This is a genomic window from Streptomyces sp. NPDC048018 (assembly GCF_043202995.1).
GTDB lineage: Bacteria > Actinomycetota > Actinomycetes > Streptomycetales > Streptomycetaceae > Streptomyces.
This window is the reverse complement of record NZ_JBIDBK010000002.1, coordinates 1,101,858-1,213,871: the sequence shown is the minus strand read 5'-3', so window position 1 is coordinate 1,213,871 and position 112,014 is coordinate 1,101,858. Positions and strand designations below refer to the sequence as shown.

Genomic DNA, 112,014 nt, shown 5'->3' with positions numbered 1-112,014 from the left:
TCCTCGACACCCCCGACTCGTACTACGACACGCTCGGCGAGTGGGCCGGCGAGACCCGCGTCCCCGTCGAGACCCTGCGCGAGCTGAAGATCCTCGTCGACCGCGACGAGGACGGCTACCTGCTGCAGATCTTCACGAAGCCGGTCCAGGACCGTCCGACGGTCTTCTTCGAGATGATCGAGCGCCACGGCTCGATGGGCTTCGGCAAGGGCAACTTCAAGGCGCTGTTCGAGGCGATCGAGCGCGAGCAGGAGAAGCGCGGCAACCTCTAGCCGCGACTCCCCCGAACGGAGGGGCCCGGCCCGGGTGGACACCCCGGGCCGGGCCCCTTCCACGCCCCGGGCGGGTACGGGGGGCTCGCCCGGGGCGGCACCGACGACGGCCGGACCCCGCGGGACGCCGGACCCCGTCTACGGGTGGGCGGTCGCCCGTGCCGGGGTGGGCTGGGGCGCGCGGACGTCCGGGGGGAGGTCGTTCGGAGGGTCGCCGAGGGCCGTCGCGGCCTCCTTCGCGCGGGGCGCGAGGAGCGGGGAGAAGTCCGGGTTGAGGCGGAGGGCCTCCGCCAGGTGACGCCGCGCCGGGCCGAGGTCGCCCAGGGCCCGCTCGATCTCCCCGCGGTGGTAGGCGAAGAGCGCGCTGCGCAGCCCTTCGCCGGTGGCCTTCCCGGCGTACTCCAGGGCCTCCTTCGACGCGCCCGACCGGTGCAGGGCCCAGCCCAGCGCGTCCGCGACCTGCACCGACCGGTGCCCCCGCGCCCATTCCGCGCGCAGCCGCCGTACCGCCTCCGCCGGCTCCCCGTGGTCCGCCCCGAACAGGCCGAGGACGACGTCCGCCCCCACCCACGAGCCGTTCCGCAGGCGGTCGTACAGGGTCCGCGCCTCGCCGTCCCGGCCGAGCGCCTCGTCCAGCTCGGCCGCCTCCAGGACGTACTCCGGCAGCGGCAGCACCCGCAGCGCCGCCTGCCAGTCGCGCACCGCCTCCTGCGGTCGGCCGAGGGCCGCCAGCGCCCGCGCCCGGCCCGCGAGCGACGGGCCGTGGTCCCGTACGAGACCCAGCGCCGTGCCGTACTGCGCCAGCGCCTCCGCCGGCTCGCCCCGCTCCCAGGCCAGGTCGCCGAGTCGTGCCAGGGCCGCCGCCTTGTCCGTGCGGCCCTCGGCCAGCGCCACCGCGTCCAGGGCCGCCGCGCCGGCGTCCTCGCGGTAGCCGCGGTTGCGGTTCAGCTGCGCCGAGCGCGCGGCGACCGCCGCCCCGGAGTGCAGCTCGCCCAGGGTCTCGGTCGCCTTCTCGGCCGCCTTGTAGTCGCCCAGGCCGTTGTACGCGTCGATGAGCACGGGATACGTCGACCAGCGCTTCGGATCCGCGGCACGCACCCGCTCGGCCCACTGCTCGGCCGTCTTCCAGTCGCCCCGGGCGTTCGCCAGGCCCGCCAGGCCCAGCTGGGCGTCCAGATTGCCCTTCGCGGCGGGGCGCACCGCGAGGGAGCGCTTCAGGGCGTTCTCCGCGCGCGGGAAGTCCGCCGCGTCCGCGCGCCGCAGTCCCCGCTCCGTGTAGGCCGTGCCGAGCACGGCCCATGACGCCTCGTCACCGGGGTGGTCCTTCAGCCACGCCGTACGGTCGCCGATCAGCGCGACCAGATCCGGCAGGGCCGCCTGCGCCCCCGCGTGCGCGGCGGTCACCGCCCGTTCGGCGGGCCCCGGCCCCGGCGCCGGCGTCCGGCCGAAGAGCTCGGGCACGTACAGCAGCGCCGTCGCCGCGAGCACCGCTGCCACTCCGCCGGCGAGGACCGTCCTCGACACGTTCTCGGTCTTCATGGCGCTCACTGTGCGCCCGGCCGCCGCTGTACGAAGAGCACACGAGCGGCTGTCCCGGCGGGTTCACACCGATGGCCCCGGGTGCCACGCTGGACGTATGGACGATCTTCAGCGGAACGACCTCGTGGAGCGGCTGCGCGCCGGGCTCCCGGACGACGCGGTCCTCACCGACCCGGACGTCACCGTCTCCTACGCCCACGACATGGCGAGCTTCTGTACGGCCGGCACCCCCGCGGCCGTCGTACTGCCGCGCACCGTCGAGCAGGTCCAGCACGTCATGCGCACGGCGACCGAACTGCGCGTCCCCGTCGTGCCGCAGGGCGCCCGCACGGGGCTGTCGGGGGCCGCGAACGCCTCCGACGGCTGCATCGTCGTGTCCCTGGTCAAGATGGACCGCATCCTGGAGATCAGCCCGGTCGACCGGATCGCCGTCGTCGAACCGGGCGTGGTCAACGCCGCCCTCTCCCGCGCCGTCGCCGAACACGGCCTCTCCTACCCGCCGGATCCCTCCAGCTGGGAGCAGTGCACCATCGGCGGCAACATCGGCACCGCCTCCGGCGGGCTGTGCTGCGTGAAGTACGGGGTCACCGCCGAGTACGTGCTGGGCCTGGACGTGGTCCTCGCCGACGGGCGGCTGCTGCGGACCGGCCGGCGCACCGCCAAGGGCGTCGCGGGATACGACCTCACCCGGCTCTTCGTCGGCTCCGAGGGCAGCCTCGGCATCGTTGTCGGAGCGGTCCTCGCGCTGAAGCCGCAGCCGCCGGTGCAGCTCGCGCTCGCCGCCGAGTTCCCCTCGGCGGAGGCGGCCTGCGCGGCCGTCTGCACGATCATGGAGCGCGGCCACACACCGTCGCTGCTGGAACTGATGGACGGCACAACTGTGCGGGCCGTCAACAAGCTCGCCCGCATGGGGCTGCCCGACACCACCGAGGCCCTGCTGCTGTGCGCCTTCGACACCCCGGATCCGGCCGCCGATCTGGCCGCGGTGGCGGAGCTCTGCCGTGCGGCCGGCGCCACCGACGTCGTACCGGCGGACTCCGCCGCCGAGTCCGAACTCCTCCTCCAGGCCCGGAGGCTGTCGCTCACCGCCCTGGAGACGATCAAGACCGCCACGATGATCGACGACGTGTGCGTGCCGCGCACCAAGCTCGCCGCGATGCTCGCGGGCACGCGGGAGATCGCCGAGAAGTACGGGCTGACCATCGGGGTCTGCGCGCACGCCGGTGACGGCAACACGCATCCCGTGGTCTGCTTCGACCACGCGGACGAGGACGAGTCGCGGCGGGCGCGGGAGTCCTTCGACGAGATCATGGCGCTCGGCCTGGGTCTCGGCGGCACGATCACCGGGGAGCACGGGGTGGGCGTGCTGAAGAAGGAGTGGCTGGCGAGGGAGTTGGGACCGGTCGGGGTGGAGCTGCAGCGGGGGATCAAGAAGACCTTCGACCCCCTGGGACTGCTGAACCCGGGCAAGCTCTTCTGACCCCCGGGCCGTCGCCGCCCTCACGCGTCACCGTCCGTGGACTCGTCCGACGGCCACGGGTCGTTCAGCCACAGGTCGTCGGCCGCGACGGTGGTGGCGAGCAGCTCGGCGAGACCGTCGTCGATGCCGAGCTGACCGGTCTCCGTGCCCGGCGGGACCGCGCGCAGGGTCCGCTCCAGCCAGGCGGACACCTGCGCCGACGGCGCCTCCAGGAGGGCGTCGCCGTCGGGCGAGGACAGGGCCATGAGGATCACGTTGCGGCCGTCCACCTTCGTCGGCCAGACGCGGACGTCGCCGTGGCCGCAGGGCCGGAAGACGCCCTCCACGAGGAGTTCGCGGGCGAAGGTCCAGTTGACGGGGTGCTCGGTGCCGACGTGGAAGGTGACGTGGACGGCGTAGGGGTCGTCCACGCGGTAGGCGAGGCGGGCCGGCACCGGGATCGAGCGCTCGGGGGAGAGGACGAGCTTGAGCTCCAGCTCGCGCTCGACGACGTTGTTCTCGGTGTTCTGCATGGCGTGCTGCCTCTCTCTCGGTGCGGCCCGCGGTGGGCCTTCACCGGGAGAGAGAGCGGCCGGGCCGGTCCATTACGCGACTTCGCGAAACTTTCCGGGGAATTTTTTTCCGCGCCCCGGGTAGGGGCCCGAGAATGACCCTGAGTCACGAAATCGCGGTGCTGTCCCTCGAAGGCGGCCTTTCTGGCGGGCTCCATGTCCCTGCGGGTGAGTTCTTCGTTACTGTCCTCCCTGGGCGTGGCGCGGACGGTGCGCGAACGGGGCGCGGCCGGGCGGATCAAAGACGTTGTGACTGAACGGAGTCGGGGCAGTGGCTACTCCACCTGGAGGTGGCGGAGAGGTACCGCAGGCGGGCTACTACCCGGATCCGTCGATTCCCGGGTACATCCGGTTCTGGAACGGCGGTGCGTGGGTTCCCGGGACGAGCCGCCCCGCGCCCGCGGAGGGCGAGGCCCTCCCGGCCCCGCCGGTCTCCGTGGCTCCACAGCTGGCCCCGAGCCCGGCTCCGGCGCCGTCGGTGCCCGCCGTGGCCGCGGTCGAGGAGACGGGTCCCGTCTTCCTGGACGAGGACCCCGGAGCGGCGCCCGCCGCCCGGCAGGAGCCCGCCTCCGCCTGGCAGGCGAGCACGGACCGCCAGACGGGCTTCGGCGGCGAACTCGACCAGCGCGTCTCCTGGGGCAGCACCCCGGATCCCCGCGACCCGCGCGCCGCCTGGCCGACGGCCGGGCAGGGCGGCGCGGCGGACGCGAGCGCCCCGGACGACGCGCGTGCCGCCCTCCCCGGCGGCGGCCCCGCCTCCGGCCGCCCGGACTCCGCCTCCGAGGCGCCCGCCTGGCCCGCGGCCGCCGGGCAGTCCGGCGCCGTCCCGGCCTCCGCCGAGCCGTCCGCCGGCCCCGCCCCTCAGGCACCCGACGGCAGGGGCGCGGTGGCGGTCCAGGGCGCCCCTGCGGCCGCCCCGGGGGCCGATACGGCGACGCCCGCGCCCGCCGACAAGGCCGGCGGCCAGAGCGCGGTGCCCGCCCAGGGGTCCGTCACGCCCCCCGCTCCGGCGAACGCCGGTACGGCGGCGCCCGTGTGGCCCGCCGCCGGACAGGCGGGCGGTCAGGACGTCCGCCCGCAGGGTGACGCCCCGGCCGGACTGCCGGGCCAGCGGCCCGGCCCGGCCACCGGTTCCGCGCGGCTCGGTGGCATGCCCGTCACCCCCGCGCCCGCGGCAGCCTCCTGGACCCCGCAGCCCGCCCCGGCGCCGCAGTCCGCCGCGCAGGCCGCTGCCCCGCAGTCCGCCCCCGTGCCCGGCCTCCCGGCTCCCGGGACCCCCGCCCCGCAGCCCGCCCCGGCCCCGCAGCCCGCTCCCGCAACGGCCGCCGCCCCGCAGTCCCCGGCGGCCGAGGCGCAGCCCGTCATCCCCTGGAAGCCGCCGGTCGAGGACGTGTTCATGGCGGCGGCGCGGGCGCAGGCCGCCGCGCGGCCGGCCGGGCTCGGGCGACGGCTGCTGGCCCGGCTCCTCGACGGCGTCGTGCTCGGCGCGGTGGTCGGCACCGTGTCGTTCCCCTTCCTCACCGCCGCCGTCACGCACATCGACGAGAAGATCGAGGCCGCCAAGCAGTCCGGCGTCACCGTCCAGGTGTGGCTGGTCGACTCGACGACCTCGGTGCAGTTCGGGATCGTCCTCGCGGCGTTCCTCGTGCTCGGCGCGCTCTACGAGGCGCTGCCCACCGCCAAGTGGGGCCGCACGCTCGGGAAGAAGCTGTGCGGGATCGAGGTGCGGGACATCGAGGCGCACGAGCCGCCGCCCTTCGGCGCCGCGCTGCGCCGCTGGCTGGTCTACGCGGTGCTGGGGCTGCTCGGGATCGGGCTGTTCAACGTGCTGTGGTGCCTCTTCGACCGGCCCTGGCGGCAGTGCTGGCACGACAAGGCGGCCCGCACCTTCGTCGCCCGCTGAACCGGCCCGCCGGACCGCCCCCCGACGTCGGCCGGTCCGGCCCCCGATGTCGGCCGGCCGGCCCGGCATCAGCTCGAAGGCCCGCCGGACCGCCCCGCCGGACGTCGGCCGGCCGGACCGACCCCTGACGTCTGCCCGCCGGTCCGGCCCCGGGGCCCCCGGCCGCACACCCGCGGCGGCCGCCCCGCCCCCATGCGGTCGCGGACCCGGCCCCCGGCCCCGCCCCGCAGCGGTCGCGGACCCGCGGCGGCCGCCCCCGCCCGCACGCGGCACACGGCGGCGTCACCCGCCCGGCAGCCTCCTCCGGCCGGATGCCGGGGGGCGTCCCTCGAACGGCGGGCGATTCCTTGCGGGGCCCGGGTGCCCGGGATGCACTGCCCCCATGAGCAACGATCAGCCGCCGCCCCCGGGTCAGCAGCCCGAGGACGACCCGTTCAGCAAGAGGCCCCCGCAGGAGCCGCCCCAGGGTGGGCAGCCGCCCGGCTGGCAGCCGCCCCCCGGCGGGCCCGCCGGCGGTCCGCCCCCCGGTGGCCAGCCCCCGGGTGGCCCGCCGCCCGGGGGATCTCCGCCGCCCGGTGGGCCGCCGCCCGGGAACCCGTACGGCGGCACACCTCCGCCGCCCCCGCCCTACGGCGGCTACGGCGGGGGGTACGGCGGTGCCGATCCGCTCTCCGGGATGCCGCCGCTCGCCGATTCGGGGAAGCGCATCGCCGCGCGGATCATCGACTGGCTGATCGTCGCCGTGCCGCTCGCGATCATCGGCATCCCGTTCAAGGTCTACCAGCGGGCCACGGACAACGACAGTTTCGACGACACGGTCAACAGCCTCAACGGAGGCGGCCAGCTGGTCTTCCAGCTCATCACGATCGTCGCGTTCGTCGCGTACGACACCGTGATGCACGCCAAGAAGGGGCAGACCCTCGGCAAGAAGTGGCTGAAGCTGAGGGTCGCGATGCTCAACGACGGCTCCACGCCGCCGACGAACAGCTCCCTCGTCCGCGCGCTCGTGCTCTGGCTGCCGACGCTGATCTGCTGCGCCTGTCTGTGGCCGCTGCTCCTGCTGATCCTGATCCTCGTGGACAAGCCGTACAAACAGGGCCTCCACGACAAGGCGGCCAAGACGGTCGTGGTGTCCGTGCCGCAGTGACGAGCCGGAACAGCCGCGCCCGAAGGGCCCGGTGCTACAGACCGGTCCGGGTGTCCGCTCCCGCGCCCACGCGCGCGGCCGGCACCCGGACCTCCGTGTGAGCGGCGTCCCGTGGGGCGCCGGCGGTCTCCGCGTTCCCGGCGGGTGCGGGATTCGTGCCCAGGGGCTTGACGTGCTCCGGCCGGACCGGCATCGTCACCGCCACCAGCACTCCGAGCATCAGCCCCGCGACGCAGATCGCCGCGATGCCGAGCGTCGTGGTCGTGCCGGAGAGCAGCAGCAGGGCGACGGTCGAGAAGACGACGGTGGCCGAACCGTAGGCGTACTGTGCGGCGTTCGGTCGCTGCATGGCGGTTACCGTCCCTCGGGCACGTGGCGGTTGGGCGATCGGGTGACTCGGCGACGGGGTGCTCTCCGACGGGTCGACTCTACGACGGTGGATGCCCGGAGCGAACCGTTGGTAAGCGTCGCCTAACCCACGGCTGATGCACGGGGGGCGCAGGGGCGCACGCACTCGCCGGATATTCGTTCGAAGTTCGACTATCGGAAATCTGATCCCGCATAGTGCAGTTGGCCTGTCCAAGTCAAGATCTGTCTTTTCTGCTCCAACTCCGGTCCAATGTCGTCACTTGTGACGCGCTACCCCGCTCGGGCGGACACCCCACCACCCGGTCCGCGGGCGAGGAGCGCCGGGGAGGACAGAACCAAGTGACCAACAAGCGACGGGCGATCAGAGCGTCCGCGATCGTCGTGGCCCTCGCGGCCACGGCCGCCACCGCTTCTACCTTCAGCACGGCATGGGCCGACGACCACGGCAGCGCGCCGGTGGCCGGCACCGCGCAGGCCGTCGACAAGCTCGCTGTCGACCACGACCTGGACGGTCCGTACAGCAAGCAGCAGGAGCAGCAGCGCAAGGCCGCCATCGAGCAGGTGCTCACCGGCGAGACCAAGGTCGAGAGCCGTAACGGCTCCAAGGTGGTCAAGCTCGACAGCAAGAAGTACGTCGAGCTCGGCCGCGAGAAGACCGACAAGATCTTCACCATCCTCGTCGAGTTCGGCGACCAGGTGGACAACACCACCCTGGTCGACCGCAAGGACGACGACACGGACGAGCCGAAGCCGAAGTACGGCGGCACGCCCGGTCCGCTGCACAACGCGATAGCCAAGCCGGACCGCAAGAACGACAACTCCACGGCCTGGCAGGCGGACTACAACCAGAAGCACTTCCAGGACCTGTACTTCGGCACCGGCAAGGACAAGAAGGGCCAGCCGAAGGAGTCCCTGAAGACCTACTACGAGAAGACCTCGTCCGGCCGTTACTCGGTCGACGGTGCGGTCTCCGACTGGGTCAAGGTCCCGTACAACGAGGCCCGTTACGGCTCCAACTACTGCGGCCAGACCAACTGCGCCAACGTGTGGGACACCGTGCGCGACGGCCTCGTGGCCTGGAACGCCGACCAGAAGGCCAAGGGCAGGACCGACGCCGAGATCAAGGCGACGCTGGCGCAGTACGACCAGTGGGACCGCTACGACTTCGACGGCGACGGCAACTTCAACGAGCCCGACGGCTACATCGACCACTTCCAGATCGTCCACGCGGGCGAGGACGAGTCGGCCGGCGGCGGCGCCGAGGGCACCAACGCCCTGTGGGCCCACCGCTGGTACGCCTACGGCACCGACGCGGGCAAGACCGGTCCGGCGAACAACAAGTCCGGCGGCACCCAGATCGGCAACTCGGGCATCTGGGTCGGCGACTACACGATGCAGCCGGAGAACGGCGGCCTCGGCGTCTTCGCCCACGAGTACGGCCACGACCTCGGTCTGCCGGACCACTACGACACCTCCGGCGGCGAGAACTCGACCGGCTTCTGGACGCTCATGTCCTCCGGTTCGTGGCTCGGCACCGGCAAGGACTCCATCGGTGACCTGCCCGGCGACATGAACGCCTGGGACAAGCTCCAGCTCGGCTGGCTGAACTACGCCAAGGTCAACGACTGGCAGCGGGGCACCAAGACCACCCACAAGCTGGGCGTCTCGGAGTACAACACCAAGGACCCGCAGGCGCTCGTCGTCGAGCTGCCGAAGAAGCAGGTCACCACCGACGTCGTGGCTCCCGCCGAGGGCGCCACGCAGTGGTGGAGCGACATGGGTGACGACCTCAAGAACACCCTGACCCGCTCCGTCGACCTGACCGGCAAGTCGGCCGCCTCCCTGGAGCTCCAGGGCTGGTACGACATCGAGCAGGACTACGACTACCTGTACGCCGAGGTCTCCACCGACGGCGGCGCCAACTGGACCGCCCTCGACGGCACCGCCGACGGCAAGCCGCTGCAGAAGGACGCGTCCGGCGCCCCGGCCCTGACCGGTGCCTCGAACACGCACCAGAAGCTCGTCTACAACCTGGGCGCGTACGCGGGCAAGAAGTTCGACCTGCGCTTCCGCTACCAGACGGACGGCGGCGCGGGCGGCAAGGGCTTCACGGCCGACGCCATCACGCTGACCGCCGACGGTGCCCCCGTCTTCTCGGACAACGCCGAGAACGGTGACAACGGCTGGGTCGCCAAGGGCTTCTCCCGCATCGGCAAGGGCTTCGCGAAGGAGTACGAGCAGTACTACATCGCGGAGAACCGCCAGTACGTCTCGTACGACAAGACCCTCAAGGTCGGCCCGTACAACTTCGGCTTCACCGGTGACAAGGCGAGCTGGGTCGAGCACTACCCGTACCAGAACGGTCTGCTGATCTGGAAGTGGGACCTGTCCCAGAAGGACAACAACACCTCCCAGCACCCGGGTGTGGGCCGCATCCTCCCGATCGACGCGCACCCGAGCCCGCTGAAGTGGGGCGACGGCACGCTGATGCGCGGGCGCGTCCAGGCGTACGACTCCCCGTTCAGCATCTCCCGCACGGACGGCTTCCAGCTGCACAAGGCCGGCGTCGGCACCTGGGTCCCGTCCCAGGCCGGCAACCCGACCTTCGACGACCGCAAGGGCGTCTACTGGTTCAAGGAGACCGAGCGCTCCGGTGTCCAGGTAACTGACACCAACACCAAGATCCAGGTCGTCAAGGAGGCCAAGGACGGCTCCACGGTCACGGTCCAGGTGGGTCCCTCGACCAAGTAACGACGAGTTTTTCTGAGTCGTCGCAGGTCAAAGCATGATCGGCCGTCGCCCCCTAGCGGGCGGCGGCCGATCGTGTTTAGGTGCGTCCTACGGCCTCGGCCGTCCGACCTTATTGACAGTCGTTCCACGGGGGAGTGGTTCCGCATGCCCAACGGAGGGTTCAGCAGACTGCCGGGAGGCAGTGTGGTCGTCGCCATAGGGCTGCCCAGCCCGGCCGGCGACGGGGCCACCGTCCGCTTCCTGGTGCACGCCGCGAACCGGGCCCGCGCCCTGACCCGGCTGCGGAACCTCGGCCTGCGGGCGGTCTACCTCCGCGGCAACACCGAGCCGCCCACCCCGGACGAGATCACGGCCGTCCTGCACCACCCGGAGGGCCTCCTGTGGCGGACGACCGCCCAGGAGCTCTGGCACCCCGTACGGTCCCTCCCGAAGGCCCCGGCCGCCTGAGCCGGCGCCCCGGGCCCCGCGTCACGGGCTGACGACCGGCTTGCCGGTCAGCTCCACGCCCGCCTCGCGCAGCTCCTCCAGGGCGCGGTCGGTGGTCTCCTTCGCCACGCCCGCCGTCAGGTCGAGCAGGACATGGGTGCGGAAGCCGTCGCGGGCCGCGTCCAGGGCGGTCGCCCGTACGCAGTGGTCGGTGGCGATGCCGACCACGTCGACCTCGGTGACCTCGCGGGCCCGCAGCCACGCCGTGAGCGCCTCGCCGTTCTCGTCGTGGCCCTCGAAGCCGCTGTACGCGGCCTCGTAGGCGCCCTTGTCGAAGACGGCGTCGATGGCGCCGGCGGTGACCGCGGGCGCGAAGTTCGGGTGGAAGCCGACGCCCTCGGTGCCGGCCACGCAGTGCCGCGGCCAGTTCGTCACGTAGTCCGGCGCCTCGCCCTCCGGCGCGAAGTGGGCGCCCGGGTCGACGTGGTGGTCGCGGGTCGCGACCACGTGCCGGTAGACGGAGCCCGCCGTCTGGCCGATCAGGTCGGTGATGGCGGCGGCGACGTCCGCGCCCCCGGCCACCGCGAGGCTGCCGCCCTCGCAGAAGTCGTTCTGAACGTCCACAACGATCAATGCGCGGTGCATGACAGGTCCTTAGCGGTCGGATCGGGAGGCGGATCGGGCGTCGGTTCTCGGACGGATTCGAGCCTAGAGACTTCCCCCTCCCCGCGGGAGGGGGCGCTCAGGGTGCGGGGCGTCTTCCGTCAGGTGCTCCGTCGGGCGGGCGCGCTCACACCTACTCGGTCGGCTCACACGTACTCGGTCGGCAGGACCGGCTCGCCCCGCGACAGCTGGGTCGCCGACAGCGGCAGCCCCGCGCGGGCCGCGATGTGCCGGGCCCGGGCGGCCTCCAGCGGCTCGCGGGCCACGACGTCGCCGCCCTTGACGAGCTCGACGAGCAGCTGCCGCTCGACGAGCTCCGGCGGGACGGGGCCGATACCGATGACCTCGGCCTCGGCGACACCGGCGGCGTCGGTCCGGCGGGCGGACCACTTGCGGCCGCCGACTGAGGCCTTGCCGCCCACCGACTTCTTCGCGACCGGGACCAGCGGGGCCTTCGGATCGGCCGAGACGGCCCGGGCGACCAGCTTGTAGACCATGGAGCAGGTGGGGTGGCCGCTGCCGGTGACGAGCTGGGTGCCCACCCCGTAGGCGTCCACGGGCGCGGCCGCGAGCGAGGCGATGGCGTACTCGTCGAGGTCGGAGGTGACCACGATCTTGGTGTCCGTGGCGCCCAGCTCGTCGAGCTGCGCGCGCACCCGGTGGGCGACGAGCAGCAGGTCGCCGGAGTCGATGCGGACGGCCCCGAGCCCGGTCCCGGCCACCTCGACGGCGGTGCGCACCGCCTCGGCGACGTCGTAGGTGTCGACGAGCAGGGTGGTGCCGCTGCCCAGGGAGTCGACCTGGGCGCGGAAGGCGTCGCGCTCGGTGTCGTGCAGCAGGGTGAAGGCGTGGGCGGAGGTGCCGACGGTCGGGATGCCGTAGCGGAAGCCGGCCGCCAGGTCGGAGGTGGAGTCGAAGCCGCCCACGTAGGCGGCGCGGGAGGAGGCGACGGCGGCCAGCTCGTGGGTGCGCCGGGCGCCCATCTCGATCAGCCGGCGGCCGCCGGCGGCCGAGGACATCCGCGAGGCGGCGGCCGCGATGGCGGAGTCGTGGTTGAGGATCGACAGGACGACGGTCTCCAGGAGCACGCACTCGGCGAAGGAGCCCTCGACCCGCAGGATCGGCGAGCCGGGGAAGTACACCTCGCCCTCGGGGTAGCCCCAGATGTCGCCGGAGAAGCGGTAGCGCGCCAGCCACTCCAGGGTCGGCTCGTCGACGATGCCCTGCTCGCGCAGGAAGCCGAGGACGCCCGCGTCGAAGCGGAAGTTCTCGACGGCGTCCAGGACCCGTCCGACGCCCGCCACCACGCCGTAGCGCCGCCCCTCGGGCAGCCGGCGGGTGAAGACCTCGAAGACGGACCGGCGGTCCGCCGTCCCGGCCCTGAGGGCCGCCTGGAGCATGGTCAGCTCGTACTGGTCGGTGAAGAGCGCCGTCGACGGAACGTCCACCGGCAGCCCAAGGTCCGCAGCGTTCATGTGAGGATGCTACCGCAGTATTCGTCACTCTGACGAATACTGGGGGAACGTGCGGCGTGCCACGGGTGACCCGTTTGTGCGACCTGTGGGCCGGGGTGGCAGCATGGGGTAAGTGAGCGTTGCGCCTATCGAGATCGAACGGACCGAATCGGCCGAGGAGGTCTCCGCCGTCGTCGAACCCGACGTGCCATGGGTGACCCTCGTGCACAACGACCCGGTCAATCTGATGAGCTATGTCACCTACGTCTTCCAGGCGTACTTCGGCTACTCCAAGGACAAGGCGCACAAGCTGATGCTCGACGTGCACCACAAGGGCCGCGCGGTGGTCTCCAGCGGCACCCGCGAGGAGATGGAACGGGACGTGCAGGCGATGCACGGCTACGGGCTGTGGGCGACCCTCTCGCAGGACCGCGGCTGATGGCGGGGCAGTTCGAGGCCCTCCCGGGCGGCGGCGCGGCGGTCGCCCTCGACGAGGTCGAGATCTCCATCCTGCGTTCCCTCGCCGTCCAGCTCATGGAGCTGATCGGCCCGGGCGACGAGCCCGTCGAGGGCGAGGACCCGCTGGCCGCGCTCTTCGCCGAGGGTCCCAGCGAGCCGCCCGCCGACCCCGCGCTGCGCAGGCTCTTCCCCGACGCGTACGGGGACGACACCGACGAGCTGCGCCAGGCGGCGGCCGACTTCCGCCGCTTCACCGAGAACGACCTGCGGGCGCGCAAGCGCCAGGACGCGCTCACGGTGGTCCGCAGCCTCGACGGGCTCGCCTCCGCGGCGGCCGGCGAGGGCGGGGGGATCCTCGAGCTCACCCCGGACGAGTCCCGGGCGTGGCTCTGCGCGCTGAACGACCTGCGGCTGACCATCGGCACCCGCCTGGAGGTCACCGAGGACGACGAGAGCGAGCAGCTGTACCGGCTGCCGGACTCCGACCCGCGCAAGCCGATGGTGATGGCGTACCTGTGGCTCGGCGGGCTCCAGGAGTCGCTCGTCGAGACGCTGATGCCGTAACCGCCCGGCCGGACGTCCGTCACGGCGGGTGTTCGCTCAGCGGACGCTCAAATCCGGATAACGAATGCGTTATCAAAGAGCCCCGCTTTGCTCCGTTGAGTCCCTTTCCCCCCTCTTTTGGTGTGGCGCCGGTCACGTCGCGGGTCCTCGATCACGGTTAAGCGCGTGATAAATCTTCACGACCACCCGGGGACGCCACCCCTGTTCCCGGGGGCGCTTCGGCCGGCTGACCGCCGGTAGCACTCCATTCCACATCCGGGGGGATCAGGACCTGGTCCGCAGCACAGACGGCCGAGCCGGCCGGTGCGCGGATCAGCATGGAGAAAGGCGCACCACCATGACCTCTGCGCAGGTCGACCAGCAGCACGACGGCGACGGGGCCGCGGACACCGCGGCGGGCGAGGGCTACCACCGGGCACTCGGCGCACGGCAGATCCAGATGATCGCGATCGGCGGCGCCATCGGCACCGGCCTCTTCCTCGGCGCGGGCAAGGGCATCTCGATCGCGGGACCGAGCCTGATCCTCGCGTACGCCATCGCGGGCCTCGTCATCTTCTTCATCATGCGGGCGCTCGGCGAGCTCCTCATGTACCGCCCCGTGTCGGGCTCCTTCTCGGAGTACGCGCGTGAGTTCATCGGCCCCTTCGCGGGCTTCGTGACCGGCTGGACATACTGGCTCTTCTGGGTCGTCACCGGCATCACCGAAGTCACCGCCGCGGCCACGTACATGACGTACTGGTGGGACATCCCGCAGTGGCTGTCCGCCCTCGTCTTCACCGTGATCCTCTACGGCGCCAACCTGATCTCCGTGAAGCTCTTCGGTGAGCTGGAGTTCTGGTTCTCGATGGTCAAGGTCACCGCGATCGTCGGCATGATCCTCATCTGCGCCGGCATCCTCACCCTGGGCTTCTCCGACGCCGGCGACACCGCCTCGGTCACCCACCTGTGGAGCCTCGGCGGCTTCTTCGCCGGCAAGGACGGCATCTTCTCGACCCTCATGACCCTCCAGATGGTCATGTTCGCCTTCCTCGCCGTCGAGCTGGTCGGCGTCACCGCGGGCGAGTCCAAGGACCCGAAGACCGTCCTGCCCAAGGCCATCAACACCGTGCCGTGGCGCATCGCCGTGTTCTACGTCGGCGCGCTGATCATGATCCTCTCGGTCGTCCCGTGGACCGCCTTCAAGCCCGGCGTCAGCCCGTTCGTCGCGGCCTTCGAGAAGATGGGCCTCGGCATCGGCGCCGCCATCGTCAACTTCGTCGTCCTGACGGCGGCCCTGTCCTCCTGCAACTCGGGCATGTACTCCACCGGCCGCATGCTGCGCGACCTCGCGCTCAACGGCCAGGGCCCGAAGGTCTTCGCGAGGCTGACGGGGTCCGGCACCCCGCTGGTCGGCACCACCGTCTCGGCCGCCCTCATGATGGTCGGCGTCTGGATCAACTACCAGTGGCCCGGCGAGGCGTTCAACTACGTCGTCTCCTTCGCCACCATCTCCGGCATGTGGGCCTGGATCGTCATCCTGATCTGCCAGATCCGCTACCGGCTCAAGGCCGACCGCGGCGAGCTGCCCCAGTCCTCGTTCAAGGCGCCGGGCGGTATCTGGTTCAGCGTCTTCTCGCTCGCCTTCATCGGCATGGTCATCGTGACCATGGGCATGGACGCGGACAACCGGGTCGCCCTGTACGGCGCGCCGGTCTGGGGCCTGCTCCTGGCCGTCTCCTACCTGGTGCTGAAGGCCCGCAACCCCGAGGGCGCCGCCTTCGTCAAGCGCTCCTGACCTGCACCGTCTCGACATCCGGGCCGTCTCGTACCACTCCTCGGTACGGGGCGGCCCGTCTGCTTATCCTGTCGGCATGCTGACCATCACCCGAGCCCTGTTCGACCAGATCGTGGAACACTCCCGTGCGGACCACCCCGACGAGGCCTGCGGCGTGGTCGCGGGCCCGGCCGGCTCAGGCCGCCCCGAACGCTTCATCCCCATGCTGAACGCCGCGCGCTCGCCCACCTTCTACGAGTTCGACTCCGGGGACCTGCTGAAGCTCTACCGCGAGATGGACGACCGGGACGAGGAGCCCGTGATCGTCTACCACTCGCACACCGCGACCGAGGCCTACCCGTCGCGCACGGACATCTCCTACGCCAACGAGCCGAACGCCCACTACGTCCTCGTCTCCACCGCCGACACCGACGGCGCGGGCCCCTTCCAGTTCCGCTCCTACACGATCGTCGACGGCGTCGTGACGGAGGAAGAGGTCGAGGTCGTCGAGGCGTACGACCGACCCTCCCGATGATCATGCGAGACTGAGCGCGACCAACGGGCGGCAGGAACCAGGAAGCCGGTGCGAATCCGGCACGGTCCCGCCACTGTGACCACCCTCCCGGGGTGGAAGCCAGGAACTGACCTGCCGCCTTCCCACCACCGACCGGGGACGCGGAGATCCCCGTCAGGAGGCCCGTTCCGTCATGTCCTGGCGCCGTACGCCGCTGCTGCCCGCCGCCGCGCTGATATCCCTCCTCGCCGCCTGCTCGGCCCCCGCCGGCAAGCCCGCGGCCCGGCCCGCGGCCGGCTTCCCGTACACCGTCACCAACTGCGGTGTGACGACCACCTACCAGGCCCCGCCGCAGCGCGCGGTGACCATGAACCAGCACGTCACCGAGGTCATGCTCGCCCTCGGCCTGGAGAAGTCCCTCACCGGCACCGCCTACCTCGACGACGCGGTCCTCCCCGCCTACGAGAAGGCCTACGACAGCGTCCCCGTCCTCGCGAAGGAGTACCCCTCCAAGGAGGCGCTGCTCGCCGCGAACCCCGACTTCGTCTACGGCGGATACGCCTCCGCCTTCGACGCCACGGCCGGCCGCGCCCGCTCCGACCTGGAGCGCTCCGGGATCGCCACCCGCCTCAACACCGAGTCGTGCCCCGACGGCAGGAGCTCCTTCGCCGACCTCTACCGCGAGGTCCACGAGGTCGGGCGCACCTTCGGCGCCGCCGGCCGGGCCGAGGCATGGGTCCGCACGGCGAGGAACACCGTCGCCGCCGCCGAGAAGCGCCTCGGGGGAGTCGCCCCCGTCTCCGTCTTCGTCTACGACAGCGGCGACAAGACCGCCTTCACCGCCGGCGGCAAGGGCATCGGCAACGAGATCATCACCCGCGCCGGCGGCCGCAACGTCTTCGCCGACCTCGACAAGACCTTCGGCGACGCCACCTGGGAACAGGTCGTCGCCCGCCGGCCCGAGGTCGTCGTCATCTACGACTACGGGACCACCTCCGTCGAGCAGAAGAAGAAGCGCCTCCTCGACGACCCCGCCCTGCGCGAGGTCCCCGCGATCAGGAACCGCCGCTTCGCCGTCATGCCGCTGTCCGACACCGTCCTCGGCGTCCGGGCCCCCGCCGCCGTCGACAAGCTCGCCGCCCAGCTGCACCCCGCGCGATGAGCCCCGCGCAGCGGTACCCGGCCGTCGTCGCCGGGCTGCTCGTGGCGCTCGCCGCGGCCGTCGTCGCCTCGCTCGCGCTCGGCTCCGTCCGCGTCCCGCCCGGTCAGGTGCTCGACGCCCTGACCGGCCGGGCCGGGCCCTCCCCGTACCGCACGATCGTGCTCGACGTCCGCCTGCCCCGGGTGCTGCTCGGCGCGATCGTCGGCGCCGGACTCGCCGTCGTCGGCGCCGTCCTCCAGGCCCTCGTCCGCAACCGGCTCGCCGACCCCTTCCTGCTCGGGATCTCCTCCGGGGCCTCCGCGGGAGCCGTGGGCGTCCTCGTCCTCGGCGTCGCCGGCGGCGTCACCACGAGCGTCGCCCTGCCCGCCGGCGCCTTCGCCGGCGCCCTGCTCTCGCTCGTCCTCGTCTACGCCCTCGCCCGGCGCGGCGGCACCCTCACCGGCGCCCGGCTCGTGCTCGCGGGCGTGGCCGTCTCCTACATCCTGTCCGCGCTCACCACCCTGCTCCTGGTCGTCGCGGGCCGGCCCGAACAGTTCCAGGAGGCGCTCTTCTGGTCCCTCGGCGGCCTCGGCAGCGCCCGCTGGGACGGCCTCGTGCTGCCCGCCGCCGTCCTCGCCCTCGGCATCGGCCTCCTGCTCACCCTCGCGCGGCCGCTCGACCTGCTGCTCGTCGGCGAGGAGGGCGCCACCGTCCTCGGCCTGGACACCGCCCGCTTCCGCGCCGTCGTCTTCGTCCTCGCCTCCCTGGTCACCGCCGTCATGGTCGCGGCCAGCGGCGCGGTCGGCTTCGTCGGCCTGATGGTCCCGCACGCCGCCAGGCTGGCCGTCGGCGCGCCCCACCGCCGGCTCCTGCCGGTCGCCGCCCTCGGCGGGGCGCTCGCCCTCGTCCTCGCCGACCTCGCCGCCCGCACCGTCGCCGCGCCCCAGGACATCCCCGTCGGCGTCCTCACCGCGCTCACCGGCGGCCCGTTCTTCCTCTGGCTGATGCGCCGCCGCGCCGAAGGAGTGCCGGCATGACCGAACTGCGCGTACGGGGCATGTCCTACGAGGACCGCCTGCACGCCGCCGACCTCGTCGTCCGCCCCGGGGAGACCGTCGGCCTCGTCGGCCCCAACGGCAGCGGCAAGACCACCCTGCTGCGCTGCGTCTACGGCACCCTCACGCCCACCGGCGGCCGCGCCCTCCTCGACGGCGCCGACCTGCACACGATGGGGACCCGGGAACGGGCCCGCCGGGTGGCGACCGTGCCGCAGGAGAGCTCCGCCGAGTTCGAGCTGACCGTCCGCGAGCTGGTCGCCCTCGGCCGCTCCCCGCACAAGCGCTTCTGGGAGGGCGACAGCGCGGCGGACCTCGCCCGGGTGGACGCGGCCCTGGCCCGGGTCGGCATCGCGGACCTCGCCGAGCGCCCGTACCCCGGTCTGTCCGGCGGCGAACGACAGCGCGCCCTGGTCGCCCGCGCCCTCGTCCAGGAACCGGCGCTGCTCGTCCTCGACGAGCCCACCAACCACCTGGACATCCGCTACCAGCTGGACATCCTCTCCCTCGTGCGCCACTTGGGCACCGGCAACCTCCTCGCGCTGCACGACCTCACCCTCGCCGGCGCCTACTGCGACCGCCTCTACGTCCTCAAGGACGGCCGGGTCCTCGCCGAGGGCACACCGGCCGAGGTGCTGACCCCGGCCCTGCTGCACGAGGTCTACGGGGTCGAAGCCGAGGTCATCCCGCATCCCCGGACGGGGAGCCCGCTCGTCGTCTACCTCGCCGCTCCGGAGGTCCGTCCGGCAGGCGAACGCGATCTGTCCGTCATGTGAGATCACATTCCGGAACCCGGACCGGGAATCGATACGATGACCGCATGGTTTCCCACGACGTGAGCGAAGAGACGCCGGGCACACCCCTGCTCACGGCGCGCCTGCACGTCGACCTGTGCCGCCTCGCCAGCGCGATGTGTCCGCCGCGCGCTGCGCTCTGAAGCACCGGCCCGAGCGCACACACCCAGCACGACCCCCCTCGCGCGGGGGCCAGAGCCGCGCGCCCATTCCGTCCCTTCCGACAGGAGCCCACGTCATGGCCATCGAGGTCCGCATCCCGACCATCCTCCGCACCTACACCGACGGCGCCAAGGCCGTCGAGGGCAAGGGCGCGACGCTCGCCGAGCTCTTCGCCGACCTGGAGTCCCGCCACACCGGGATCGAGGCCCGCATCGTCGACGGCGGCAAGCTGCGCCGCTTCGTCAACGTCTACCTGAACGACGAGGACGTGCGCTTCCTCGACGGCATCGAGACCAAGCTCGCCGACGGCGACAACGTCACCATCCTGCCGGCCGTCGCCGGCGGCATGGTCTGAGCGGACCGGTCCCCATGCGTTACGACTCCCCGCTCGCGGCGGTCGGCAACACGCCGCTGGTCCGACTGCCCCGGCTCTCCCCGTCGGACGACGTCCGCATCTGGGCCAAGCTGGAGGACCGCAACCCCACCGGCTCGGTCAAGGACCGCCCCGCGCTCCACATGATCGAGCAGGCCGAGAAGGACGGCCGGCTCACCCCCGGCTGCACCATCCTGGAGCCCACCAGCGGCAACACCGGCATCTCGCTCGCCATGGCGGCCCGCCTCAAGGGCTACCGCATCGTGTGCGTCATGCCCGAGAACACCAGCGACGAGCGCCGCCAGCTGCTCGCCATGTGGGGCGCGGAGATCATCTCCTCGCCGGCCGCGGGCGGGTCGAACACGGCGGTCCGCGTTGCCAAGGAGCTCTCCGAGCAGCACCCGGACTGGGTGATGCTCTACCAGTACGGCAACCCGGACAACGCCGGCGCCCACTACGCCACCACCGGCCCCGAGATCCTCGCCGACCTGCCCTCCGTCACGCACTTCGTGGCGGGCCTCGGCACCACCGGCACCCTCATGGGCGTCGGCCGCTACCTGCGCGAGCACAGGCCCGGCATCCAGATCGTCGCCGCGGAGCCCCGCTACGACGACCTGGTCTACGGCCTGCGGAACCTGGACGAGGGCTTCGTCCCCGAGCTGTACGACGCCTCCGTCCTCACCACCCGCTTCTCCGTCGGCTCCGCCGACGCGGTCACCCGCACCCGCGAACTCCTCCAGCAGGAGGGCATCTTCGCCGGCGTCTCCACGGGCGCGTCCCTGCACGCGGCCATCGGCGTCGGCAAGAAGGCGGTCAAGGCCGGCGAGAGCGCCGACATCGTCTTCCTCGTCGCGGACGGCGGCTGGAAGTACCTGTCGACGGGCGTCTACACGGCGGCCACCACCGAAGAGGCGATCGCGACCCTGCAGGACCAGCTCTGGGCCTGAGCCCCGAGCCCCGCGGGGCACGGGCCGAGCCCTGAGCCCCGAGGGGCCGCGCGCCCGGACGGGCCGCGCGCCCCAAGGGCCCCCGCGCCCCTCAGCGCTCCGCGCGCCGACGGCCCGGTGTTCCCGGTCGTCAGCGCGCCAGATGGCGGACCTGGTCCCAGACCACCGGGTCCGCCCTTCCCACTCTGCGGCGGAACTCGCCCACCGGGACGTCCCGCAGTTCGTCCGTCTCCAGGAAGCTCGGCCGGCCCCGGGCGTCGCCCACCGAACCCGGCGGCAGGGCGATCACTCCCGGCCGCTCGTCGTGGTACCTGCTGGTGATCTTGGCGACCAGCGCGCTGTCACCGCGCCGCGCCAGCACCAGACACGGGCGGTCCTTCGACCCCGGCCCGTCCTCGTACGGCACGTCCGCCCACCAGATCTCGCCCGCCCGCGGCAGCCGTTCCGGCCCCCTCCCGCGCGGGACCGGCCGGGCGGGCGGCCGGGTCCGGCCCGCGGGGCGGCGCCCCGACCGCCGCCGTCCGCCGGCGACCGCCACGACGAGCGCGATCACCACGACCGCGACGAGTGCGGGCCACCACGAGAGGTCCGACGACGTGTCCATACCTCAAGAAGGTACCGTCGCGCCCGCCACCGTGCCGCGAGGGCCCGCCATCCATCCGAACCGGTGACAGAGCCCGTGAGTTCGCCCACAACGGGCCGCCACGGAGGAGCGACGGACGGCGACGCGCCGTACGCTCGACAGATCGCACGACCTCCCCTCTCGCCGCGCGTTCCGCACCCGTCTTCGGAGGTTCACGCTCCATGAAGCTCACCGTCGTCGGCTGCTCAGGGTCGTTCCCGTCCGCGGAATCGGCCTGCTCGAGCTACCTCGTAGAGGCCGACGGCTTCCGGCTGCTCCTCGACATGGGCAACGGAGCCCTCGGCGAGCTGCAGCGCCACATCGGTCTGTACGACCTCGACGCGATCTTCCTCAGCCACCTGCACGCCGACCACTGCATCGACATGTGCGGCTACTTCGTCGCCCGTTACTACCGCCACGAGGGCGGCCGCTGCGACGCGATCCCGGTCTTCGCCCCGGAGGGCGCGGAGCAGCGGCTGACCACGGCGTACGCGGACACGCCGTCGGCGAGCGCGATGAGCGAGGTCTTCGACTTCCGGACGCTGGCGTCCCGGACCTTCGAGGTGGGCCCCTTCACCGTCCGCACGGAGAAGGTCTGCCACCCGGTCGAGGCGTACGCCATCCGGATCGAGCACGGTGGGCGCACCCTCACCTATTCGGGCGACACCGGCGTCTGCGACGCGCTGCACGAGCTGGCGCGGGGCGCCGACCTCTTCCTCTGCGAGGCCTCCTTCACCCACGGCAAGGAGGACATCCCGGCGCTCCACCTCAACGGTCGCGAGGCAGGCGCGCACGCCGCCCGGGCCGGGGTGGGGCGTCTCGTGCTGACGCACATCCCGCCGTGGACGGACGGCGAGCGGAACCTGGCGGACGCCCGCGAGGTGTTCCGCGGCCCGGCGGAGCTGGCGCGGGCCGGCGCGGTCTACGAGGTCTGAGCGCCGGACCGGGCGCGGGGCCGTCCGAGCGCCACCCCGGCAGGCCGGGCGAACGGCCTGGGGCCCGGAACCGTACGGTTCCGGGCCCCAGGCGTGTGCGGGGTGAGGCTCACGCCTTGGTGAGGTCCTCGATCTCCTCCTCGGGCTCGCGGCCCGGGGTGGGGAGGTCGAACTTGACGATCGCGAAGCGGAAGACCACGTAGTAGATCGCCGCGAACACGAGGCCGAGCGGGATGATCAGCCACGGCTTGGTCGCCAGGTTCCAGTTGAGCAGGTAGTCGATGCCGCCGGCGGAGAAGGTGAAGCCGGCGTGGACACCGAGCGCCCAGGTGACGGCCATCGAGACGGCGGTCAGCACCGCGTGGATCGCGTAGAGGACCGGCGCGATGAACATGAAGGTGAACTCGATCGGCTCGGTGATACCGGTGACGAAGGAGGTCAGCGCGAGCGAGAGCATCATGCCGAGGACGGCCTTGCGGCGCTCGGGGCGGGCGGCGTGCGCGATGGCCAGGGCGGCGGCCGGAAGGCCGAACATCATGATCGGGAAGAAGCCCGACATGAACTGGCCGGCGGTCGCGTCACCGGCGAAGAAGCGGGTGAGGTCGCCGTGGACGACGTCGCCCGCGGCGTTGGTGAAGTCGCCGATCTGGAACCAGGCGACGGAGTTCACGAACTGGTGCATGCCGACGGGGATCAGCGCGCGGTTGATCAGACCGAAGAGACCGGCGCCACCGGCGCCGAGGCCGGTCATCCACTCGCCGAAGCTGGAGATGCCCTCACCGATCGGCTCCCACACCAGGCCGAAGAAGACGCCGACGGCGGTGCCGACGAAGGCCATGATGATCGGGACGAGGCGGCGGCCGTTGAAGAAGCCGAGCCAGTCGACCAGCTTGGTGCGGTGGAACCGCTGCCACAGGACCGCGGAGAGCAGACCCATCAGGATGCCGCCGAGGACGCCGGGGTTGTTGTACGTCGCGGCGACGTCGACGCCCTTGTTGGCGGTCGTGTTGACGACGGCCTCGGTGACCGGGAAGGCCTTCAGCACGTTGCTGTAGACCAGGAAGCCGACGAGCGCGGCGAGGGCCGTGGAGCCGTCGGACTTCTTGGCGAAGCCGATGGCCACGCCGATGCAGAAGAGCAGCGGCAGGTTGTCGAAGACGGCGCCACCGGCGGTGGCGAAGACGGAGGCGACCTTGTCCCATCCGAGGCCGTCGGCACCGAACACGTCGGGCTGGCCGAGACGGAGCAAGATACCCGCGGCCGGCAGTACGGCGATCGGCAGCTGCAGGCTGCGACCGACCTTCTGCAGGCCCTGGAACAGGCCGGATCCGCGCTTCTTCGCGGGAGCGGCGGCCTGGGCGGTGGCCGTACTCATCAACTTCCTCCAGTTGGACAAGGCGCCGCCAGAGGACAGTGAAAGGGGGTGACGGCGACGTCTCGGGGGAACGCGGTGGTCTGGACCGCGTGGTCTACACCAATGAGTGGTGTAGACCTGTTGTAGCACGTGAGACTTAGATAAGGAACCTGTGAATTCTGTGCGCTGAGCCATAGCCGGACAGGGGACGACAAAAGGCCCCCGGACCGGGAGGTCCGAGGGCCTTCGGGGGCAGGGGCTTACGCCTTGGTGACGTCCCGCTCCATCTCCTCCTCCAGCTCCTCCGGCTCGCGGCCGGGGGTCGGGAGGTCGAACTTCGTGATCGCGAAGCGGAAGATCACGTAGTACACGAGGGCGAACGCGAGACCGATCGGAATGATCAGCCAGGGCTTCGTCGCCAGGTTCCAGTTGATCACGTAGTCGATCAGGCCGGCCGAGAAGCTGAAGCCGTCCTTCACGCCGAGCGCCCACGAGACCGCCATCGACACCCCCGTCAGCACCGCGTGCACCGCGTACAGCGCCGGCGCGATGAACAGGAACGAGTACTCCAGCGGCTCGGTGATGCCCGTGACGAACGAGGTCAGCGCCACCGACAGCATCAGACCGCCGACCTCCTTGCGCCGGTGCGGATGCGCGCAGTGCGTCATCGCCAGCGCCGCCGCCGGCAGCGCGAACATCATGATCGGGAAGAAGCCGGTGAGGAACTGCCCGGCGTTCGGGTCGCCCGCGAGGAACATGGTGATGTCACCGTGCACCACCGTGCCGTCCGGCTTGGTGTACGAGCCGAACTGGAACCAGACCGGCACGTTCAGGAACTGGTGCAGGCCCACCACCAGCAGCGCGCGGTTCGCGACCCCGAAGATGCCCGAACCCCACGACCCGAGCCCCACCAGCCAGTCGCTGAAGCTCTCCAGGGCGTCACCGATCGGCGGCCAGACCCACAGGCACAACGAGGCGAAGAGGATGCCGACGAACGCCATGATGATCGGCACCAGCCGCCGGCCGTTGAAGAAGCCCAGCCAGTCCACCAGCTTCGTACGGTGGAAACGCTGCCAGAGGTACGCCGTCAGCAGGCCCATGATGATGCCGCCGAAGACCCCCGGGTTCTGGTACGTGTAGCCGGCGAAGGAGTCGTCCGCGCCCAGACAGCCGCCGCCGATGTCCTTGGTCCCGACCGGGCAGGACTTCGGGAACGCGCGCAGCACCGTGTAGTAGACGAGGAAGCCGGCCACCGCCGCCAGCGCCGTCGAACCGTCCGCCTTCTTCGCCATGCCGATCGACACGCCGATGCAGAACAGCAGCGGCAGGCCGAGACTGCCGTCGAGCAGCGCGCCGCCCGCCGCCGCCATCACCTTCGCGACGTTGTCCCACCCCAGCCCGTCGGCGCCGAACACGTCGGGCTGCCCGAGCCGGCCGATGATGCCCGCCGCGGGCAGGACCGCGATGGGCAGCTGGAGGCTGCGGCCCATCTTCTGCAGCCCCTGGAAGAACGTCCCCCAGGGCGACTTCTTCGGTGGGGCCGCGGCTGCGGCGCTCGCGTCACTCATCGGCGTCCTCCCTGGGCACTGCGGATGCATACTGGTGTAGACCAGTTGCGATAGGCTCCCGGAGGCCGCTCGGAACAGGCCGCCGGTGATCGTCATCATTCGGCAGAACGGCGGCATTCGCTCGCGAGACTGGGCCAACCGTGGGCTAACGTGACAAAGCGGACCACCGGTGCGCCACTCACGTTCTTCACGCGTCTCAGGACGGAACGGACAGGGAGAAACACATGGCCAGCAAGGCTGAGAAGATCGTCGCCGGGCTCGGTGGCATCGACAACATCGAAGAGGTCGAGGGCTGCATCACCCGCCTCCGCACCGAGGTCAACGACCCCGCCCTCGTCGACGACGCCGCCCTGAAGGCCGCCGGCGCCCACGGCGTCGTGAAGATGGGCACCGCGATCCAGGTCGTCATCGGCACCGACGCCGACCCCATCGCCGCCGAGATCGAAGACATGATGTGAGCGGCTGACACCCAGCCACGAGGGGCCCGTTCCGGCAGGGGAACAGGGCCCCTCCGCCATGCGGCTACGCTCCTCACATGTCTCGAATCGACGGCCGTACCCCCGAACAGCTCCGCCCCGTCACCATCGAACGCGGCTGGAGCAAGCACGCCGAGGGCTCCGTCCTCATCTCCTTCGGCGACACCAAGGTCTTCTGCACCGCCTCCGTCACCGAAGGCGTCCCGCGCTGGCGCAAGGGCAGCGGCGAAGGCTGGGTCACCGGCGAGTACTCCATGCTCCCCCGCTCCACCAACACCCGCGGCGACCGCGAATCCGTCCGCGGCAAGATCGGCGGCCGCACCCACGAGATCTCCCGCCTCATCGGACGCTCCCTGCGCGCCGTCATCGACTACAAGGCCCTCGGCGAGAACACCATCGTCCTCGACTGCGACGTCCTCCAGGCCGACGGCGGCACCCGTACCGCCGCCATCACCGGCGCCTACGTCGCCCTCGCCGACGCCGTCGCCTGGGCCCAGAACAAGAAGCTCGTCAAAGCCGGCCGCAAGCCCCTCACCGGCACCGTCGCCGCCGTCTCCGTCGGCATCGTCGACGGCACCCCCCTCCTCGACCTCTGCTACGAGGAGGACGTCCGCGCCGACACCGACATGAACGTCGTCTGCACCGGCGACGGACGCTTCGTCGAGGTCCAGGGCACCGCCGAAGCCGAGCCCTTCGACCGCAAGGAGCTCAACGCCCTCCTCGACCTCGCCTCCGGCGGCTGCGCCGAACTCGCCGAGATCCAGCGCAAGGCACTCGAAGGAACTCTCTAGGACGCCACCGCGTCTCTACGCATACGGGCGCACGGCACACAGCCGTGCGCCCCGTCCACGTCTGAACGTACCCAGGGGGAGGACCCGAACGTGAAGCGCCGCCGCAGCATAGCCCTCGCCGTCGCCACGGCCGCCGTCGCAGTCACCAGCCTCGTCGGCTGCGGAGCGCTCGACAAGGCCATGGACTGCGTCAAGACCGCCGACGCCATCGCCACCTCGGTCGACAAGCTCTCGCAGGCCGTCAGCAACGCCTCCAACGACCCCACCCAGATCGAAGAAGCCCTCAACAGCATCGACACCGAACTGGGCAACCTCAAGAACACCACCGACAACGCGGACCTCTCCAAGGCCGTCGACGACCTCCACAAGGGCGTCGACTCCGTCCGCACCGCCGTGAAGAACGGCGACACCACACCGGACATCAAGCCCATCACCGACGCCGCCGCCGAAGTCGGCAAGGTCTGCACCCCCGGCTAGGCCCTCACCGCCCGCCGGCGGGCCAGAGCACGACGCCCCGAACCGTACCGACCCGCTCCCCGGGACTCGGATAATCGGGGCATGACCCGTCTGATCCTCGCCACCCGCAACGCGGGCAAGATCACCGAACTCCACGCGATCCTCGCCGACGCAGGCCTCGACCTCGAACTCGTCGGCGCGGACGCGTACCCCGAGATCCCCGACGTCAAGGAAACCGGCGTCACCTTCGCCGAGAACGCCCTGCTCAAGGCCCACGCCCTCGCCCAGGCCATCGGCCTCCCCGCCGTCGCCGACGACTCCGGCCTCTGCGTCGACGTCCTCAACGGCGCCCCCGGCATCTTCTCCGCCCGCTGGGCCGGCACCCACGGCGACGACAAGGCCAACCTGAACCTGCTGCTCGCCCAGCTCTCCGACATCGACGCCCCCCACCGCGGCGCCCACTTCGCCTGCGCCGCCGCCCTCGCCCTGCCCGACGGCACGGAGCGCGTCGTCGAAGGCCGCATGCCCGGCACCCTGCGCCACGAGCCGGTCGGCACCAACGGCTTCGGCTACGACCCGATCCTCCAGCCGGAGGGCCACGACGTCACCTGCGCGGAACTGACCCCGGCCCAGAAGAACGCCATCAGCCACCGCGGCAAGGCCTTCAGGGCGCTGGTCCCGGTGGTCAGGGAGCTGCTGGGCTGACCACCTTTCGGCCCGGCCGCCCGGGTCGACCGTCCGCCCATGCGGAAGGGCCGCACCGTCCTCGGTGCGGCCCTTCCGCATACGGTGCGGCCGGAGGGACTCGAACCCTCACGGGTGTTACCCCACTGGGACCTAAACCCAGCGTGACTGCCAGTTCCACCACGGCCGCCTGCCCAGCCATGGTAGCGGTCACCCGACCTCCGCCCGCAGGCCGTTGCGCTGCTTCCCCCGGCACCACGTCTCGGGCATGGAATGGCAGTTGGGGCAGAGGTAGCGGAGGTTTTCCCGCCGGTTGTCGAGCCAGTCTCCGTTGATGTGGTCGATCTGCAGAGTGATGCGCCGCCCTCGCCACTCACCCCCGTTCCCGCACTCGATGCAGCGGTAGGGAACGCCCACCTCGGTGAGGGCGCGATGGAGCCGCTCACGGTTCTCGCGCGACGATCCGGCGGGACGTACCCGGAATACCGTGTCCGCGATGCTGCGCGGAGCACTGGCCCGCACCGCGCCCCAGGTGCGTCGCTTGAAGTGCGAGGTGTCGAGGCCGAGGCCGGCCACCCGGCGCCGGACCCTCCGGTGGTTCTGGTCGCTGACCGAGAGTCCGAGGGCGCGCATGACATCGGCGAAGCTGGTGGCCTCGACCACCGCGGCCCGCAGGCGGTCCTCGGGCACGGCGGCGCGTCGGTAGGTGAAGTGGGAGATGTCGACGGCCAGCTTGTCGATCATGTGCCGGAGCGCGCTCCGCGATCGGCCGTCGTCACCTATGCCCAGGAGGCGGGCCATCTCCCTCACGCTCCGCGCGGATGCCGCGACCGTTCGGAGCTCATCGGGTGTGAACGGCAGATCCGTCGATGCACGGTTCAGCCCGGGAAAGTGGCCGACGTCGATTCCGGCAGCCGCGATGCGGCGCCGGATGTGCGAGAGAGTGCCGGTCGCCGGAGGTGCCCCGAGCTTCTGGACGACTTCCCGCAAGGTGGTCGAGGAGGCCACCGCCTCGGCGATGGCGCTGTCGGTGTACTTGCGCCACGGGCTCCGCTGCCGGAAATGGCCGGTGTCGATCCCGTACTCGGCGACCTTCGCCTGCAGCGTCCGCCGTCGTCCGCCGCTCTCCGCGACGCCGAGTCGGCGCATCAGATCCGCCCACCCTCTCGACGCCGCCACGGCGGTGCTCAGACGTTCCCTCGTGTACGCGCTCGTCCCCATCGCGCCCCCTCCTTTGTGCGCTTCTCGTACGGAGTAACGACCCGGATATCGGACGGTCACGTCGTGTCGCGTACGAAGGTCCCCCCGCACGCCGAACGGCCCGCGCCGGAAGGGGGTGGCGCGGGCCGTTCGGGGTGGGGGGAGCGGGGGAGGCCTGCGGGGGTCAGAACTTGGGTTCGGGGGCCTGGGACATCACCATCTGCGCCGCCTCCTCCGGGGTCTCCACCGCCGGCGGGGAGCCGTCCAGGGGGCGCCGGGCCGTCTCCTTCATGCAGGCGACGGCGATGACGCCGACCAGCGCCGCGCCCATCGCGTAGTAGGCGGGCATCAGGTTGCTGCCGGTCGCGCCGATCAGGGCGGTGATGACCAGCGGGGTCGTACCGCCGAACAGGGACGCCGAGAGGTTGTAGCCCACGGACAGGGAGCCGTAGCGCACCTGGGTCGGGAAGAGGGCCGGCAGGGCGGCGGACATCGTGCCGAGGAGGCAGACCAGGGAGAGGCCCAGCATCAGCATGCCGGTCGTGATGGCGGGCACCCCGTCCTGGCCGATCAGCAGGAACGCGGGGAGGGAGAGGACGAGGAAGCCCAGCATGCCCGTCATCAGCACCGGCTTGCGTCCGACGCGGTCGCTGAGTCGGCCCACCTGCGTGATGACCAGCATCAGCAGCACCATCACCAGCAGCAGGACGAGCAGGCCGTGCGTCTCGCTGTATCCGAGCTCGTCGGACAGGTAGGTCGGCATGTACGACAGCAGCATGTAGTCGCAGATGTTGTACGCGCCCACGAGGGCGATGCAGAGGATCAGCGTCGGCCACTGCTCGCGGAAGATCCGGCCCAGGTCGCCCTTGGTCGTGGTCTCCACCGGGTCGGCGGCCTCCGAGGCGTGCGCCGATTCCGATTCGAGCTTGCGGAAGGCGGGCGTCTCGTCGAGTCGCATCCGCAGGTAGAGGCCGACGAGGCCGAGCGGGCCGGCCACCAGGAACGGCACGCGCCAGCCCCAGTCCTCCATCGTGGAGGTGCCCAGCCACGCGCCGAGCACCGTGACGAGGCCGGCCGCGCCGACGTAGCCGGCGAGGGTGCCGAACTCCAGGAAGCTGCCGAAGTAGCCGCGTCGCCGGTCGGGCGCGTACTCGGCGATGAAGGTGGACGCGCCGCCGTACTCGCCGCCGGTGGAGAAGCCCTGCAGCATGCGGAAGAAGACGAGCAGGGCCGGTGCCCAGAAGCCGATGGAGGCGTACGACGGGATCAGGCCGATCGCGAAGGTGCCGACCGCCATGAGGATCATGGTCAGCGCGAGGACCTTCTTCCGGCCCAGCCGGTCACCCATCGGGCCGAACACGAGGCCGCCGAGCGGGCGGACGAGGAAGGCCACGGCGAAGGTCGCGAAGGACGAGAGCAGCTGGACGGTGTCGTTCCCGGCGGGGAAGAAGACATGGCCGAGGGTGACGGCCAGGTAGGCGTAGATGCCGAAGTCGAACCACTCCATGGCGTTGCCGAGGGAGGCGGCCTTGACGGCCCGCTTGACCGCCGCCTCGTCGGTCACCGTGATGTCCGTCCGGCGCAGCCGGGGCTGCTGTCGTCGGGTGACGGCCCGGAAGAGGCGTGGGTGGCGCCTCAGGGCTCCGGGATCGGCGGTGGTGTCGAGGTCGGGGGCCGGCATGGCCGTACGTCCTTTCGCTGGGGGCACTCCAGGAAGGGCGTCTGTTCGGTCATGCCGGTTGCAAACCGATTCCGGCCAGGTTTGCGACCCAGGTCACGCTTCGATCTTCAGGTCCTTGAGGATCTTGGCGACGTGGCCGGTGGCCTTCACGTTGTAGAGGGCGCGTTCGACCTTGCCCTCCTCGTCGACGACGACGGTGGAGCGGATGACGCCCGTCACCGTCTTGCCGTACAGCTTCTTCTCGCCGAAGGCGCCGTACGCCTCCAGGGTCTTCTTGTCGGGGTCGCCGACCAGCGTGACCTTCAGGTGCTCCTTCTCGCGGAACTTCGCCAGCTTCTCCGGCTTGTCCGGTGACACGCCGATGACGTCGTATCCGGCGCCGGCCAGCAGGTCCAGGTTGTCGGTGAAGTCGCAGGCCTGCTTCGTGCAGCCGGGGGTGAGGGCGGCCGGGTAGAAGTAGACGATGACCTTGCGGCCCTTGTGGTCCGCGAGGGAGACCTCGTTGCCGTCCGCGTCGGGAAGGGTGAAGGCGGGGGCGGTGTCGCCGGGCTGCAGTCGCTCGCTCATGGCTCTCCTCGGGGTCGTACGCGTACGACGACCCAGCCTAATGGGGGTCTGTGCCCACCCTTGCAGGCATGAGCTGACAGACTGTCCACAACGACCGGAACACGACCACGGAGGCAGCGGTGTCGGACGCCAGGACCCCTGCGCAGATCGAGGCGGACATCGTCCGCCGGCGCGAGCAGCTCGCCGTCACTCTCGACGAGATCGGCATTCGGGTGCATCCGAAGACGATCATCGGGGACGCGAAGGCGAAGGTGGCCGCTCAGGTCGACCACACCGCCGGGCGGGCGTTCGTCGCCGTGAACCGGTTCGTCTCGGACGTGAAGGTCCGCTTCACGCACGAGGACGGCGCGCCGCGTCTGGAGCGGGTGGTGCCGGTGGCGCTGGTCGCCGTGGCCGTGGTGGGGCTGATCGCCGCGTCCTCCCGCCGGGGCAAGGGGTGAGCGCTTCGGGCGGCCCGCTCGTGGCCCGTCCCGGGTACGGGCGACACGCCCGGGCAGGTAGGTTCGGACCGTGAGCGACAACACGCACGACAAGCTGCCCATCCGGATGCTGCACGACCGCGTCCTGGTCCGGACCGACTCTCCCGAGGGGGAGCGGCGTTCGGGTGGCGGCATCCTGATTCCGGCGACGGCGGCCGTCGGTCGCCGTCTCGCCTGGGCCGAGGTCGTCGCCGTCGGGCAGAACGTCCGTACGGTCGAGATCGGGGACCGGGTCCTGTACGACCCCGAGGACCGTGCCGAGGTCGAGGTGCGGGGCGTGGCGTACGTCCTGATGCGGGAGCGCGATCTGCACGCGGTCGCCGCGGACCGTTTCCAGGGTGCGACCGACTCGACCGGGCTGTACTTGTAGTTCCGGCTGCGCGCAGGGCCTGGTGACCGGTTTCACCAGGCCTTTCCCCTGTTTCTTGCTACGCTCGGGGTACCCGACGAGACGCGCCGTACCGGGTTTCACGACAAGACGACGCACCCCTGTTGATCCGTCTCGCGGAGGTGTTCGTCGTCATGGCCTGGGTTCTTCTCGTCGTCGCGGGTCTGCTGGAGGTCGGCTGGTCGGTCGGCATGAAGTACACCGAGGGTTTCACGCGTCTGTGGCCGAGTGTCTTCACCGCGGCCGGGATCGTCGCCTCGATGCTGCTGCTCTCGCAGGCCGCCAAGACGCTGCCGATCGGTACCGCCTACGGCGTGTGGGTCGGCATCGGCGCGGCCGGTGCGGCGGTGCTCGGCATGGTGGTGCTCGGTGAGCCGGCGACCGCCGCCCGGATCTTCTTCGTCTGTCTGCTGCTGGTGGCCGTGGTCGGCCTCAAGGCGACATCGGGCCACTGACCTGCGGTGCGGCCGGCATGGCGGCCGGCGGTGCCGGCGCGGGCCGGTCCGGCCGTGGGGCCTGGTCCGCCGTGGCGGGCGGGCCCGCCGGGTCGGTGCCCGGGGCCGTGTCCGGGATCCGTACGAGGTCCTGGGCCGGTTCCGCCCCTCGGGGCCCGGCGGGTCCGGTCCCGGGGCCCGGCTGTTCCCGCGGGCCGGCGGCCCCTTCCCGTACGGCCTCCTCCCGGGCCGACGCCCTGGGGACGGTGGGGCGGGGGCGGGCGGGGTGGCGGTGGGGGCCGGGGCCCTCGTAGCCCTCCGTCGCTCCGGGGAGGTCCGGCATCGGGGGCGGGGGCGGTTCCTCGGCGCCTTCCATCAGCCGGAGGTCGAAGTCCTTCGCCGGCACTCCGGCGAGCGCGTCGCGGGTGAACTGGGCCCAGATCTCGGCGGGTGCTCCGCCGCCGTTCATCCGGGGCAGTCCGAGCGCCCCGTACAGCGAGAGCTGCCGGCCCGTGTCCGGGTCCTGGCCCATCATGGCGACGACGGTGGCGAGTTCGGGGGTGTAGCCGGCGAACCAGGCCGCCCTGTCGTCCTCCGCCGTGCCGGTCTTGCCGGCCGCGGGTCGCCCGGCGGCGAGTGCCGCGGTGCCGGTGCCGCCCTCGACGACGCTTCTGAGCACGGAGGTCGTGGTGTCGGCGGCCTCGCGGCCGATGACCTGGCGGTTGTCGGTGCCCGGCAGGGCGAATTCCTCGCCGTCCCTGACGACCTTGTCGACCATGGTGTACGCGCCGTGTTCGCCGTGGTTGGCGAGGGTCGCGTAGGCCTGGGCGAGGTCGAGGACGCTGGCGGTGGCGGGGCCCAGTGCGATGGAGGGCGAGGCGGTGAGGTCGGGGGTCCGGCGCGGCAGGCCGAGCGCGACGGCGGTGTCGCGGACCCGGCCGGGGCCGACGTCGACGGCCATCTGGGCGTACACGGCGTTGACCGAGAAGTCGGTGGCGGACCGCACGGTGAGGGAGCCGTAGCTGGTGTCGTCCTCGTTGGCCGGGTCGTAGGGGGCGCCGCTCCAGCCCTGCACGGGGCGCCGGTTGTCGCCGTCGTAGAAGGTGTTCGGGGTGATCCGCTCGCCGTCCTGGGTCTGGGCGCCGTGCTGGAAGGCGGCGGCGAGGACGAAGGGCTTGAAGGTGGAGCCGACCTGGTAGTCGCGGCGGGTCGCGTTGTTGACGAACTGGCGGGTGTAGTCGATGCCGCCGTAGAGGGCGACGACCTTGCCGCTCGCCGGGTCGATGGCCGCGCCGCCGACGCGTACCCAGCGGTCGGCGGGGTGGCGTTCCGGGTCGAGCTTCGCGGTCACGTTCTCCTCGACGGCCTTCACGAAGGCGTCCTGCTTGCCGCGTTCCAGGGTGGTGGTGATGCGGAACCCGCCCGCGGCGAGGGTCTTCTCGTCGACGACGCCGTGCTCGGTCAGGTACTGCTCGACGGCCTGCACGAGGTAGCCGCGCTGCCCGGAGAGCCCGCTGGAGGCGTGCACCGGCTGCGGGGTGGGGAAGACGGCGGCGGTGCGGGCGGCGGGGGAGAGCCAGCCCTCCTTGACCATGCCGTCGAGGACGTAGTGCCAGCGGGCGAGGGCCCGGTCCCGGTTCTCCGGGTGGGTGGCGACGTCGTAGGCGTTGGGGGCGTTGAGCAGGGAGGCGAGGTAGGCGCCCTCGGAGGCGTCGAGGTCCTTGGCGTCCTTGCCGTAGTAGGCGCGGGCGGCGGCCTGGACGCCGTAGGCGTTGCGCCCGAAGTAGCTGGTGTTCAGGTAGCCCTCGAGGATCTCCTCCTTGCTCTTCTCGCGGCCGAGCTTGAGCGCGATGAAGAACTCCTTGGCCTTGCGGGTGAGGGTCTGTTCCTGGCCCAGGTAGTAGTTCTTGACGTACTGCTGGGTGATGGTGGAGCCGGACTGGCGTCCCTTGCCGGTGAGGGTGTTCCAGGTGGCGCGGACCATCGCGCGCGGGTCGACGGCCTGCGAGGTGTGGAAGTCGCGGTCCTCGGCGGCGAGGACGGCGTGCTGGACGGCGACCGGGATGCGCTCCAGGCTCACGTTCTCCCGGTCGACCTCGCCGTCGCGGGCGAGCTGGGTGCCGTCGCGGTAGAGGAAGAGGTTGGACTGGGCGACCGCGGTGGCGTTGGCGGGCGGGATGTCCACGAGGAGGTAGCCGGCGACGAAGGCGCCGCCCAGCAGCAGGGCACCGAACACGAGGAGGCCGAGCAGGCGCCGGAGGACGCGGCGCGGGCGGCTGCGGGTGCGGTGGCCGGGGCGCTTCGGCGGTGGGGCGGGGACGGTGGGGTCCCTCGGGTCCCAGACGGAGTCGGCATCGGGCGGTGTGAGGACCTCGCGCGCCGCACCAGACGGCATACCGGATGAAGGGGACATAACACTACATCCTGCCCCCGTGGGGGGCCGTGCGGCCGGAAATCCGCTCGCGACGACACGGGAAATCCCACTAAGGTCGGGCGCTTTGGCGCAGACAGCACCGATCGGTGTCACAAGGGAGGGGACGGGAGCATGCTCCGGCTCTACGCCACGGTGGCCGCGGGGGGCTTCCGGCGCCATGCCACCTACCGGGTGGCCACCGCGGCAGGCGTGTTCACCAACACCGTCTTCGGCTTCATCCTGTCGTACACCTATATCGCCCTCTGGAACGCCCGTCCCTCGCTCGGCGGATACGACATGGGCGACGCGCTCGCCTATGTGTGGATCGGCCAGGGGCTCATCACCGTGTGCGGACTCATGGGCGGCGGCTTCGAGGACGAGCTGATCGAGCGGATCCGCACCGGCGACATCGCGGTCGACCTCTACCGGCCCGCCGACCTCCAGACCTGGTGGTTCTCGGCCAACCTGGGCCGCTCCGCCTACCAGCTCCTCGGCCGCGGCGTCCTGCCGATGGTGTTCGGCGCCCTCGTCTTCGACGTCACCCTGCCGACGAGCCCCTGGACCTGGCCCGCCTTCCTGCTCGCCGTGACGCTCGGCTCGATCGTCAGCTTCGCCATCTGGTACCTGGTCGCGATGAGCGCGTTCTGGCTGCTCGACGGGCAGGGCGTGGTCCAGGTCGCCTGGCTCGGCGGCCTGTTCTTCTCCGGCATGCTGCTCCCGCTCGGCGTCTTCCCGGGCGCGCTGGGCGAGGTGGCCCGGACGCTCCCCTGGGCCTCGATGCTCCAGGTGCCGGCGGACGTCTACCTGGAGCGGTACGAGGGCTGGGCGCTGGTGCGGGCGTACGCGTTCCAGGGCGGCTGGGCGGTGGCCCTGCTGGCGGCGGGCCGGGCGGCCCAGGCGGCGGCGACACGGAAGGTGGTGGTGCAGGGTGGCTGAGCACTCGACGGAGGCGTCCGGGGCCGGGGCGGTCGGGGACGTACGGCCGGGGGGTGAGTCCGGGGCGGTCGGGGGCGTACGGCCGGGAGGCGAGTCCGGGGCGGTGGGGGACGTACGGCCGGTGGACGAGTCCGGGGCGGTCGGGGGCGTACGGCCGGAGTCAGGCTCCCGGGCCGGGTCCGAAGCCGAGGCCCGGGCCGGGGCCGCGGCGGCGGGGGACGGGCGGCCCGGGCGGGTGCCGATGGCCCGGGCGGCGGGGGAGGCACGCTCCGCGCCGGTGCCGGCGGTCCGGGCGGCGGCCGAGGCGTGGCGGACGTACCGGATGATCGCGGCGATGTGGATCCGCTCGACGATGACGTACCGCTCGTCCTTCGCCCTGACCCTCCTCTCCTCCTTCACGGTCACCTTCTTCGACTTCGTCGTCATCCTCCTGATGTTCGGCCAGGTCGAGGGCCTCGGCGGCTTCGCCTTCGCCGAGGTCGCCTTCCTGTACGGGACGACGGCGACCTCCTTCGGCCTCGCGGACCTGGTGATGGGCTCGCTGCCGCGGATGGGCAAGCGGGTGCGGGACGGCTCCCTGGACACCTTCCTGCTGCGTCCGGCGCCGGTCCTGGCGCAGGTCGCGGCGGACCGTTTCGCGCTGCGGCGACTGGGCCGGGTGGCGCAGGGCCTGCTGGTCCTGGGCTGGGGCCTGGTCCTGCTCGACGGCGTCGTCTGGACACCGCTGAAGGTGCTGCTGGTGCCGGTGATGCTGCTGAGCGGGGCGCTGATCTTCGCTGCGCTGATGGTGGCCGGGGCGTCCGCGCTGTTCTGGCTCCAGGACGCGGCGGAGGTGACGAACTCCTTCACGTACGGCGGCAACACGATGCTCCAGTACCCGCCGACGATCTTCGCGCAGGACCTGGTGCGGGGCGTCGTGTACGTCGTACCGCTGGCCTTCGTGAACTGGCTGCCGGCCCTGTACGTGCTCGGCCGGCCGGCGCCGGCCGGGGTGCCGGGATGGACGGCGTTCGCGTCGCCGCTGGTGGCGGTGGCGTGCTGCGCGGTGGCGGGACGGGCGTGGCGGACGGGCCTGCGGGCGTACCGATCGACGGGAAGCTGACATGACCTTCATCGAACTCGACGGCCTGGAGAAGACGTTCACGGTGCGGCGGCGGGCGGGCCTGCTGCGTCGCGAGAAGCGGGAGGTCAGAGCGGTCGACGGCATCTCCTTCACCGTGGAGAGAGGGGAGATGGTCGGCTACATCGGCCCGAACGGTGCCGGGAAGTCCACGACCATCAAGATGCTCACGGGCATCCTCACCCCGAGCGGCGGCCGGCTGCGGGTGGCCGGCATCGACCCCTCAAGGGAGCGGACGAGGCTGGCCGGGCGGATCGGGGTGGTCTTCGGCCAGCGCACGACCCTGTGGTGGGACCTGCCGCTGCGGGACTCGTACGCGCTCGTCCACCGCATGTACCGGATCCCGGACGCCCGGTTCCGGGAGAACCTGGCGCGCTGCGTGGACCTCCTGGAGCTGGGCGACCTCCTCGACGTCCCCGTGAGGCAGCTGTCCCTCGGTCAGCGCATGCGCGGGGACGTCGCGGCGGCCCTGCTGCACGACCCGGAGGTGCTGTACCTGGACGAGCCGACGATCGGCCTGGACGTCGTGTCGAAGGCGAAGGTGCGGGAGTTCCTGAGGGAGCTGAACGCGACCCGGGGCACCACGGTCCTGCTGACGACCCACGACCTGACCGACATCGAGCAGCTGTGCCGGCGGGTGATGGTCATCGACCACGGGCGCCTGATGTACGACGGGGAGCTAGCGGGCCTCCACGAGGTCGGGGAGAGCGAACGGCTGCTGGTGGTCGACCTGGCGCGCGAGACGCCCCCGATCGACGTGCCGGGCGCCCGTTTCGTGCGTGCCGAAGGGCCACGGCAGTGGCTGGCCCTGCCGGCCTCCGCGTCGGCGGCCCCGGTGGTGGCGGCGGTGGCGGCGGCGTACCCGCTGGTGGACCTCTCGGTGCGGGAGCCGGACATCGAGGCGGTGATCGCGCGTATGTACGGGGAAGGGGTGACGGGCGGAGGGGGCGCCGGGGGAACTCCGGGTGCGGCTGAGGAGTCCCTGAGGTAGGGAGGTGAGGTGATGGTCAGCTTCACGTACACCGCGGCGGACGCGGAGAAGAGCCGAGGAGTCCGCCGCATGAAGGCCCTGGCGACGGGCCTGCTCGCACTGGTCGCGGCGATCTACGCCCTGGCCACCTGGGCGAAGTCCTCGGACGCGGGCGCCTGGGCGGGCTACGTGGCGGCCGCGGCGGAAGCCGGCATGGTCGGTGCGCTGGCGGACTGGTTCGCGGTGACGGCGCTGTTCCGGCGCCCCCTGGGGCTGCCGATCCCGCACACGGCGATCATCCCCACCAAGAAGGACCAGCTGGGCGCGTCGCTCGGCTCCTTCGTGGGCGAGAACTTCCTCTCCGCGGACGTCGTCCGGGGCAGGCTGCGCGGCTTCGCCATCGCGAGCCGCCTGGGCACGTGGCTGGCCGACCCGGCGCACGCGGACCGCGTCACCTCGGAACTGGCCGCGGCCCTGCGCGGGGCGCTGACGGTGCTGCGGGACGCGGACGTGCAGGCGGTGGTCGGGGAGGCGATCACGCGGAGGGCGGAGGCCGCGGAGGTGGGCCCGCCGCTGGGCAAGACCCTGGGCAGGATCGTGGCCGACGGCGCGCACCACCGGGCGGTGGACCTGATCTGTGCGCGGGGCCACGACTGGCTGGTGACCCACCGGGGCTCGGTGATGGAGGCGATCGAGGGCGGCGCCCCGGGCTGGACGCCGCGCTTCGTGGACCGCAAGGTGGGCGACCGCGTCTACCGCGAGCTGCTCCGCTTCGTGACGGAGATGCGGGACATGCCGGGCCACCCGGCGCGCGCCTCGATCGACCGTTTCCTCACGGACTTCGCGGCCGACCTCCAGGCCGACACGGACACCCGGGCCCGCGTCGAACGCCTCAAAGGCGAGATCCTGGCCCGCCCGGAGGTGCAGGAGATCATCGCCTCGGCCTGGTCCTCGGTCCGCGCCCTGCTGCTGGCCGCGGCGGAGGACGACGAGAGCCAGCTGCGCCGCCGCGCCCGCGCCTCCCTGATCGCCCTGGGCAAGCGCCTGGCCTCGGACACCCGCCTCCAGGCCAAGGTCGGGGGCTGGGCGGAGGACGCGGCGGCGTACGTGGTGACGACCTACCGCACCGAGATCACGTCCCTGATCACGGACACGGTCGCCGGCTGGGACGCCACCCAGACCTCCAGGAAGATCGAGGCCAACATCGGCCGCGACCTCCAGTTCATCCGCATCAACGGCACGGTGGTGGGCGCGTTGGCGGGCCTCGCGATCTACACGGTGAGCCACGCCTTGGGCGGGTGAGGGCCCGCCGCGTGGCGTGAGGCGGCGGCCGCCCGGCCGCTCCGAGCGGCCCGCCGCCGGGCGGGTTCGTCCCGGGGCCCAGCCCGCACCGGGGGCCCGGATGGGCGTCCGGTCATAGGAGGGGGGCGCCCCCGGCGGGCACCGCGTCATAGGACGGCTGGCGGCCCGCGGTGGGCGTCCGGGCTGTGGCTCAGGCCGCCTTGCGGGTGAAGGCGTACGAGGTCGCGGCCATGGCTCCGGCCACGGAGAACACGGCGGGCCAGGCCCCGATCTTCTTGGCGAGCGGGTGCGACCCGGCGAAGGCGGCCACGTAGGCGGCCGTCAGCCCGCCGGCCACCTTCGCCCCACCGACCTGCTGCCACTCCCGCGCCGCCACCCCGCCGGCCACCGCGAGCACGGCCCCGCCGAGCGGCCGCTTCTTGGTCCACCGGGCAACGGCGTACCCGCCGACGAGCCCAGCGGCGGCGATGACGGGGGAGGGGATGCGGGGCATGGCGGGGCCTTTCGGTCGGAGGGTTGCCCTTCGAGCGTACGAGCTCAGCCAGGGCTTGCCGGGGCTGGGGCGCGGTCCCGTAGCGGGGCCTCCGACTCAAATCTCTCGAACATGGTTGCCAGGCGGTCCAGCGAGGACCGCTTGGTCGTCCCGTCCTCGGGTCCGTCGGGCAGCCGGTCCCACGAGACGGCCGGTGCCGAATCGGCATCCTCGATCCACTCGGCCAGGGCATGGTGGTCGGGACGCTCGTTCGGTGCGATCACGTCGTACATCAGCGTGCTCGCGGCCGAGTTCACCGCTGTGCTGAGTGCGTTGACGCGGTCGCCCAGCCGCGTGACCCCCGAGTCGACCAGACCCTTCAGTACCCGGACCATCGCGAGAGCGGTGGGCTTGTGATCGATGACGTCCAGCCGCAGAGCCGTGTTGATCATGTCCTGGCTGCCGCATGCGATTTCCACAGGGCGGTAGTCGTGCCCGTCGCGGAACATTTCGGCGGCCCACCACAGTCGGGCGAAGGCCTGGGTGTAGTGGGGCCCGCAGAACCGGGCGGTGCTGACCTTCTTCGCCGTGCCATCCGCGGACTTTCCTGTCGGGAGGTGCCTCCACAGGACGTAGTCGGGGGCGACGGCCAGGGCCAGGAAGTTCCAGGGTTCGGGCCGCGCGGCCTCTGCACGCGTCATGCGGAGCGTGGCGTGCAGGCGTGGGGCCAACCAGGCGTCCGCAGCGGGGCGTGAGCCGTCGAACCGGTGCATCGCCTCGTCGAGGAGCTCTCGTACCGGTGCCGTGTGCCACCGGGCCGAACGGTCCTCGATCGGGTTGCTCGCACGGAGCACCGCGGCGAGTGGGAGGCGCTCCTGGCCGGCACGGACGCCACTGGTCAGGTAGGTGGAGGCCGCCGCGGAACTCAGCGTCGCCATTCTCTCGGGGGCGTTGCCCTCGGGCGGTCTCATCGGGTCGCCCCTTCCTGGGCACGGGAGACGGATCGGATCGTCGAAGTCAGGTTCTTGGGGATCTGTGCCCGTCGCGCCGCGGCGAACTGGATGCGGGGCTGGAGTTCTGTCCAGCCGTTGCCCTCCGCGCGACGGCTCTGCGCCTCGGCAAGGGCGTCCGGCATCGGAAGCCCCGGAAGCACGTCCGGGAGCATCAGGCGGAGGACGGACTCCCGCCACCCGCCCGGGAGCTGTGGTGTTCCGTCCTCGTCCTGGTCAAGGTCGCCGAGCGCGGCGTGGAACATTGCCGTCCATGCCTCAGCGGCGATCTGCGCTGCGACGAGTCCCGCGGTGGCCTTCTCCAGTTGCCCCCGGGCGCCCTTGAGCAGCTCGGTGAGGCCCTCGAAGGCGGTATTCAGGAGCACGGTGGGCACGTCACCGCTGGTGTCCACCAACCACGGCGTGTCCTTGAAAGGACGCAGCCAATGTCGGGGGCCGTCGCGGAAGTCCTCCTCGACTATTTCCATCTCGTTCTGGCGTGCGGTTGTCCGTGTCAGGAAGTCGACGACCCAGGGGTCCTCGCAGCCGCCGATGATGCGCCCGTCCACGCCCCCGTGGTTGCCGACGAAGCGGACGTCGAGGACGGCTCGGGCGAGGTGCTCGGAGCGCCGGATCCGTACCTCGCCGTGCCAGTGGCTGTCGTGCCGATCGCGATGGAGCCGGGTGACGACGCGAGTGTTCGTCGCCCCCTCCGTCAGCACGGCCACGCAGGCGACCCCGGCCCACGGGCCGTCGGCGAGTTCCTCGGTGGGGGCGGAGACAGTGACCTCGAGGAAGCCCTCCACCCAGTCGTCGCGCTCGATCTCGTGGAAGGCGACAACGCGCTCACGCTGAGAAATAAGGGACAGCTGCAGCGGCTTTCCGTCGATGCTCGCCCCCTTCACGCTGATGTCGATCTTTCCGACGAGCCTGGGGTAGGGGTGGACGGTGTTCACGCGGAGGCCTCCCGCGCCTGCTGGATGTCCACGACCAGGCCCGCCATGGCGGCGGCCACGGGATGGCTGGTGACGTCGGTGACGCCGCCGAACCGGACCGTGCGCACGTCGGGTGCGACGACGAGCCTGCCGTCGACAATCGTGCAGTTCTCCTTGGCCGTCAGTTCCGCCCAGCCGAGGGCGGGGCGCCCGCCGGACCTCACATCGAACTTGACCACGGGAACGAGGTGCCACGGATCGTCGCGTTGGGGGACGTTCAGGGTCACGTCCAGTACCCATGCCCCATCGGCCTCGACCCGACCGGAGACGCGGTCGACGACCGGGTAACCGGTGCTGCGTCGCCCCGTTCCGGCCGGGGGCAGGTCGAGTCGAAGCAGCCTGCGGAGCACCTCGGGCCCAGCACTGTCCTCGCGCGGCGCCCGGCGTCCGACGATTCCTCGGAGGGCGGCGTCCATGCCGGCGTTGAATTCGGTGAGCCTTCGCGGTGCGTTGGGGTACAGCGCGGAGAGCTCCTCCGTGTTCCCCCAACGATCGTGCTCCGGAGGCTCGGCGGCGCGGAGGAAGGCCTCGGCCGCGTGCACGTCGTCGCTGTCGTCGCCGGTGGCGAATCCGGCGAGGAGTACGGCCTGGAAGGGGTCGACGGCCATGCCCAGACCGCGGGGACGGCGAGCCGTGACGGTCATGCGGGTGCCGCGCATGCACACGATGCGGCTGTGGTCCTCGTCCGTGTCGGCGGCCGGAGTGACCAAGAGGACGGCGTGGTGGGCGCGGGATGGCGCCCGGCGACCCTCGGACCTCAGCGGAGGGACGTCGAGGCGTACCTCGGCGGCGACGACCTGGTCCGGAGTGGTGAGCTCGGTGACGGTCTCGCCGTCGAGGTGGGCCTGGAAGGCACGGGCGAGCGCCGGGTGCCGCTCGTGCGGGTCGACCCGCCGCTCGGGGATGACGACCTCGTCGTTCCGCAGGGTGCGCACGGAGGCCTCCAGCATGGCCGGGACGGAGGCTCCCGCGGTCATCGCGGCCCAGAAGTTGTCGGCGACGGCGCTGTGCAGTGCCTCGTGCATCTCCTCCAGCGAGTTGCCGACACCTGAAGCGTCGTGGGCGCCGACGACGAGGAACGACGTGCCGGGGTCCTCGCTGTCGCGGTTCAGCTTCAGGCTCGCGACCTCCGTGTCGGTGGCCCACCAGGACCGGGAGACGCTCTCGTGCTCCTTCTCGGTGTCGGGTTCCCCGAGCCATGCCGGTCCGGCGTAGGAGACCCCTTCGACCTCCCGCCACGGGAGGTCGAGTCGGCCGACGACCCGGCGGGCGCTGCGTCCTTCGTGGCTCTCCGACAGGGTGCTGTTCATCAGTACGAGACCGAGCCGACTCGTCGACCACAGCGTGGCCTTGCCCAGGCCGAACGAACCACCGGCACGGTCGTTCCGCTTGTGGCTGTCGAGCTGTCGACGAACCACGGCGGCGTATCGGCCGTCACCGTACTCGGGGCCGGTGAGGCCGGCCGCGTTGTAGTCGTCCACGCGCAGGAGCAGCAGCGAGGACTCCTCGCGAATCACCCGGAGGCCCTCGTCCAGAACCCGGCCGACTTTCTGTCGGGACTGGGACGCCGCCGCGTAGTGGGCTTCCAGTTCGTTCCACTTCAGCGCGTCGAGGAACGCCTTGAGGTTCTCTCCGGTCAACTCGTGCAGGGTGAAGCGCACCCGCACGGGGCGGGTGGGATCCAGCCGCTCGTCCAGGGAGTTCTGCACGGTCTCGCGCGCGAGTACGGCGAGGCCCGCGTCGAACGCGAAGGCGGCGGCGTTGCCGTACTCTCTGCCCCCGTCGCGATGGGCAAGGCGGTGGTGCCAGCCGATCGGCAGCCGGGATCCGGCATCGGTGTCCCTCAACACGACGGTGGCGGTGTCGGTGCCGAGAAGATCCGCGATTCTGGGCATGAGCTCGACGCGCGGCTGTGCCCTGCCGGTCACCCAGGCAGACACGGCCGCGCGGGTCAGGCCGAGTCGCTGGGCGAACTCGGCCTGAGTAAGCCCGCTTCGTCGGAGCTGGCGCCCGAGCCACACGCCGAAGTCCTCGCCGTCGTCCATGGCCTCCTCTTCCGCCTGCAAGCCGAGTACAGGGAGCACTCTACCAGCGGCCGTTTGACATTCAAGATCACGTCAAACGACATTTGACTCGGTTGGCATCCCGGAGCGCCAGCGGCTCATCGGGCAGAAGTGAGGAAGTCGGACGTTTGATGCCTTATCACCCCCGCCTGGCGGTGTTCGCCAACGGGGTGGACGGCACCAAGATCAAAGCGCTACCGTCTTCAACCAAGCCTGGAGCGGGTCCACTTGGAATTCCGGGTTCGTAGCAGAGCCCTGCCCTCATCCGGGGTCGTGCCTCTGTCCTGCGTCGCGCTGTCATCATGCGGCCCGGCTCCCGCGAGCCTGTCCGCACAACGAGGGGAAGTGCACGACCTATGGCCAGGAACGAGAAGCGGTTCATCGAGCAGTACATGGCCCTGACGCCGCAGCTGCGGCCCGCCTACCGGAGGGCCGCGGGTGTCAGGCTCCGGGAGCTCAACCGGATGTTGGAGCAGGTCCGGCTGCCGCTGCCCGTTGTGGGGGCGACCTCGGCGGCTCCCGTCTGCCCCGGGACGGGCAGCAGCCGCATGCACCGGACGTGTCGCGGGCGCCGCCCGCTCCGCCGCGTCGTCCCGCGGTGCACGGTCACCACCACGACCACCGTCACCCGGACCGCCACGACGGTCACCACGGTCGTCACCACGACCTTCGACAAGAAGTAGGGGCGAGCCCTTCGCCTCCGCCGCGTGCGGGGCCGGCACCTGGTGCCGGCCCCGCGGGTCCCTTTTGCTCCCCCACTTCTCCGCGGTTTGGATCTCCACGAGACAGGTGCACCATGACTGACGGTCAGTTCGCCGACCCCGCTCTCTCCCCCGTGATCGCCACCGTGCTGCGCCAGTCCTCGGTGGTGCTGCAGACGTACAAGGTCGACCCGGGGCTCGTACAGGAGCACGCGAACGGCGAACGCCGCATCACCCAGGGTGGCTACGGCGAGCGCCAGCTCTTCGAGCTCGTCCAGAACGCCGCGGACGAGATCGCCGCGACCCCTGGAGGAAAGCTGCACGTGGTCCTCACGGACCAGTACCTCTACTGCGCGAACGAGGGCTCTCCCGTGACGCCCGAGGGCGCCGAGACCATCCTGCGTATGAGCGTCTCCCGCAAGCGAGGCGGTCAGATCGGCCGTTTCGGCGTCGGGGTCAAGTCCGTGCTCTCGGTCAGTGACACCCCGCAGTTCTTCAGCCGCAGCGGCAGCTTCGGCTTCGACCGCGAATGGTCGGCGGGCGAGATCGCCCAGGCCCTCGGCAAGGAGGGCGACATCGACATGGACACTCCCGTGCTGCGCATGGCCCGGCCCCTGGACGTCGAACAGGAACGCGCCGACGACGCGGACCTGGACAGACTTCTGCAGTGGGCGACGACCGTGGTCCGCCTGCCGCTGCTGCCCGGCGCCGCGGACCGGCTCGCGCGCGACATCAACGGCCACAAGGCGCGCGACGGACGGGAGACGGAGGCGTTCCCCTCGCACTTTCAGCTCTTCTCCTCGCACGTCGGCCAAGTGCTGCTCCACGACGCACGGCGCATGCCGCCGGTGAGGCGCGAGATCTCCGTTCAGATCAAGGGCGTCCACCGCACCCTGAGGGAGGTGACGCGCGGCGAGAAGCAGACCGTCGAGGAGTGGAAGGTCTTCTCCGTAGCCCACACCCCCACCGCCGAGGTCGAGGCCAGCGCGGGCGAGCTGCACAACCGCCCGGAACTCGACATCTCGTGGGCCGTACCCGAGTACACGGTCCGCAACGGCCTGTACACCGTCCCGGTCGGGAAGGGCGCCTTCTGGGCCTTCTTCCCCACCAAGTACGAGGTGTCGCTGACCGGCATCCTCAACGCGCCGTGGAAGACGAACGAGGACAGGCAGCACCTGCTCGACGGCACTCCCTTCAACCTGGAACTGCTGAGCGTCGCTGCCCGGCTGGTCGTCGACACGCTCCCGAAACTCGTGCCCGCCGACGACCCCGCCGCCTACCTTCCGCTCCTGCCGGGTCGCACGAAGGAGAAGCTGAACTGGGCGGACGACTACTTCCTCCGACAGGTGTGGGCCATCGCGGCCGAGCAGCCCTCCCTGCCGGACCAGGACGGCAAACTGCAGCGCCCCAAGGAACTCTTCATCACGCCCGCGAACCTCGAGAAGGACTGGCTGCGCATCTGGTCCGAGTACGAGGGGCGGCCGGCGGGGTGGCTTCACCCGTCCGTGGACTATGCGGAGAGCCACGTACGCCGGGGCAAGGTGAACCACATACTCGACGCCGCCGGGAAGAAGCCCGAGGGCGTCAAGGACTGGCTCGAGGCGCTGGTCGCCGACGGCACCCCCGAGTCGTCCTGCCACGCCATCGAGATCCTTTCCTCGATGGTGATGAAGGACGCTGCCGGTCGCACGCGGGGGGACTCGGACATCACGGCGGAAGCCCGTCTGGCCAGGATCGTCCTGACCGAGAAGAACGGGATGATGGCCCCCGCCGCGGGGGAGATCTTCCACCGGACCGCCGCGGACTCCCTGCGCGACGACATGAACTACGTCGACCCCCGGATCTCCGATCGCCCGGACATGGCGCGTCACCTGCACAACATCGGCATCCGCGTCGCCGACGCGCAGGGCCGCTTCGAAGGCGTGCTGGACCAGGGGTTCGCCCACTACGACAACGCGGCGTGGTCCAACTTCTGGCTGCTCCTGCGAAGCGCCGGTGGCAACGTCCAGGTCGACCGCATCCGCGCGAAAGTGCCGAAGCCCGCGGAGGTCCTCCGGGTGCGCACGGTCGATGGGCGGTACCGGCCGATGCGCGACTGCCTGGTCCCCGGTCCGGTCGTACCCGGCGACGGCAGCCGCGACGAGTCCGTCGCCGTCGACATGGGTTTCCACGAGGGCGACCGTGCCGTCTTCCGTGAGCTCGGCCTCGGTGACCGGCCCACCTCAGGCCACCGGCCGAACGACGAATGGTGGTTCGAGGAGTACCGGGAGGCCGTCCACGCCGCTCATCTGCGTGCCCTGCCCCCGAACTCCCCTCGTACCAGCATCTCTCGGCTGGTGGTGGAGGGTGCTCCGATCGCGGGGCCGCTGCACCTCCTCCCCGAGCTCTCAGACGAGGGCCGGGCGGCCTTCGTCGGCACGCTCACCGAGTCCGGTGTCGTGGAGAGCTGGAACAAGCAGTACGGTGCGAGCACCGCGTCCCGTCAGGCGATCGTCTCCCCGCTGCGCTGGATGATCTCCAAGCACGGCCTGGTCAGGACATCCGCCGGTCTTGTCAAGGTCGCGGAGGCCGTCGGGCCGCAGCTCAAGGAGTACGGGGCGATCCTTCCCGTCGCGGAGATCGCGCCCGAGGTCGCCAAGAAGCTGAAGATGCCGACGACGCCGGAGCAAGTGCCCATGGCGCGTTGGGGCAAGCTGCTCGACCGTGTGCTGGAGAGCGAGGACGACGCCTTCATCGGACGGGCGTACGCGCTGCTGATGCGTGTCGGGTTCGCTTTTCCCGACGGCGTCGGCACGCGCTGCAGGGTGGGCAACGCGTGGGAGGAGCGCGCCGACGCGGAGATCGCTGTGGCCACCAACACCACGGACTTCAACGAGCTGGTCCGCGAAGGCCTGCCCGCCCTGCTCGTCGCCGACAAGACGGACGCCGGGAGCGCCAAGGCCATGATCGACGAGTGGGGCATGCTCAAGGTCTCGGACGTCATCGCCAAGGAGATCCGTCAGGTGAAGGCGGGACCGGCAGTGGCGCTCTTCGACGAGTTCACCACGGTCCGCACGCGGATCGGCAACGCGGGTAGCAGCCTCAAGATCCAGCGCTGCTCCGAGCTCGAGCAGATCGTTCGCACGCCCATGGGCGTGAATCCGAATCCGCTCCAGTGGGCGCGCAAAGGACAGACGCTCTACGTGCTGGAGTCCCTCAACCGCCTGCAGGTGCTCCGTGCCGCCGACGAGGAATTCAAGTGGGGCTTCGGCGTCAAGGGCTGCGAGCAGGCGCTCGCCCTGCAGGACCGTCAGGCACAGGACAAGGAACTCCAGGCCCGGCTGCGTGCGGTGCGCGAGAGCGAGAGCATCATCGACAAGATCGCCCTGCTGATCGGTGAGGAGGCGCTGCGAGGCGAGCTTCCGCCGGGGCTCATGGAGAGCGAGATCAACGAGCACGGCGCCCAGCCCGACATCCGCCGCGTCGCGGAGATGGCCTTCAACGCCCACGGCGAGTCCATCCTGCGTGTGCACGCACGGGACCTCGCCCTCGAGTTTCCGACCCGCGCCCCGAGCTCCTTCACCGGCAATGACAAGGCGCTCAGGTTCGTGACGGACCTCGGCTTCCCGGACTCCTTCGCGGGGTCGCGGGTGCCCGCGCTCGACCCCCGTCTGGAGGTCGACGGTCCGTCGGAGTTCCCGGCTCTTCACCCGTACCAGGAGCAGCTGGCGCAGGCCCTGCTGGGGCTGTTGACGAATCCGACGCCGCAGCGCGGCATGCTCAGCCTCCCTACGGGCAGTGGCAAGACTCGTGTGACGGCCGAAGGCGTGATTCGTTGGATGCGCGACCGCGGCGACCTGCCGGGGCCCGTCCTCTGGATCGCCCAGACCGAGGAGCTGTGCGAGCAGGCGGTACAGAGCTGGAAATTCGTCTGGTCCAAGGTCGGTCCCGAGCTCCCCCTCGTCATCAACCGTCTGTGGACGACCAACGAGGCGACGCCAGTGGACGGTCGACCGCATCTCGTCGTCGCCACCGACGCCAAGCTCGAGCACTGCCTGGGGACGGACGACTACGCGTGGCTGAGGGAGACGGCCTCCCTGGTCATCGTGGACGAGGCGCACACCGCGATGTCACCGCGCTTCACCGAGCTGCTGGCACACCTCGACCTGACGCACCACCGCACGAGCCGGCACCTCGTGGGGCTCACCGCCACCCCGTACCGCAACAACGCCGAGCTGACCCGACTGCTGGTGCAGCGCTTCGGGAACCGGCTCGACACCGGAGTGTTCGACGGTGACCTCGCCGACGCGATCCGGCAGCTGCAGGACATCGGCGTTTTGGCTCAGGTCAAGCATCGGGAACTGCACGGTGGAGAGATCTCTCTGACGCCGGACGAGCTCAAGCGTTCGGAGCGGTTCGCCACGCTGCCCAAGGGCGCCGAGCAGCGGCTCGCGGACGATCACGACCGTAACCAGCGCATCGTCGACGAGATCGTCGCCATGCCTGCCGACTGGCCCGTCCTGGTGTTCGCCACCTCCGTCGCGCACGCCAAGTTCCTGGCCGCGAAGCTCGGCGACCGCGACATCAGGGCGGCGGCAATCGACTCGGCAACGCCCACGGCCGAGCGCCGCAAGAGGATCGACGACTTCCGGAGCGGTCGTATCCAGGTCTTGACGAACTACGGTGTGCTCACCCAGGGCTTCGACGCGCCGGCCACCCGCGTCGTCGTCGTGGCCCGACCCACGTACAGCCCGAACGTCTACCAGCAGATGATCGGCCGTGGGCTGCGCGGTCCCAAGAACGGCGGCAAGGAGACCTGCCTGATACTCAACGTGCGTGACAACATCACCAACTTCGGTGAGGACCTCGCCTTCACCGAGTTCGAGTACCTGTGGAGCGAGAACCGATGACTCTCCCGGTTCCCTCGAACCACCCCCTCACCGCCGAGCAGACAGCCGTGGTCGACCAGCCCTGGGACGCCCGCGTGCTGGTCACGGCCGGAGCGGGCGCGGGAAAGACCCACACGCTCGTGCGGCGGCTCGACGCTCTGGTCGAGCGGGAGGAACTGGAGGCCGGGGAGATCCTGGTCCTCAGCTTCTCCCGCGCCGCCGTACGCGAACTCACCGAGCGCATCGAACGCCACGCGACCGCTGCGCAGCGCGTGCGGGTCCAGACCTTCGACGCCTGGGCGTCCGCGCTGCTGAACCGGGCCTACCCCGACACCGACTGGCAGGGGTACACCTTCGACGAGCGGATCGAGGCGGCCACGGAGGCCGTCGATCGAGGCGCTGTCGAGGTCGGTGAGCAGGGTGTGCCGGCCCACGTGGTGATCGACGAGGTCCAGGACCTGGTCGGCGTTCGACGGGAGATGGTGGAGTCGCTGCTCGACCGCTTCCAGGAGAACAGCGGCTTCACCGTCGTGGGCGATTCGGCCCAGGCGGTGTACGGCTTCCAGGTCTCGGACCCGGGCCTGCGCGCCGAGGAGACCAACCGTTTCCTGGACTGGGTCAGGGCCACCTTCGGCGAGGACCTGATCGAGCTGCACCTGGGGGCCAACTTCCGCGCGCGTACGGAATCGGCCCGCGTGGCCCTTCCCTACGGCACCCAGCTCCAGCGACTGCCCCGCGATCCGGTCGCGGCCGCGAGGGACGCCGAGCGCATCCACGGCGACCTGCGCGCACTCCTGTTGGAAGCGCCCAATTTCGGCAGCCTGGAGGACGACTTCGTGCGCGCGGCTCTCCGCGACAACCCGGACACCACCGCGGTGCTGTGCCGGGACAACGGGCAGGCCCTGACGCTCTCCGGAATCCTGGCCGAGGCGGATGTCCCGCACAGCCTGCAGCGATCCGCGCGCGAGCGGTCGGCGCCGGAGTGGATCGCGGGGCTACTCTCCGCGACCGGTGCCTCGATGTTGGGCAGGGACCGCTTCCTGGAACTGCTCAAGGGTCTCGCGGTTCCGGAGGGCAGCACCCCCGAAGCCCTCTGGCGCTCGATTCGCAAGGTCGCCCGGGGTGCTCGCGGCACGGTTGACGTCATGGCCCTTCACCGCGCCGTCGCCGACGGGAGACTCCCGGACGAGCTCACGGCGGCCCAGCCTTCGTCGTTGGTGATCTCGACCGTGCACCGTGCGAAGGGTCTGGAGTTCGACCGGGTCCTCATCGTCGAACCGCGGGTCCTGAAGGAACCACGACGAGTCGAGAAGAAGCGGTTCGACTACGACCCGGCGGCGGAGGCTCGTCTGCTCTACGTCGCCATGACCCGGGCCCGAGAGGATCTCTACCTGCTCGATCCGCCCAATTCCTGGCTGGTACGCAAGGACAAGCGCCTCGACCGTTGGTACCTCGGAGGACGCAGCGCCTGGGCCCGCAACGGCATGGAGCTGCTGGCCCGGGACGTGTCCCACGAACTCCCGCCGGGCGTGGAGGATCTCGGGGAGAGTCCCGTGGAACTCCAGGAGCACCTCCGCGACGGGATCGAGCCAGGGACGCCGGCGGAGCTTGCCCTGCTGCACGGCATCCCCGTCGCGGGCGACCAGTCCCCGCCGTACGCGGTGACCGTCGCCGGCCGGCCTGTGGCCGTCGTGTCGGAAGTCTTCCGCACCGATCTCCACCGCATGCTGCGACGCTCGGCACACGCGGAGGTGGACCGCTGGCCGCCCAGGATCTCAGGGCTGCGCATCGACGGGGTGGAAAGCGTGGCGGGCAGCCCCGCGGCGACGGAGCGGGCCGGGCTGGGTTCCCACGGCGCCTGGCTGGCGCCCCGTCTGTGCGGACTGGGGCGATTCCACTGGTACGACGACGAGACACCCGAGTCCGACGGAACCGAGAGGGGCGTAGCATGAGTGGCTCGGTTCATCAGGCGCACTACGAGGTGTGCGACTCGCTGGTGGAATCCCTGCGGGGAGATCTGCTGGGGCCGGTGGGCGGCGAGGACGAGGTTCTCGAGGACGACGCACCCATCACCATGTACCCCGTGGGCGTGCTGTTCCCGCGCTCGAAGGCGCAGGACGTGCGGGCGGAACCGGGCGAGCTGGAGTCGGCGCGCGACGGCCTGGACTCCCTGTCGGAGCCGACCCGCGGAAACAGTGAGGAAGACGCCCCGGACCTTGGGGTCTCCCTGGCCCATGTACGCATGCCGTCGTCGATCGGGCTGACCTTCGCAGTCGACCCCGAGGTCGCGTCGCGGATCCGCTTCACCGTCCGGGCCGGCCTCTACCTGCCGGAAGACGCCGAGGGCAACCCGGTGGCAGCGAAGCGGACCGAGGCACGCAGCATTCGCGCCCAACGCGAACGTTGGCGTCGCGTCGCGCTCCGCCCTGATCCCGTTGTGGTGGATGTGTCGATCCCGGGCCTGCGCGAGCCTCTCACCCTCCACGACCCCGGACTTGAGCTGCGGGTACTGGTACGTCCCGCGGACGCGCCCGGCGATCCGGTCTCCGTGACGGCGACGGTCGTGAACAGCCTCGAAGTCGGAAAGTTCGACCTTCGCGACGCCCACTGCTTCTATCAACCCGAGCTGGAGGTCACCGCCGAGGACGAGGGACGCCCCGCATTCGTCGTACGCCCCGCGGCACACGGCTCGGTCGATCCGGATCAGGCACTCAGCCGGTTGTTGCACCGTCACGCGCCGAGCTTCGCTACGGGGCACGGCTGCGCCGCGCGCTGGGACTGGACACCTTCCGCCGTCGGCGCCGTCGACACTCGCCGCCCGGCTGTGGCAGCCGTACGCACCGAGTTCGTGCCCTCTCACGAGGTGCTCCTGACGGACTCCAACCCGCGCATCGACGATCGAGCCCTGACCATGTACGGGCTGGGCACGGAATCGGCCGAGAACGTGTTCACGGCACTGCGCGGCTTGTTGGTCGACTACGAAGCATGGATCGCGACCCAGGTCGAGCAGACGTCGTTGTTGGCGGGTACTGAACACGAACCGGTCGCCCGCGAACAGGTAGAGCACTGTCGTCGGGCACTGGAGCGCATGCACGATGGAGTCGATCTCCTCGCGGACAGCGATCGCCCGGAAATCCTGCGGGCCTTCCAGCTCGCGAACATCGCGATGGCCGAACAGCGCGCCCGTACGTCCTGGGTGAAGGACGGCAGACGTGGTACCCCCGACGTGCGAGCCGGCAAGTGGCGCCCGTTCCAGGTCTCCTTCGTCCTGCTGTGTCTCCGAGGGATCGTGGAGCCCGGCCATTCGGACCGTGACGTCGCCGACCTGCTCTGGTTTCCCACCGGTGGCGGCAAGACCGAGGCATACCTCGGGTTGATCGCGTTCACGACCTTCCTCCGCAGGTTGCGCGACAAGAAGGACGGGGCAGGAGTGACCGTTCTGATGCGTTACACCCTGCGACTGCTGACCCTGCAGCAGTTCGAGCGGGCAGCGGCGCTGATCTGCGCCATGGAGAAGCTGCGGGCCGGTGACCCGACCGCCCTCGGCGATGAGGAGATCTCCATCGGGATGTGGGTGGGCCGGTCGGCGACCCCGAACACCCTGGTTGCTGCCGCGCAGAGGCTGCGTGAACTCCGGGCCAACCCGCTGAAGCCGATGCAGACGGAGAATCCGGTCCAGCTGCGTAGCTGTACCTGGTGCGGCGCATCCTTGTCGCCGGACGACTACTCGGTCGACGAGGACGCCGGGCGCATGGTCATCCGCTGTCCGGACATCTCCTGCGACTTCCACACGGGGCTGCCCGTCCACCTGGTCGACGAAGCCGTGTACCGGGCCCGCCCCACACTGGTGATCGCCACCGTCGACAAGTTCGCTGCCATGCCGTGGAGGCCGGCGACGGCAGCCCTCTTCAACCTGGACCGGAACGACGACACCCGCCCCCCCGAGCTGATCGTCCAGGACGAGCTTCACCTGATCTCAGGGCCGCTCGGCACATTGACAGGTCTTTATGAGACAGCGGTTGACGCTCTCGCGAACCGTCCGAAGGTCATCGCTTCCACCGCCACCATCCGCCGTGCGGACGAGCAGGGCACCCGGCTCTTCGCCCGTACGGTTCAGCAGTTCCCGCCGGCAGGCCTGGACTCGCGCGACTCGTGGTTCGCCGTGGAGGCCCCCCGAGAGCAGAAGGCCAGCCGCCGGTACGTCGGCCTGCTGACGTCGAGCACCAGCCAGTCCACGCTCCTCATTCGCGTGTACGCGACTCTCCTCCACGGTGCGATGACCAGCGAGGCCCCGCCCGAGGTGAAGGACGCGTACTGGACCTTGGTCGGGTACTTCAACAGCCTGCGTCTGCTCTCCTCGGCGGAACTGCAGGTCCTCGACGACGTGCAGGACCGTCTCGAGCATCTCGCCGCCCGCGACGGGACGAAGCCCCGCTCAGTGGACGGCCTTACGGAGCTGAGCAGCCGCGCCAACGCTAGCGACATTTCCAGGCGGCTCAAGGAGGTGGAACGGCACCTTCCGATGTCGGACGTCCTGGATGTCCTCCTAGCCACCAACATGATCTCCGTGGGCGTCGACGTGGATCGGCTGGGGCTGATGGCGGTCATGGGCCAGCCGCAGACGACCGCCGAGTACATCCAGGCAACGAGTCGTGTCGGCCGCAGGCACCCGGGGCTCGTCGCGGTCATGCTCAACTCCAGTCGCTCCCGCGACCGTTCCCACTACGAGGACTTCCAGCACTTCCATTCCGCCCTGTACCGGGAGGTGGAGTCCACCAGCGTGACTCCGTTCTCGGTGCGGGCCCGTGACCGGGGTCTGCATGCCGTTGTTGTGGCACTGGCCCGGCTGCTGTTGCCGGCCGCTCGTCCCAATGACGCAGCCGCGCGCATCGCGGACTTCGTCGACGACCTGACGGCGAAGGTCCGGCCGATCCTGCTGGACCGGGTCGACCAGGTGGAGCACACGGAGTCCGATGCCACTGCTCGCGCCTTCGACGCCTTCGTCGACTGGTGGCTGGCCGAGGCGGAGCAGCGACCGAACCTCGTCTACGAAGCCACCCGCCCGAGTCGGGCTCCCGCCCTGCTGAGTGGGTACGACGACGAGACCGACGACGCCGGCCTGCCGACGCTGTGGAGTCTGCGTGACGTGGACGCTTCGTCCACCTTCTTCGAGGAGCGCTGAACGATGAGCCCCGCAACCCCCCGTACCCGCCGCCGCGGACTTCCCGCCACACCCGTCCGCTCGGCGCGCCGGCTCGGCGAGGTCAGACGCGCACAACTCATCACCACGTACGGTGTGGGCGCGATGATCGCGGTGGAGAACGAGTCGTTCCTGGTGCGCGGCATCGATTCATGGGACATCTCGGAGGCTCCGCTGGTCCTGGAACCGCGATTGGCGCGCAAGCTGGGTGTCAGGGGCTTCCGCCTGCCGCCGGCGCCGGATCCTGACAAGGCGACAGACGGCGTCCGGGCCGTGAGGTTTCCGGTGATGTACTCCTGCCCTGAGTGCCGGCTGCTGCAACCCTTCCGCAGGTTCAACTCACCGGCCGGCAAGGCCGAGTGCTCGACCTGCCAGGAGAGCCTCGTCCCATCCCGCTTCGTGATGGCCTGCACCCACGGCCATCTTGAGGACTTCCCTTTCTGGAAGTGGGTGCACCGGGGCACACAACGCGCGGAGGCCGGCGGCTGCGGAGGCGAACTCAGCTTCCACGCGGACGGATCGACGGCATCGCTACGAGCCGTGCGGATCAGCTGCAGCTGCGGCGCGGAGGAGGTGTCGATGGAAGGCTCGTTTCGACGCCAAGCCCTCAAGGAACTCGGCATCCGTTGCAGTGGCAGGCGTCCGTGGCTCAGGGACGCGCCGGCCGAGAACTGTGAAGAGCCGCCCCGTACGCTTCAGCGGGGTTCCTCCTCGGTCTGGTTCCCGGTCATGCACTCGGCCCTGTCGATCCCGCCCTGGAGCGAGGGGATCGACAAGATCACCGCGCGCGTCTACGACAAGCTCAAGGACGAGGACGCCGCGTTCGTCCGGCGCTACGTCCAGGTCGAGAACGTCCTCAAGCATCATCCCCAGTACACGCCGGACGAACTGGTCGCTTGCATCGCGCGTTGGCGTGCTCAGGAGACGGCTTTGCCCGACGAGACCACCACGGGCGAGAAGGCGGGAGGGAGCGATGAGGACGCCCGTGCCGAGCTGTACCGCGGCGAGTACGACAGTCTGTGCAAGTCGCACCCGGAGCGCGCGGACGCCGGGGAACAGGATTTCGTGTGCGAAGCTCCGGAGGCATCGATCGAGCCGCTCAGGGAGTCGCTGGGGCTGGAGCAGGTCATGCTGCTCAAGCGGCTTCGAGAGGTCCGCGCACTTCAGTCGTTCCGACGGGTGGAGGAACCGAGCCCGGCGGACCCACGGGAGCGCCGTGCTCCCATCTCGCTGGCGAAGACGGCCTGGCTTCCCGCGTTCGAGGTGAGTGGCGAGGGTGTGTTCCTGCGGCTCGACAACGACCGCCTCAGGAACTGGGAGGAGCAGGCGGGGCCGCTCGCCCGGGGGCGAAGGATCCGTGGCAACCACGAAAGACTCCTACGCGAACGCAATGCGTCGTCCGACAAGCCCGTCCCCGAGTCCCGGGCCACTCCCCGCTTCGTGCTTCTCCACACGCTCGCGCACATTCTGATCAATGAGTGGAGCCTGGACGGCGGATACCCGGCTGCCGCACTCCGTGAGCGGCTCTACGCGGAGGGGGACATGGCGGGCCTACTCATCTACACCGCCACGAGCGACTCGGCCGGCAGTCTCGGTGGCATCGTGGCCCAGGGGGACCCGGTTCGGCTCGACGCCACTCTCCACTCGGCCCTGCACCGGGCGCGCTGGTGCTCCAACGATCCGCTGTGCATGGAGTCCGAGGCGAGTGGAGCGGACGGCCTCAATCTGGCCGCGTGCCATGCGTGCGTTCTGCTCCCGGAGACCAGCTGTGAGAACAACAACATCCTGCTCGACCGGGCCGCCCTCATCGGTACGCCTGACTTGTCCGTGCCGGGCTTCTTCAGCGGCTGATCCACTCGGCCGCCCTTCCCGAAAGGGGAGGCCGACACGAGCTGCGCCGGCACCGGCGCAGCTCGGAGTCAGATGGTGATCGTCCCGCCCGAGAGATCCTTGACGGCCGTTGCCAGGGTCTCCCGGTCCAGGTCCAGCGCAGCGGCGAGGACGTGGGCGGCCAGGATCGGGGGGATGGCGTTGCCGATTTGCTGAGGGATCTTCTTGCCCCGCCATTCGTAGTCCGCGGGAAACGTCTGCAGCACACCCGCCTCCGGGTACGTGAACCGGTTCTCGGTGCCGTTGGGGCCTATGACGCGGTTGCGGTCGATCTTTCCGGTGACGGTGGCGGACGGTTCGTCGTGACGGCGACGACCACGCAGTTTGGGGTCCCCGCCGGTGCCGTAGTTGGAGATCACGGTGAAAGGCTTCGGTCGCTTGACCAGCACATCACTCATCGTGACCCATTCACGCTTCGTGGGATCGCCGGCGCTGCGGTCCACTCCCTTGTAATGGGGGCGGTGAGTGGTTTCCGGGAGCTTCGCCTCGTGACGGTGGCGAGCAATCAGGATGGCCCGCCGGCGCGTCTGCGGCACGCCGTATTCCTCGGCCTTCAGAACTGCACAGACCACCGAGTAGCCGTGCTGCTCGAGGACTTCGGCAACTGCATTCCACACAGGGAGGACGGTCCGCACCTGCTCCAGAACGATCGCCTCGTACGGACGTTCTGCCTTGATCGCTTCCAACGCCCACCGCAACGGTTCCAGTACCAGCGCCGTGCGCTCGTCACCGAGCTCGGCCACGTCGGCGCGAGAGATCTTTCCCTTGGCCATGAGATCGGCGCAACGCAGAACGTCGTCCAGCGCTCGACGCCCGGCTCCTGAACCGGCCACCGTGTATGTCTGGCACGGGGGGCCACCTGTGAGGACGTTGGCGTCCGCGAACTCGGACTGGTCGACCTCGCGTACGTCTGCGTGAACCGTGGCAAGACCCTGCTTTCGGCGCGTGGCGCAGGCGTCGTCGTCCCATTCGATGCCAGTGACGGCGAGGCCCAATTTCTCTGCCGCGATGTCCAGACCGCCCGGTCCGGCGAACAGATCCACGATTTTGATGGCTTGCACGGAGTCTCTCGGCTGCTCGGAGGGGTATGAAGCGGCGGATGCGCAATCGGGGCAGTCTACCGACGTGGCCACAGTGTGATCCAGCTGGCCGACACAAGGGCCAATCGCGCTTTAGCGCTCAGAATCGGGCAGGCGGTGGAGGCTCTTGCACGCCTCGGCCCTTGCCCTCGACACGATCAGGGCCACCTCTTCCGGACTCTCGTGCTCCCAGAACCGCAGGACCGTCCACCCTGCTGCTTCCAGGTGTTTCGTCGTCTCGAGATCGCGGGCCATGTTCTTGTCCAGCTTGGCCCGCCACCAGTCCGCGTTCGCCTTCGGCTGCGTGGCGTGCTCAGGGCAGCCGTGCCAGAAGCAGCCGTCGAGGAAAACGGCGATCCTGGCGTTGGTCCAGGCGATGTCGATCGTGCGGCGGGGCATGCCAGGGACGGGGACGTTGACGCGGAAGCGCAGGCCGGCGGCGTGAAGGAGCTTGCGTACAGCCACCTCGGGGGCGGTGTCACGCCTGCCCTGCAGGCTCATCCGAGCAGAGACGGCAAGAGAGGAAGGGACGGGAGCGCGCACGACAACATTGTCTCTCGGGGTGGACGCGATCAGTTCCTGCCGTGGCATTCCCCGTAAGCCCGGCCCGACCCGCACCAGCAGGGTGACGTCCGCAGGGGTGGCCAGGCTGCTGCGCGGCCGCGGGCGGCCAGGGTGGTGGCGTACTGGGGGAGGAGGTCCGGGTTGGCCGGGGTGGAGGATTCCGAGGCCGCGAAGGCTTCGTAGGAGGGGACCGTGGCCGGGACGATGCCCAGGTTCGGGGTGCCGGACTGGGCGAGTTCGCGGAGCGAGGCCTCGATGTCCGTGAGGTGGGCCCGGTACGTCGGGTACTCCGCTTCCAGTTCCGGGTACGCCGCCAGCAGCTCGTCCAGTTCCCGCTCCGGCCAGTGCAGGACCGCCACCGGGAAGGGGCGGGACAGGGCGGTGCGGTAGGAGCCGAGTTCCGAGCGCAGGCGGGCGATCTCGGCCCGGAGCTCCGCCGGGTCCGACGAGCCCAGGGACCACAGGCGCTTCGGGTCGTGCAGCTCGTCCAGCGGGACGTCGCCCGTGTGCAGGCCGTCCGCCAGCGTGTCGTGTGCGTCGTGGGGGAGGGCCAGCAGGCGTCGGACCCGGTGCCGGGCGGTCAGGAGGGAATGGAGGGCGTAGGAGATGTCCGCCGTGTCGGAGGGGACGAGCAGCCGCGCCGCTTCGGTGAGCGTCGCCTCCGCGTTCTCCAGCTCGTCGTGTGCCTCCAGCGTCTCCGCGACGATCTGCCACGGCGCCGGCTCCTCCGGGCGGGCCTGCCGGACGCCCTCGATGATCGCCCGCGCCTCGGCCTCGTGGCCGTACTCCCACAGGTTCGCCGCCTTGAGGGACCTGATCAGGAGCGGGCCGACCGGGGTGGACGCGAGCAGGTCGTCGTACAGGAGGGTCGCTCGTTCGCGCTCGCCCGCCAGTTCCAGGTGGGCCGCCGCGCGTAGCAGCAGCGGTTCCCGGTCCTCCGGGTACTGCCCCGCGGTGCGGAGCAGGCGCTCGGCTTCTGTGGTGTGGTCGGCAGGCGTGTCGGGGCGCATACCGACCACCGTACTGCTGTACGGCCCTGGAGAGTTGGCGCCCCAGCACTTATCGTGCCCGCCGTGCGAGGGCGAATCCCGGTGGTCGTGCAGGCGCGCGGCCCGGTCCCCAGGGGGCGCGGGCCGGTCGGGCGCGCGCTGTTCACCTGCGCCGAAGGGCTCGTCACCTGCGGGCTTCTGCTCGTGCTCCTCGTCGTCCACCAGCTGTGGTGGACCAACGAGCAGGCCCGTGCCGAGGCCGGCCGCTCGGTCCGCGCGCTCGAGCGCGAGTGGGACGCCTCACCTCCCCTCGTGTCACCTTCCGAGACGAACGGGGTGAACGAGCCGGACGAGGCGCCCGATGCCCCCGGTGCGGGCGAGGCGCCTCGCGGGACGACCTCCGAAGAGGCGCCGGACGGCGGCGGGGGAGGGGAGGGGCCCTCGCGCGCCGGCGCGCCCGGCCTCGGATCCGCCTACGCCGTCCTCCGTATCCCCCGGCTCGGGCTCACCGTTCCCGTCGCCGCCGGTGTCGGCAAGCGCACCGTCCTCGACCGCGGCTATGTCGGGCACTACCCCGGTACCGCCGAGCCCGGCCGCACCGGGAACGTCGCCCTCGCCGGGCATCGCAACACCCACGGCGAGCCCTTCCGTCACATCGACCGGCTTCGGGCAGGGGACACGATCACCGTACGGACCCGGTCCGGGACCTTCACCTATCGCGTCGACCGCGTCCTGCCGCAGACCTCCGCCCGCGACACCGGGGTCATCGAGCCCGTCCCCCGGTCCCTCGTCCACCCCTCCTACGGCTACGACCGGCCCGGTGCCTATCTCACCCTCACCACCTGCACGCCCGAGTTCACCTCCCGCTATCGGCTCGTCGTCTGGGCCGAACTCGTCGCGGAGTGACCGAGGACGGCCTCAGCTCTTCCGGCTTCCCCGCGCCGACACGAGGGTGACCGCCGCTCCCGCCGCGCCCAGCAGCGCCGACGCCACCACCGCCGCGTCCGGGCCCGCCGTCGCCAGCGCCAGGGCGAGCGCCACGCCCGCCGAGGAGCCGATGTAGCGGGCGGTGTTGTTCGCGCCCGAGCCCATCGCCACGCGCTCCGGGGGTACGGAGTCCACGGCGAGGCGCGGCAGCGCGGCGTTCAGCAGGCCGCTGCCCGCGCCCGCCACCAGCAGGCCCGGCAGGAGGCGGAGCCAGTGGGGTCCGTGCCCGTCCCCGCCCAGCGCGCCGAACAGCGCCAGCACCCCCGCCGTCGACAGCGCGAAGCCGACCGCCAGTTGGTACGGGGCCGAGAGCCGGCCCGCCAGCCGGCGGGTCTGCAGCGCCACCACGAAGGCCGTGCCCGACCACAGGAGGAACAGCCACGCCGTGCTCAGCGGGGCCAGCCCGGCGCCCCGCTGCAGCAGCGCCGGCAGCACGCTGAAGAAGCCGATCACTGCCAGGCCCGTGAAGAGCGCCCCCGCCGTGGCCGCGCGGAAGGCGGGGCGCCGGAACAGCGCCAGGTCGATCATCGGCGTCCGGCTGCCCCGCTCGATGCGTACGAACGCCGCCGTCAGCACCACCGCGGCGAGCAGCAGCAGCCCCACAGCGGGGCGCAGCCAGCCGTCCCGGCCCAGGGTCAGCGCGGTGAGCAGCGCGGCCAGGGCCGTGCCGAGCGCGAGCGCCCCGGCGACGTCCGGGCGGCCCTCGCGCGGGGCGCGCGACTCGACGAGTGCGCGGGTGCCGAGCGCGGCCACGAGCAGGGTGGCCTCCCCGAGGACCTCGTACGTCCACCGCCAGTCGGCCAGGCCGCTCAGCGTGCCCGCGAGTAGCGGGCCGAGGGCGATGCCCGCGCTGACGAACGCGCCCCACACCCCGGTCGCCCGGATCCGTGCCGCGCCGGTGGGGTACGCGTGGGCCAGCAGTCCGAGGCTCGCGGCGAGCACGGCGGCGCTCGCCACGCCCTGCGCGACCCGCGCGAGCGTGAAGGTGAGGGTGGTGCCGGCGAGGCCGCCGAGGGCGGTGGTGAGGCCGAGGCCCAGGGTGCCGAGGAGGAAGACGCGCCGTCGCCCGTGCTCGTCGGCGAGGCTCCCCGCCACCAGGAGCAGGACGGCGAGGCCGAGCGGGGTGCCGTTCAGCAGCCAGGCCTGCGCGGACGGTGCCGTCCCGAAGGCGGCGGCCGTGGCGGGCAGGGTGAGCATCGGGGCCGTGTAGTTCATCAGCGTGAGCGCGGTGGCGGCGCTCGTGACGGCGAGCGTGGCACCGGGGCGCGCCCGCCGGCTCCCGCGCGCGGCACCGCTCCCGGCGCCCGGGGCCGTCGCGGTGGCCGGGCCGTCCCGGCGGGGGCCTCCGGTGCGGGGGGAGCGGCGGGGGCCTCCGGTACGGCGTGGGAGGCGGGAGCGACGGGGGTGTTCGGAGGCCTCCGAGGGCGGGGACGCGGAGCCGGCGGTGGCGGCCGGGGCGGTGCCCGTGGCATCGAGCGCGGTGGTGGCGACGGTGGGTTCGGACACGGCAGGTCCTCGGGGAGTGGGTGCGGACAGGGCAGGCGCTCGGGACTGGGTGCGGCCAGGGCAGACGCTCGGGACTGGGTGCGGCCAGGGCAGGCCTCGGGGATAGGTTCGGTGAATGAACCTTCAGCGTGTCCCACCGTAGCACCGTAGGTTCATTCATTGAACCCGGTTCGCTACACTCGGTCCCATGGCTCTCGGCAAGGACTACGCCACCCAGCAGTGCTCCATCGCCCGCGCCCTCGAGGTCGTCGGCGAGCGCTGGACCCTTCTCGTCGTGCGCGACGCCTTCTACGGCGTGCGCCGCTACAGCGACTTCCTCGCCCACCTCGGCGCCCCCCGCGCCGTGCTGGCGGCCCGCCTCCAGGCCCTCGTGGACGCCGGGGTGCTCGACAGGCGGCGCTACCAGGAATCGCCGCCGCGCGACGAGTACGTCCTCACCGAACGCGGCATCGGCCTGTGGCCCGTCCTGCGCTCGCTCGGGCTGTGGGGGCGCGAGGCGCTGCCCGGGGTCGTACCCATGCGCCACTTCCACCACGTCGACTGCGGCACCGAGGTCGGACCCTACGGCGAGTGCCCGGCCTGCCGGATCCCCGTGCACCCCGCCGACATCGAGATGCGGCCCGGCGCCGGGCTCGACCCCGACCCCGCCGACCCGGTCGGCCGCGCACTGCTCGCCCCGCGCCGCCTCCTCGTTCCCCTGGACCTTTCCTGACGCACCGGGCGGCCTCCTCGTTCCCCTGGACCTCTCCTGACGCACCGGGCGGCCGGGACGTCCCCGACATCGCCGGGCAGCCCGACGTGGGCCCGCCGGGGGTAGCCGACGTGGGCATGCCCGAGTAGCCCGGGGCGGGCGGGCACGGGGCGGCCCGGGGTGGGGATCTCCGCGGCCCCGGGGCGGGCGTGTCCGGGGCTGCCCCGGGAGGGCATCCCCGGGCATCCCCCGTGGCCCCAGCGCGGGCATGCCCGGGGTAGCCCCAGGCGGGGATCCCGGGGCCCCGGGGAGGGGTCTCATCGGCCGGCTTTCCCTGCCGCCGGAACTCTTCCCGCCCGGATCCCGTCGTGTATAACGGATGAGATCCGTGAAAGGAGGATGAGATGGTCAAGGACCTGGCCCTGCGCGTCATCGCGCCGCTTCTCGTCCTCCTCGCGCTCGCCGATCTGCTGCTGTCCGACGGTTCGAGCGGCGCCGGTCTCTCCGCCGCCTTCGCCGTCGCCGCGGCCGGTGTCCTCTGCGCCCTCATCGGCGCCCGCACCGCCCTTCCCGTGCCGCCCACCCGGGTGCGCACCGCCCTGCGCGACCGCGCCCGGCGCACCGCCTTCCTGCCGCAACGCGATCCCGACGCCCAGGGTCGCCGCAGGCCCCGAGCGCCCGGGCGTCCCCTCCTGACGGCCGCGTAAGGGCACGCACCGGCTCGCCGTACGGCGGGCACCGCTGCTCGTCGTGGAGGACCCCGCCGACCCGCTGCACAGCGGGCGGGACCCGCCGCACGAGCACGCACCCACCCCTCCCTTCGCGGTTCCGTCCTGCCGACACCCCCTTCTCTTCCGGCACGACGAGACCCCACGGAGGGCTCCCATGTCCGTCTTCGCATCCCTGGTCGAGCAACTCGCCGACCTGCTCCACCCGCTCTTCGCCACTGCCTCCACGGCCGCCGCGATCGTCCTCTTCACGGTGGGCGTACGGCTCGCGGTCCACCCCCTCTCCCGCGCCGCCGCCCGTGGCCAGAAGGCCCGTACCCGGCTCGCTCCCCAGCTCGCCGAGCTGCGCAAGAGGCACGCCAAGAACCCCGAGCGGCTGCAGAAGGCCGTCCTGGCGCTGCACGCGGAGGAGAAGGTCTCGCCGTTCGCCGGCTGCCTGCCCAGCCTGCTCCAGGCGCCCGCCTTCTTCCTGATGTTCCACCTCTTCTCCAGCGGACGGATGGCCGGGCACAGCCTCTTCGCCGCGCCCCTCGGCGACCACTACGCCGACGCCCTCTCCCACGGCGGCGTCCTCGGCCCCGCCGGCCTGGTCTACCTCGTGCTCTTCGCGATCGTCGCCGCCGTCGCCACGTACAACTTCGTGCGCACCAAGCGTCAGCAGGCCGTCGCCCCGGCCGTCGACCCCGGGCAGCCCGGTGCCGCGCTCGCCGCGGGCATGGCCCGCCACCTCCCGCTGCTCTCCTTCGCGACCCTGATCTCGGTCGCCGTCGTGCCGCTGGCCGCCGCGCTCTACGTCGTCACCAGCACCACCTGGAGCGCCGTCGAGCGCGCCTTCCTCTACCGGGACATGCCCGCCGCCGGGGCCCTCGCGCCGAGCGTCTAGGGCGATACGGCCCTACGGCGAGGCCCTGGCCCTACGGCGACCGGGGCCCTACGGCGACCGGGGCGGTACGGCGGTAGTGGCGGTACGGCGGTACTTCGGGCACGGCGATCGGAGCGGTACGGCGGGCACGCCGGTCACGGCGAGCGGGGCAGGGCGCCCGGCCGGTTACCCGCGCGTAAGGGTCCAGGGTGTGAACGGGGTCTTGCAGAGTGACCCGTTCTCTTGGAGGATCGACCAATCCTCCGATGGCCGCACTCCATCGGCCGGGGCTCGTCACGGCCCGCTCCCCGGGCCACCTCGACCACTAGGAGAAGACCATGAAGCTGCTGCGTGTCGGCCCGGCGGGGGCCGAGCGGCCTGCCCTCCTCGACGAGGACGGAACCCTGCGCGACCTGTCCGCCGTGGTCGACGACATCGACGGCGCCCTGCTCGCCGACGGTGCCGCGCTCGACCGCGTACGTGCCGCGCTCGGCGCGGGCGTGCTGCCCGCCCTCGATCCGGCCGGGCTGCGGGTCGGCCCGCCCGTCGGCCGGATCGGCAAGGTCGTGTGCATCGGGCTGAACTACCACGGTCACGCCGCCGAGGTCGGAGCGGCGATCCCGGAGGAGCCCGTCGTCTTCCTCAAGGCCGCCGACACCGTCGTCGGCCCCGACGACACCGTGCTCGTGCCCCGTGGCTCGGTGAAGACCGACTGGGAGGTCGAGCTCGCCATTGTCATCGGCCGCACCGCCCGCTACCTGGAGACCGACGAGGAGGCGCTCGCCCACGTCGCCGGCTATGCCGTCGCCCACGACGTCTCCGAGCGCGAGTTCCAGATCGAGCGCGGCGGCACCTGGGACAAGGGCAAGAACTGCGAGACCTTCAACCCGCTGGGCCCGTGGCTCGTCACCGCCGACGAGGTGCCGGACCCGCAGGACCTCGGTCTGCGGCTGTGGGTCAACGGCGAGCTGAAGCAGGACGGCCACACCTCCGACCAGATCTTCAGGGTCGCGGAGGTCGTCCGCTACGTCAGCCGGTTCATGACCCTCCACCCCGGCGACATCATCAACACCGGCACGCCCGCCGGCGTCGCCATGGGACAGCCGGAGCCCAAGCCGTACCTGCGCCCCGGTGACGTCGTCGAGCTGGAGGTCGAGGGCCTGGGCCGCCAGCGCCAGGAGCTCAAGAGCGCGTGAGCCGGTCACGTAGGTGATCCGGCGGCTTCGATGCGGGGCTCAGCCCCGTACGTGACCGGGTCCGCGTCGCCGAGGGGCCCGTGCGTGAGTCGTTCGGGCGACGCCCCACGCGCCCTCGCGCGTGGGGCGTCGCCTTGGGGACTGGCGTTCTGCATATTGCCGCATATGCGCGCACATGTAAGGAATCATCACCATCGGACGGGCGTCGGGGTGGTGGCCGCGGGCGCCGCCGGTGCCGCCGTGCTCGTCGGCACCCTCGCCACCTCCGCCTTCGCCGCCCCGCTCCCCGGCGGTCTCGGCCCGTGTCTGCCGGGCAGTTGCCCGTCCCCGTACCCCGACGTCAACAACAGCTCCGCCGCCGGCCGTGACAACAACGTCAACGTCTTCGTCGGCGGTGACCTCCTCGTGCGCGAGGCGGCAGCCGAGACCGAGGGCAGGGTCGTGGTCCTCGGGAACGTCGACATCGGCAAGCGCGCGGCCGCCTCACAGGTCTACAACGTCGGTGTCGCGGGCGTCGGTTCGCGCGTCCCGCCCGACAGCGGCTCCGACTTCCTCACCGTCGGCGGGAACGTCACCGTCGCCACGGGGCAGCGCCTGCTCGCCGAGGAGGGGACGGTCCACGGGGTCGTACGGTACGGGGGCACGCTCGGCGGCGCCGTGAGCCCACGGCCCGTCGCCGACGCCGGGGCGGCCGAGTCGTACAAGGGCCTGCGGGAGAAACTGACCGCCGCCGGCCGCTGCTACGCCTATCCGCAGGGCAGGCCGCGCACGGCGACCGGCACGGCCGTGAACCGGGGTCACGAGACGGTGTTCACCGGCGACGGGAAGTCCGCGCTCCAGGTGTTCACCGTCGACTTCGACCTGCAGTCGGCGAACGGCGGTGCGCAGGGACTGAGGTTCGTCGGCGTTCCGGCCGACGCGACCGTCCTCGTCAACGTCGTCGGCGCGAAGCGGACCGTGGACACGTACGTGAACGGCTTCCGGGGCGGGCTGCGCGAGCGTCTGCTGTGGAACTTCCCCGACGCGACGGACCTGCTCTTCGAGGGCGGCGCGCAGTTCGAGGGCAGTGTGCTGGTCGCCGACCCGGCGAGCACGGCCAAGGTGACGATGCCCGGCATGAACGGGCGCTTCTACACGAGCGGTTCGCTCGTCCACGCGTCGGCGGTGGGAGGGGGAGGCGGCCAGGAGATCCACAACTACCCGTTCGACGGCGACCTGCCCGACTGCGACGAGGACGCGCCCGACCCGTCACCCACCGCCGCCACCCTTGCGCCGACACCCGGCCCGACGGAGACCGGCGACGACGGCAAGCCGCCGACCACGACGGGCGGTCACTCCGGCGGAGCCTCCGACGGCCGAGCCACGGGGGGAGCGGCCACCGACGGTGCCACCGAGGGCGCCTCCGAGGGCGGGACGAGCGACGGCGGGATCACCGACGGGGGCGCGACGGACGGCGGTGCCATGGACGGCGGCGCGGCGGACGGTGGCGGGGACTCGGCCGGCCACGCCGTCGAGGGCGGGGCCGGCGGTGGTGGGCACACCGCCGGTCACACCATCGGCGGCGAACTCTCCGACACCGGCTCCGGATCCGCCGCCACCAAGGCCGTGATGGGCGCCCTGGCCCTCGCCCTCACCGCCGCCGGCGGCGTGCTCGTGGCGGTCGCCCGCCGCAGGGGCCGCTGACACCGGGCGAGCCGTCGACGCGCCGGAGGCCTACGCGTGCGGGTCCGGCGCGTACGACCGGGGGCCTACGCGTGCGGGCCCGGCGCGTACGAGTCGAGCAGGCGCTCCAGGCCGAGGACGACCATCGCGTGGTCCTCGGCCTGGGGGAGCCCCGAGACCGTGACCGAGCCGATGACCCCCGCACCCTCGACCGCGATCGGGAACGAGCCGCCGTGCGCGGCGAAGAGGTCCGGGTCGAGGCGCGAGGAGGCCTCGAAGGTCGTGCCCTTGGCGCGGCAGCGGGCGCCGACGAGGAACGAGCTCACGCCGTACCGTTCCACCACCCGCCGCTTCCGGTCGATCCAGGCGTCGTTGTCCGCGCTCGACCCGGGCAGGGCGCAGTGGAAGAGCTGCTGGGCGCCGCGCCGGACGTCGATCGCGACGGGGGCCCGCCGCTCGCGTGCGAGTCCGACCAGGATCGTGCCGAGCGTCCAGGCGTCCTCGTAGGTGAAGCGGGGCAGCACCAGACGGGCCTCCTGGGCCGTCAGCTCCTCGACGGAACCGGCGAGCGGCGCGGACCCGGCGGAAGGGGCCGTGCCCACGGACCCCGGCGTGCCCGCGGGACCCGTGGGACCCGAGGGGCTCATGGGACCTGAGGGGCTTGTGGGGCCCGTCGGGCTCTCGGGGCTCACAAGGTCACCGCCACGCCCTCGCGGGCGGACTTCTTCGCCGCCTCCAGGACGTCGAGCGCGGCGGCGGCCTCGTACGCGGACACCGGGTTCTCACCGGCGCCGCGGAGGGCGGCGGCGACGGCCGCGTAGTAGGCGGGGTAGGCGCCCGGGAGGGTCTCGACGAGGGTGCCGCCGCCGGTCAGTGGGGACTCGCCGGAGCCGAGCCGGCCCCACAGCTCCTCCGCCTCGACGCCCCAGGCGGTGCCGGGCTCCGGGCGCAGGCCGTCGCGGAGAGCGGCCTCCTGGGGGTCGAGGCCGTACTTCACGTAGCCGGCGTGCTGCCCCAGGACCCGGAAGCGGGGGCCGAGCTGGGCGGTGGTGGCGCTCATCCAGAGGTGGGAGCGGACGCCGCCGGCGTGGGTGATCGCGACGAAGGTGTCGTCGTCGGCCTCGGCGCCGGGGCGGCGCACGTCGGACTCGGCGTACACGCGGACGGCCGGGCCGAAGAGGACCAGGGCCTGGTCGACGACATGGCTCCCGAGGTCGTAGAGCAGCCCGCCGATCTCCTCGGGGGCGCCCGACTCGCGCCAGCCGCCCTTGAGCTGCGGCCGCCAGCGCTCGAAGCGGGACTCGTAGCGCTGCACCTCACCGAGGGCGCCGTCGGCGATCAGGGCGCGCAGCGTGCGGAAGTCGTTGTCCCAGCGGCGGTTCTGGAAGACGGAGAGCAGCAGTCCGCGCTCGTCGGCGAGGGCGGCGAGCGCGCGGGCCTCGGCGGCGGTGCCCGCCAGCGGCTTGTCGACGACGACGGGGAGGCCGGCCCGCAGGGCGGCGGTGGCGACCGGGACGTGGGTCTTGTTGGGGGAGGCGACCACGACCAGGTCGAGCTCGTCCGCCTTCGCGAGGAGTTCCTCCGGGGAGGCGGCCACGCGTACGCCGGGGTGCTCGGCGCGGGCCTGCGCGGCCCGCTCGGGGTTGCCGGTGGAGACCGTGTCGAGGACGAGGTCGGGGGAGGCGGCGATCAGCGGGGCGTGGAAGACGGAGCCGGCGAGGCCGTAGCCGACGAGCCCGACGCGGAGCGGGGAGGTGGGGGAGCTCATGCCCACCACTTTGGCAACGCTGTTGCCGAAGTGCAAGCGACGGGCACAATGGGTGGGTGAACAGGGACAACGGAGGCGTCGTGGCCGGGGCCAACCTGCCGGCGCTGCGCAGCCACAACGCGGCACTGGTGCTCGACCTGCTGCGCACGGCGGGGGAGGGCGGCATCAGCCGCCTCGAACTGGCGGAGCGCACCGGCCTCACCCCGCAGGCGGTCAGCAAGATCACCGCACGCCTGCGGGCCGAGGGCCTCGCGGCCGACGCGGGCCGGCGCGCCTCCACGGGCGGCAAGCCGGCGACCGTCCTCCGGCTCGTCCCGGCGGCCGCGTACGCCGTCGGCCTCCACCTCGACCGCGACGAACTCACCGCCGTCCTCCTCGACCTCGCCGGCGCCCGCGTCGCGGTCCGGCGCGTCCCGCTGGACCTGGGTGCGGGCGCGGAGGCGGTCCTCGCGGTGGCGACGGCGGAGGTGGCGGCGCTGACGGCCCCGTGGCCGCCGGCCGGTGCGGCCCCCGCCCCGCCCCCGGCCCCGGGCACCACCTCCGGCCCCGCTTCCGCCTCGTCCTCCGCCCCCGCTTCGGCCTCGCCGGCCGCGCCTGCCCCGTCCTCTGCTCCCGCCCCTGCCGTCGCCTCGTCTTCCATCCCGGCCTCGTCCTCCGCCCCGGCTCCCGCTTCGGCCCCCGACACCGACGTCGCTGCCCCCCACCTCCCGGCCCCCCACCTCCCTGCTCCCGCCTCCGCGGTCTCGCCCACCTCGGTGTCCGCCTCCGCCGCCACCTGCTCGCCCGCCGCCTCGGTGTCCGCGTCCGCCTCCTCGACCGCCCCGGCTCCTGCCTCCGACGCCGCGCCCCTCTCTTGTGTAGCCCCGGAGAACGCCCCCATGCCCGTGCTCGGTGTCGGGGTGGCGATGCCCGGGCCGCTGGACCACCGGAGCGGGGTGCCCGGCCGGGTCACCGGCTTTCCGGAGTGGGACGGGTTCCCGCTGCGCGAGGAGCTGGCGCGGCGGCTCGGGCTGCCGGTCGTGCTCGACAAGGACACCAACGCCGCCGCCCTCGGCCTCGCCCTGCGCCCCGACGCGCCGGACTCCTTCGCGTACGTCCACCTCGGTACGGGTCTGGGGGCCGGCCTCGTCCTCGGCGGCGCGGTGCTGCGCGGCGACAGGACGGGGGCCGGGGAGCTGGGGCACCAGACCGTGCAACTCGACGGGCCGCCCTGTGACTGCGGCGGCCGCGGCTGCCTGGAGGTGCTGTGCCTGACGGCCCTCGCGCGCGGCGACCGGGCGGAGGCCGCCCGGATCCTGGGGACCGGTGCGGCGAACCTGGTGCGCCTGCTCGACATCGACCGGGTGCTGCTCGGCGGCCGGGCCGTGCTCGCCGACCCGGAGGCGTACGTGCGCGGGGCCCGCGAGGTCCTGGCCGGCCTCGGCCTGCCGGCGGACGTCGGGGTCGCCGACGCGCCTTACGCCGTCGCCGAGGGAGCGGCCCGGCTGATCCTCGCTCCGATCTTCGGAAAATAGGCTGATCGGGCGGAACGTGCGGCGCGTTCGGCCGCCCCGGCCGCGTCACTCCCGGGGCCGCCCCGGCTGGCCTGGCAACGTCGCGGGCGCCCCGTACGTCCGCGAGCAGCAAAGGCACCGCCCCTATGCGACCGCGCAACGCCCTCGCCCTCGCCGCCCTCGTCACGGCCGCGACCACCACCGTCCCCGTGGTCCCCGACACCGCTCCGGCGGCCCAGGCGGCGGCGCCCGCCCAGGCGCCCGCGCCCTCCTGCGGCGCCGCCGACGCGCCCGCCTTCCCCCTCGCCACCCGGATCCACGACGGCCCCGCCGAATACCCGGCCGGCGGCGGCTTCCGGACCTGGTGGCTCGACCTCGTCAACACCACCAAGGAGCCCTGCCGGGACATCCATCCGGTGCTCGTGTTCACCGACCGCGACCGAGTGCTGAGCCCCGCGCAGATCCGGGCCGAGTTCTACGACGCCGACGCGCGGATCTGGCGGCCGGTCGTCTTCGAGGGGACGGACCGGGCCGAGAGCGTGGGCGTGTTCTCCAGTGGACCCACGGGCCCCGCAAGCTCCGCAGGCTCCGCAAGCCCTGCGAGCTCCCCCAGTTCTGCAGGCACCACGAGCCCCCACAGACCCACGGACCCCACGAGCCCTCCGAGCCCCACCGGCCCCACGACTCCCCTGAGCACCATCAGCCCTGCCGGGCCCACCAGTACCGCCGGAGTCAAGGACCGTCTCGACCCCGCCCCCACCCCCGGCCTCGGCATCGTCCCCGAAGCCACCGCGTCTTCCGTCCCCGACTTCCCCGGCTTCGCCGTGCCCGCCGGCCGGACGCTCACCGTTCCCGTGCGGCTCGCCTTCCGGGCCGACACCGCGCCCGACGAGGTCGTCGTCAACGCCGCCGTCGTCCAGCGCCGGGGCGACGACGGGGACTGGGTCGGCGAGTCCGGCGACTACCGGATCACGATCGTCCCGGCCGACCCGGCGGCCGAGCCCGACCCCCTGCCCGACCCCGTCGGCCCGAGCCCGCACCCCTCCGTGCCGGTCCGCCCCACCGCGCCCGGCACGGCGCCCACCCCCTTCTTCCCCGAACTCGCGCGTACGGGCCAGGACACCGTCCTCCGCCACACCGCCACCGCCGCGGCGCTGCTCACGACCGGCGTCGTCCTCGTCCTCCGCTACCGGGGCCGCCGCCGACGGCCCGCCTGAGGGCCGCCCGGCGGATCAAGGCCGTATCCCCACGGGACGAAGAGGGGCCGCGCCCCTGGCGCGCGCCCGACGAAAGGGCCGTGTCCGACGCCGCAGACAACAGCCCCCGTCCCCGCGGCCCGTCCCCCCCCCCCCCCCGGCACCCCCGCGGCCCGTCCGCCCCTTACCCCGCCCCCGTCAAACACCCCGCGGGCCACGCTCCGTACACCTTCCCGTTCACCCGCCTCTGCGACGATCAACGGGTGCAGAACGACGATCAGCGGGTGCAGAACGTGGAGAACCACAGCAGTCCCCGGCACGGCGGCCCCCGACCCGGCAGTCCCCGACAGGACGGCCCCCCGCGGACCGGCCCCGGTCAGCCCGGCGCCCCCATCCGCTCCGGGATCCCCGAGCACGGGCGCATCCCGAAGTACTACGCCGTGAAGGCGAAGGTCGCCGTGCTCATCGACGAGCTGGGCGAGGGCGGTCTGCTGCCCACGGAGCGGGACCTGGCGGTGCGTTACGAGGTGTCGCGGGAGACCGTCCGGCAGGCGCTGCGCGAGCTGCTCCTGGAGGGCCGGCTCCGCCGCCGGGGACGGGGCACCGTGGTCGCCGGGCCCAAGCTGGAGCAGCCGCTCTCGCTCGCCAGCTACACCGAGGGCGTGCGCCGCCAGGGCCGCCGGCCCGGCCGTGCGCTCATCTCGCTCGACCGCTTCCCCTGCCCGGAGGCCCTCGCCCCCGAGGTCGGCGTCGAACGCGGTGCGCCCGTCTGGCACATGGAGCGCGTCCTGCTCGCCGACGACGAGCGGGTCGGCCTGGAGAGCACGTACGTCTCCGAGGCGCGCGCCCCCGGTCTGGACACGGACTTCGATCCGGACTCGTCCTTCTACGCGTACCTCCACGACCGGCTCGGCATCTCCTTCGGCGATGCCGACGAGCGGATCGAGACCGTGCTCGCGACGCCACGCGAGGCGCTGCTGGTCGGCACCCCGCCCGCGCTGCCCATGCTGCTGATCCACCGGGTCTCGCGGGACACCGCGGGCCGTCCCCTGGAGCGCGTCCGCACCCTCTACCGCGGCGACCGGTTCAGCTTCACCGCGCACCTGGGGCGCCAGGACTGAGGCCAGGGGCGGCCGCTCTCATCAGCCGGCAGCTCGCATGAAAAGGTCACGAGAAGGTAACGGGTCTGGTCCGAATTTGTCGGGCCGTTCACCGCCCCGTCGCCGTCCCGACCGGCCCGGGTCACCCGTCGCCCCGACCGTGAACGGCATGAAGGTGATCGTCGTAGGAGCCGGCGTGGTGGGAACCATGCACGCCTGGCAGGCGGTCGAACGCGGCCATGAGGTCGTCCACATCGAGCGCGAGGCCGAGGCGCGCGGGGCGTCGCTCCGCAACTTCGGCCAGATATGGGTCAGCGGACGCGCGGGCGGGGAGGAGCTCGACACCGCCCTGCGCGCCCGCGAACTCTGGGAGGGCATCGGCGCGCGCGTCCCCAAGCTCGGCTTCCGGGCCATCGGGTCGCTGACCCCGGTGCGCGGCGCGCTCGAACTCGGCGTCGCCGAGGCCGCGCTGGCCCGCCCCGACGCGGCCGCCCGCGGCTACGAGCTGCTCACGCCCGCCGAGGCCCGGGAGGTCAACCCGGCGCTCCGGGGCGCGTTCGACGCCGCCCTGTGGTGCGAGCGCGACGCGGCCGTCGAGCCCCGGCCCGCCCAACTCGCCCTCCGCGAGGCCCTCCTGGCCTCCGGTCGCTACACCTTCCGGCCCGGGCGGGAGGTGCGCGAGGTCGTGGGGGAGAACGCCGTCCGTGACGACCACGGTGACACCCACACCGGCGACGCGGTCGTCCTCTGCCCGGGCGCCTGGCTCTCGGGGCTGGTCCGCGAGGTCGCCGGCGAGGTCCCGGTCCGCCGGGTCCGCCTCCAGATGATGCAGACCGATCCGCTCGGCGAAGCCCTCACCACCTCCGTCGCCGACGCCGACTCCTTCCGCTACTACCCCGCCTACCGGTCGCCCGCCCTCGACGCCCTCGCCGCAGGCCAGGCACAGGACCCGACCGCCGCCGCCCACCGGATGCAGCTGCTGATGGTGCAGCGCCTCGACGGCGGGCTGACCATCGGCGACACCCACGAGTACGAGCACCCCTTCGCCTTCGACACCGTCGAAGACCCCTACGAGCACCTCACGCGCGTGGTCGAGTCCTTCCTCGGCCGCCCGCTGCCGCGCGTCCGCCGCCGCTGGGCCGGCGTGTACGCGCAGTGCACCGACACCACCCGGGTCGTCCACCGCCAGCAGGTGCGGGACGGCGTGTGGCTGGTGACCGGACCCGGCGGACGCGGCATGACCTGCTCGCCCGCCATAGCCGAGACCACCGCGAACGAACTGGGCTGGTGAAGAGCATGAGCAAGCAGCGCAACAACCTGATCGTCCTGGACATGGCCGGCACCACCGTCGCCGACGGCGGTCTCGTCGAGCAGGCCTTCACCGCGGCCGCCGAGCGCCTCGGCGAGGACCCGTCCACGATGATCGACCACGTCCGCGCCACCATGGGCGAGTCCAAGATCTCCGTCTTCCGGCACCTCTTCGGCGGCGACGAGGCCCGTGCCCGCCAGGCCAACCTGGCCTTCGAGGCGGCCTACGGCGAGCTGGTCGCCGACGGCCGGATCGCCGCCGTCCCCGGCGCCGCCGAGGCCATCGCCGAGCTGACGGCCCAGGGCCGGACGGTCGTCCTCACCACCGGATTCGCCCGGGCCACCCAGGACGCCATCCTCGACGCGCTCGGCTGGCGTGAGCTCGTCGCGCTCACCCTCTGTCCGGCCGACGCGGGCGGCCGCGGCCGCCCGTACCCCGACATGGTGCTCGCCGCCTTCCTGCGCACCGGCGCCGTCGACGACGTCCGCCGGACCGTGGTCGCCGGCGACACCTCGTACGACATGCTCAGCGGCGTCCGCGCCGGCGCCGGGATCGTGGCCGGCGTCCTCACCGGTGCCCACGACGCGACCGCGCTCGGCGAGCACGGCGCCACCCGTGTCCTGCCCTCGGTCGCCGAACTCCCCGCCCTCGTGCGGGAGTACGAGGAGCGCGAGGAGCGCGCGGGATGAGCAGCGCCACCAGCGGCATCCGCTTCGACGGCGTCTCCGTCGCCTACCACGGCACCACCGTCCTCGACTCCCTCGACCTGACCGTCGAGCCCGGCGAGGTCATGGCCCTGCTCGGGCCCTCGGGCTCCGGCAAGACCACCGCCCTGCGGGCCGTCGCCGGGTTCGTCCGGCCGGTGGCCGGCCGGGTGTTCATCGGCGACCGCGACGTCACCGAACTCCCCCCGTACCAGCGGGGGATCGGCATGGTCGTCCAGCAGTACGCCCTCTTCCCGCACCTGCGCGTGAAGGACAACGTGGCCTTCGGCCTGAAGGCGCAGAAGGCACCGAAGGCCGAGATCCCCGGCCGGGTCGCCGAGGCCCTGGAGATGACCGGGATGGCGGCCTACGCCGAGCGCCACCCGCGTGAGCTCTCCGGCGGCCAGCAGCAGCGCGTCGCCATCGCCCGCGCACTCGCCATCCGCCCGAAGGTCCTGCTGCTGGACGAGCCGCTGTCCGCGCTCGACGCCCAGCTGCGCTCCGGGATGCTCACCGAACTCGCCCGGCTGCACCGCGAACTGCCGGACGTCTCCATGCTGTACGTCACCCACGACCAGGTCGAGGCGCTCACCCTCGCCGACCGGATCGCGGTCATGGACCGGGCCCGCCTCCGGGACTGCGGCACCCCGCAGGAGCTGTACCGGCGGCCGCGCACCGAGTTCACCGCCTCCTTCGTCGGCAACGCCAACCTGCTGCCGGTGACGGTCGGCACCGGCGGCGTCAGCCTCGGCGGCGTCGCCCTGGACGTGCCGGTCGCCGACGGTGCCGTGCCCGGCGCCGGCGCCACCCTGTGCGTGCGCCCCCATCTCGTCGGCCTCGGACCCGGCCCCAACGCCCTCACCGGCCGGATCGCCGAGGTCCAGTGGCGTGGCGCGACGCACCGGCTGTACGTCGACGTCGGCTCCGGTCTCCGGGTGAAGGCGGACGTCCGCGAGCTGCGCGAGACGCCCGCCCTGGGGGACGAGGTCACCTTGCACTTCGCCCGGGAGGACGCGGTGCTGCTGGCCGCGGGGGTGAACGGTGGCTAGCCGCGGCCTGGTCGAGGCCGGGCCGGGCCGGGGCGCTCCTCCCGGTCCCGGCGCGGCACCCCCCGACGGCGGGCGCCCCCGCCGCACGGCCCCCCGCCCGCCCGCGGCCGCGAAGGACCGGGGCGCCCGCGGCCTGCTCTGGGCCGCACCCCCCGTCCTCGCGCTCGCCGTCGTCTTCCTCTATCCCCTCGCCCTCGTCGTCCGCGAGTCCCTCGCCCCCGGCGCGTACGCGCAGGTCTTCGCCTCGGCCTCGTTCCGCGACGCGCTCGTCACCACCGTGTGGCTGGCCGCGGCGGCCACCGCCGGCTGCCTCGTCCTCGGCTTCGTGCTCGCGCTCGTCGTCGCGTTCGTGCCGTTCCCCGGCGGCCGGGCGGTGGCGAAGTCCGTCGACGTGTTCCTGTCCTTCCCGTCCTTCCTGATCACGCTCGCCCTGCTGTTCCTGTACGGCACGGTCGGCATGGCCAACGGGCTGTGGACGGACGTCACCGGCGCGGACGCCGGACCCTTCCGGTTCCTCACCACCCCCTGGGGCGTCCTGCTCGCCGAGATCACGTACTTCACCCCCTTCGTGATGCGGCCCCTGCTGGCGGCCTTCTCCCAGCTGGACACCGCCCAGCTGGAGGTGGCCTCCTCGCTCGGCGCCCGGCCGCTGCGGATCGTGCGGCAGGTGATCCTGCCCGAGGCGCTGCCCGCGCTCGCCGCCGGCGGCAGCCTCGTCCTGGTCATGTGCCTGAACGAGTTCGGGATCGTGCTCTTCACGGGGGCCAAGGGCGTCACGACCCTGCCGATGCTCGTCTACGGCAAGGCCATCCTCGAGTCCGACTACGCCGCGGCCTGCGTCGTCGCCGTCGTCAACGTGCTGATCTCCGTGGGGCTCTACGGCCTCTACCGGATGCTCGTGGCCCGGTCCGGCGGTGCCGGGGCGGGCCGGGAAGGAGGCCGCCGTGCTGGTGCATAGCCGAGCCGGACGCCGCTGCGCCTGGGCCCTGTTCGCGGTCCTCTTCGTCCCGCTCTTCGCCCTGCCGCTCCTTGTCATCCTCGTCGCCTCGTTCTCCAGCCACTGGTCCGGCGCCTTCCCCTCCGGACCGACCACCGCCCACTACGCCGCCGCCGTGCGCGGGGAGTCGCTGCAGGCGCTCACCACCAGCCTGGTCACCGCGCTCACCGCGAGCCTGCTCGCGCTGGCCGCCGGGACCTGGGCCGCGCTCGCCGCCGCGGCGATGCGCGCGCGGAGCATCGGACGCAAGGTCATGGACGCGCTGTTCGTGCTGCCCGTGGCGGTGCCGTCCGTGGTCGTCGGGCTCGCCGTCCTGGTCGCGTACTCGCAGCCCCCGCTGCTCCTGAACGGCACCCGCTGGATCGTGATCCTCGCGCACACCATCCTCGTCACGGCGTTCGCCTACCAGTCGGTGTCGGCCGCCGCCCTGCGTCTCGACCCGATGTACGAGCAGGCGGCGGCCGGCCTCGGCGCCCGGCCCTCGTACGTCCTGCTCCGGGTGCGGCTGCCGCTCCTGCTGCCGTCGCTGAACGCGGCGGCGGGGCTCTGCTTCGCCCTCTCCATGGGCGAGCTGAGCGCCACGATGATGCTCTACCCGCCGGACTGGCTGCCGCTGCCCGTGCTCATCTTCACGGCCACCGACCGCGGTTCGCTCTTCACCGGCTCGGCCCTCGCCGTGGTCCTCATGGCGGCGACGCTGCTCGTCCTGCTCGCCGTCTCCCGTGTCCGCACCAAAGCCTCCTACCGCTGAGACCCCTCCCCCCCCCGTATCGCCAGGAGAGAACGACGCCATGCGCATCAAGCCCCGTCACCTCAAGCCGGTCACCGCCCTCGCCGGCAGCCTCGCCCTCGCCGCCGCCCTCACCGCCTGCGGCGGCTCCACCGCCGCCGCCGAGGAGAAGGTCGTCACCGTCTACAGCGCCGACGGCCTCAAGGGCGAGGCGGGCGACGGCTGGTACGACAAGGTCTTCGAGGACTTCGAGAAGCAGACCGGCATCAAGGTCGAGTACGTCGAGGGCGGCTCCGGCGAGATGGTGCAGCGCGCCGCCCGCGAGAAGAACAACACCCAGGCCGACCTGCTCGTCACCCTGCCGCCGTTCATCCAGCAGGCCGATGCCAAGGGGCTCCTCCAGGCGTACACGCCGAAGGACGCCGCCATGGTCGGCGGTGCCGACAAGGCCGACGACGGCACGTGGATCTCCGTCGTCAACAACTACTTCGGCTTCGTCCACAACAGGAAGGAGCTGCCGACCGCGCCCACCACGTGGGAGCAGCTGCTCGACGGCAGGTTCGAGAACAAGGTGCAGTACTCCACCCCCGGCGTGGCGGGCGACGGCACCGCCGTGCTCATCAAGGCCATGCACGACTTCGGCGGCAAGGAGCCGGCGATGGAGTACCTGAAGAAGCTCCAGGCCAACAACGTCGGCCCGTCCTCCTCCACCTCCAAGCTGGCCCCCAAGGTCGACAAGGGCGAGATCCTCGTCGCCAACGGCGACGTCCAGATGAACTTCGCGCAGGCCAGGTCCATGCCGAACCTCGCCATCTGGTTCCCCGCGAAGGAGGGCGCCCGGCCCACCACCTTCGCCCTGCCCTACGCCGCCGGCCTGGTGAAGGGCGCCCCGCACAGCGAGAACGGCAGGAAGCTGCTCGACTTCATGCTCGGCGAGCAGGCGCAGCGCGAGGTCAGCTCGGTCGGCGGCGGCTTCTCCGTCCGCAGGGACGTCAAGCCCACCGACGCCGACGCCGTCGAGCTCGGCAAGCTGATGACCGGCGTCGAGGTCTTCGAGCCGGACTGGTCGGACATCGCCACGAACCTGACGGCGTACGTGGACGCCTGGAAGTCCGCGACCGGCAGCTGAGGGCTCACCGCACGTCCCCGTCGCCGCCCCGAAGCGCAGCGGAAGCATAACGGGTACGGACCCAGGGCCAACGCCCCCGAGGAATCAGGGGCGTTGGCGTGCCCCGCGCGCCCAGGTCCTCGCCTCCTCCAACGGCGCGGCACGCCGACCGTGGTCAGGAGTCGCACGGCGGACGTCGTCCCGCGGCCGCCGTCCGTCACGGTCGCCGTCCCGGCCGGGGGCGCGAACGCCGGCTTCCGCTTCCGTCGCACCGGATCCGGCAACCGGTACCGGGTGGTGATCGACGGGGTCCGGGGCAGCCCTTCCTGACCTAGGCTGGGGGCGTCGCCACAGCGCTGTCGCGTCGCCCCCAGCACACCGCACGTGGTGTACGGCAGTCGTACACGCACGGCACTCGCACGGCAGGAGTCCCGCACCCCATGGCAGAGCGCAAGCCGATCGAATCCTGGCTCACCGACATGGACGGCGTCCTCATCCACGAGGGCGTGCCGATCCCCGGCGCCGACGCGTTCATCACGAAGCTGCGGGACACCGGGAAGCCCTTCCTGGTCCTCACCAACAACTCGATCTACACCGCGCGCGACCTCCACGCCCGGCTGGCCCGCATGGGCCTCCAGGTCCCCGTCGAGAACATCTGGACCTCGGCGCTCGCCACCGCCAAGTTCCTCGACGACCAGCGCCCCGGCGGCACCGCGTACGTCATCGGCGAGGCCGGCCTCACCACCGCGCTGCACGACATCGGCTACGTCCTCACCGACCACGACCCCGACTACGTGGTCCTCGGCGAGACCCGCACCTACTCCTTCGAGGCCATGACCAAGGCGGTCCGGCTCATCAACGCCGGCGCCCGCTTCATCTGCACCAACCCCGACGAGACCGGCCCCTCGCTGGAGGGCCCGCTGCCCGCCACCGGGTCGGTCGCCGCGCTGATCACCAAGGCGACCGGCAAGGAGCCGTACTTCGCCGGCAAGCCGAACCCGCTGATGATGCGCACCGGCCTGAACGCGATCGGCGCCCACTCCGAGTCCAGCGCCATGATCGGCGACCGGATGGACACCGACATCCTGGCCGGCCTGGAGGCGGGCATGCAGACCTTCCTGGTGCTCACCGGCCTGACCACGCAGGCGGAGATCGACCGCTTCCCGTTCCGCCCGTCGAAGATCGTGAAGTCGATCGCGGATCTCGTCGACCGGATCTGACCTCGCCGGCGAGGCCCCCGGTCGGCCCTCCGGGGATGCGGACCGGACCGAACCGGGTGACCCTGCCAGTACCAGGAGGTCACCATGCGTTCAGGTCCCATCGCTCTCCGTGCCGCAGGAGCGGCCGTGGTGCTGGTGCTCGCGCCCACGGCGGGCACCGCCCTCGCCCACGACGGAGTGCGGGTCACCGTCAGCCCGTCCACCGCCGCGCCCGGCGCCGACGTCGACGTCCGTGTCACCGGCTGCAAGGGCACCACCGGCGCCGCCAGGTCCCAGGCCTTCGCCGCGGACGCCGAGCTCACCGGGCGGGGCGGCGGGAAGGGCGCGCTGTCCGGCGCCGCGACGGTCAAGCACGGACTCGAGAGCGGCACGTACCGGGTCAGCGTGACCTGTGACGGCCACGACCACCACGACGCCGGCAGCGTCCAGGTCAGGCACCACGAGGAGCCGACCCACCGGCCCACCCACCACCCGTCCCCGATCGCCCCGGTCCACGCGGGCGGCGGTGGCGCGGCCGCCTTCGCCGCCCCGGCCGCGCCCGGCGTCGCGCAGACGGCCGACGCGGCGGGTCTCGGCACCCCGTACACCCTCCTGGGCCTCGGCCTGGCCGCGGTCGCCGCGGTCGCCGTCGCCTTCCGCAGCGCCCGACGCCGCGGTACGGGCACGGACTGACCCGGATGACGTCCGGCCGGGCGCTGACCGGGACGGCCTGGGCGGTCCTGTTCCTCGGCCTGTGGCTCTGGGGCGGCGACGCGGTCGAGGGGCCCGTCGGCGGCTCGGCCCCGACGACCGGCGACATCGCCGCCGTCGGCCGCCCGCCCGGCGCCCCGCTGCCCCCGGCCCGCACCCCGCTGGCCCCCGTCGAGCCGCGCCGCGTCGCGATCCCCTCGCTCGGGATTTCCGCGCCGGTCGTGTCCCGCGGCCTCGACGCGGACGGGGCGATCGAACCGCCCCCGTACGAGATGCCGCACACCGTCGGCTGGTACGGCGCCGGCGTCCGGCCGGGCGCCCCCGGGCCCGCCCTGCTCGTCGGCCACGTCGACACCGAGACCCGCCCCGCCGTCTTCTACGGCCTGAGCGCGGCCCGGCCCGGTGCGACGGTCGCCGTGACCCGATCGGACGGAAGCGTCGCGGAATTCACGATCGACGACGTCCAGGTCCATCCGAGAGCGGGCTTCGACGCCCGCAAGGCCTACGGTCCGCACGTCCCGGACCGGGCGGAGCTGCGCCTGATCACGTGTGGGGGCACCTTCGACCGGGAGAGCGGGACGTACTCGGCGAACGTGGTGGTGTCGGCCTACCTCACGGGGACCCGGGGCTGACGCAGGCGGGGCGGCGCGGCCGGCGGGCACGCCGGAGACCGGGGGCCGGCCGACGGGGCGGAAGACGCCGGCCGCCGGCCGGCCCGGTCCTCGACCGCGGGCTCACGGACCGCGGGAGGAGCCCGGAGCCGCCGCGGGAGGTCGGGTCCCGCTCACTGTAGAGGAGAACGGGCAAACGACCGAGGCCCTTCACCATCCGGTGAAGGGCCTCGGTCTTCGCGTGCGCCGCCAGGGACTCGAACCCCGGACCCGCTGATTAAGAGTCAGCTGCTCTAACCAACTGAGCTAGCGGCGCCTGCTGACAGAGATAACTCTACAGGACGCCTGACCGTGCTCTTGACCATTTACGGTCCGCCCGGCCTGTCGGATGGTCGTATCGTGCCTTCGATCCGTCAAAATGCGATATGTCCGGACAGTTGAGACACTGACGCCCGTGCAGGAGCGCCAGAAGATCTTGACGAGTGTGGAGGGGAACCCATGACTGTGCCGGTCTTCGAAGAGATCGAGCCCGCGGCCGATTGCGGCTGCGCGGGCTGCGCCCGGCAGCGGCGCGACCTCGCGCTGGGTCTCCCCGTACGCGCGGGAGGCCACCGGTCGGCGCACGGCGCCCGCCGGGCGCTGGTCCTGGTGACGGCGGCGGGGGTGGTCCTGGGCGGGGGAGCGGGGGCCGCCGGCGCGCGGGCGGGGGACGCGGCGGAGATCACCGACGGCGGCACTGTCCCCGCGGACCCGGACGCGGACACCCCTCAGGGCGACCGCGGTCCGCTGCACGGCGGCGCTCTCGGGCCGGGCGCACCGCCGTCCCCGGGCGCGGCCCCGACGACCAGTCAGATCTCGCTCCCGTCCCTGCGGAAGACGACCCGGACCGAGATCGTCAACCGGGCGAAGACCTGGGTCACCGCGGGAGTCCCGTACTCGATGGAGCGGTACTGGAGCGACGGCTACCGCCAGGACTGCTCCGGCTACATCTCGATGGCCTGGAACCTCCCCAGCAACGAGTGGACCGGCAGCCTCGACCGCTTCGCCGACCGGATCGACCGGGCCGACCTGCAGCCCGGCGACATCCTCCTCTTCCACAACCCGGCCGACCCGACGCGCGGCTCGCACGTGACGATCTTCGGAGGGTGGACGGACTACACCCACGCCTCGTACACCGCCTACGAGCAGACGAAGCCCCGCGCGCGGAAGCAGGCGACACCGCTCGCGTACTGGGCGAACTCCGACCGCTACGTGGCCTACCGCTACAAGGGCGTGGTCAGCGGCGGCAGCACGGGAGGCGGCGCGTCGGGCACGCCGACGGCGACGCCCTTCCCGGGGGCGGCGATGTTCGGCCCCGGCGCGAACAACGCGTACATCACGCAGCTCGGGAAGCTGCTGGTCGCACGGGGCGGCAAGAGCTTCTACACCCAGGGCCCCGGGCCGCGCTGGGGCGAGGCGGACCGCCGTGCGACCCAGGCCTTCCAGCAGGCCCAGGGCTGGAAGGGCGGCGCGGCCGACGGTCTGCCCGGCCCGCGGACCTGGGCGCTGCTCGTCTCCGGCCAGGGCCGGGACATCGGCGGTTCGAGTGGTTCGGGCGGGTCGAGCGCAACTGCGAACGGGTTCCCCGGGCGTGGCTACTTCCGTCCGGGCCAATCCAACGCATATGTGGAGAAGCTGGGCAAACAACTGGTGAAGCGGGGCTACGGCAGGCACTACGTGTCGGGCCCCGGTCCGCGGTGGACGGAGGCGGACCGCCGCAACGTCGAGGCCTTCCAGCAGGCCCAGGGCTGGCGCGGCGGCGCGGCCGACGGCTACCCGGGTCCGGAGACCTGGCGGCGCTTGTTCCGATGACCCCGAGAACATGAGGTGGACCGAATGACGGCATCGACCCCGAACCCCCCGGACTCCGGCGCGGCCGCCAGCCGGGACGCGGCCCGCACGGCCCGCCGCCTGACCGACGGCCGGCTACGGCCGACCGGGCCTCCGGGTGGCACGGGTCCGTCCGACGCCGGTCCGGGGGCCTCGGCCACCGGTGGCGCGGGGACCCCCGGGGGTGGAGTCCCGCCTGCCGGTCAGGGCTCCGCCCCGGCCTCGTCCGCCGGCGCGGTCGCGACCGGAGACACGGGGGCCGGAGACACGGGTACGGGTTCCGCCGCGGGTGCGGCCCAGGCGGCGGGCGCGGGCCCGCTGCCGGGCACGGTGCCGACCGCGGGCGGTGCCGCCGCGGGCGGTGCGGGAGGGCGGGGAACGGAGACGGGGCCGGTCGCCCCGGCGCCGGCGGCGGCCGCCGCGGCTGCGGTGAGCGCCGCGCCCTCGGCGGCGTCCGGTGCCGTCGGAGCGAGCCCGGCCGTGGCCGGTGCCGCAGCGGGTGCGCCGGCCGCCGGGTCCTCGGCTGCCGGATCTCCCCGTGCGGCCACGGGCGCCGTCGTCCCGCCGGCGGACGGGCCAGGCGGCCCGGGCACGGCAGCCGGACCGACGGCGCGCATCGCGTCGCCGGAAGCCGCACGTCCCGTGTCCGGCCCGAGCGCGGCCTCACCGCGGGCAGGCGTTGGACCGCACACGGCAGCACCGGCCGGTGCGGCGGCGCCCGGTGCGACGGCGCCCGGCGGGACGGCCGACGTGCGTCCGGCCGGCGATCCGGCCGTCCGGCCCGGCGCCGCGACGGCACCGGCCACGGCCGCCCCCGTCGCGACCGACGCGCGGAACGCCGGGTCCGCCGCCCCGCAGCAGGCCGCCGGTGCCGGGTCCGCCGCCCCGCAGCGTGTCCCCGGGACCGCGTCCGGCCTCGCCGCCGCCCCGCAGCAGGTCCCCGGAGCTGGGTCCGCCGCCCCGCAGCAGGTCCCCGGAGCTGGGTCCGCCGCCCCGCAGCGCGTCCCCGGGACCGCGTCCGGCCCCGCCGCCGACCCGCAGGTCCCCTCGGCGGCGGCCGCCGCCGCTCCGCGCACCCAGCCGCCCGGCCCGGCCCACGGCGCCACCATCGCGGCGCCCACGGTCGGTTCGGCTGCCGCACCCGAGCCCGGCTCGCCCGTCGGTGCGCCCGCTCCGGCCGGCCCGGGCGGGAGCCCGGTCGGCTCCGCCCCTGCGCGGGGCGCTGCCGCAGGGGCCCCGACCGCTCCGGGCGCCGGTCCGCGCACCGTCCCGTCGGGCCTCACCCCCGGGACCGAGGCGGCACGTGACCTCGGTCCGCGGGCCGACTCCGCCGCGCCCACCGCCGGTTCGGACGCCGCGCGGCAGCCCGGCTCGCCCGGCGGGGCGCCCGGCCTCGCCCGGCCGGGCACCGCCGCCACCACGCGCGCCGCTTCCGCCGACCCCCACGCCGTCGCCCACGCCGAGGCCGCCTCGCCTCGACCGGCCGGTCCGGACGCCGCCAGCAGCGGACCCGGCGCCGTCCCCGCGGCTCCCGGAGAGGCGTCCGCCACCAGGACCGCCGGCCCCGACGCGGCCGCGCCGGCCGCCGCCGGCTCGGGCGGCTCGCCGCAGCAGGCCCGGCCGGGCCTGCGGCCCGCGACGCCCGGGGCGAGCCGTACGGGTACGGCGGCCGTCGGCCCCGTTCCTTCGGGGGCCGCGCCGCAGTCCGGCCCGCGCGCCACCTCCCCCGGCCTGACCCGCCCCGGGACGACACCGGGCGACGCGGCCGCGCGGGCCGCGGCCGCCACGGCCTCGACGGCGGCGCCCGGCCCGACGGCGTCCGGCTCCGCCACCGCGGCGCCCGCCGGTTCGGGCGCACCGCGCGGGGCCCGACCCGGTGACGCGCCGGGCGCACGAGCGGCGGTGCCCCCCGGCGCTGCCGCCGGACCGGGCACCGACCCGCCCGGCGCCCCGGCCACGAAGGGCGCTGCTCCCGCGAGTTCGGCGGCCGGGGCACGGGCCACGGCGGCCGCGCCCGGCCGGGACGGGGCCGTCGACCCCCGCTGGATCGCCGGCGGCCGGGTCAGAAGCGTCGCCGTGCCCGTCGCCGCCTCCGTCGAGGTCGTCCCGCGCGGGGGCAAGGCCGACGGCGCCACCGACGCCCCCGGCAAGCCCCACGTCAGCACCGAACCCAACCCCGACCCCAACCCCCACGCCGGCCCCAAGGCCGGCACCAGCCCCAGCACCAACCTCGGCAACAACCCGGGCAACGTCAGCAACGGCAGCGCCCGGCGGCGGAACGTGATCGGGGCCGAGACGACCGGGTCCATTCCCGTGCACCTGCTGTTCCGGGACGAGCCGGACGGCGCGGACGACGGGGGGCCGGCCACCGTGCCCGTGCCCAAGCTGTCCGGGGCGCCGGGCGCGTCGAAGATGGCGGCGCGGAAGGGGAAGGGCGGGACGTCCGGGCCCCGGCCCGCCCGCCACGCCGCCGCGTCCGCCCGCCCGGCGCCGACCGCCGATCCGAAGCTGGTCGAGCGGTCGGGGCCGGTGCTGCCCGGGTGGGTCGGGGTGGCCGGGGGACTGCTCGCGCTCGCGGGGTGCGCCGCCCTGGTGTGGTGGACGGGGGCGGTGCCCGCCGAGGTGACGCGGATGCTGCACGTGCCCGCGCGGCCGTACCACGGGATCCACCTCTGGCAATGGGCCCTGCTGGCGCTCGGGGTGGTGCTGACCCTCTTCTTCCTCGGCGGGCTCGGCCGCGGGCGGGTGGGCTACGCCCTGGTCCTGACGCTCTTCGGGGAGTACCGCGGCACCGTCCGCCGTACCGGACTCCTCTGGGTGAGCCCGCTGCTCCTCCGCCGGCGCGTCGACGTACGCCTGCGGCACTGGCGGAGCGAGCCGCTGCCGGCCGTCGACGCGAAGGGCACGGCGCTGGACGTGGTCGTCCTCGTCGTGTGGCGGATCCGGGACACCGTGCGCGCCGTGCTCGGGGTCGACCGGCACGAGGAGTACCTGCGCGAGCAGGTGGAGGCGGCGATGGCCCGCGTGCTGTCGCAGCTGCCGGCCGACGCGTTCCACGAGGACGCGCCGACGCTGCGCGACTCGGAGGCGGTCGGTGAGGCGCTGACCCGGCTGCTGTCGGCGGAGTGCGCGCCGGTGGGCATCGACGTGTTCTCGGTGCAGCCGACCCGGATCGAGTACGCCCCCGAGGTCGCCGCGGCGATGCAGCGCCGCCGGATCGCGGCGATCGACGCGAAGCACCGGGACAGCGTGCTGACCTCGGTGGTGGACGCGGTGGACGACGTGGTCCACCGGCTGACCTCTCGTGGTCTGGTGGAGCTGGACGACTACGAGCGGAAGGCGCTGGTGAAGGACCTGACGGTGGCGTTCTACACCGGTCGTACGGCGCCGGTGGAAGGCGCGTAGCCGGGCCCGGCCCCGCTGACGGAGGTCCCCGCGGAGTTCTCCGCGGGGACCTCCGCGCGTCCGCCCCTCCCCGTTCCGGCCGGGTGCCGTCCCCGGGCGCCGGGCGGCCCCGGCCCGCTCGCCCCCGCCCCCTCCTTTGGTATGGACATGTTCAAGTTCCGTCCCTACCTTGGTACTTGGTCTAGACCGGAACCGTTCACCCTGCACGCGTGCAGCACAGCCCACAGAACTCCCCCACGTTCTCCTGGAGCGACAGCATGCGCAAAAAGACAGGAGTGGCGGCCGTGGCGCTCGGCGTCGCCGCGGCCTCCCTCTTCGCGACCACCAGTGCGAGCAGCCACGGCTACACCGACTCGCCGATCAGCCGCCAGAAGCTCTGCGCCAACGGCACCGTGACCAACTGCGGCGACATCCAGTGGGAGCCGCAGTCGGTCGAGGGGCTCAAGGGCTTCCCGGCCGCGGGCCCCGCCGACGGGAAGATCTGCGCCGGCGGGAACTCCCGCTTCGCCCAGCTCGACGCCCCCCGCAACGGCACCTGGCCCACCACCAGGGTCACCGCGGGCCAGAGCTACACCTTCCGCTGGCAGTTCACGGCCCGCCACGCGACCACGGACTTCCGCTACTACATCACCAAGAACGGCTGGACCGGCACCAAGGCCCTGACCAGGGCCGACCTCGACAGCCAGCCCTTCCTGGTCGTCCCCTACAACAACCAGCAGCCGCCCTCGACCCTCTCGCACACCGGGACCGTCCCGGCGGGCAAGACCGGCCGCCACCTGATCCTGGCGGTGTGGACCGTCGCGGACACCGGGAACGCCTTCTACGCGTGCTCGGACGTTCAGTTCTGACAGAGCGTCAGCTACCATCCCGCCGCATGGGGACCGTCGCGGAACTCGTACGACGCCAGTGGGGCGACCACCGGACCGGACTGAGGGACGAGCACACCACCCTCACCCACCACCAGGTCGCCTCCGGCGCCGCCGCGCGCGCCGCCCTGCTCACGGAGCTGATGCCCGACCGGCCGGGGAGCGAGCCGCACCTCGGCCTCCTGCTCGACAACACACCGGAGTACCCGCTCTGGCTCGGCGCGGCGGCCCTCGCGGGGGCCGCCGTGGCCGGGATCAACCCCACCCGGCGCGGCGCCGAACTCGCCCGGGACATCCGGCACACCGCCTGCCGGGTCCTGGTCACCCAGCGCGCCCACCTGCCGCTCCTCGACGGCCTCCCGCTGCCCGGGCTCCGCATCCTCGTCACGGACACCGACGCCTACGCCGCCCTCCTGGCGCCCTACGCCACGGCCACGCCCGACGACGCCTTCCTCCGGGCCGCCCGCCCCGACAGCCGGCTGCTGCTGTACTTCACCTCCGGCTCCACCGGCGCCCCGAAGGCGGCCGTCTGCTCCCAGGGGCGGCTCGCCGCCGCCGGCGCCGCACTCGTCTCCCGGTTCGGCGTCACGCGCGACGACACGCATTACGTCTGCATGCCGATGTTCCACGGCAACGCCGTCATCGCCGACTGGGCGCCCGCCCTCGCCGCAGGCGCCGACATCGCGCTCCGGGCCCGCTTCTCGGCCTCCCGCTTCCTGCCCGACGTCCGCCGCTTCGGCGCCACGTACTTCACGTACGTCGGCCGCGCCGTCCAGTACCTGCTGGCCACCCCCGAGGGCCCCGACGACCGCGACCACCGCCTCCGGCTCGGCTTCGGCACCGAGGCGGGCGCGGTCGACGCGGCCCGCTTCGAGGCCCGCTTCGGGGCGCGCCTCGTGGAGGGGTACGGCTCCTCCGAGGGCGGCGCCGCGATCCAGCGGACCGCCGGGACCCCGGCCGGAGCCATCGGCCGCGCCGCGCCCGGCGACGACCTGGCCGTGGTCGACCCGGAGACCCGCCGCGCGTGCCCGCCCGCCCGCTTCTCGGCCACCGGCGTCCTCCTCAACGCCGACGAGGCCGTCGGCGAGCTGGTCAACCGCGGCCGCAGTGCCTTCGAGGGCTACTGGCGCAATCCCGAGGCGGACGCCGCCCGGCTGCGCGGGGGCTGGTACTGGACCGGCGACCTCTTCTACCGCGACACCGACGGCTTCCTCTACTTCGCGGGCCGCACCGACGACCGCCTGCGCGTCGACGGCGAGAACCTGGCCGCCGCGATGATCGAGAACATCCTCGCCCGGTGGGACCGTGCCGCGGGCGTCGCCGTCTACGCCGTCCCCGACCCGGTCTCCGGCGACCAGGTCATGGCCGCGCTCGCCCTGCGCCCCGGCGCCGTCTTCGATCCGACGGCCTTCGCCGCCTTCCTCGAAGCCCAGGGCGACCTGGGTACCAAGATGCCCCCGAGCTACGTCCGCGTCATGCCCGAACTCCCGCTCACCGCCACCAACAAGATCCATCGCGTGGCCCTCCGCCGCGCCGGCCTCACCACCCCCGACCCCCTCTGGTGGCGCCCGGCACCGACCGCGCCGTACGAGCCGCTCACCCCCGCCGGGCGGGAACGGGTGCGCAGGCGGTACGAACGGCAGAACCGGCCCTTCCCCGGCCAGGACCCGCCCCCGCCCGGACAGCCCCCCGCGCCGCCGGGCCAGGACCCGCCCCCGCCCGGCCGGGTCCCGCCCCCGCCCGGCCGGGTCCCGCCGCCGCGAGGGTAGGGCCGGACCCATCCCCGGCCCACCCCCTGCGCCCATGGCCCGGCCGAGGGCGCCCACCGCCGGGTGCCGGCCGTCCTCGCCTGCCTCCGGGCGTGGCGGGACGGGCAAAGCAGAAGGCCCCTCGCTCTCGCGAGGGGCCTTCCTGTCTGTGCGCCGCCAGGGACTCGAACCCCGGACCCGCTGATTAAGAGTCAGCTGCTCTAACCAACTGAGCTAGCGGCGCCTGCTGACAGAGAAAATACTACCCGGTCCCGAGGGGTGCTCGTGACCACCCCGGTGGTCACCCCGGGCGGGTGACCGGGCCGGACTCAGATCGCCAGGGAGAGCACCACCGGGGCGGCCCGGCGGTTCAGCATGTCGGCCGCCGAGCGGAGCCGGTGGGCGTGCTCCAGCGGCAGGGAGAGGGCCAGGCAGCCGACGGCCGCCCCGGCGGTCAGTGGCACCGCGGCGCAGACCGTGCCCACCGCGTACTCCTGGAGGTCGAGCACGGGGACCGTCGGCGGCTGGCTGTCCAGCTTGGAGAACAGCACCTTCTCGTTGGTGATCGTCCGGGAGGTCAGCCGGGCGATCTTGTGCCGCGCCAGGTGGTCCCGGCGTCCGTTGAGGTCGAGCTGGGTCAGCAGGCACTTGCCGACCGCGCTGGCGTGGGCGGCCGAGCGGAAGTCCACCCACTCGTTGACCTTGGGGGTGCGCGGACCGTCGGCGAACTGGGTGATCTTCACCTCGCCGTCGATGTAGCGGCTGATGTAGACCGCGGCGCCGACCGAGTCGCGCAGCTCGGTCAGGGTCTCCTGGAGCTTGAGCTCCAGGGCCTCGCGGCGGGTGCTGCCGGAGCCGAGGAGGACCAGGGAGTCGCCGATGACGTAGGCGCCGTCGGAGACCTGCTCCACGTAGCCCTCGCGGCGCAGCATCAGGAGCATGGACGTGAGATGGGCGGTCGGCAGGCCGGTCTCCCGTGCGATCTGCACGTCCGTCACGCCTCCGCCGTGCCGTGAGACCGTCTCAAGCACGCGCAGGGCGTATTGCACCGAGTGGAACGGTGCGGTGGGCTCGGGCTTCAGCGCCACGGTTTCCCCCTACCAGGTTGTGACCGCAAGCTTCCGTACCACGATAGCCGCCAAGCACCCGTTACGGGGCGGCTGTTGGCGAGATTGATGCGGTGCCCACGGGCCGTGGGCTGCGATGCGCCACTCTGGCATATGCCATGGTCACAGCCTTGCGTGAGAGGCTCAGGTCAGGGGGGTGGGCGGGGCCTGCCGCACGGGCGTTCGGGCGCCCTCCGGACGTGAAGATTTTTTCGCCGGAATAACCGGAGACCCCCTCCTGTTAGCTGACGGGGATCACCCGGAGCAGTTCCCGGCGGATCTCCCCCGTCCCCCCACACCCGTTCGTCACAGCGCAGGAAGGCCGTCCACGGTGAGCGACGCGATTCGAGACGCGATTCGAGGAGAGGCGCGCGGCACCGCGCCCGTACCGCTGTCCGTACTGGACCTGGTGACCGTCGGCAGCGGGCGCACCGCGAGCCAGGCGCTCGCCACCAGTGTCGGCATCAGCCGGCTCGCCGAGCGGCGCGGCTACCACCGGCACTGGGTCGCCGAGCACCACTCCATGCCCGGCGTCGCGTCCTCCTCGCCCGCCGTGATCCTGGCCCACCTGGCCGCCCACACCAGCCGCATCCGGCTCGGCTCGGGCGGCGTGATGCTGCCCAACCACGCGCCGCTGGTGATCGCCGAGCAGTTCGGCACCCTGGAGGCGCTCGCCCCGGGCCGGGTCGACCTCGGTCTGGGCCGCGCCCCCGGCACCGACGGGGCGACCGCCGCCGCGCTGCGCCGTACCGGGACGCTGGACGAGGGTGCCGACGAGTTCCCGCAGCAGCTGGCCGAACTGACCCGCTTCCTCGACGACGACTTCCCGGACGGGCACCCGTACGCGCGGATCCACGCCGTGCCCGGCCCCGTGCAGGGGCCGAAGGGGCGGCCGCCGGTCTGGCTGCTCGGCTCCTCCGGCTTCAGCGCGCGGCTCGCCGGCCTGCTCGGGCTGCCCTTCGCCTTCGCCCACCACTTCTCGGCGCGCAACACGATCCCCGCCCTGGACCTCTACCGGGAGTCCTTCCGGCCCTCGGCGGTGCTCGACGCGCCGTACGCCCTGATCGGCGTCGCCGCGCTCGCCGCCGACGAGGCGGAGGAGGCCCGTCGCCAGGTGCTGACCGGCGCCCTGTCGATGCTGCGGCTGCGTACCGGCCGGCCGGGTCTGGTCCCGACGCCGGAGGAGGCGGAGGCGTACCCGTTCAGCTCCGCCGAGCGGGAGTTCGTCGACGGCTGGCTCGCGAACATCGTCCACGGCACGCCCGACGAGGTGCGCGAGGGCCTGGACGGGCTGCAGAAGCGGACCGGCGCCGACGAGCTGATGATCACGGCCAACGCGCACGGCGGGGAGGCGCGACTGCGCAGTTACGAGCTGATCGCCGACGCCTACGGACTGCCCGAGCTCGCGCCGGATGCGCCCGCGGAGCTCCGCTAAGCGGAATTTCCCCGCCCGTTGGTTCGTCCCCGAACCGGCGGGCGCGGGAGTTTTAAGTGAGCCTTAAACCGCTCGTCACCCATGGTGGCGGGCGGTTCTCTTCTGTGCTGCACGTCTCTGACGAGGGCTTTCGCCCGCCAATTGGTCTAGTCCTCAATCTGGTTCAGACCATTGACGCGCTGTTCATGCGGCGGATATCACTGCTCCAACTTCCGTACCGCCACCCCTCCCGGAGGCCGCACGTGCACCCCCGCAAACCACTGATCGCCGCCCTGCTGAGTTCGGCACTCGCCGCCGGCGCGTTCGCCACCACCGTCGGCCTCGGCTCCGCCCAGGCCGCCGAGACCGCCGCCGCCCCGTCCACCGGCGGCGTCAAGATCGCCTACTACGACCAGTGGAGCGTGTACGGGAACGCCTTCTACCCGAAGCACCTCGACGAGCGGGGCATCGCGGCCAAACTGGATGTCATCAACTACTCGTTCGGGAACATCCACCCGACCGACCTCACCTGTTTCGAGGCCAACAAGGCCGCGGGCGACGACAACAACCCCAGCGCCGGCGACGGCGCGGGCGACTCGTACGCCGACTACCAGAAGTCGTTCTCGGCCGCGGACAGCGTCGACGGCGTGGCCGACAAGTGGGACCAGCCGATCGTGGGTGTCTTCAACCAGTTCAAGGAGCTGAAGGCGAAGCACCCCCACCTGAAGATCAACATCTCGATCGGCGGCTGGTCCTACTCCAAGTACTTCTCGGACGCGGCCAAGACCGACGCCTCCCGCAAGAAGCTCGTCGCCTCCTGCATCAAGCAGTACATCCAGGGCGACCTCCCGGTCGAGGGCGGCTACGGCGGCCCCGGCTCCGCGGCCGGCATCTTCGACGGCATCGACATCGACTGGGAGTACCCCGGCTCGCCCGACGGGCACCTCGGCAACCACTACGCCCCCGAGGACAAGCAGAACTTCACCCTCCTGCTCGCCGAGTTCCGCAAGCAGCTCGACGAGTACGGGGCCGCCCACGGCGGCAAGAAGTACCTGCTGACCGCCGCGCTGCCGGCCGGCCAGGACAAGATCAAGAACATCGAGACGGACAAGATCGGCGCGTACCTCGACTACGCGAACATCATGACGTACGACATGCACGGCGCCTGGGACGGCGACGGGCCGACGTACCACCAGTCCCCGCTGTACTCCGGTGCGAACGACCCGACCGACCCCATCAAGCCGGGCACCGAGAAGTACTCGATCGACAACGCCATCGACTCCTGGATCGACGGCAAGCCCGCCTACGGCATCACCGGCGGCTTCCCCGCCGGCAAGCTGACCCTCGGCTACGAGTTCTACTACCGCGGCTGGAAGGGCGTCCCGGCCGGCGGCACCAACGGCCTCGCCCAGACCGCGACCGGCGGCTCCAACGCCCGCCCGCTCAGCCAGGCGGCCGGCATCGCGTACTACAAGGAGCTCGGCGGCATCGTCGACAACGCGGCGAGCACCTTCTGGGACGACCAGGCCAAGTCCGCCTACTTCTACAAGGACGGCGAGTTCTTCACCGGTCTCGACCAGCGCACCATCCAGGCCCGCGCCGACTACGCCCACCAGCGCGGTCTCGCCGGCGCGATGATGTACTCGCTGCTCGGCCTGGACGCCAACGCCACGCTCTTCAACCAGATCGTGACCGCGGTCGGTTCGTCCCCGACGAGCCCGACCACCCCGCCCACCACGACGCCGCCGACCACCCCGCCGACGACGCCGCCCACCACGCCGCCGACCACTCCGCCCACGACCCCGCCGACGACGCCGCCCACGGGCTGCACCGCTCCGGCGTACGTGGCCGGCCAGGTCTACACCGGCGGCCAGACCGTCTCCCACAAGGGCCACAACTGGAAGGCCAAGTGGTGGACCCAGAACGAGGAGCCGGGCACGACCGGCGAGTGGGGCGTCTGGCAGGACCTCGGCGCCTGCTGACCGCCCGCTGATCCCTCGCCGCACCGCATGAACCACTGCCCCCGCCCGGAATGTCCCTCCGGCCGGGGGCAGTTCCACGCCCCGACGCGGAACGCCCCCGGCCGGACGGTGCCGCACGGAGCCGCGGCCCTCGCGGGACCGGCCGGCACGGGACCGGCCCCGGCGGGCCTGACGGACGGGCCCGCGGCCCTTCACGGGGCCGGGCCGCGCCTCGCGCCCGAAGGCCGGCTCAGACGGGCAGCGGCGCGACGCCGATGAGGTCCGCGATGTGCTCCGGGGGCACCGCCCGCGAGTAGAGCCAGCCCTGGCCGGTGTCGCAGCCGATGCGGCGCAGCCGGGCGGCCTGGCCCGCGGTCTCCACGCACTCGGCGGTGACCGTGAGCCCGAGCCGGTGGGCCAGCTGGACCAGCGCCTCGACGATCAGCTCGTCGGCCGGGTTCGCGTGCTCCTCGTCCTGGAAGCCGCGGACGAACGAGCCGTCCAGCTTGAGGACGGAGACCGGCAGCCGGCTCAGATAGGCGAGGTTCGAGTAGCCGGTGCCGAAGTCGTCGATGGCGATCCGCACGCCCATGTCGCTGAGCGCCTGGAGCGCCTGGAGCGGGCGTCCCGCCGAGCCCATCACCGCGGACTCGGTCAGCTCCAGCTGGAGCAGATGCGGCGCGAGCCCGGTCTCGGCGAGGATGCCCGCGACATCGGCCACCAGGTCGGAGTCCCAGACCTGGCGCACCGCCACGTTGACGCTGACGAAGATCGGCCGGTCGCCCGGGTGGTCCTTCTGCCACTGCCGGGCCTGGCGGCAGGCCGTCCGCAGCACCCAGCGCCCGAGCTCGACGATCGAGCCGTCCTCCTCGGCGATCCCGACGAACCGATTCGGCGTCAGCGTGCCGAACTGCGGGTGCCTCCAGCGCACCAGCGCCTCCACCCCGCGGACCGCGCTGTTCGCGAGGTCCACCAGCGGCTGGTACTCCAGCGCGAACTCGCCGCGCTCCACGGCCGGCCGCAGCGTGGAGGAGAGCGCCTGCCGGGTCATCCGGTGCGCGTTGCGCTCCGGGTCGAAGAGCGTCCAGCGGGCCTTGCCGTCGGCCTTCGCCCAGTACAGCGTGGTGTCGGCGGCCTGCATGAGACACGTCGCCGAGGAGCCGTGGGCCCGCCGCTCGACCACGCCGATGGACGCGGAGACGGAGAGCCGCTGCCCGGACAGGTCGAAGGGCTCCTGGAGCGCGGTGAGGACGGACTGCGCCAGATCGGCCAGCTGCTCGGTGCCGGTCGAGTCCTCGACCAGGATCGCGAACTCGTCGCCGCCGAGCCGTGCCACGAGGTGCCCGCCGTTGCGCGTGTAGCCGTAGCCGTCGGCGCACTCGGTGAGCCGGTTCGCGACCGCGGCGAGCAGCCGGTCGCCGACCCGGTGGCCGAGGGTGTCGTTGACGGCCTTGAAACCGTCGAGGTCGAGATAGCAGATGCCGATCCGCCCTGTTCTGCCATGCCCGTAGGACTCGTACGACTCGTACGAACGGTCCCGGGGGTCCTCGTCGGCGGGGCTCTCGGCGGCGGCGCTCTCCAGGGCGGCGGTGAGGCGCTCGAAGAAGAGGGTGCGGTTGGGCAGCCGGGTGACCGGGTCGTGCATCTGGAGGTGGCGCAGCCGGGCCTGGAGATCGCGCCGGTCGCTGATGTCGGCGACGGTGAGCAGCACGCGGGGGCTGTCGGGCACGGGGGAGACGGTCACCTCCGCCCACAGGGAGCGTCCGTCGGCGTGCTTGAGCCGGCGGGTGCAGCGGAAGCGGGAGCGCCGGCCGCGGAGCACCTCGCGGTACGCCTGCCAGGTGCGTCCGTCGGCGGCCAGGTCGACGAGCTCGGCGGCGGCCTGCTCGTGCAGCGCGGCGGTCTCGGTGCCGAGGAGGGTGGCGAGCGCCTCGTTCGCCGCGACGACGACGCCGTCCCGGTCGACCACGGCCATGGCGAGCCGGGCGGCCCGGAAGGCGGCGCGGTAGTCGCGCAGTTCGCTCTCCCAGGACCCCGTTGGCGGGAGTTCGTGATCGGGATCGCTTCCGTGACGCTCTGTGAGCACCGGCTCAGCCGACGGGGGCACCGGTTCTTCGGAGGTTCCGCTCACCGCTCGCTCCCGTAGTGCGTTCGGGCCGTACAGATGTGGTCGGAATGGTCGGCCAAGGAAAGTGTGCCGATCATAGAGGCTGGCCCGGGGGCCGTTCCAGCTTCGGGGCCGGGCGCCGGGCCCGCGGGGGCTGTGAGGCTGCCCACCCGGAGGCGCGGCCGATCGTTTCTGCGCGGGTGTGACACGGGTCGACGATGCTCTGACCGAATGTGACTTTCCGTGAGCTGATGCGCGTCCGTGTCGCGTCGACCCGGCGGGTCCCGCTCACCCGACCGGGGCAGCGGAAAGGTGCGAAACCTCCCAAACCGACACAAGGTGGTCGAGGTGTCACGCTTTCCGGAGCCGGAGGTCCACGTGAGGGGTCAGCAGCCACCCGGGGGAGTGCAACGCTCGCGCCTGCGTGCCGGTGCGGCGGCCTTCACCTCCCTCGCCGCGCTCGCCGCGACCGGGCTGGTCGCCGGGCCCGCCGTCGCCGCGCCCGCCGCGGGACCCTGCGCCCTGCCCCGTACCGCCGCCCACCACTCGCTCGGCCTCGACACCTGGAACACCTCCTATCCGAGACCCACCCGCCCCCTCGACGCGGTCATGATCTTCCTGTCCTTCCCGGACGCCACCCCCCTGACCAGCCCCGCCGAACTGGCCGCCGACCACTTCCCCGGCACGTCCGAGTTCTTCGAGCGGGCCTCCTACGGGCGGTTCAGCCTGCGCGTGCACCCCCAGACCGGCTGGGCCCGGATGCCGCGCGACTCCACCGCCTACGCCATACGGCGCGACTGGAGCGCCGAGGACCGTGCGGCCTATCTGCGCGACGCGATCCGGGCCGCCGACGACTCCGTCGACTTCTCCCGCTACGACATCGTCTATCTGGTCGCCGACCCCGACGCCCCCGGTGTGGACTCCGACGCCACCAAGGTGGTCAACCTGGAGCACCCGCTGGAGGCCGACGGCACGGAGCTCAAGCGGGTCGTCACGGTCTTCGAACGGCACCCGCCCGACCGCAACGTCCTCGCCCACGAGACCGGGCACGTCTTCGACCTGCCCGACCTCTACCACCGGCCCACGGACGGCAAGGGCGACTGGGACACCCATGTGGGTGACTGGGACGTCATGGGCAGCCAGTTCGGGCTCGCTCCGGACCTCTTCGCCTGGCACAAGTGGAAGCTGGGCTGGCTCGACCGCTCGGAGGTGACCTGCGTCCGCGGACCCGGCACCCATGCGATCGGGCTGGAGCCGGTCGCCGCCGCCCCGGTGCCCGGCGGCACCCTCGGCACCCGGCTCGCCGTCGTCCGCACCGGCGAGGACAGCGTGCTCGCGATCGAGGCGCGCTCGGCGACCGGGAACGACCGGGACACCTGCGCCGAGGGCGTGCTCGTCTACCGGGTCCGCAACGAGGCGGCGTCGGGAGAGGGGCCCGTCGAGGTCGTGGACACCCACCCGAGGTCCGAGGCGTGCTGGGAGAGCTCGGTCTACCCGCCGCTCGCCGACGCGCCCCTGCGGGAGGGCGAGTCCTTCACCGTGCCGGACACCGGCGTACGGGTGGAGGTCGACGGGCGGACCCGGGCCGGCGTGTGGGCGGTCCGCGTCACGGGTCCCCGGGTCGACGCGCTGCCCTGAGGCGCCGCGCACACGAAGAAGCCCCCCGCTTGCGCGAGGGGCTTCTTCCGTCTGTGCGCCGCCAGGGACTCGAACCCCGGACCCGCTGATTAAGAGTCAGCTGCTCTAACCAACTGAGCTAGCGGCGCCTGCTGACGTCGTAGACATTAGCATCAGGATCCGCCGAAGGAAAAATCGATACCCGCACGTCGGCCGTCGAAACCGCCCGGGCCGCCCGGACACAGGCCCACAGCAGCACCTCGGGTCCCGGCAGCCAGGGTGTGCGGGTGTCCGGCGCCACCAGCCAGCGCGGGCCCGAGCCGTCCTGCGGGGAGAGCGGCGGGATCGTCACCGCGTCCCCGGTGCCGTGGCAGAGGGGCCGGGGCACCGAGTTCTCCCACTCCTCCCAGTCGAGCAGGGACGGTAAGCGCTGGGCCGTGCCGGGGGCGGCGAAGAGCAGCATCCGGCCCCGGTGCACGGCGACGGGCCCGGAGCCGGGACCCTCGGCCCAGAGCCGGTCGAGCATCCGGCGCCCGAAGATCGGCTCCACGTTCACCACGTCGAAGACCCCGCCGCAGGGCAGCATGGCCGGGGCGGCGGGCCGGGCCTCCCAGCGGCCGAGCGTGGCCCACGCGTCGGGGGTGGCGGACGCGAGCCAGGCCGCGCCGTCCTCGGTGACCCGCGCGGCCTGGTGCCGCCCCTCGTCGGGGTCCGCCAGGAGTCGGAGGATGTCGTACGGGGCGGTCTCGTCGCGCAGCCATGTGGTCATGCACCCAGGTGTACCGGGCGTGACGGATTCGTTGCGGCGGGTTGTCGGAAACCCGGACAGCGCGGGGTCGGGAGGAGTATCTTGCGCCCCGGCATATGCCAGGGCGCTGGTCGGCGCGGGTAGTCCGGAGGGTCACTCCTCCGGGTCGCGGCCGCCCGTCCGGATGAGGTCCTGCCCGAACTCGATCATCTTGCGCGCATAGTCCTCGGTCCATGCCGCCCGCTCGGCCACGTCCGCCGGCGTCAGCCGGTCGAACCGCCGCGGGTCCGCCAGCTGGGCCGCCGCGATCGCCTGGAACTCGATCGCCCGGTCCGTCGCCGCCCGGAACGCCAGCGTCAGCTCGGTCGCCCGGGCCAGCAGATCCCGCGGGTCCTCGATCGACTCCAGGTCGAAGAAGTGCTCCGGGTCGGCGGTCGCCTCGGCAGGCTCGAAGATCAGCGGCGCCGGCCTGACCCGCCGCTGCCCGCTCCGCTCCGCGGATTCCGCCATCGTCCTTCTCCTCCTCGCACACACGCGGCCCGGACACCCGGGCCACCTTCCATTCTCCCGCGCCTGGCAAGAGGGCCTCGGCGAACTCGGCCCGGGGTGCCTTTTCGGTGCCTTTTCCCTGCGTCACCCCCGCCGGGGTGCTGTGCGAGACCCGTGGGTCCGCGGGGTCCGGCGCCTCCGCGCCGTCGTCGGCCGTCCGTCGTGTGCGGGGGCCCTGGATGCGTTTCCGTCGACGTCACGGCGCCCAGCCCACCCGGTGCTCCGCCAGGTGGGACAGCACCGCGTGGTTCGCCTCCCAGCCGTCCGGGAACTTCACCGTGACGCCGAGCTGGACCGGCTCCGTCGACGGATGCTCGTCCAGGAGGTCCGCGACGCCCGCGCGGCAGACCACGATGCAGGCGTGCCGGTGCCGGGAGGCCAGGACGCACAGGCGGCCGGTCTCCAGATGGAAGGCGGTCGCGTCCGGGCGCCCGGACAGCGGGTGCAGGACCACCGTCACGTCGTACTCCCGGCCCTGGAGCCGGTTGGCCGTGTCCACGGTCACCCCCGGGACGCCGAGCTCCGCGAGCGCCGCCCGCACCGCCGCCGCCTGGTCGCGGTGTGCGGTGCCGACGGCGATCCGGTCCGAGGTCAGGGGCACGGGGCCGGCGGACCGCTCGCTGACCGCCGCGCCGTCGCGGTCCAGGAGGCGTCGCACGACGAGGGCGACCGCGCGGACCGCCTCCGGGTCCGTACGAGGGGTGTGCCGGGCGGGCAGCTCCAGCAGGCCCCAGCCGGTCTCCGCCGCCTCGTCGAGGACCCGGTCCGGCCCCGAGCCGTCCGAGGGCACGCCGAAGGACAGCTTGCGGTCCCCGTGATCCGTGCCGCTGCGGAACGGCGTGTACGGGTAGAAGGCGTCGGACACCAGCGGGGCGGCGGACGCCGGGAGGCGCCAGGACACCGGGAGGCGGTGCTGCGGCAGCTCCGGGTTGTGCGCCAGGAGCGTGGAGACGGCGGAGGCCGAGGGGTCGTAGGACAGGCCCGCCCACTGCTCCGCGCCCACCACCGAGAAGGGGTCCAGCTGTCCCGGGTCGCCGACGAACAGCGCCCGCTCGAACAGGCCCGCCACCGCGAGCAGCGCGTCCGAGCGCATCTGGTACGCCTCGTCCACGATCGCGTGCGCCCACGGCTCCACGTTCTTCACGTGCGCCCACTTCGCGGCCGTCGACACGACCACCGGAAGCCCCGTCAGATCGCCGGCCTTCGCCGACTTCCGCACCTGCTCCAGCTCGTTCAGCGCCCGGTCGTACGGGTCGGAGTCGTTCGAGTGCAGCCGGCCCACCGGGAGGCCGGGCCGCTTCTCGGCGATCCGCAGCACCAGGTCGTCGACCTGCGCGTTGGTCTGGGCCACGACCATCAGCGGGCGTCCCGCGTCGGCCAGTTCGAGCGCGGCCCGCACGACGAGGGTGGACTTGCCGGCGCCCGGCGGGGAGTCGACGACGACCCCCCGGGCGGTCCCGTGCAGGGTGCTCTCCAGGATGGCGTCCGTCGCCCGCGTGGCCTCCGCGGACGGGTCGAAGGCCGGCGGCCGGTGGCTCACAGGATGTCCTCGCGGGTGAAAGTGTCGGGGAGTTCGGCGACGTCGGAGCGCGGGGGACCGCCGTGCGTCCACGGGGTCTCCTCCGGGTCGGGCAGCTTCGCGCCCGCCCGCTGGTCGTGCTCGAAGAGCGTCCAGGCGATCCGCTCGCCCTTCTCCGGCACCGAGCCCTCCGCCGGCTCCTTCGCGCGGCCCATCCGGTCGAGGATCCGCAGCACCAGCGCCCCGTCCTCCTCCATCCCCACGAACTCGGCGGACTGCGGCTTGCCGTCCAGCGAGCGGTACACCCTGACGCCGGCGCCCAGATGCGGCCGGTCCTCCGTGCGGACCGTGAGCTGCGGACGGGGACGGTTCCGCTCCGTACGCGCCATCGTCACCTCGACGACCTCCGCCACGAACGCCTCGCCCGCGAGCCGCCGTCCCGCCAGCACCAGCGGGTCGTCGAGCGCCTCCTGCGCCTCCAGCTGGCCCTGCGCCTGCTCGCGCGCGGCCAGCTTCTGCGCGGCGGTCACCGCGTCGTCCCGGCGCGGCTGCGGCGGCTCGCCCGCCGCGATCCGGTCCCGCTGGCCGGTGAAGGACCAGCGGTCGCGGGTCCAGCGGTCGGGCACCCTGGCCCCCTCCGGAAGTTCGCGCAGCAGGCCGAGGGCCCGCCACACCGCGTCCCAGGTGGGCTTCAGCTGGGACGCGACCAGCCGGCGGATCTCCCGCTCGGCGTGGTGCAGTCCGGCCAGTCCGTCCTCGGCGGCGGAGCCGTCCTCGGCCGCTCCCAGCGCCTGCCTGGCCCGGTCGTAGCGCTCGATCGCGGGCGCGAGCAGCTTGTTGTCGAAGGCCGGGTCGGTCGCCGGGCCGGCCGGCGGCCACAGCAACTGCCCCTGTGCGTCCCGCCCGAGCTCCACCCGCAGCGCCGCCTCGGCCCCGGACTCCCCCTCGGGGGTGTCGATCCAGGCGAGCAGCGCCCCCAGGTGCTGGTCCTCCAGCGAGGACTGGCCCGTGGCCCAGTGCCGGTTCAGCAGGTCCGTGGCCGCGACCAGCAGCGAGGAGCCCGGCACCCGGGCCCGCTCGCCGAAGTGGGTCAGCCAGCGGCCGAGCAGCGGCACCCGCGGCGGCGCCGGGAACGGCGTCTCCGGGTCCTGCTCGGCGGTCCGCCGGAAGCGCGTGGAGCGTCCGAGGAGGCGGACGTACTCGACGGCCGCCCGGCCCGGCACCACCAGCTGCGGGGCGTCCGCGCACAGTTCGACCTCGACCTTGACCTTCTTGCCGGTCTCCGGGTCGGTCTCGTTGCGCTCCGCCGCCTCGACGACCTCGGCGAAGGAGTCGACGTACGGCAGGATCTCGTCGGCCAGCTCGGCGAGGAAGGCGAACCGCAGGTCACGGTCGCGCGGCTGCGGCACGACGAGCAGCCGCGGCTCGTCCGCGTCGGTGCCCACCAGCGCCCCGAGCGGCGCGCCCGCCTCGCCGGCGGTCGTCAACGGCACCAGGACGAGCGGGCGTTCGGACAGGTGCCGGTGCCGGACCGTGGCCAGCGGCTGCGCCCGGCCGGCCTCGACGGCCTCCATCCGGGCGAGGGCGGAGATCAGCGACATGCCGTCACCCCCGCGAGCGCCTCGCTCCGCAGCGCGCGGGCCCGGCGCAGCGCCGCGACCGCCGGGTCGTCCGGGTCGCCGGCCTCGCCGCGCGCCGCGGCCAGGACCGCACCGATCGTCGTCAGGCCGCCCAGCTCGCCCCGTACGGACCGGCCGAGCGCCGTCACGGCGTCCTCGGCCCGGGCCCGCTCGCGGCAGTGGAAGGCCAGCTCGCAGGCGGCCAGGCACTCCGGCGCGTACGCGTGGGGTACGCACTCCACCGCCGAGGCGAGCTCCTCGGCGGAACACGCCGCCACGTCGAAGGTGACGCCCGCCGGCAGCGCCTCCACGATCTCGTCGAGGCGGGTCAGCCGGGCCAGCTGGCGGCGGGTCACGGACAGCTGCTTGCGCACGTCCACCGCCGAGGCCGTCGGCAGGTTGGAGAAGTCCTTGGGGCAGACGAGCAGCACGGTGTGCGCCACCTCCGCGCCCTCCGTGACGCCCGCGACCCGCTCCAGGGCCAGCACGTACACCGCGGCCTGGCGGGCCGCCGCGCCCACCTTCGGGGCGTCGGCCGAACCGTCGATCATCGGGAAGGACTTGATCTCCACGACCGTCCACCGCCCGTCGGGGTGGACCACGACCGCGTCGGGCTCCAGGTAGACGGGGGAGCCGGCCACCTCGAGGGCCAGCAGGGGATGGTCGAGCAGCGCCCAGCGGCCCGCCGCCGTCGCCTCGCGCAGTGCGAGCGCGGTACGGGCGGCCCGGCCCTCGGGCCCGGCCGCCGCGAGCTCCGGCAGGTCCGCCTCCGCCGGCTCCTCGATGCCGAGCAGCCGCAGCAGCTCCCGCCCGCCGTCCGCCTTCACCCTGGCCTCGAAGGCGTTGCCGCGGGCGATGGCGAACTGCGACTGGCCGAAGCCCGAGGGGGCGCCCAGCTTCGCGGCGAGCGCCGTCTTGTCGATCCCCGCGCCGTCGAGGACCGCCCGCCGCCGGCAGCCTGGATTGGCGGCCAGGGCGGCCAGCGCCCGCGCGTCCAGCGGACGCGGCGGGGAGGCCGGTCCGCGCAGCTCAGCGAGCTGATGCCGGAGTGTCGTCTGCGGCGGTCGGTGCGGACCGCTGCCCAGGGATGCGCTCACCCGCGGAAGTCTCCCATCCGCCACCGACAAGCGGGGCGCTTTGCCGGGATCCGCCCGTGATCACCCGGTCCGTCAGGCGCATCGCGTGCGGGGCGAGGAGCAGTCCCGCGCCCATCACGACCGCCCCTGCGGCCGCGTCGAGGAAGTAGTGGTTCGCCGTGCCCATGACGACGAGCGCGGTGAGCAGCGGATAGGCCACGCCGAGCGCCCTGACCAGCGGCGAACGCCCGTACCGCCACAGCATCACCCCGCACCACAGCGCCCAGCCCACGTGCAGGCTGGGCATCGCCGCGTACTGGTTGGTGAGCCCGCCCAGTCCGCGCGGCGCGCTCGCCTCCCCGCCCCACCAGCCGTACGCGCTGAACCGCGCCATCGTGTCGGCGAAGCCGTGGGCCGGGTCGAGCAGCCGGGGCGGGCAGGTCGGCAGCAGGGTGAAGCCCACGAGTCCGAGCAGCGTGGAGAGCATCAGCCAGGTGCGGGCGGCCCGGTAGGCGGCCGGGCGGCGGCGGAAGAGCCAGACCAGGACGGCCGGTGTGACCAGGTAGTGCAGGGAGGCGTACGCGAAGTCGGCGGGGATCCCGAGCGCGGGCGTCGCCGTGAACAGGCGGTTGAGCGGGTGCTCCAGGTCGAGGCCCAGCGTCTCCTCGGCGCGCAGGACCGCCAGGCCGTGGTCGACGGCGGCGGCCCGGTCCCCCCGGGCCAGCAGCCGCCCGCACGAGTAGGCCGCGTACACCGCGGCGATCAGTATGAGCTCCGCCCACCAGCGTGGCCTGCGCATGCGAGGTCCCCCGCCTTCCCCCGACTCGTCTCCGACCGGGGGAGGACGCCGCGGCGCGGGGGGAGGTTGCCCGGAGGTCGCCGGGAATTCACGTGGGCGATGATGGAGGAGAAGTCCGCACACCGCCCCGCTGAAGAACCAGGGAGCCTTCATGGCACCGCGCATCCTGCTCGCCCGGCACGGCCAGACCGAGTGGTCGCTGTCCGGCCGTCACACCGGCAGGACGGACATCCCCCTCCTCGACGAGGGCCGCGACGGCGCCAAGCTGCTCGGCGCGCGCCTGGCGCGGGGCCCGTGGGCCGGGCTCGACGGGGTCGAGGTGCGCACCAGCCCGCTGGTGCGCGCCCGGGAGACCTGTGACCTGGCCGGTTTCGGTGAGCGCGCGGAGAACTGGGACGCGCTCATGGAGTGGGACTACGGCGCCTACGAGGGCATGACCCCGGACGAGATCAAGGCCGGCCGCCCGGACTGGTTCATCTGGCGCGACGGCGTGCCCGAGGGGGAGACCCTGGCCGAGCTGTCGGCGCGGGCGGACCGGGTCGTGGAGTGGGCCCGTTCGGCCGACCGGGACGTCCTGGTCTTCGCCCACGGGCACATCCTGCGGTCCATCGGCGCCCGCTGGCTCGGCGAGGACGTGTCCTTCGCCGCCCGCATCCGCCTCGACCCGACCAGCCTGTCGGTCCTGGGCTGGGCCTACGGCGATCCGGCGATCGAGCGCTGGAACGACACCGGTCACCTGGAGTAGGGGTTACGGCCGGGGGCGCGGCCCGGGTACGCGGCCAGGCACGCGGCTCAGTACGCGGCGAGGACCCGCCGGGTCTCCGCGAGCATCGTGCGGATCCGGGCGGACTCGACGCCGTCCAGCGAGGACTCCACCCGGCGCACCTCCGCCTCCGCCTCGTCGGGGCGGCCCGCGTGCGCGAGGTCACCGGCGAGCTGGGCCCGGTAGAGGGCGAGGTTCCGGGCGAAGTGCGGGTCCTGCAGGACCGTGGCGCGCTGGGCGTGCCGGGCCGCGCGGGACCGGTCGCCGAGCAGCGACCAGCACTGGGCCTCCAGGGCCTCCAGCTCGGGCTCGCCGAAGAAGGACATCCACTCCGGGTCGCTCTCGCCGGGCCCCCGCTCGAAGTGCCGGTGGGCGCGGCCGAGGGACTGCGCGCACGCGGACCGGTCGCCGAGCCCGGCCCACGCCCCGGCCTCCCGCAGGCTGAGCAGGGCGAGCAGCCGGGACGAGGCGAGCGGCTGGGCCGCCCGCAGTCCGGCCTGCGCGGCCCGGACCGCCTCCCGGTACCGGCCGCAGTCCCGGGCGAGGAACGAGGTGTTGCAGAAGGCGTGCGCCTCCAGGGCGGCGTCGCCGGCCACGCGCGCGGTGGCGAGGGCCTCCGCGTAGTGCGAGCGGGAGTCGTCGAGACGCCCCGAGTCGTGGGCGAGCCAGCCCACCGAGATGGCCAGCTCGCCGGCGCCGCGGTGCAGCCGGTCGGCCGTGGAGCGGCGGGCGGCCACGCCCGCGTCGAGCAGGGCGTAGGCGGTGCGCAGCGGCTGGGTGGCGCGCTGGTAGAGGCCCTCGGCGCCGTGCCGGTCGTCGAGCAGGCGGATCTGCCGTACGGCGTCCTCGACGGCGCGGACCTCGGCGTCGCCCACGCGGTGGGTGCCACGGGGGGCGGGGATGACGGCTGCGGCGGTGGCGCCGCCGAGGCCCAGTGAGGCGGTCGCCAGAGTGGCGGTGCCGCCGGTCATGAATGCGCGACGCAGCACGTCGCTCTCCTCATCGTTCCGGGTGGTGATGGCGAGGGGCGGCGGTCCCCCGGCCGCCACGGCGGCCGGCCGCCGGCCGCGAACGGTCTCCCGCGCCGAGAACCCCAGGTCCGCAAGGCTCAGTCCGGGGAACATGTGCAGGAAGACCCGCTCGTACGCGTAGTTCGGGCAGCGGATCTCGCCCGCCTCCACGCGCCCGATGTAGCGGGCGTCGCATGCGACCTGCTCGCCGATGTCCCGCGCGGCCCGGCGGACGATCGCGGCGAACTCCGCCGGCGAGCGCTGTCCGCGGAGTCTGCGGAAGGCGAGATTGGGAACTGCCCGTGACAACGCCATGGCCGAGCCCTCTCCTGGTGCTGCCGGTGTTCCGGCGGGGCAAGAACGTACCTGCTGTGACCGGCCGTGTACGCAGGGTTTGGCAACAAATCGGATATCTCGCACGCGATCTGCCATGAACTGCCATCCTTTGCGGCGGCGTGCCGCCGTAGCCGTTGACGCGTACGGGCGTTGAACCATGCGGAGAGACGGAACGTGTCTCCTCTTGAGCGAGGAGGGGTCCCATGGTGGAGACCGGAGCGTCGCAGTCGACCGAGCGGCACATGCCTTCGCAGGACGCGAGCGCGTCCCTCGTGCCGCACGCCGGCGGGGGTGTCCCCTGCTCGGGCGAGGCCGACGGTCTGGTGGACTGCGACCTGGTGACCGTGCCGGCCCGGCAGGGCCTGGAGGCCGTGGACATCCTGCGCCGCGGCGGCGCACCGGCGGTCGGCGCGGTGCTGCACGACGGCGCCTGCGACACCCTCGGCTTCCTGGTGCCGCCCGGCACCGCGGCGGGCTGGGACATGCCGGGCAGCGCCTGTACCAGGACGGACGGGCGCGGGCTGCGACTGCCGGAGCTGCCCGAGCTGCCCGGCACGGACGGCGCCACGCCGCGTCCGGCCGACTGGCTGCTGCCGCCCGGCGACAGCAGCGAGGTCACCGACCCGGCCGTGCTGCGCGCCGCCCTGGGCCAGGCGGCCCGGCTGATCGAGGCGGCCGACGGCTGCCGCTGAGCCCGGTCCCGCGCGTGCACCGATAATGGGGCACGTGGCCAGGAACAAGCAGCGGGAACGGGCGGCGGGAGCCGTGGCGGTCGTCGAGACCGTCGACGGCGGGCTCGCCGAGCTCATACCCGACCGGGAGCGCCCCCGCGGGTGGACGCTGCTCATCGATGGCGCTCCGCAGTCGCACGTCGACCTCGACGATCCCGCGTATCTCTCCTTCGAGTACCAGCGGCGTCTCGGCCATATCGCCGACCTCGCCGCCCCGCCGAACAAGCCGGTCCAGGTCGTGCACCTCGGCGGCGGCGCCTTCACCCTCGCCCGGTACGTCGCGGCCACCCGGCCCCGCTCCACGCAGCAGATCGTGGAACTCGACGGGCCCCTCGTGCAGCTCGTCCGCCGGGAGCTGCCGCTCGACTCCACCGCCCGCATCCGGGTCCGCTCCACCGACGCCCGTGACGGGCTCGGCAAGGTGCAGGACGGCTGGGCGGACCTGATCATCGCCGACGTGTTCAGCGGGGCCCGCACGCCCGCGCACCTGACCAGCACGGAGTTCCTGGCAGAGGTGCGCCGGGTGCTGCGACCGGGCGGCCTCTACGCGGCGAACCTCGCCGACGGCCCGCCGCTCGCCCATCTGCGCGGCCAGGTCGCCACCGCCGCCACCGTCTTCCCCGAGCTGGCCCTGGTCGCCGACCCGACCGTGCTGCGCGGGCGGCGCTTCGGCAACGCGGTGCTGCTCGCCTCGGACCGGGAGCTGCCGGTGGCCGAGCTGACCCGGCGGGTCGCGACCGACCCGCACCCGGGGCGGGTCGAGCACGGGCGGGCGCTCACCGACTTCACGGGCGGCGCGGCGCCGGTCACCGACGCGAGCGCCAAGCCCTCGCCCGTACCGCCGGCGTCCGTCTTCCGCTGACCCCGCACCCCCTCAGCGCTCCTCGATCTGCACGCGGGGCGCGGTGTCGTGCCACAGGCAGAAGACGGAGATCTCCCGCCCGTCCCTGGTGAAGGTCACCCGGATCCAGGTGGGCTGCTTCCACACCTGCATCTGCCAGCCCGACCCGGGCGTGGCGGAGACCAGCTCGGCCGAGGACGGGCCGATGTCGAAGACGGCCCGGCCGCCGTCCGTGCCGTAGCTCTTGACGCTGCCGGTGTCCCCCGTGCCCTCGCCGGAACCGCTCGGCGCGGTCGCCGGGGCGGTGGGCCGGTGGGCGGGCGCGGTGGTCGGCGTCCTCGTCGGGCGGGCCGTGGACGGGGCGGCCGTCGGGGTCGCGGAGGGCGACCCGGGGCTGTGAGTCGACGAGGTCAGCGGGTCCGAGCCGGCGTCGGGGGCGGCGACCGAGGGGATCGGCAGCGCCCGCGGCGGGTCGTAGACCGTACCGGCCAGCACGGTGTGCACGCCCCACCAGGACAGCGTGACCGCGGCGCCCGTGGCGAGCGACCACGCCAGCGCGTGAACCAGTCCTCTTCGCATCCGGCTCATCCTGCCATCCCCCTGATGGCGTACGGTGCCGCCCATGGCAAGTGTGCTCGTGGTCGAGGACGACCAGTTCGTGCGCTCCGCCCTCATCCGGCACCTGACCGAGGCCTCCCACACCGTGAGAAGCGTCGGCACGGCCCTGGAGGCGCTGCGCGAGGTCGCCCATCTCCGCTTCGACGTGGTCATCCTCGACCTCGGACTGCCCGATCTGGACGGGGCCGAGGCGCTCAAGATGCTGCGCGGGATCACCGACGTCCCGGTGATCATCGCGACCGCCCGCGACGACGAGACGGAGATCGTCCGGCTGCTCAACGACGGGGCGGACGACTACCTCACCAAGCCGTTCTCCGTGGAGCACCTGTCCGCCCGGATGGCGGCCGTACTGCGCCGTGCCCGCGCCTCGGCGGGCGAGGCGCCGCCCTCCCGGGAGCTCCGGGTCGGCGGGCTCGCCATCGACCCGCTGCGCCGCCAGGCGGCGCTCGACGGGACCGCGCTCGACCTGACCCGGCGTGAGTTCGACCTGCTGGCCTTCCTGGCCGGACGGCCGGGCGTGGTCGTGTCGCGCAGGGAACTGCTCGCCGAGGTGTGGCAGCAGGCGTACGGGGACGACCAGACGATCGACGTCCACCTGTCGTGGCTGCGCCGGAAGCTGGGCGAGACGGCCGCCCGGCCGCGCTATCTGCACACCCTGCGCGGGGTGGGCGTGAAGCTGGAGCCGCCCGCCGGTGCGGGGGAGCACCAGCCGTGAGATGGGCCCTGGTCAAGGTGTCGCTGGCGGTGACCGTGATGGTCGTCGTCGCGTTCGCCGTTCCGCTCGGTCTGGTCGTCAAGGAGATGGCCCGCGACCGCGCGTTCTCCAACGCCGAGCGGCGTGCCGCCGGTCTCGCCCCGGTCCTCGCCATCACCACCGACCGCGAACAGCTGGAGCGGGCCGTCGCGACCACCGACGACGGCGCCGAGGGCCGCCTCGCCGTCCACCTCCCGTCGCCCGGCGAACCCGGCCGCGGCGGCGAGGAGATCGGCACCCGGCGGGCGAGCGACGAGGACCTGGCCACCACCCGGGCGCTCGGCCGGGCCACCATCGCCGACGTACCGGGCGGTTCCGCGCTGCTGCAGCCCACCGCCGTCAGTTCCGGGCAGGTCGCGATCGTCGAACTCTTCGTCCCCGAGGGCGAGGTCAGCAACGGCGTCGCCACGGCCTGGCTGGTCCTCGCCGCGGTCGGCGTCGCCCTGATCGTCGGCTCGGTCGCCGTCGCCGACCGGCTCGGCGTGCGCATGGTCCAGCCCGCCCAGCGGCTCGCCCGCGCCGCCCACGCACTGGGCGAGGGCAAGCTGGGCGCCCGGGTCCGCGAGGAGGGGCCGCCCGAGCTCAAGTCCGCCGCCGTCGCCTTCAACTCGATGGCCGACCAGGTCGTGCAGCTGCTCGCCAACGAGCGGGAGCTGGCCGCCGACCTCTCGCACCGGCTGCGCACCCCGCTCACCGTCCTCCGGCTCAACGCCGCCTCGCTGGGCTCCGGTCCGGCGGCCGACCAGACCCGGTCCGCCGTCGAGCAGCTGGAGCGCGAGGTCGACACGATCATCCGCACCGCCCGCGAGGCCAAGCCGCAGACCCGGGCCACCGCGGCCGCGGCCGGCTGCGACGCGGCCGAGGTGGTGCGCGAGCGGATGGACTTCTGGTCGGCGCTCGCCGAGGACGAGGGCCGCAAGGTGCGCGTCGCCGGGGTCGAGCGGCCGGTACGCATCCCGGTCGCGCGGCCCGAACTCGTCGCCGCGCTCGACGCCCTGCTCGGCAACGTCTTCCGGCACACCCGGGAAGGCACCGCCTTCTCGGTCGACCTCCACAACGGCGACGACGCGGTGATCATCCTGGTCTCCGACGCGGGCGACGGCATCCACGACCCCGCGGCGGCGCTCGCCCGTGGCGCCGGCAGCGGCCGCGCGGGCTCCACGGGCCTCGGCCTGGACATCGTCCGGCGGATGGCGGAGTCGACCGGCGGTGACGTCCGGATCGGGCACTCGGTGCTCGGGGGCACCGAGGTGCGCATCTGGATCGGCCTGGGCGAGCGGGGCGCCCGCACCCCCTCCGGCCGCCGCGGCCGGCGTCGTGCGCGGTGAACCTTTCGTCGCCCCGATGGCTCCCTTAAGCGGACCCTAAGAATCCTCAACCCCGCTCCCCTCGTGGCCATTTGTCCGTTTCCCTGTCGCTAGCGTGCTGCCGCACCCCCACTCCCGGCACGTAGAGGCAGGCACGCGATGGGCACCAGTTCGCACCGGCGCAGGACCAGCGGCAGGACCAGGGCCGTCGGCGCGGTCGTCGCCGTCGCGGTGATCGGCGGCGCGGCCTTCGCGCTGTCCGGCACCGCCCAGGCCGCGTCCGTCGGCGCCGCCTACACCAGGACCAGCTCCTGGACGGGCGGCTACACCGGCCAGTACGTCGTCACCAACGAGACCTCCGCGTCCCAGTCCGACTGGACCCTGGAGTTCGACCTGCCGGCGGGAACGGCCATCGCGTCGCTCTGGAACGGCGAGCACACCGTCTCCGGCCGCCACGTCACCGTGAAGCCCGCGAGCTGGAACAGGCAGCTCGCCCCCGGCGGGTCCGTCACCGTCGGCTTCGTGACCTCCGCCTCCGGCGCGGCCGGCGACCCCGTCAACTGCCTCATCAACAAGGCCGCCTGCTCGGCCGGCGGGCCCACCCCGACCCCGAGCGGCCGCCCCACCGGGCAGCCCACCGCGACCGCGACCCCCACCGCCACCGCGAGCCCCACCCGGACCGCCACGCCCACCCCGACGAAGACCGCGACCGCGTCGCCGACGCCGACCACCACCACGGCCCCCGTCGGGGCGGCCCGCTTCGCCCCCTACGTCGACACCTCGCTCTACCCGGCCCACGACCTCCTCGCCACCGCCGACCAGACCGGCGTGAAGGAGTTCAACCTGGCCTTCATCACCTCCGGTGGCAGCTGTGCGCCGCTGTGGGGCGGCGTCACCGACCTGGCCTCCGACAAGGTCGCCGCCCAGATCGGCGCCCTGCGGGCCAAGGGCGGCGACGTCCGGGTCTCCTTCGGCGGCGCGGCCGGCCACGAGCTGGCGCTCAACTGCTCGACCCCGACCGCCCTCGCCGCCGCGTACGGCAAGGTCATCGACCAGTACCGGCTCACCAAGGTCGACTTCGACATCGAGGGCGCCGCCCTGCCGGACACGGCCGCCAACACCCGCCGCTCCCAGGCCATCGCCCAGCTCCAGAAGTCCCACCCGGGTCTGAACGTCTCCTTCACCCTGCCGGTCATGCCCGAGGGCCTCACCCAGCCGGGCGTCGACCTGGTCGCAGACGCGAAGCGGAACGGGGTCCGCGTGGACGCCGTGAACATCATGGCGATGGACTACGGGCCGGCCTACAGCGCCGACATGGGCCAGTACGCCATCTCGGCCGCCACCGCCACCCAGGCCCAGATCAAGGGGGTCCTCGGCCTGTCCGACGCGGCCGCCTGGAAGGCCGTCGCCGTCACCCCGATGATCGGGGTGAACGACGTCTCCTCCGAGGTCTTCACGGTCGACGACGCCACCCAGCTCGTCGACTTCGCGCGGTCGAAGGGCATCGGCTGGCTGGCGATGTGGTCCGGCGCCCGCGACAAGCAGTGCGCGTCCGGCGCCGTGAACCACGCCGACCCGACCTGCTCCTCGATCCTCCAGCAGCCGCTCGCCTTCACCAAGGCCTTCGGCGCGTACAGGTAGCCGGCCGCCCGGCCGCCGTCCCGCCCACCGCGGCGGGCCCCGGCGGCCGAGGCCGCCGCGCGTCGCCGCGAGCCCCCCGGTCCCCCCACACCGCGCGCCCCGGACGGTCCACCCCACCCCGTCCGGGGCGCGCCCCTTTTCCGCCCGCGGGGCTCCGGCGGGCAGGAGGCGCCGTCCCCTGCGGGAGGGAGGGGCCGACCGGGTGACGGCACGGACCCGCACGAAAACGATCAAGGCCCCGGTTCGTCCGAACCGGGGCCTTGATCGACAAGGGTGAGTAACGGGACTCGAACCCGCGACATCCTGGACCACAACCAGGTGCTCTACCAGCTGAGCTATACCCACCACGACCGGTCATCTGCCCGAGGGCTTCCCTGACCGGCCGAGAAGAAGTCTACAGGGTCGGAGGGGGTGCTCGCGCACACGTTTCCCCGAGGGGCTCCGTGGGCGCGAGCGCCGGGCCTCAGAGCGGCTGGTCCCCGGTCACGACGTGCTTGGCCGCGATCTGCTTCGCGGTGTCCGAGTCCGGGCCGGGCTGCGGGACGAAGACCGCCTCCCGGTAGTAGCGGAGCTCGGCGATGGACTCGCGGATGTCGGCGAGCGCCCGGTGGTTGCCGTTCTTCTCCGGACTGTTGAAGTACGCCCTCGGGTACCAGCGGCGGGCCAGTTCCTTGATCGAGGAGACATCGACGATCCGGTAGTGGAGGTGCTGCTCCAGGGCCGGCATGTCCCGGGCGAGGAAGCCGCGGTCGGTGGAGACCGAGTTCCCGCACAGGGGAGCCTTTCCGGGCTCCTTGACGTGCTCGCGGATGTAGGCGAGGACCTGGGCCTCCGCGTCGGCGAGGGTGGTGCCCTCGGCGAGCGCGTCGAGCAGTCCGGAGGCCGTGTGCATCTGGCGCACGATCTCGGGCATGGTCTCCAGGGCCGCGTCCGGCGGGCGGATCACGATGTCCACGCCGTCGCCGAGCACGTTCAGTTCCGAGTCGGTGACCAGTGCGGCCACCTCGATGAGTGCGTCGTCCGTCAGCGAGAGCCCGGTCATCTCGCAGTCGATCCACACCATGCGATCGTTCATGCGTCCTACCTTATGGCCGAAGGGGTGCCGCGGCCGAAGAACGGGCGCGGGCGGGAACGGCCGAAGGGCCCCCTGGGAGGTGTCCTCGGGGGCCCTTCGGTTTCTCGGGGCGCGGCTTGTGGCGCGCGCGGTCTCTACGGGGCGCTGCGCTGGCCCGGGAGGGCCGGCCGGCCGGGGGCGTAGGCGTCCGACACCGGCTTGCCGGACTCCAGGGGGTGGCCGGGGCGCCGCGGCACGGCCCCCGCCTGGGCCGGGACCATGGCGTCGAGCACGGCGGTGCTGCTCTCACCCTGCGGCCGCCGGGCCCGGTACGCGGCCCGGTAGGCGGCCGGCGAGGACCCCAGCTGGCGCCGGAAGTGCCCGCGCAGGGCCACCGGCGAGCGGAAGCCACAGCGTCCCGCGACCTCGTCGACCGAGTAGTCGGA

The 112,014-nt window shown here is 72.7% G+C and carries 98 protein-coding genes, 5 tRNA genes and 2 riboswitches (2 of these 105 running past the window's edge); of the genes, 64 read left to right on the top strand and 39 right to left on the bottom strand.

Annotated elements, in window-relative coordinates; all coding sequences use genetic code 11:
• On the top strand, positions 1 to 272 hold the 3' portion of the coding sequence (gene hppD / locus ACGF1Z_RS11275; RefSeq protein WP_393002344.1) for a 4-hydroxyphenylpyruvate dioxygenase. The gene continues 874 nt to the left of window position 1, outside the view; only the last 272 of its 1,146 coding nucleotides appear in the window; the start codon falls outside the window, past its left edge; it ends in the stop codon at positions 270 to 272.
• Positions 273 to 410: 138 nt separating this feature from the next.
• Here the strand turns inward: hppD and ACGF1Z_RS11270 are convergent, their stop codons facing one another.
• Entirely contained in the window at positions 411 to 1,811 is a 1,401-nt protein-coding gene (locus ACGF1Z_RS11270) for a hypothetical protein (RefSeq protein ID WP_393002342.1), read from the bottom strand.
• Positions 1,812 to 1,908: 97 nt separating this feature from the next.
• On the opposite strand from ACGF1Z_RS11270, the gene ACGF1Z_RS11265 reads away from it, so the two are divergent.
• Entirely contained in the window at positions 1,909 to 3,291 is a 1,383-nt protein-coding gene (locus tag ACGF1Z_RS11265; protein WP_393002340.1) for an FAD-binding oxidoreductase, read from the top strand.
• A gap of 20 nt (positions 3,292 to 3,311) precedes the next feature.
• On the opposite strand, the gene ACGF1Z_RS11260 is transcribed toward ACGF1Z_RS11265, so the two are convergent.
• Complete coding sequence (locus tag ACGF1Z_RS11260) at positions 3,312 to 3,803, bottom strand: SsgA family sporulation/cell division regulator (protein ID WP_393002338.1); 492 nt, start codon at positions 3,801 to 3,803, stop codon at positions 3,312 to 3,314.
• 310 nt (positions 3,804 to 4,113) lie between these two features.
• Here ACGF1Z_RS11260 and ACGF1Z_RS11255 point away from each other — a divergent pair, with 310 nt between their 5' ends.
• Positions 4,114 to 5,745: an RDD family protein gene (locus tag ACGF1Z_RS11255; RefSeq protein WP_393002336.1), complete on the top strand. Its 1,632-nt coding sequence runs from the start codon at positions 4,114 to 4,116 to the stop codon at positions 5,743 to 5,745.
• A gap of 382 nt (positions 5,746 to 6,127) precedes the next feature.
• Complete coding sequence (locus ACGF1Z_RS11250) at positions 6,128 to 6,892, top strand: RDD family protein (protein ID WP_393002334.1); 765 nt, start codon at positions 6,128 to 6,130, stop codon at positions 6,890 to 6,892.
• Between the two features lie 34 nt (positions 6,893 to 6,926).
• On the opposite strand, the gene ACGF1Z_RS11245 is transcribed toward ACGF1Z_RS11250, so the two are convergent.
• Positions 6,927 to 7,241 (bottom strand): hypothetical protein, encoded by a 315-nt coding sequence (locus ACGF1Z_RS11245; protein WP_393002332.1) that lies wholly within the window; start codon positions 7,239 to 7,241, stop codon positions 6,927 to 6,929.
• Positions 7,242 to 7,600: 359 nt separating this feature from the next.
• Between ACGF1Z_RS11245 and ACGF1Z_RS11240 the strand changes: the two genes are divergently transcribed.
• Positions 7,601 to 10,012, top strand: a complete 2,412-nt coding sequence (locus ACGF1Z_RS11240; protein WP_393002330.1) for an immune inhibitor A domain-containing protein — start codon at positions 7,601 to 7,603, stop codon at positions 10,010 to 10,012.
• A 144-nt stretch (positions 10,013 to 10,156) separates the two neighbouring features.
• On the top strand, positions 10,157 to 10,459 hold the full coding sequence (locus tag ACGF1Z_RS11235) for a hypothetical protein (protein WP_393002328.1): 303 nt from the start codon (positions 10,157 to 10,159) through the stop codon (positions 10,457 to 10,459).
• A gap of 21 nt (positions 10,460 to 10,480) precedes the next feature.
• Here the strand turns inward: ACGF1Z_RS11235 and ACGF1Z_RS11230 are convergent, their stop codons facing one another.
• The gene (locus ACGF1Z_RS11230) at positions 10,481 to 11,083 is read right to left on the bottom strand and encodes an isochorismatase family protein (RefSeq protein WP_393002326.1); all 603 of its coding nucleotides are present in this window, start codon (positions 11,081 to 11,083) and stop codon (positions 10,481 to 10,483) included.
• Between the two features lie 164 nt (positions 11,084 to 11,247).
• On the bottom strand, positions 11,248 to 12,576 hold the full coding sequence (locus ACGF1Z_RS11225; RefSeq protein ID WP_393002324.1) for a nicotinate phosphoribosyltransferase: 1,329 nt from the start codon (positions 12,574 to 12,576) through the stop codon (positions 11,248 to 11,250).
• Positions 12,577 to 12,688: 112 nt separating this feature from the next.
• On the opposite strand from ACGF1Z_RS11225, the gene clpS reads away from it, so the two are divergent.
• From clpS to ACGF1Z_RS11175, 10 genes are all read left to right on the top strand, one after another.
• Complete coding sequence (clpS, locus tag ACGF1Z_RS11220; RefSeq protein ID WP_046912205.1) at positions 12,689 to 12,994, top strand: ATP-dependent Clp protease adapter ClpS; 306 nt, start codon at positions 12,689 to 12,691, stop codon at positions 12,992 to 12,994.
• Positions 12,994 to 13,578 carry a DUF2017 domain-containing protein gene (locus tag ACGF1Z_RS11215; RefSeq protein WP_393002321.1) on the top strand — a complete coding sequence of 195 codons (585 nt, stop codon included), beginning with the start codon at positions 12,994 to 12,996 and terminating at the stop codon, positions 13,576 to 13,578. The genes clpS and ACGF1Z_RS11215 overlap by 1 nt, the downstream gene beginning before the upstream one ends.
• 337 nt (positions 13,579 to 13,915) lie before the next feature.
• Entirely contained in the window at positions 13,916 to 15,352 is a 1,437-nt protein-coding gene (locus ACGF1Z_RS11210) for an amino acid permease (protein ID WP_393002319.1), read from the top strand.
• 76 nt (positions 15,353 to 15,428) lie between these two features.
• Entirely contained in the window at positions 15,429 to 15,866 is a 438-nt protein-coding gene (locus tag ACGF1Z_RS11205; protein WP_393002317.1) for a Mov34/MPN/PAD-1 family protein, read from the top strand.
• Positions 15,856 to 15,996: riboswitch (cobalamin riboswitch) on the top strand. Its footprint overlaps the gene before it by 11 nt.
• A 42-nt stretch (positions 15,997 to 16,038) precedes the next feature.
• The gene (locus ACGF1Z_RS11200) at positions 16,039 to 17,007 is read left to right on the top strand and encodes an ABC transporter substrate-binding protein (RefSeq protein ID WP_393002315.1); all 969 of its coding nucleotides are present in this window, start codon (positions 16,039 to 16,041) and stop codon (positions 17,005 to 17,007) included.
• The gene (locus ACGF1Z_RS11195) at positions 17,004 to 18,023 is read left to right on the top strand and encodes a FecCD family ABC transporter permease (protein ID WP_393002313.1); all 1,020 of its coding nucleotides are present in this window, start codon (positions 17,004 to 17,006) and stop codon (positions 18,021 to 18,023) included. The genes ACGF1Z_RS11200 and ACGF1Z_RS11195 overlap by 4 nt, the downstream gene beginning before the upstream one ends.
• Positions 18,020 to 18,817: an ABC transporter ATP-binding protein gene (locus ACGF1Z_RS11190; protein ID WP_393002311.1), complete on the top strand. Its 798-nt coding sequence runs from the start codon at positions 18,020 to 18,022 to the stop codon at positions 18,815 to 18,817. Before ACGF1Z_RS11195 ends, ACGF1Z_RS11190 begins: the two co-directional genes overlap by 4 nt.
• 44 nt (positions 18,818 to 18,861) lie before the next feature.
• The gene (locus ACGF1Z_RS11185; protein ID WP_376637490.1) at positions 18,862 to 18,978 is read left to right on the top strand and encodes a putative leader peptide; all 117 of its coding nucleotides are present in this window, start codon (positions 18,862 to 18,864) and stop codon (positions 18,976 to 18,978) included.
• 95 nt (positions 18,979 to 19,073) lie between these two features.
• Entirely contained in the window at positions 19,074 to 19,352 is a 279-nt protein-coding gene (locus tag ACGF1Z_RS11180; RefSeq protein ID WP_393002309.1) for a MoaD/ThiS family protein, read from the top strand.
• A 14-nt stretch (positions 19,353 to 19,366) separates the two neighbouring features.
• Positions 19,367 to 20,317: a PLP-dependent cysteine synthase family protein gene (locus ACGF1Z_RS11175; protein ID WP_393002307.1), complete on the top strand. Its 951-nt coding sequence runs from the start codon at positions 19,367 to 19,369 to the stop codon at positions 20,315 to 20,317.
• Between the two features lie 130 nt (positions 20,318 to 20,447).
• Here the strand turns inward: ACGF1Z_RS11175 and ACGF1Z_RS11170 are convergent, their stop codons facing one another.
• A complete protein-coding gene (locus tag ACGF1Z_RS11170) occupies positions 20,448 to 20,921 on the bottom strand; it encodes a type II toxin-antitoxin system PemK/MazF family toxin (protein WP_393002305.1) in 474 nt (157 codons plus the stop codon).
• 200 nt (positions 20,922 to 21,121) lie between these two features.
• Between ACGF1Z_RS11170 and ACGF1Z_RS11165 the strand changes: the two genes are divergently transcribed.
• Entirely contained in the window at positions 21,122 to 21,874 is a 753-nt protein-coding gene (locus tag ACGF1Z_RS11165; RefSeq protein WP_393002303.1) for an MBL fold metallo-hydrolase, read from the top strand.
• Between the two features lie 109 nt (positions 21,875 to 21,983).
• Here ACGF1Z_RS11165 and ACGF1Z_RS11160 read toward each other — a convergent pair whose 3' ends face one another.
• Both ACGF1Z_RS11160 and ACGF1Z_RS11155 read right to left on the bottom strand, forming a co-directional pair.
• Positions 21,984 to 23,249, bottom strand: a complete 1,266-nt coding sequence (locus tag ACGF1Z_RS11160) for a PTS transporter subunit EIIC (RefSeq protein ID WP_393002301.1) — start codon at positions 23,247 to 23,249, stop codon at positions 21,984 to 21,986.
• A 239-nt stretch (positions 23,250 to 23,488) separates the two neighbouring features.
• On the bottom strand, positions 23,489 to 24,796 hold the full coding sequence (locus tag ACGF1Z_RS11155) for a PTS transporter subunit EIIC (RefSeq protein ID WP_393002299.1): 1,308 nt from the start codon (positions 24,794 to 24,796) through the stop codon (positions 23,489 to 23,491).
• Positions 24,797 to 25,020: 224 nt separating this feature from the next.
• Here ACGF1Z_RS11155 and ACGF1Z_RS11150 point away from each other — a divergent pair, with 224 nt between their 5' ends.
• From ACGF1Z_RS11150 to rdgB, 4 genes are all read left to right on the top strand, one after another.
• The gene (locus ACGF1Z_RS11150; RefSeq protein WP_393002297.1) at positions 25,021 to 25,254 is read left to right on the top strand and encodes a glucose PTS transporter subunit EIIB; all 234 of its coding nucleotides are present in this window, start codon (positions 25,021 to 25,023) and stop codon (positions 25,252 to 25,254) included.
• 77 nt (positions 25,255 to 25,331) lie between these two features.
• The gene (rph, locus tag ACGF1Z_RS11145) at positions 25,332 to 26,063 is read left to right on the top strand and encodes a ribonuclease PH (RefSeq protein WP_393002295.1); all 732 of its coding nucleotides are present in this window, start codon (positions 25,332 to 25,334) and stop codon (positions 26,061 to 26,063) included.
• Between the two features lie 90 nt (positions 26,064 to 26,153).
• On the top strand, positions 26,154 to 26,540 hold the full coding sequence (locus tag ACGF1Z_RS11140; RefSeq protein WP_393002293.1) for a hypothetical protein: 387 nt from the start codon (positions 26,154 to 26,156) through the stop codon (positions 26,538 to 26,540).
• 81 nt (positions 26,541 to 26,621) lie between these two features.
• On the top strand, positions 26,622 to 27,224 hold the full coding sequence (rdgB, locus tag ACGF1Z_RS11135; protein ID WP_393002291.1) for an RdgB/HAM1 family non-canonical purine NTP pyrophosphatase: 603 nt from the start codon (positions 26,622 to 26,624) through the stop codon (positions 27,222 to 27,224).
• Between the two features lie 85 nt (positions 27,225 to 27,309).
• Here the strand turns inward: rdgB and ACGF1Z_RS11130 are convergent.
• The 4 genes from ACGF1Z_RS11130 to bcp all read right to left on the bottom strand — a co-directional run bounded on the left by ACGF1Z_RS11130 (position 27,310) and on the right by bcp (position 30,651).
• Positions 27,310 to 27,393, bottom strand: a tRNA-Leu gene (locus ACGF1Z_RS11130).
• Positions 27,394 to 27,413: 20 nt separating this feature from the next.
• Entirely contained in the window at positions 27,414 to 28,424 is a 1,011-nt protein-coding gene (locus ACGF1Z_RS11125; protein ID WP_393002289.1) for an HNH endonuclease signature motif containing protein, read from the bottom strand.
• Positions 28,425 to 28,587: 163 nt separating this feature from the next.
• A complete protein-coding gene (proP, locus tag ACGF1Z_RS11120; RefSeq protein ID WP_393002287.1) occupies positions 28,588 to 30,084 on the bottom strand; it encodes a glycine betaine/L-proline transporter ProP in 1,497 nt (498 codons plus the stop codon).
• Positions 30,085 to 30,177: 93 nt separating this feature from the next.
• On the bottom strand, positions 30,178 to 30,651 hold the full coding sequence (gene bcp, locus ACGF1Z_RS11115) for a thioredoxin-dependent thiol peroxidase (protein ID WP_393002285.1): 474 nt from the start codon (positions 30,649 to 30,651) through the stop codon (positions 30,178 to 30,180).
• Positions 30,652 to 30,770: 119 nt separating this feature from the next.
• Here bcp and ACGF1Z_RS11110 point away from each other — a divergent pair, with 119 nt between their 5' ends.
• The 3 genes from ACGF1Z_RS11110 to ACGF1Z_RS11100 all read left to right on the top strand — a co-directional run bounded on the left by ACGF1Z_RS11110 (position 30,771) and on the right by ACGF1Z_RS11100 (position 31,973).
• Positions 30,771 to 31,091 carry a DUF3618 domain-containing protein gene (locus ACGF1Z_RS11110; RefSeq protein WP_393002280.1) on the top strand — a complete coding sequence of 107 codons (321 nt, stop codon included), beginning with the start codon at positions 30,771 to 30,773 and terminating at the stop codon, positions 31,089 to 31,091.
• 70 nt (positions 31,092 to 31,161) lie between these two features.
• Positions 31,162 to 31,500: a GroES family chaperonin gene (locus ACGF1Z_RS11105; RefSeq protein ID WP_376637476.1), complete on the top strand. Its 339-nt coding sequence runs from the start codon at positions 31,162 to 31,164 to the stop codon at positions 31,498 to 31,500.
• Positions 31,501 to 31,541: 41 nt separating this feature from the next.
• Positions 31,542 to 31,618: riboswitch (guanidine-III (ykkC-III) riboswitch) on the top strand.
• A 34-nt stretch (positions 31,619 to 31,652) separates the two neighbouring features.
• Complete coding sequence (locus tag ACGF1Z_RS11100; protein ID WP_393002477.1) at positions 31,653 to 31,973, top strand: DMT family transporter; 321 nt, start codon at positions 31,653 to 31,655, stop codon at positions 31,971 to 31,973.
• On the opposite strand, the gene ACGF1Z_RS11095 is transcribed toward ACGF1Z_RS11100, so the two are convergent.
• Positions 31,951 to 34,347 (bottom strand): transglycosylase domain-containing protein, encoded by a 2,397-nt coding sequence (locus ACGF1Z_RS11095; protein WP_393002278.1) that lies wholly within the window; start codon positions 34,345 to 34,347, stop codon positions 31,951 to 31,953. The two genes, ACGF1Z_RS11100 and ACGF1Z_RS11095, sit on opposite strands and share 23 nt — an antisense overlap.
• Positions 34,348 to 34,497: 150 nt before the next feature.
• Between ACGF1Z_RS11095 and ACGF1Z_RS11090 the strand changes: the two genes are divergently transcribed.
• The 4 genes from ACGF1Z_RS11090 to ACGF1Z_RS11075 all read left to right on the top strand — a co-directional run bounded on the left by ACGF1Z_RS11090 (position 34,498) and on the right by ACGF1Z_RS11075 (position 38,693).
• Complete coding sequence (locus ACGF1Z_RS11090; RefSeq protein WP_393002276.1) at positions 34,498 to 35,301, top strand: ABC transporter permease; 804 nt, start codon at positions 34,498 to 34,500, stop codon at positions 35,299 to 35,301.
• A 241-nt stretch (positions 35,302 to 35,542) separates the two neighbouring features.
• Complete coding sequence (locus tag ACGF1Z_RS11085) at positions 35,543 to 36,403, top strand: ABC transporter permease (RefSeq protein ID WP_393002274.1); 861 nt, start codon at positions 35,543 to 35,545, stop codon at positions 36,401 to 36,403.
• A gap of 1 nt (position 36,404) precedes the next feature.
• Positions 36,405 to 37,412: an ATP-binding cassette domain-containing protein gene (locus ACGF1Z_RS11080; protein WP_393002272.1), complete on the top strand. Its 1,008-nt coding sequence runs from the start codon at positions 36,405 to 36,407 to the stop codon at positions 37,410 to 37,412.
• Positions 37,413 to 37,424: 12 nt separating this feature from the next.
• Positions 37,425 to 38,693: a DUF445 domain-containing protein gene (locus tag ACGF1Z_RS11075; protein WP_393002270.1), complete on the top strand. Its 1,269-nt coding sequence runs from the start codon at positions 37,425 to 37,427 to the stop codon at positions 38,691 to 38,693.
• A 190-nt stretch (positions 38,694 to 38,883) separates the two neighbouring features.
• Here the strand turns inward: ACGF1Z_RS11075 and ACGF1Z_RS11070 are convergent, their stop codons facing one another.
• The 4 genes from ACGF1Z_RS11070 to ACGF1Z_RS11055 are packed head-to-tail and all read right to left on the bottom strand — an operon-like array spanning position 38,884 to position 43,194.
• Positions 38,884 to 39,186, bottom strand: coding sequence for a hypothetical protein (locus ACGF1Z_RS11070; RefSeq protein ID WP_393002268.1), 303 nt, complete (start codon positions 39,184 to 39,186; stop codon positions 38,884 to 38,886).
• A gap of 44 nt (positions 39,187 to 39,230) precedes the next feature.
• Entirely contained in the window at positions 39,231 to 40,136 is a 906-nt protein-coding gene (locus ACGF1Z_RS11065; RefSeq protein ID WP_393002266.1) for a DUF6339 family protein, read from the bottom strand.
• Entirely contained in the window at positions 40,133 to 41,110 is a 978-nt protein-coding gene (locus ACGF1Z_RS11060; RefSeq protein ID WP_393002264.1) for a hypothetical protein, read from the bottom strand. Before ACGF1Z_RS11060 ends, ACGF1Z_RS11065 begins: the two co-directional genes overlap by 4 nt.
• On the bottom strand, positions 41,107 to 43,194 hold the full coding sequence (locus ACGF1Z_RS11055; protein ID WP_393002262.1) for a helix-turn-helix transcriptional regulator: 2,088 nt from the start codon (positions 43,192 to 43,194) through the stop codon (positions 41,107 to 41,109). Before ACGF1Z_RS11055 ends, ACGF1Z_RS11060 begins: the two co-directional genes overlap by 4 nt.
• Positions 43,195 to 43,568: 374 nt before the next feature.
• Here ACGF1Z_RS11055 and ACGF1Z_RS11050 point away from each other — a divergent pair, with 374 nt between their 5' ends.
• The 5 genes from ACGF1Z_RS11050 (at position 43,569) to drmB (ending at position 55,832) form a co-directional block, all read left to right on the top strand.
• Positions 43,569 to 43,895: a hypothetical protein gene (locus ACGF1Z_RS11050; RefSeq protein WP_393002260.1), complete on the top strand. Its 327-nt coding sequence runs from the start codon at positions 43,569 to 43,571 to the stop codon at positions 43,893 to 43,895.
• 113 nt (positions 43,896 to 44,008) lie between these two features.
• Entirely contained in the window at positions 44,009 to 48,802 is a 4,794-nt protein-coding gene (locus ACGF1Z_RS11045; RefSeq protein WP_393002258.1) for a DEAD/DEAH box helicase, read from the top strand.
• Positions 48,799 to 50,733, top strand: a complete 1,935-nt coding sequence (locus ACGF1Z_RS11040; RefSeq protein ID WP_393002256.1) for a UvrD-helicase domain-containing protein — start codon at positions 48,799 to 48,801, stop codon at positions 50,731 to 50,733. Before ACGF1Z_RS11045 ends, ACGF1Z_RS11040 begins: the two co-directional genes overlap by 4 nt.
• Complete coding sequence (locus ACGF1Z_RS11035; protein ID WP_393002254.1) at positions 50,730 to 53,963, top strand: helicase-related protein; 3,234 nt, start codon at positions 50,730 to 50,732, stop codon at positions 53,961 to 53,963. Before ACGF1Z_RS11040 ends, ACGF1Z_RS11035 begins: the two co-directional genes overlap by 4 nt.
• Positions 53,964 to 53,966: 3 nt before the next feature.
• On the top strand, positions 53,967 to 55,832 hold the full coding sequence (gene drmB / locus ACGF1Z_RS11030; RefSeq protein WP_393002252.1) for a DrmB family protein: 1,866 nt from the start codon (positions 53,967 to 53,969) through the stop codon (positions 55,830 to 55,832).
• Positions 55,833 to 55,900: 68 nt separating this feature from the next.
• On the opposite strand, the gene ACGF1Z_RS11025 is transcribed toward drmB, so the two are convergent.
• The 3 genes from ACGF1Z_RS11025 to ACGF1Z_RS11015 all read right to left on the bottom strand — a co-directional run bounded on the left by ACGF1Z_RS11025 (position 55,901) and on the right by ACGF1Z_RS11015 (position 58,524).
• Positions 55,901 to 56,932: a DNA cytosine methyltransferase gene (locus tag ACGF1Z_RS11025; protein WP_393002250.1), complete on the bottom strand. Its 1,032-nt coding sequence runs from the start codon at positions 56,930 to 56,932 to the stop codon at positions 55,901 to 55,903.
• Positions 56,933 to 57,043: 111 nt separating this feature from the next.
• Positions 57,044 to 57,451, bottom strand: a complete 408-nt coding sequence (locus tag ACGF1Z_RS11020; protein ID WP_393002248.1) for a very short patch repair endonuclease — start codon at positions 57,449 to 57,451, stop codon at positions 57,044 to 57,046.
• A 71-nt stretch (positions 57,452 to 57,522) separates the two neighbouring features.
• Positions 57,523 to 58,524 (bottom strand): SEC-C metal-binding domain-containing protein, encoded by a 1,002-nt coding sequence (locus ACGF1Z_RS11015; protein ID WP_393002246.1) that lies wholly within the window; start codon positions 58,522 to 58,524, stop codon positions 57,523 to 57,525.
• 63 nt (positions 58,525 to 58,587) lie between these two features.
• Between ACGF1Z_RS11015 and ACGF1Z_RS11010 the strand changes: the two genes are divergently transcribed.
• Entirely contained in the window at positions 58,588 to 59,409 is an 822-nt protein-coding gene (locus ACGF1Z_RS11010) for a class E sortase (protein WP_393002244.1), read from the top strand.
• 12 nt (positions 59,410 to 59,421) lie between these two features.
• Here ACGF1Z_RS11010 and ACGF1Z_RS11005 read toward each other — a convergent pair whose 3' ends face one another.
• Positions 59,422 to 60,705, bottom strand: coding sequence for an MFS transporter (locus ACGF1Z_RS11005; protein ID WP_393002475.1), 1,284 nt, complete (start codon positions 60,703 to 60,705; stop codon positions 59,422 to 59,424).
• A 478-nt stretch (positions 60,706 to 61,183) separates the two neighbouring features.
• Here ACGF1Z_RS11005 and ACGF1Z_RS11000 point away from each other — a divergent pair, with 478 nt between their 5' ends.
• The 5 genes from ACGF1Z_RS11000 (at position 61,184) to ACGF1Z_RS10980 (ending at position 66,156) form a co-directional block, all read left to right on the top strand.
• On the top strand, positions 61,184 to 61,708 hold the full coding sequence (locus tag ACGF1Z_RS11000; protein WP_393002242.1) for a winged helix-turn-helix transcriptional regulator: 525 nt from the start codon (positions 61,184 to 61,186) through the stop codon (positions 61,706 to 61,708).
• A gap of 383 nt (positions 61,709 to 62,091) precedes the next feature.
• The gene (locus ACGF1Z_RS10995) at positions 62,092 to 62,394 is read left to right on the top strand and encodes a DUF6412 domain-containing protein (protein ID WP_393002240.1); all 303 of its coding nucleotides are present in this window, start codon (positions 62,092 to 62,094) and stop codon (positions 62,392 to 62,394) included.
• Between the two features lie 178 nt (positions 62,395 to 62,572).
• Positions 62,573 to 63,298 carry a YidC/Oxa1 family membrane protein insertase gene (locus ACGF1Z_RS10990; protein WP_393002238.1) on the top strand — a complete coding sequence of 242 codons (726 nt, stop codon included), beginning with the start codon at positions 62,573 to 62,575 and terminating at the stop codon, positions 63,296 to 63,298.
• Between the two features lie 317 nt (positions 63,299 to 63,615).
• Positions 63,616 to 64,473, top strand: a complete 858-nt coding sequence (locus ACGF1Z_RS10985; protein WP_393002236.1) for a fumarylacetoacetate hydrolase family protein — start codon at positions 63,616 to 63,618, stop codon at positions 64,471 to 64,473.
• A gap of 165 nt (positions 64,474 to 64,638) precedes the next feature.
• Positions 64,639 to 66,156: a choice-of-anchor A family protein gene (locus ACGF1Z_RS10980; protein ID WP_393002234.1), complete on the top strand. Its 1,518-nt coding sequence runs from the start codon at positions 64,639 to 64,641 to the stop codon at positions 66,154 to 66,156.
• Positions 66,157 to 66,221: 65 nt separating this feature from the next.
• Here the strand turns inward: ACGF1Z_RS10980 and ACGF1Z_RS10975 are convergent, their stop codons facing one another.
• Both ACGF1Z_RS10975 and ACGF1Z_RS10970 read right to left on the bottom strand, forming a co-directional pair.
• Positions 66,222 to 66,737 carry a heme-degrading domain-containing protein gene (locus ACGF1Z_RS10975; protein WP_393002232.1) on the bottom strand — a complete coding sequence of 172 codons (516 nt, stop codon included), beginning with the start codon at positions 66,735 to 66,737 and terminating at the stop codon, positions 66,222 to 66,224.
• Between the two features lie 86 nt (positions 66,738 to 66,823).
• A complete protein-coding gene (locus ACGF1Z_RS10970) occupies positions 66,824 to 67,903 on the bottom strand; it encodes a Gfo/Idh/MocA family oxidoreductase (RefSeq protein WP_393002230.1) in 1,080 nt (359 codons plus the stop codon).
• A 56-nt stretch (positions 67,904 to 67,959) separates the two neighbouring features.
• On the opposite strand from ACGF1Z_RS10970, the gene ACGF1Z_RS10965 reads away from it, so the two are divergent.
• From ACGF1Z_RS10965 to ACGF1Z_RS10910, 12 genes are all read left to right on the top strand, one after another.
• Positions 67,960 to 69,417: an ROK family protein gene (locus ACGF1Z_RS10965; protein ID WP_393002228.1), complete on the top strand. Its 1,458-nt coding sequence runs from the start codon at positions 67,960 to 67,962 to the stop codon at positions 69,415 to 69,417.
• Between the two features lie 125 nt (positions 69,418 to 69,542).
• A complete protein-coding gene (locus ACGF1Z_RS10960; protein ID WP_393002226.1) occupies positions 69,543 to 70,613 on the top strand; it encodes a hypothetical protein in 1,071 nt (356 codons plus the stop codon).
• 371 nt (positions 70,614 to 70,984) lie between these two features.
• Positions 70,985 to 71,713: a GntR family transcriptional regulator gene (locus ACGF1Z_RS10955; protein WP_393002473.1), complete on the top strand. Its 729-nt coding sequence runs from the start codon at positions 70,985 to 70,987 to the stop codon at positions 71,711 to 71,713.
• 148 nt (positions 71,714 to 71,861) lie between these two features.
• The gene (locus tag ACGF1Z_RS10950; protein ID WP_393002224.1) at positions 71,862 to 72,983 is read left to right on the top strand and encodes a TIGR03364 family FAD-dependent oxidoreductase; all 1,122 of its coding nucleotides are present in this window, start codon (positions 71,862 to 71,864) and stop codon (positions 72,981 to 72,983) included.
• 5 nt (positions 72,984 to 72,988) lie between these two features.
• Positions 72,989 to 73,690 (top strand): phosphonatase-like hydrolase, encoded by a 702-nt coding sequence (locus tag ACGF1Z_RS10945; RefSeq protein WP_393002222.1) that lies wholly within the window; start codon positions 72,989 to 72,991, stop codon positions 73,688 to 73,690.
• Positions 73,687 to 74,754, top strand: coding sequence for an ABC transporter ATP-binding protein (locus ACGF1Z_RS10940; protein WP_393002220.1), 1,068 nt, complete (start codon positions 73,687 to 73,689; stop codon positions 74,752 to 74,754). Before ACGF1Z_RS10945 ends, ACGF1Z_RS10940 begins: the two co-directional genes overlap by 4 nt.
• Positions 74,747 to 75,712, top strand: coding sequence for a 2-aminoethylphosphonate ABC transporter permease subunit (locus ACGF1Z_RS10935; RefSeq protein WP_393002218.1), 966 nt, complete (start codon positions 74,747 to 74,749; stop codon positions 75,710 to 75,712). The genes ACGF1Z_RS10940 and ACGF1Z_RS10935 overlap by 8 nt, the downstream gene beginning before the upstream one ends.
• Entirely contained in the window at positions 75,699 to 76,502 is an 804-nt protein-coding gene (locus tag ACGF1Z_RS10930; protein ID WP_393002216.1) for an ABC transporter permease, read from the top strand. Before ACGF1Z_RS10935 ends, ACGF1Z_RS10930 begins: the two co-directional genes overlap by 14 nt.
• 40 nt (positions 76,503 to 76,542) lie before the next feature.
• Positions 76,543 to 77,610: a 2-aminoethylphosphonate ABC transporter substrate-binding protein gene (locus tag ACGF1Z_RS10925; RefSeq protein ID WP_393002214.1), complete on the top strand. Its 1,068-nt coding sequence runs from the start codon at positions 76,543 to 76,545 to the stop codon at positions 77,608 to 77,610.
• A 419-nt stretch (positions 77,611 to 78,029) separates the two neighbouring features.
• A complete protein-coding gene (locus ACGF1Z_RS10920; RefSeq protein ID WP_393002212.1) occupies positions 78,030 to 78,809 on the top strand; it encodes an HAD-IIA family hydrolase in 780 nt (259 codons plus the stop codon).
• 84 nt (positions 78,810 to 78,893) lie between these two features.
• Positions 78,894 to 79,481, top strand: a complete 588-nt coding sequence (locus ACGF1Z_RS10915; protein ID WP_393002210.1) for a hypothetical protein — start codon at positions 78,894 to 78,896, stop codon at positions 79,479 to 79,481.
• 5 nt (positions 79,482 to 79,486) lie between these two features.
• The gene (locus ACGF1Z_RS10910; protein WP_393002208.1) at positions 79,487 to 80,131 is read left to right on the top strand and encodes a class F sortase; all 645 of its coding nucleotides are present in this window, start codon (positions 79,487 to 79,489) and stop codon (positions 80,129 to 80,131) included.
• Between the two features lie 221 nt (positions 80,132 to 80,352).
• Here ACGF1Z_RS10910 and ACGF1Z_RS10905 read toward each other — a convergent pair.
• Positions 80,353 to 80,426: transfer RNA gene (locus ACGF1Z_RS10905), tRNA-Lys, on the bottom strand.
• 182 nt (positions 80,427 to 80,608) lie between these two features.
• Between ACGF1Z_RS10905 and ACGF1Z_RS10900 the strand changes: the two genes are divergently transcribed.
• The 4 genes from ACGF1Z_RS10900 to ACGF1Z_RS10885 all read left to right on the top strand — a co-directional run bounded on the left by ACGF1Z_RS10900 (position 80,609) and on the right by ACGF1Z_RS10885 (position 88,019).
• Entirely contained in the window at positions 80,609 to 81,961 is a 1,353-nt protein-coding gene (locus tag ACGF1Z_RS10900; RefSeq protein ID WP_393002206.1) for a peptidoglycan-binding protein, read from the top strand.
• Positions 81,962 to 82,729: 768 nt separating this feature from the next.
• On the top strand, positions 82,730 to 85,384 hold the full coding sequence (locus ACGF1Z_RS10895) for an SPFH domain-containing protein (RefSeq protein WP_393002204.1): 2,655 nt from the start codon (positions 82,730 to 82,732) through the stop codon (positions 85,382 to 85,384).
• A gap of 257 nt (positions 85,385 to 85,641) precedes the next feature.
• Entirely contained in the window at positions 85,642 to 86,232 is a 591-nt protein-coding gene (locus ACGF1Z_RS10890) for a lytic polysaccharide monooxygenase (RefSeq protein WP_393002471.1), read from the top strand.
• A 26-nt stretch (positions 86,233 to 86,258) separates the two neighbouring features.
• Positions 86,259 to 88,019, top strand: a complete 1,761-nt coding sequence (locus tag ACGF1Z_RS10885) for an AMP-binding protein (protein WP_393002202.1) — start codon at positions 86,259 to 86,261, stop codon at positions 88,017 to 88,019.
• Positions 88,020 to 88,168: 149 nt separating this feature from the next.
• Here ACGF1Z_RS10885 and ACGF1Z_RS10880 read toward each other — a convergent pair.
• Together ACGF1Z_RS10880 and ACGF1Z_RS10875 are read right to left on the bottom strand one after the other, a co-directional pair.
• A tRNA-Lys gene (locus ACGF1Z_RS10880) sits at positions 88,169 to 88,242 on the bottom strand.
• Positions 88,243 to 88,327: 85 nt separating this feature from the next.
• Positions 88,328 to 89,086, bottom strand: coding sequence for an IclR family transcriptional regulator (locus ACGF1Z_RS10875; RefSeq protein ID WP_393002200.1), 759 nt, complete (start codon positions 89,084 to 89,086; stop codon positions 88,328 to 88,330).
• Between the two features lie 361 nt (positions 89,087 to 89,447).
• Here ACGF1Z_RS10875 and ACGF1Z_RS10870 point away from each other — a divergent pair, with 361 nt between their 5' ends.
• Together ACGF1Z_RS10870 and ACGF1Z_RS10865 are read left to right on the top strand one after the other, a co-directional pair.
• Positions 89,448 to 90,539 carry an LLM class flavin-dependent oxidoreductase gene (locus tag ACGF1Z_RS10870; protein WP_393002469.1) on the top strand — a complete coding sequence of 364 codons (1,092 nt, stop codon included), beginning with the start codon at positions 89,448 to 89,450 and terminating at the stop codon, positions 90,537 to 90,539.
• Positions 90,540 to 90,781: 242 nt separating this feature from the next.
• Positions 90,782 to 92,500 carry a glycosyl hydrolase family 18 protein gene (locus ACGF1Z_RS10865; protein ID WP_393002198.1) on the top strand — a complete coding sequence of 573 codons (1,719 nt, stop codon included), beginning with the start codon at positions 90,782 to 90,784 and terminating at the stop codon, positions 92,498 to 92,500.
• Positions 92,501 to 92,729: 229 nt separating this feature from the next.
• On the opposite strand, the gene ACGF1Z_RS10860 is transcribed toward ACGF1Z_RS10865, so the two are convergent.
• The gene (locus ACGF1Z_RS10860; protein WP_393002196.1) at positions 92,730 to 94,610 is read right to left on the bottom strand and encodes a putative bifunctional diguanylate cyclase/phosphodiesterase; all 1,881 of its coding nucleotides are present in this window, start codon (positions 94,608 to 94,610) and stop codon (positions 92,730 to 92,732) included.
• Positions 94,611 to 94,991: 381 nt separating this feature from the next.
• On the opposite strand from ACGF1Z_RS10860, the gene ACGF1Z_RS10855 reads away from it, so the two are divergent.
• Positions 94,992 to 96,224, top strand: a complete 1,233-nt coding sequence (locus ACGF1Z_RS10855) for a M6 family metalloprotease domain-containing protein (RefSeq protein ID WP_393002194.1) — start codon at positions 94,992 to 94,994, stop codon at positions 96,222 to 96,224.
• A 54-nt stretch (positions 96,225 to 96,278) separates the two neighbouring features.
• On the opposite strand, the gene ACGF1Z_RS10850 is transcribed toward ACGF1Z_RS10855, so the two are convergent.
• The 7 genes from ACGF1Z_RS10850 to ACGF1Z_RS10820 all read right to left on the bottom strand — a co-directional run bounded on the left by ACGF1Z_RS10850 (position 96,279) and on the right by ACGF1Z_RS10820 (position 102,513).
• A tRNA-Lys gene (locus ACGF1Z_RS10850) sits at positions 96,279 to 96,352 on the bottom strand.
• Positions 96,343 to 96,972, bottom strand: coding sequence for a bifunctional DNA primase/polymerase (locus ACGF1Z_RS10845; protein ID WP_393002192.1), 630 nt, complete (start codon positions 96,970 to 96,972; stop codon positions 96,343 to 96,345). The genes ACGF1Z_RS10850 and ACGF1Z_RS10845 overlap by 10 nt, the downstream gene beginning before the upstream one ends.
• Positions 96,973 to 97,104: 132 nt before the next feature.
• Positions 97,105 to 97,461 carry a hypothetical protein gene (locus ACGF1Z_RS10840; protein ID WP_393002190.1) on the bottom strand — a complete coding sequence of 119 codons (357 nt, stop codon included), beginning with the start codon at positions 97,459 to 97,461 and terminating at the stop codon, positions 97,105 to 97,107.
• Positions 97,462 to 97,696: 235 nt separating this feature from the next.
• Positions 97,697 to 99,040 (bottom strand): AAA domain-containing protein, encoded by a 1,344-nt coding sequence (locus ACGF1Z_RS10835; RefSeq protein WP_393002188.1) that lies wholly within the window; start codon positions 99,038 to 99,040, stop codon positions 97,697 to 97,699.
• Positions 99,037 to 100,620, bottom strand: a complete 1,584-nt coding sequence (locus ACGF1Z_RS10830; RefSeq protein WP_393002186.1) for a hypothetical protein — start codon at positions 100,618 to 100,620, stop codon at positions 99,037 to 99,039. The genes ACGF1Z_RS10835 and ACGF1Z_RS10830 overlap by 4 nt, the downstream gene beginning before the upstream one ends.
• A complete protein-coding gene (locus ACGF1Z_RS10825) occupies positions 100,611 to 101,735 on the bottom strand; it encodes a hypothetical protein (protein WP_393002184.1) in 1,125 nt (374 codons plus the stop codon). The genes ACGF1Z_RS10830 and ACGF1Z_RS10825 overlap by 10 nt, the downstream gene beginning before the upstream one ends.
• Positions 101,668 to 102,513 (bottom strand): phosphatase PAP2 family protein, encoded by an 846-nt coding sequence (locus tag ACGF1Z_RS10820; protein WP_393002182.1) that lies wholly within the window; start codon positions 102,511 to 102,513, stop codon positions 101,668 to 101,670. The genes ACGF1Z_RS10825 and ACGF1Z_RS10820 overlap by 68 nt, the downstream gene beginning before the upstream one ends.
• Positions 102,514 to 102,664: 151 nt before the next feature.
• Here ACGF1Z_RS10820 and ACGF1Z_RS10815 point away from each other — a divergent pair, with 151 nt between their 5' ends.
• Positions 102,665 to 103,258: a histidine phosphatase family protein gene (locus ACGF1Z_RS10815; protein ID WP_393002180.1), complete on the top strand. Its 594-nt coding sequence runs from the start codon at positions 102,665 to 102,667 to the stop codon at positions 103,256 to 103,258.
• 47 nt (positions 103,259 to 103,305) lie between these two features.
• On the opposite strand, the gene ACGF1Z_RS10810 is transcribed toward ACGF1Z_RS10815, so the two are convergent.
• A complete protein-coding gene (locus tag ACGF1Z_RS10810) occupies positions 103,306 to 104,601 on the bottom strand; it encodes a tetratricopeptide repeat protein (protein ID WP_393002178.1) in 1,296 nt (431 codons plus the stop codon).
• A 224-nt stretch (positions 104,602 to 104,825) separates the two neighbouring features.
• Between ACGF1Z_RS10810 and ACGF1Z_RS10805 the strand changes: the two genes are divergently transcribed.
• Both ACGF1Z_RS10805 and ACGF1Z_RS10800 read left to right on the top strand, forming a co-directional pair.
• Positions 104,826 to 105,314 (top strand): hypothetical protein, encoded by a 489-nt coding sequence (locus ACGF1Z_RS10805; RefSeq protein ID WP_393002176.1) that lies wholly within the window; start codon positions 104,826 to 104,828, stop codon positions 105,312 to 105,314.
• Positions 105,315 to 105,348: 34 nt separating this feature from the next.
• Positions 105,349 to 106,215: a spermidine synthase gene (locus ACGF1Z_RS10800; protein WP_393002174.1), complete on the top strand. Its 867-nt coding sequence runs from the start codon at positions 105,349 to 105,351 to the stop codon at positions 106,213 to 106,215.
• A gap of 12 nt (positions 106,216 to 106,227) precedes the next feature.
• On the opposite strand, the gene ACGF1Z_RS10795 is transcribed toward ACGF1Z_RS10800, so the two are convergent.
• Positions 106,228 to 106,782: a hypothetical protein gene (locus ACGF1Z_RS10795; protein WP_393002172.1), complete on the bottom strand. Its 555-nt coding sequence runs from the start codon at positions 106,780 to 106,782 to the stop codon at positions 106,228 to 106,230.
• A gap of 34 nt (positions 106,783 to 106,816) precedes the next feature.
• Here ACGF1Z_RS10795 and ACGF1Z_RS10790 point away from each other — a divergent pair, with 34 nt between their 5' ends.
• The 3 genes from ACGF1Z_RS10790 (at position 106,817) to ACGF1Z_RS10780 (ending at position 110,514) form a co-directional block, all read left to right on the top strand.
• The gene (locus ACGF1Z_RS10790) at positions 106,817 to 107,527 is read left to right on the top strand and encodes a response regulator transcription factor (RefSeq protein WP_393002170.1); all 711 of its coding nucleotides are present in this window, start codon (positions 106,817 to 106,819) and stop codon (positions 107,525 to 107,527) included.
• Complete coding sequence (locus tag ACGF1Z_RS10785) at positions 107,524 to 108,894, top strand: sensor histidine kinase (RefSeq protein ID WP_393002168.1); 1,371 nt, start codon at positions 107,524 to 107,526, stop codon at positions 108,892 to 108,894. The genes ACGF1Z_RS10790 and ACGF1Z_RS10785 overlap by 4 nt, the downstream gene beginning before the upstream one ends.
• 138 nt (positions 108,895 to 109,032) lie before the next feature.
• Positions 109,033 to 110,514 carry a cellulose binding domain-containing protein gene (locus ACGF1Z_RS10780; RefSeq protein ID WP_393002166.1) on the top strand — a complete coding sequence of 494 codons (1,482 nt, stop codon included), beginning with the start codon at positions 109,033 to 109,035 and terminating at the stop codon, positions 110,512 to 110,514.
• 272 nt (positions 110,515 to 110,786) lie between these two features.
• On the opposite strand, the gene ACGF1Z_RS10775 is transcribed toward ACGF1Z_RS10780, so the two are convergent.
• The 3 genes from ACGF1Z_RS10775 to ACGF1Z_RS10765 form a co-directional block, all read right to left on the bottom strand.
• A tRNA-His gene (locus ACGF1Z_RS10775) sits at positions 110,787 to 110,859 on the bottom strand.
• A gap of 118 nt (positions 110,860 to 110,977) precedes the next feature.
• Entirely contained in the window at positions 110,978 to 111,589 is a 612-nt protein-coding gene (gene orn, locus ACGF1Z_RS10770) for an oligoribonuclease (protein WP_393002164.1), read from the bottom strand.
• A 134-nt stretch (positions 111,590 to 111,723) separates the two neighbouring features.
• On the bottom strand, positions 111,724 to 112,014 hold the 3' portion of the coding sequence (locus tag ACGF1Z_RS10765; RefSeq protein WP_393002162.1) for a helix-turn-helix domain-containing protein. Its footprint extends 879 nt past the window's final position; 291 of the gene's 1,170 nt are visible here — the last part of the coding sequence; its start codon lies off the right edge, out of view; its stop codon occupies positions 111,724 to 111,726.

Bases quoted from the DNA above. Each gene is read 5' to 3' on its own strand.
- ACGF1Z_RS11270 (WP_393002342.1), bottom strand. From the start codon at position 1,811: ATGAAGACCGAGAACGTGTCGAGGACGGTCCTCGCCGGCGGAGTGGCA.
- ACGF1Z_RS11265 (WP_393002340.1), top strand. From the start codon at position 1,909: ATGGACGATCTTCAGCGGAACGACCTCGTGGAGCGGCTGCGCGCCGGG.
- ACGF1Z_RS11260 (WP_393002338.1), bottom strand. From the start codon at position 3,803: ATGCAGAACACCGAGAACAACGTCGTCGAGCGCGAGCTGGAGCTCAAG.
- ACGF1Z_RS11250 (WP_393002334.1), top strand. From the start codon at position 6,128: ATGAGCAACGATCAGCCGCCGCCCCCGGGTCAGCAGCCCGAGGACGAC.
- ACGF1Z_RS11245 (WP_393002332.1), bottom strand. From the start codon at position 7,241: ATGCAGCGACCGAACGCCGCACAGTACGCCTACGGTTCGGCCACCGTC.
- ACGF1Z_RS11235 (WP_393002328.1), top strand. From the start codon at position 10,157: ATGCCCAACGGAGGGTTCAGCAGACTGCCGGGAGGCAGTGTGGTCGTC.
- ACGF1Z_RS11230 (WP_393002326.1), bottom strand. From the start codon at position 11,083: ATGCACCGCGCATTGATCGTTGTGGACGTTCAGAACGACTTCTGCGAG.
- ACGF1Z_RS11225 (WP_393002324.1), bottom strand. From the start codon at position 12,576: ATGAACGCTGCGGACCTTGGGCTGCCGGTGGACGTTCCGTCGACGGCG.
- ACGF1Z_RS11215 (WP_393002321.1), top strand. From the start codon at position 12,994: ATGGCGGGGCAGTTCGAGGCCCTCCCGGGCGGCGGCGCGGCGGTCGCC.
- ACGF1Z_RS11210 (WP_393002319.1), top strand. From the start codon at position 13,916: ATGACCTCTGCGCAGGTCGACCAGCAGCACGACGGCGACGGGGCCGCG.
- ACGF1Z_RS11205 (WP_393002317.1), top strand. From the start codon at position 15,429: ATGCTGACCATCACCCGAGCCCTGTTCGACCAGATCGTGGAACACTCC.
- ACGF1Z_RS11200 (WP_393002315.1), top strand. From the start codon at position 16,039: ATGTCCTGGCGCCGTACGCCGCTGCTGCCCGCCGCCGCGCTGATATCC.
- ACGF1Z_RS11195 (WP_393002313.1), top strand. From the start codon at position 17,004: ATGAGCCCCGCGCAGCGGTACCCGGCCGTCGTCGCCGGGCTGCTCGTG.
- ACGF1Z_RS11190 (WP_393002311.1), top strand. From the start codon at position 18,020: ATGACCGAACTGCGCGTACGGGGCATGTCCTACGAGGACCGCCTGCAC.
- ACGF1Z_RS11185 (WP_376637490.1), top strand. From the start codon at position 18,862: ATGGTTTCCCACGACGTGAGCGAAGAGACGCCGGGCACACCCCTGCTC.
- ACGF1Z_RS11180 (WP_393002309.1), top strand. From the start codon at position 19,074: ATGGCCATCGAGGTCCGCATCCCGACCATCCTCCGCACCTACACCGAC.
- ACGF1Z_RS11175 (WP_393002307.1), top strand. From the start codon at position 19,367: ATGCGTTACGACTCCCCGCTCGCGGCGGTCGGCAACACGCCGCTGGTC.
- ACGF1Z_RS11170 (WP_393002305.1), bottom strand. From the start codon at position 20,921: ATGGACACGTCGTCGGACCTCTCGTGGTGGCCCGCACTCGTCGCGGTC.
- ACGF1Z_RS11165 (WP_393002303.1), top strand. From the start codon at position 21,122: ATGAAGCTCACCGTCGTCGGCTGCTCAGGGTCGTTCCCGTCCGCGGAA.
- ACGF1Z_RS11160 (WP_393002301.1), bottom strand. From the start codon at position 23,249: ATGAGTACGGCCACCGCCCAGGCCGCCGCTCCCGCGAAGAAGCGCGGA.
- ACGF1Z_RS11155 (WP_393002299.1), bottom strand. From the start codon at position 24,796: ATGAGTGACGCGAGCGCCGCAGCCGCGGCCCCACCGAAGAAGTCGCCC.
- ACGF1Z_RS11150 (WP_393002297.1), top strand. From the start codon at position 25,021: ATGGCCAGCAAGGCTGAGAAGATCGTCGCCGGGCTCGGTGGCATCGAC.
- rph (WP_393002295.1), top strand. From the start codon at position 25,332: ATGTCTCGAATCGACGGCCGTACCCCCGAACAGCTCCGCCCCGTCACC.
- rdgB (WP_393002291.1), top strand. From the start codon at position 26,622: ATGACCCGTCTGATCCTCGCCACCCGCAACGCGGGCAAGATCACCGAA.
- ACGF1Z_RS11125 (WP_393002289.1), bottom strand. From the start codon at position 28,424: ATGGGGACGAGCGCGTACACGAGGGAACGTCTGAGCACCGCCGTGGCG.
- proP (WP_393002287.1), bottom strand. From the start codon at position 30,084: ATGCCGGCCCCCGACCTCGACACCACCGCCGATCCCGGAGCCCTGAGG.
- bcp (WP_393002285.1), bottom strand. From the start codon at position 30,651: ATGAGCGAGCGACTGCAGCCCGGCGACACCGCCCCCGCCTTCACCCTT.
- ACGF1Z_RS11100 (WP_393002477.1), top strand. From the start codon at position 31,653: ATGGCCTGGGTTCTTCTCGTCGTCGCGGGTCTGCTGGAGGTCGGCTGG.
- ACGF1Z_RS11095 (WP_393002278.1), bottom strand. From the start codon at position 34,347: ATGCCGTCTGGTGCGGCGCGCGAGGTCCTCACACCGCCCGATGCCGAC.
- ACGF1Z_RS11090 (WP_393002276.1), top strand. From the start codon at position 34,498: ATGCTCCGGCTCTACGCCACGGTGGCCGCGGGGGGCTTCCGGCGCCAT.
- ACGF1Z_RS11085 (WP_393002274.1), top strand. From the start codon at position 35,543: ATGGCCCGGGCGGCGGGGGAGGCACGCTCCGCGCCGGTGCCGGCGGTC.
- ACGF1Z_RS11080 (WP_393002272.1), top strand. From the start codon at position 36,405: ATGACCTTCATCGAACTCGACGGCCTGGAGAAGACGTTCACGGTGCGG.
- ACGF1Z_RS11075 (WP_393002270.1), top strand. From the start codon at position 37,425: ATGGTCAGCTTCACGTACACCGCGGCGGACGCGGAGAAGAGCCGAGGA.
- ACGF1Z_RS11070 (WP_393002268.1), bottom strand. From the start codon at position 39,186: ATGCCCCGCATCCCCTCCCCCGTCATCGCCGCCGCTGGGCTCGTCGGC.
- ACGF1Z_RS11065 (WP_393002266.1), bottom strand. From the start codon at position 40,136: ATGAGACCGCCCGAGGGCAACGCCCCCGAGAGAATGGCGACGCTGAGT.
- ACGF1Z_RS11055 (WP_393002262.1), bottom strand. From the start codon at position 43,194: ATGGACGACGGCGAGGACTTCGGCGTGTGGCTCGGGCGCCAGCTCCGA.
- ACGF1Z_RS11050 (WP_393002260.1), top strand. From the start codon at position 43,569: ATGGCCAGGAACGAGAAGCGGTTCATCGAGCAGTACATGGCCCTGACG.
- ACGF1Z_RS11045 (WP_393002258.1), top strand. From the start codon at position 44,009: ATGACTGACGGTCAGTTCGCCGACCCCGCTCTCTCCCCCGTGATCGCC.
- ACGF1Z_RS11040 (WP_393002256.1), top strand. From the start codon at position 48,799: ATGACTCTCCCGGTTCCCTCGAACCACCCCCTCACCGCCGAGCAGACA.
- ACGF1Z_RS11035 (WP_393002254.1), top strand. From the start codon at position 50,730: ATGAGTGGCTCGGTTCATCAGGCGCACTACGAGGTGTGCGACTCGCTG.
- drmB (WP_393002252.1), top strand. From the start codon at position 53,967: ATGAGCCCCGCAACCCCCCGTACCCGCCGCCGCGGACTTCCCGCCACA.
- ACGF1Z_RS11020 (WP_393002248.1), bottom strand. From the start codon at position 57,451: ATGAGCCTGCAGGGCAGGCGTGACACCGCCCCCGAGGTGGCTGTACGC.
- ACGF1Z_RS11015 (WP_393002246.1), bottom strand. From the start codon at position 58,524: ATGCGCCCCGACACGCCTGCCGACCACACCACAGAAGCCGAGCGCCTG.
- ACGF1Z_RS11005 (WP_393002475.1), bottom strand. From the start codon at position 60,705: ATGAACTACACGGCCCCGATGCTCACCCTGCCCGCCACGGCCGCCGCC.
- ACGF1Z_RS11000 (WP_393002242.1), top strand. From the start codon at position 61,184: ATGGCTCTCGGCAAGGACTACGCCACCCAGCAGTGCTCCATCGCCCGC.
- ACGF1Z_RS10995 (WP_393002240.1), top strand. From the start codon at position 62,092: ATGGTCAAGGACCTGGCCCTGCGCGTCATCGCGCCGCTTCTCGTCCTC.
- ACGF1Z_RS10990 (WP_393002238.1), top strand. From the start codon at position 62,573: ATGTCCGTCTTCGCATCCCTGGTCGAGCAACTCGCCGACCTGCTCCAC.
- ACGF1Z_RS10985 (WP_393002236.1), top strand. From the start codon at position 63,616: ATGAAGCTGCTGCGTGTCGGCCCGGCGGGGGCCGAGCGGCCTGCCCTC.
- ACGF1Z_RS10980 (WP_393002234.1), top strand. From the start codon at position 64,639: ATGCGCGCACATGTAAGGAATCATCACCATCGGACGGGCGTCGGGGTG.
- ACGF1Z_RS10970 (WP_393002230.1), bottom strand. From the start codon at position 67,903: ATGAGCTCCCCCACCTCCCCGCTCCGCGTCGGGCTCGTCGGCTACGGC.
- ACGF1Z_RS10960 (WP_393002226.1), top strand. From the start codon at position 69,543: ATGCGACCGCGCAACGCCCTCGCCCTCGCCGCCCTCGTCACGGCCGCG.
- ACGF1Z_RS10950 (WP_393002224.1), top strand. From the start codon at position 71,862: ATGAAGGTGATCGTCGTAGGAGCCGGCGTGGTGGGAACCATGCACGCC.
- ACGF1Z_RS10945 (WP_393002222.1), top strand. From the start codon at position 72,989: ATGAGCAAGCAGCGCAACAACCTGATCGTCCTGGACATGGCCGGCACC.
- ACGF1Z_RS10940 (WP_393002220.1), top strand. From the start codon at position 73,687: ATGAGCAGCGCCACCAGCGGCATCCGCTTCGACGGCGTCTCCGTCGCC.
- ACGF1Z_RS10925 (WP_393002214.1), top strand. From the start codon at position 76,543: ATGCGCATCAAGCCCCGTCACCTCAAGCCGGTCACCGCCCTCGCCGGC.
- ACGF1Z_RS10920 (WP_393002212.1), top strand. From the start codon at position 78,030: ATGGCAGAGCGCAAGCCGATCGAATCCTGGCTCACCGACATGGACGGC.
- ACGF1Z_RS10915 (WP_393002210.1), top strand. From the start codon at position 78,894: ATGCGTTCAGGTCCCATCGCTCTCCGTGCCGCAGGAGCGGCCGTGGTG.
- ACGF1Z_RS10910 (WP_393002208.1), top strand. From the start codon at position 79,487: ATGACGTCCGGCCGGGCGCTGACCGGGACGGCCTGGGCGGTCCTGTTC.
- ACGF1Z_RS10900 (WP_393002206.1), top strand. From the start codon at position 80,609: ATGACTGTGCCGGTCTTCGAAGAGATCGAGCCCGCGGCCGATTGCGGC.
- ACGF1Z_RS10890 (WP_393002471.1), top strand. From the start codon at position 85,642: ATGCGCAAAAAGACAGGAGTGGCGGCCGTGGCGCTCGGCGTCGCCGCG.
- ACGF1Z_RS10885 (WP_393002202.1), top strand. From the start codon at position 86,259: ATGGGGACCGTCGCGGAACTCGTACGACGCCAGTGGGGCGACCACCGG.
- ACGF1Z_RS10845 (WP_393002192.1), bottom strand. From the start codon at position 96,972: ATGACCACATGGCTGCGCGACGAGACCGCCCCGTACGACATCCTCCGA.
- ACGF1Z_RS10840 (WP_393002190.1), bottom strand. From the start codon at position 97,461: ATGGCGGAATCCGCGGAGCGGAGCGGGCAGCGGCGGGTCAGGCCGGCG.
- ACGF1Z_RS10830 (WP_393002186.1), bottom strand. From the start codon at position 100,620: ATGTCGCTGATCTCCGCCCTCGCCCGGATGGAGGCCGTCGAGGCCGGC.
- ACGF1Z_RS10820 (WP_393002182.1), bottom strand. From the start codon at position 102,513: ATGCGCAGGCCACGCTGGTGGGCGGAGCTCATACTGATCGCCGCGGTG.
- ACGF1Z_RS10815 (WP_393002180.1), top strand. From the start codon at position 102,665: ATGGCACCGCGCATCCTGCTCGCCCGGCACGGCCAGACCGAGTGGTCG.
- ACGF1Z_RS10810 (WP_393002178.1), bottom strand. From the start codon at position 104,601: ATGGCGTTGTCACGGGCAGTTCCCAATCTCGCCTTCCGCAGACTCCGC.
- ACGF1Z_RS10805 (WP_393002176.1), top strand. From the start codon at position 104,826: ATGGTGGAGACCGGAGCGTCGCAGTCGACCGAGCGGCACATGCCTTCG.
- ACGF1Z_RS10795 (WP_393002172.1), bottom strand. From the start codon at position 106,782: ATGAGCCGGATGCGAAGAGGACTGGTTCACGCGCTGGCGTGGTCGCTC.
- ACGF1Z_RS10790 (WP_393002170.1), top strand. From the start codon at position 106,817: ATGGCAAGTGTGCTCGTGGTCGAGGACGACCAGTTCGTGCGCTCCGCC.
- ACGF1Z_RS10780 (WP_393002166.1), top strand. From the start codon at position 109,033: ATGGGCACCAGTTCGCACCGGCGCAGGACCAGCGGCAGGACCAGGGCC.
- orn (WP_393002164.1), bottom strand. From the start codon at position 111,589: ATGAACGATCGCATGGTGTGGATCGACTGCGAGATGACCGGGCTCTCG.